Origin of the sequence: Nocardia seriolae NBRC 15557, from assembly GCF_007990715.1 — a bacterium.
Classification (GTDB): Bacteria; Actinomycetota; Actinomycetes; order Mycobacteriales; family Mycobacteriaceae; genus Nocardia; species Nocardia seriolae.
Genome location: NZ_BJWY01000017.1, coordinates 1 through 85,653 on the forward strand (window position 1 = coordinate 1; position 85,653 = coordinate 85,653).

The 85,653-nt window shown below is 70.3% G+C and carries 81 protein-coding genes, 3 pseudogenes and 1 riboswitch; of the genes and pseudogenes, 38 read left to right on the forward strand and 46 right to left on the reverse strand.

The features are described 5' to 3' along the window. Positions 1-3: 3 nt before the first annotated feature. The 7 genes from NS2_RS07975 to NS2_RS08005 all read right to left on the reverse strand — a co-directional run bounded on the left by NS2_RS07975 (position 4) and on the right by NS2_RS08005 (position 5,828). Positions 4-789: a hypothetical protein gene (locus tag NS2_RS07975; protein WP_033086748.1), complete on the reverse strand. Its 786-nt coding sequence runs from the start codon at positions 787-789 to the stop codon at positions 4-6. A gap of 185 nt (positions 790-974) precedes the next feature. Beyond that, on the reverse strand, positions 975-1,430 hold the full coding sequence (locus NS2_RS07980) for a MarR family winged helix-turn-helix transcriptional regulator (protein WP_200885910.1): 456 nt from the start codon (positions 1,428-1,430) through the stop codon (positions 975-977). 131 nt (positions 1,431-1,561) lie between these two features. Further along, positions 1,562-2,260: a S1 family peptidase gene (locus NS2_RS07985; RefSeq protein WP_033086714.1), complete on the reverse strand. Its 699-nt coding sequence runs from the start codon at positions 2,258-2,260 to the stop codon at positions 1,562-1,564. A 267-nt stretch (positions 2,261-2,527) separates the two neighbouring features. Continuing rightward, positions 2,528-3,073, reverse strand: coding sequence for a PadR family transcriptional regulator (locus NS2_RS07990; RefSeq protein ID WP_033086746.1), 546 nt, complete (start codon positions 3,071-3,073; stop codon positions 2,528-2,530). A 36-nt stretch (positions 3,074-3,109) separates the two neighbouring features. Continuing rightward, positions 3,110-4,654: a precorrin-3B C(17)-methyltransferase gene (gene cobJ / locus NS2_RS07995; RefSeq protein WP_033086713.1), complete on the reverse strand. Its 1,545-nt coding sequence runs from the start codon at positions 4,652-4,654 to the stop codon at positions 3,110-3,112. Continuing rightward, entirely contained in the window at positions 4,651-5,286 is a 636-nt protein-coding gene (locus tag NS2_RS08000; protein WP_033086745.1) for a precorrin-8X methylmutase, read from the reverse strand. Before NS2_RS08000 ends, cobJ begins: the two co-directional genes overlap by 4 nt. 104 nt (positions 5,287-5,390) lie before the next feature. Then, on the reverse strand, positions 5,391-5,828 hold the full coding sequence (locus NS2_RS08005; RefSeq protein WP_033086744.1) for an Lrp/AsnC family transcriptional regulator: 438 nt from the start codon (positions 5,826-5,828) through the stop codon (positions 5,391-5,393). A 154-nt stretch (positions 5,829-5,982) separates the two neighbouring features. Here NS2_RS08005 and ddaH point away from each other — a divergent pair, with 154 nt between their 5' ends. Continuing rightward, positions 5,983-6,855 carry a dimethylargininase gene (gene ddaH, locus NS2_RS08010; protein ID WP_338037862.1) on the forward strand — a complete coding sequence of 291 codons (873 nt, stop codon included), beginning with the start codon at positions 5,983-5,985 and terminating at the stop codon, positions 6,853-6,855. Here ddaH and NS2_RS35890 read toward each other — a convergent pair. The 3 genes from NS2_RS35890 to NS2_RS08025 all read right to left on the reverse strand — a co-directional run bounded on the left by NS2_RS35890 (position 6,824) and on the right by NS2_RS08025 (position 9,158). Then, entirely contained in the window at positions 6,824-7,375 is a 552-nt protein-coding gene (locus tag NS2_RS35890; RefSeq protein WP_033086711.1) for a hypothetical protein, read from the reverse strand. The two genes, ddaH and NS2_RS35890, sit on opposite strands and share 32 nt — an antisense overlap. A 100-nt stretch (positions 7,376-7,475) precedes the next feature. After that, positions 7,476-8,675: a precorrin-3B synthase gene (gene cobG, locus NS2_RS08020; protein WP_033086743.1), complete on the reverse strand. Its 1,200-nt coding sequence runs from the start codon at positions 8,673-8,675 to the stop codon at positions 7,476-7,478. 228 nt (positions 8,676-8,903) lie between these two features. After that, positions 8,904-9,158 carry a hypothetical protein gene (locus NS2_RS08025; RefSeq protein ID WP_143161336.1) on the reverse strand — a complete coding sequence of 85 codons (255 nt, stop codon included), beginning with the start codon at positions 9,156-9,158 and terminating at the stop codon, positions 8,904-8,906. 182 nt (positions 9,159-9,340) lie between these two features. Next, positions 9,341-9,410, forward strand: a riboswitch (adenosylcobalamin-variant (AdoCbl-variant) riboswitch). 43 nt (positions 9,411-9,453) lie between these two features. Between NS2_RS08025 and cobN the strand changes: the two genes are divergently transcribed. Together cobN and NS2_RS08035 are read left to right on the forward strand one after the other, a co-directional pair. Further along, on the forward strand, positions 9,454-13,089 hold the full coding sequence (cobN, locus tag NS2_RS08030; protein WP_033086710.1) for a cobaltochelatase subunit CobN: 3,636 nt from the start codon (positions 9,454-9,456) through the stop codon (positions 13,087-13,089). A 301-nt stretch (positions 13,090-13,390) separates the two neighbouring features. Continuing rightward, entirely contained in the window at positions 13,391-13,930 is a 540-nt protein-coding gene (locus tag NS2_RS08035; protein ID WP_033086709.1) for a DUF8020 domain-containing protein, read from the forward strand. Positions 13,931-14,002: 72 nt separating this feature from the next. Here NS2_RS08035 and NS2_RS08040 read toward each other — a convergent pair. From NS2_RS08040 to NS2_RS08050, 3 genes and pseudogenes are all read right to left on the reverse strand, one after another. Further along, positions 14,003-14,383, reverse strand: a pseudogene (locus NS2_RS08040) (PPOX class F420-dependent oxidoreductase). A gap of 140 nt (positions 14,384-14,523) precedes the next feature. Further along, the gene (locus NS2_RS08045) at positions 14,524-15,186 is read right to left on the reverse strand and encodes a TetR/AcrR family transcriptional regulator (protein ID WP_081985758.1); all 663 of its coding nucleotides are present in this window, start codon (positions 15,184-15,186) and stop codon (positions 14,524-14,526) included. 115 nt (positions 15,187-15,301) lie between these two features. After that, complete coding sequence (locus NS2_RS08050) at positions 15,302-15,763, reverse strand: MarR family winged helix-turn-helix transcriptional regulator (RefSeq protein ID WP_033086708.1); 462 nt, start codon at positions 15,761-15,763, stop codon at positions 15,302-15,304. A 122-nt stretch (positions 15,764-15,885) separates the two neighbouring features. On the opposite strand from NS2_RS08050, the gene NS2_RS08055 reads away from it, so the two are divergent. The 3 genes from NS2_RS08055 to NS2_RS08065 are packed head-to-tail and all read left to right on the forward strand — an operon-like array spanning position 15,886 to position 17,338. Next, positions 15,886-16,575 carry a hypothetical protein gene (locus NS2_RS08055; protein WP_033086707.1) on the forward strand — a complete coding sequence of 230 codons (690 nt, stop codon included), beginning with the start codon at positions 15,886-15,888 and terminating at the stop codon, positions 16,573-16,575. After that, complete coding sequence (locus NS2_RS08060; protein ID WP_143161335.1) at positions 16,572-16,943, forward strand: hypothetical protein; 372 nt, start codon at positions 16,572-16,574, stop codon at positions 16,941-16,943. The genes NS2_RS08055 and NS2_RS08060 overlap by 4 nt, the downstream gene beginning before the upstream one ends. Next, positions 16,940-17,338 carry an MFS transporter gene (locus NS2_RS08065; RefSeq protein WP_036551314.1) on the forward strand — a complete coding sequence of 133 codons (399 nt, stop codon included), beginning with the start codon at positions 16,940-16,942 and terminating at the stop codon, positions 17,336-17,338. The genes NS2_RS08060 and NS2_RS08065 overlap by 4 nt, the downstream gene beginning before the upstream one ends. Before the next feature lie 61 nt (positions 17,339-17,399). Here NS2_RS08065 and map read toward each other — a convergent pair whose 3' ends face one another. Beyond that, the gene (gene map, locus NS2_RS08070; RefSeq protein WP_033086740.1) at positions 17,400-18,167 is read right to left on the reverse strand and encodes a type I methionyl aminopeptidase; all 768 of its coding nucleotides are present in this window, start codon (positions 18,165-18,167) and stop codon (positions 17,400-17,402) included. Between the two features lie 79 nt (positions 18,168-18,246). Between map and NS2_RS08075 the strand changes: the two genes are divergently transcribed. Beyond that, positions 18,247-18,513 (forward strand): helix-turn-helix domain-containing protein, encoded by a 267-nt coding sequence (locus tag NS2_RS08075; RefSeq protein ID WP_033086739.1) that lies wholly within the window; start codon positions 18,247-18,249, stop codon positions 18,511-18,513. Here the strand turns inward: NS2_RS08075 and NS2_RS08080 are convergent, their stop codons facing one another. The 5 genes from NS2_RS08080 to NS2_RS08100 all read right to left on the reverse strand — a co-directional run bounded on the left by NS2_RS08080 (position 18,514) and on the right by NS2_RS08100 (position 23,745). Then, on the reverse strand, positions 18,514-19,434 hold the full coding sequence (locus NS2_RS08080; protein ID WP_033086738.1) for a S1C family serine protease: 921 nt from the start codon (positions 19,432-19,434) through the stop codon (positions 18,514-18,516). It abuts the gene before it with no gap. Positions 19,435-19,577: 143 nt separating this feature from the next. After that, the gene (locus NS2_RS08085) at positions 19,578-20,174 is read right to left on the reverse strand and encodes a dihydrofolate reductase family protein (protein ID WP_033086704.1); all 597 of its coding nucleotides are present in this window, start codon (positions 20,172-20,174) and stop codon (positions 19,578-19,580) included. Positions 20,175-20,319: 145 nt separating this feature from the next. Continuing rightward, positions 20,320-20,649 (reverse strand): MFS transporter, encoded by a 330-nt coding sequence (locus NS2_RS08090; protein ID WP_036551311.1) that lies wholly within the window; start codon positions 20,647-20,649, stop codon positions 20,320-20,322. Between the two features lie 149 nt (positions 20,650-20,798). After that, positions 20,799-22,196: a TldD/PmbA family protein gene (locus tag NS2_RS08095; RefSeq protein ID WP_033086702.1), complete on the reverse strand. Its 1,398-nt coding sequence runs from the start codon at positions 22,194-22,196 to the stop codon at positions 20,799-20,801. A 22-nt stretch (positions 22,197-22,218) separates the two neighbouring features. Further along, the gene (locus NS2_RS08100; protein ID WP_261772265.1) at positions 22,219-23,745 is read right to left on the reverse strand and encodes a TldD/PmbA family protein; all 1,527 of its coding nucleotides are present in this window, start codon (positions 23,743-23,745) and stop codon (positions 22,219-22,221) included. Positions 23,746-23,932: 187 nt separating this feature from the next. On the opposite strand from NS2_RS08100, the gene NS2_RS08105 reads away from it, so the two are divergent. Beyond that, positions 23,933-24,775: a TetR/AcrR family transcriptional regulator gene (locus tag NS2_RS08105; RefSeq protein WP_228102781.1), complete on the forward strand. Its 843-nt coding sequence runs from the start codon at positions 23,933-23,935 to the stop codon at positions 24,773-24,775. Positions 24,776-24,787: 12 nt separating this feature from the next. On the opposite strand, the gene NS2_RS08110 is transcribed toward NS2_RS08105, so the two are convergent. Then, entirely contained in the window at positions 24,788-25,555 is a 768-nt protein-coding gene (locus NS2_RS08110; RefSeq protein ID WP_033086736.1) for a TSUP family transporter, read from the reverse strand. Between the two features lie 115 nt (positions 25,556-25,670). On the opposite strand from NS2_RS08110, the gene NS2_RS08115 reads away from it, so the two are divergent. The 5 genes from NS2_RS08115 to NS2_RS08135 all read left to right on the forward strand — a co-directional run bounded on the left by NS2_RS08115 (position 25,671) and on the right by NS2_RS08135 (position 29,273). Next, a complete protein-coding gene (locus NS2_RS08115) occupies positions 25,671-26,927 on the forward strand; it encodes a sensor histidine kinase (RefSeq protein WP_036551309.1) in 1,257 nt (418 codons plus the stop codon). 74 nt (positions 26,928-27,001) lie between these two features. Then, positions 27,002-27,460, forward strand: coding sequence for a MarR family winged helix-turn-helix transcriptional regulator (locus NS2_RS08120; protein WP_033086699.1), 459 nt, complete (start codon positions 27,002-27,004; stop codon positions 27,458-27,460). A gap of 59 nt (positions 27,461-27,519) precedes the next feature. Then, positions 27,520-27,984 (forward strand): hypothetical protein, encoded by a 465-nt coding sequence (locus tag NS2_RS08125; RefSeq protein ID WP_033086698.1) that lies wholly within the window; start codon positions 27,520-27,522, stop codon positions 27,982-27,984. A 49-nt stretch (positions 27,985-28,033) separates the two neighbouring features. Then, the gene (locus tag NS2_RS08130; protein WP_033086697.1) at positions 28,034-28,696 is read left to right on the forward strand and encodes a response regulator; all 663 of its coding nucleotides are present in this window, start codon (positions 28,034-28,036) and stop codon (positions 28,694-28,696) included. Between the two features lie 82 nt (positions 28,697-28,778). Beyond that, entirely contained in the window at positions 28,779-29,273 is a 495-nt protein-coding gene (locus tag NS2_RS08135) for an FxsA family protein (RefSeq protein ID WP_033086696.1), read from the forward strand. Between the two features lie 19 nt (positions 29,274-29,292). Here NS2_RS08135 and NS2_RS08140 read toward each other — a convergent pair whose 3' ends face one another. The 3 genes from NS2_RS08140 to NS2_RS35895 are packed head-to-tail and all read right to left on the reverse strand — an operon-like array spanning position 29,293 to position 29,973. Next, the gene (locus NS2_RS08140) at positions 29,293-29,613 is read right to left on the reverse strand and encodes a hypothetical protein (RefSeq protein ID WP_033086695.1); all 321 of its coding nucleotides are present in this window, start codon (positions 29,611-29,613) and stop codon (positions 29,293-29,295) included. Further along, on the reverse strand, positions 29,606-29,809 hold the full coding sequence (locus tag NS2_RS08145; protein ID WP_033086694.1) for a hypothetical protein: 204 nt from the start codon (positions 29,807-29,809) through the stop codon (positions 29,606-29,608). The genes NS2_RS08140 and NS2_RS08145 overlap by 8 nt, the downstream gene beginning before the upstream one ends. A 23-nt stretch (positions 29,810-29,832) precedes the next feature. Beyond that, positions 29,833-29,973: a hypothetical protein gene (locus NS2_RS35895; protein WP_155239597.1), complete on the reverse strand. Its 141-nt coding sequence runs from the start codon at positions 29,971-29,973 to the stop codon at positions 29,833-29,835. A gap of 110 nt (positions 29,974-30,083) precedes the next feature. Here NS2_RS35895 and NS2_RS08150 point away from each other — a divergent pair, with 110 nt between their 5' ends. The 5 genes from NS2_RS08150 to NS2_RS08170 all read left to right on the forward strand — a co-directional run bounded on the left by NS2_RS08150 (position 30,084) and on the right by NS2_RS08170 (position 49,623). Further along, on the forward strand, positions 30,084-31,679 hold the full coding sequence (locus NS2_RS08150) for an amidohydrolase (RefSeq protein WP_033086693.1): 1,596 nt from the start codon (positions 30,084-30,086) through the stop codon (positions 31,677-31,679). Further along, the gene (gene lnt / locus NS2_RS08155) at positions 31,669-33,621 is read left to right on the forward strand and encodes an apolipoprotein N-acyltransferase (RefSeq protein ID WP_081985757.1); all 1,953 of its coding nucleotides are present in this window, start codon (positions 31,669-31,671) and stop codon (positions 33,619-33,621) included. Before NS2_RS08150 ends, lnt begins: the two co-directional genes overlap by 11 nt. Before the next feature lie 371 nt (positions 33,622-33,992). Continuing rightward, a complete protein-coding gene (locus tag NS2_RS08160) occupies positions 33,993-47,759 on the forward strand; it encodes a non-ribosomal peptide synthetase (RefSeq protein ID WP_147207120.1) in 13,767 nt (4,588 codons plus the stop codon). Beyond that, positions 47,756-48,748: a daunorubicin resistance protein DrrA family ABC transporter ATP-binding protein gene (locus tag NS2_RS08165; protein ID WP_033086692.1), complete on the forward strand. Its 993-nt coding sequence runs from the start codon at positions 47,756-47,758 to the stop codon at positions 48,746-48,748. Before NS2_RS08160 ends, NS2_RS08165 begins: the two co-directional genes overlap by 4 nt. Before the next feature lie 77 nt (positions 48,749-48,825). Further along, a complete protein-coding gene (locus NS2_RS08170; protein WP_370737285.1) occupies positions 48,826-49,623 on the forward strand; it encodes an ABC transporter permease in 798 nt (265 codons plus the stop codon). 9 nt (positions 49,624-49,632) lie between these two features. On the opposite strand, the gene NS2_RS35900 is transcribed toward NS2_RS08170, so the two are convergent. Next, entirely contained in the window at positions 49,633-50,019 is a 387-nt protein-coding gene (locus NS2_RS35900) for an ester cyclase (protein ID WP_158660817.1), read from the reverse strand. Here NS2_RS35900 and NS2_RS08180 point away from each other — a divergent pair. Continuing rightward, positions 50,018-50,743, forward strand: a complete 726-nt coding sequence (locus NS2_RS08180; RefSeq protein ID WP_052486584.1) for a response regulator transcription factor — start codon at positions 50,018-50,020, stop codon at positions 50,741-50,743. The genes NS2_RS35900 and NS2_RS08180 overlap by 2 nt on opposite strands. A gap of 120 nt (positions 50,744-50,863) precedes the next feature. On the opposite strand, the gene NS2_RS08185 is transcribed toward NS2_RS08180, so the two are convergent. After that, positions 50,864-51,199: an RNA polymerase-binding protein RbpA gene (locus NS2_RS08185; protein ID WP_033086691.1), complete on the reverse strand. Its 336-nt coding sequence runs from the start codon at positions 51,197-51,199 to the stop codon at positions 50,864-50,866. 280 nt (positions 51,200-51,479) lie between these two features. Between NS2_RS08185 and NS2_RS08190 the strand changes: the two genes are divergently transcribed. Both NS2_RS08190 and NS2_RS08195 read left to right on the forward strand, forming a co-directional pair. After that, positions 51,480-52,781 (forward strand): RNA-guided endonuclease InsQ/TnpB family protein, encoded by a 1,302-nt coding sequence (locus tag NS2_RS08190; RefSeq protein ID WP_158544056.1) that lies wholly within the window; start codon positions 51,480-51,482, stop codon positions 52,779-52,781. A 208-nt stretch (positions 52,782-52,989) separates the two neighbouring features. Continuing rightward, entirely contained in the window at positions 52,990-53,316 is a 327-nt protein-coding gene (locus NS2_RS08195) for a hypothetical protein (RefSeq protein ID WP_033086730.1), read from the forward strand. On the opposite strand, the gene NS2_RS08200 is transcribed toward NS2_RS08195, so the two are convergent. Beyond that, positions 53,267-54,319 carry a hypothetical protein gene (locus NS2_RS08200; RefSeq protein ID WP_045436783.1) on the reverse strand — a complete coding sequence of 351 codons (1,053 nt, stop codon included), beginning with the start codon at positions 54,317-54,319 and terminating at the stop codon, positions 53,267-53,269. The genes NS2_RS08195 and NS2_RS08200 overlap by 50 nt on opposite strands. 231 nt (positions 54,320-54,550) lie before the next feature. After that, positions 54,551-55,237: a M23 family metallopeptidase gene (locus NS2_RS08205; protein ID WP_052086170.1), complete on the reverse strand. Its 687-nt coding sequence runs from the start codon at positions 55,235-55,237 to the stop codon at positions 54,551-54,553. 183 nt (positions 55,238-55,420) lie between these two features. Here NS2_RS08205 and NS2_RS08210 point away from each other — a divergent pair, with 183 nt between their 5' ends. Both NS2_RS08210 and NS2_RS08215 read left to right on the forward strand, forming a co-directional pair. Continuing rightward, the gene (locus tag NS2_RS08210) at positions 55,421-55,747 is read left to right on the forward strand and encodes an ArsR/SmtB family transcription factor (RefSeq protein WP_033086690.1); all 327 of its coding nucleotides are present in this window, start codon (positions 55,421-55,423) and stop codon (positions 55,745-55,747) included. 55 nt (positions 55,748-55,802) lie between these two features. Then, positions 55,803-56,696 (forward strand): EamA family transporter, encoded by an 894-nt coding sequence (locus NS2_RS08215; protein ID WP_228102782.1) that lies wholly within the window; start codon positions 55,803-55,805, stop codon positions 56,694-56,696. A 54-nt stretch (positions 56,697-56,750) separates the two neighbouring features. Here NS2_RS08215 and NS2_RS08220 read toward each other — a convergent pair whose 3' ends face one another. Next, on the reverse strand, positions 56,751-57,110 hold the full coding sequence (locus NS2_RS08220) for an Rv2640c family ArsR-like transcriptional regulator (protein ID WP_033086689.1): 360 nt from the start codon (positions 57,108-57,110) through the stop codon (positions 56,751-56,753). 101 nt (positions 57,111-57,211) lie between these two features. Between NS2_RS08220 and NS2_RS08225 the strand changes: the two genes are divergently transcribed. Then, positions 57,212-57,742: an ArsI/CadI family heavy metal resistance metalloenzyme gene (locus tag NS2_RS08225; RefSeq protein ID WP_033086688.1), complete on the forward strand. Its 531-nt coding sequence runs from the start codon at positions 57,212-57,214 to the stop codon at positions 57,740-57,742. Positions 57,743-57,960: 218 nt separating this feature from the next. Here the strand turns inward: NS2_RS08225 and NS2_RS08230 are convergent, their stop codons facing one another. The 4 genes from NS2_RS08230 to NS2_RS08250 all read right to left on the reverse strand — a co-directional run bounded on the left by NS2_RS08230 (position 57,961) and on the right by NS2_RS08250 (position 62,306). Further along, positions 57,961-59,430: a serine hydrolase domain-containing protein gene (locus NS2_RS08230; RefSeq protein ID WP_063897699.1), complete on the reverse strand. Its 1,470-nt coding sequence runs from the start codon at positions 59,428-59,430 to the stop codon at positions 57,961-57,963. 882 nt (positions 59,431-60,312) lie between these two features. After that, positions 60,313-60,555 (reverse strand): hypothetical protein, encoded by a 243-nt coding sequence (locus NS2_RS08235; RefSeq protein WP_052086168.1) that lies wholly within the window; start codon positions 60,553-60,555, stop codon positions 60,313-60,315. 102 nt (positions 60,556-60,657) lie between these two features. Then, on the reverse strand, positions 60,658-61,491 hold the full coding sequence (locus tag NS2_RS08245; RefSeq protein ID WP_033086685.1) for a TIGR03619 family F420-dependent LLM class oxidoreductase: 834 nt from the start codon (positions 61,489-61,491) through the stop codon (positions 60,658-60,660). A gap of 2 nt (positions 61,492-61,493) precedes the next feature. Beyond that, positions 61,494-62,306, reverse strand: a complete 813-nt coding sequence (locus NS2_RS08250) for an SDR family NAD(P)-dependent oxidoreductase (protein ID WP_033086684.1) — start codon at positions 62,304-62,306, stop codon at positions 61,494-61,496. A 105-nt stretch (positions 62,307-62,411) separates the two neighbouring features. Here NS2_RS08250 and NS2_RS08255 point away from each other — a divergent pair, with 105 nt between their 5' ends. Continuing rightward, complete coding sequence (locus NS2_RS08255; protein ID WP_033086683.1) at positions 62,412-63,047, forward strand: TetR/AcrR family transcriptional regulator; 636 nt, start codon at positions 62,412-62,414, stop codon at positions 63,045-63,047. A gap of 25 nt (positions 63,048-63,072) precedes the next feature. On the opposite strand, the gene NS2_RS08260 is transcribed toward NS2_RS08255, so the two are convergent. After that, positions 63,073-64,062, reverse strand: coding sequence for a glycosyltransferase family 9 protein (locus NS2_RS08260; protein WP_033086682.1), 990 nt, complete (start codon positions 64,060-64,062; stop codon positions 63,073-63,075). 189 nt (positions 64,063-64,251) lie between these two features. Here NS2_RS08260 and NS2_RS08265 point away from each other — a divergent pair, with 189 nt between their 5' ends. Then, positions 64,252-64,602, forward strand: a complete 351-nt coding sequence (locus NS2_RS08265; RefSeq protein WP_033086681.1) for a hypothetical protein — start codon at positions 64,252-64,254, stop codon at positions 64,600-64,602. 94 nt (positions 64,603-64,696) lie between these two features. Here NS2_RS08265 and NS2_RS08270 read toward each other — a convergent pair whose 3' ends face one another. Both NS2_RS08270 and NS2_RS08275 read right to left on the reverse strand, forming a co-directional pair. Further along, positions 64,697-65,386 carry an SGNH/GDSL hydrolase family protein gene (locus NS2_RS08270; protein WP_045436777.1) on the reverse strand — a complete coding sequence of 230 codons (690 nt, stop codon included), beginning with the start codon at positions 65,384-65,386 and terminating at the stop codon, positions 64,697-64,699. Then, the gene (locus NS2_RS08275; protein WP_033086680.1) at positions 65,383-66,843 is read right to left on the reverse strand and encodes an MFS transporter; all 1,461 of its coding nucleotides are present in this window, start codon (positions 66,841-66,843) and stop codon (positions 65,383-65,385) included. The genes NS2_RS08270 and NS2_RS08275 overlap by 4 nt, the downstream gene beginning before the upstream one ends. A gap of 117 nt (positions 66,844-66,960) precedes the next feature. On the opposite strand from NS2_RS08275, the gene NS2_RS08280 reads away from it, so the two are divergent. Then, on the forward strand, positions 66,961-67,590 hold the full coding sequence (locus tag NS2_RS08280; RefSeq protein WP_033086679.1) for a TetR/AcrR family transcriptional regulator: 630 nt from the start codon (positions 66,961-66,963) through the stop codon (positions 67,588-67,590). A 104-nt stretch (positions 67,591-67,694) separates the two neighbouring features. Here the strand turns inward: NS2_RS08280 and NS2_RS08285 are convergent, their stop codons facing one another. The 4 genes from NS2_RS08285 to NS2_RS08300 all read right to left on the reverse strand — a co-directional run bounded on the left by NS2_RS08285 (position 67,695) and on the right by NS2_RS08300 (position 70,589). Further along, complete coding sequence (locus tag NS2_RS08285) at positions 67,695-68,030, reverse strand: YnfA family protein (protein ID WP_033086678.1); 336 nt, start codon at positions 68,028-68,030, stop codon at positions 67,695-67,697. 75 nt (positions 68,031-68,105) lie between these two features. Further along, positions 68,106-69,305: a Dyp-type peroxidase gene (locus NS2_RS08290; protein ID WP_033086677.1), complete on the reverse strand. Its 1,200-nt coding sequence runs from the start codon at positions 69,303-69,305 to the stop codon at positions 68,106-68,108. Positions 69,306-69,330: 25 nt separating this feature from the next. After that, complete coding sequence (locus NS2_RS08295; RefSeq protein WP_081985753.1) at positions 69,331-69,924, reverse strand: copper chaperone PCu(A)C; 594 nt, start codon at positions 69,922-69,924, stop codon at positions 69,331-69,333. A 113-nt stretch (positions 69,925-70,037) separates the two neighbouring features. After that, entirely contained in the window at positions 70,038-70,589 is a 552-nt protein-coding gene (locus NS2_RS08300) for a hypothetical protein (protein WP_052086167.1), read from the reverse strand. 119 nt (positions 70,590-70,708) lie between these two features. Here NS2_RS08300 and NS2_RS08305 point away from each other — a divergent pair, with 119 nt between their 5' ends. The 3 genes from NS2_RS08305 (at position 70,709) to NS2_RS08315 (ending at position 74,476) form a co-directional block, all read left to right on the forward strand. Beyond that, entirely contained in the window at positions 70,709-71,395 is a 687-nt protein-coding gene (locus NS2_RS08305) for a response regulator (protein WP_033086676.1), read from the forward strand. 89 nt (positions 71,396-71,484) lie between these two features. Beyond that, positions 71,485-72,492 (forward strand): HAMP domain-containing sensor histidine kinase, encoded by a 1,008-nt coding sequence (locus tag NS2_RS08310; protein ID WP_197707957.1) that lies wholly within the window; start codon positions 71,485-71,487, stop codon positions 72,490-72,492. A 73-nt stretch (positions 72,493-72,565) separates the two neighbouring features. Continuing rightward, positions 72,566-74,476 carry a DUF4153 domain-containing protein gene (locus NS2_RS08315; protein WP_261772266.1) on the forward strand — a complete coding sequence of 637 codons (1,911 nt, stop codon included), beginning with the start codon at positions 72,566-72,568 and terminating at the stop codon, positions 74,474-74,476. A gap of 16 nt (positions 74,477-74,492) precedes the next feature. Here the strand turns inward: NS2_RS08315 and NS2_RS08320 are convergent, their stop codons facing one another. Continuing rightward, positions 74,493-75,701: a WD40/YVTN/BNR-like repeat-containing protein gene (locus tag NS2_RS08320; protein WP_033086675.1), complete on the reverse strand. Its 1,209-nt coding sequence runs from the start codon at positions 75,699-75,701 to the stop codon at positions 74,493-74,495. Positions 75,702-75,818: 117 nt separating this feature from the next. Further along, positions 75,819-76,178 carry an iron chaperone gene (locus NS2_RS08325; RefSeq protein ID WP_033086674.1) on the reverse strand — a complete coding sequence of 120 codons (360 nt, stop codon included), beginning with the start codon at positions 76,176-76,178 and terminating at the stop codon, positions 75,819-75,821. 114 nt (positions 76,179-76,292) lie between these two features. Between NS2_RS08325 and NS2_RS08330 the strand changes: the two genes are divergently transcribed. After that, positions 76,293-76,850 (forward strand): sugar O-acetyltransferase, encoded by a 558-nt coding sequence (locus NS2_RS08330; protein WP_033086719.1) that lies wholly within the window; start codon positions 76,293-76,295, stop codon positions 76,848-76,850. 398 nt (positions 76,851-77,248) lie between these two features. On the opposite strand, the pseudogene NS2_RS37245 reads toward NS2_RS08330, so the two are convergent. Continuing rightward, a pseudogene (locus tag NS2_RS37245) lies at positions 77,249-77,800 on the reverse strand (SDR family NAD(P)-dependent oxidoreductase); the annotation flags it as partial. A 119-nt stretch (positions 77,801-77,919) separates the two neighbouring features. Between NS2_RS37245 and NS2_RS08340 the strand changes: the two are divergent. Further along, positions 77,920-78,786, forward strand: a complete 867-nt coding sequence (locus NS2_RS08340) for an NAD(P)H-binding protein (RefSeq protein WP_052086165.1) — start codon at positions 77,920-77,922, stop codon at positions 78,784-78,786. Here the strand turns inward: NS2_RS08340 and NS2_RS08345 are convergent. Both NS2_RS08345 and NS2_RS08350 read right to left on the reverse strand, forming a co-directional pair. Next, on the reverse strand, positions 78,764-79,147 hold the full coding sequence (locus NS2_RS08345) for a hypothetical protein (RefSeq protein ID WP_211724335.1): 384 nt from the start codon (positions 79,145-79,147) through the stop codon (positions 78,764-78,766). The genes NS2_RS08340 and NS2_RS08345 overlap by 23 nt on opposite strands. Positions 79,148-79,184: 37 nt before the next feature. Continuing rightward, a complete protein-coding gene (locus NS2_RS08350; protein WP_033086672.1) occupies positions 79,185-79,970 on the reverse strand; it encodes a DeoR/GlpR family DNA-binding transcription regulator in 786 nt (261 codons plus the stop codon). Positions 79,971-80,090: 120 nt separating this feature from the next. Here NS2_RS08350 and NS2_RS08355 point away from each other — a divergent pair, with 120 nt between their 5' ends. The 6 genes from NS2_RS08355 (at position 80,091) to NS2_RS08380 (ending at position 84,528) form a co-directional block, all read left to right on the forward strand. Then, on the forward strand, positions 80,091-80,882 hold the full coding sequence (locus NS2_RS08355) for a helix-turn-helix domain-containing protein (RefSeq protein WP_033086671.1): 792 nt from the start codon (positions 80,091-80,093) through the stop codon (positions 80,880-80,882). Positions 80,883-80,950: 68 nt separating this feature from the next. Then, positions 80,951-81,802: a fructosamine kinase family protein gene (locus NS2_RS08360; protein ID WP_033086670.1), complete on the forward strand. Its 852-nt coding sequence runs from the start codon at positions 80,951-80,953 to the stop codon at positions 81,800-81,802. 41 nt (positions 81,803-81,843) lie between these two features. Next, positions 81,844-82,584: an amidase family protein gene (locus tag NS2_RS08365; RefSeq protein ID WP_082062567.1), complete on the forward strand. Its 741-nt coding sequence runs from the start codon at positions 81,844-81,846 to the stop codon at positions 82,582-82,584. A 193-nt stretch (positions 82,585-82,777) separates the two neighbouring features. Continuing rightward, positions 82,778-83,365 carry a hypothetical protein gene (locus NS2_RS08370; RefSeq protein ID WP_033086669.1) on the forward strand — a complete coding sequence of 196 codons (588 nt, stop codon included), beginning with the start codon at positions 82,778-82,780 and terminating at the stop codon, positions 83,363-83,365. 71 nt (positions 83,366-83,436) lie between these two features. Further along, complete coding sequence (gene gloA2, locus NS2_RS08375; protein ID WP_033086668.1) at positions 83,437-83,823, forward strand: SMU1112c/YaeR family gloxylase I-like metalloprotein; 387 nt, start codon at positions 83,437-83,439, stop codon at positions 83,821-83,823. Positions 83,824-84,036: 213 nt separating this feature from the next. Continuing rightward, positions 84,037-84,528, forward strand: a complete 492-nt coding sequence (locus NS2_RS08380; protein ID WP_033086715.1) for a peptidylprolyl isomerase — start codon at positions 84,037-84,039, stop codon at positions 84,526-84,528. Positions 84,529-84,627: 99 nt separating this feature from the next. Here NS2_RS08380 and NS2_RS08385 read toward each other — a convergent pair. Next, positions 84,628-85,122, reverse strand: a pseudogene (locus NS2_RS08385) (phosphoribosyltransferase). A 97-nt stretch (positions 85,123-85,219) separates the two neighbouring features. Next, a partial coding sequence (locus NS2_RS08390) for a hypothetical protein (protein ID WP_036551942.1) occupies positions 85,220-85,653 on the reverse strand: 434 nt, incomplete at its 5' end.

The following is an 85,653-nucleotide window of genomic DNA, read 5'->3' on the forward strand; positions in this document are numbered from 1 at the left end:
GTATTAGCCGAGCCCGAGCGGATCGGGCAGGATCGCCGAGAGCGGCGGTAGCCCCGACAGCATCGACAGCGAGGTGGAAATGGCGGTGTCGAGCGCGAAATACCCCGAGCACTGCTGGTATCCGGGGTGGCCGTCGAAGTCGGAGTCGGCGAAGAACGCGGTCACCACCCCGCCCAGCGAATGGCCGCCGCACAATGTCTTCCGCTGTCGCACACCGGGATCGGGCAGCTCGTGCACCATGAGCCGGTACTGATCGGAGACGGTCTGCTCGATGCCGACCCCGGCCAGCCAGCTCAGCTGAGCGTTGTCGGCGAATCCCGCGAAGGTGTGTCCGTCGACGGGGCGGTGGCCGTAGTAGTAGTCGATCGCGACGTCGTAGTCGTGCGCGTCCGCCCCCGCGCGCACGCCGCTGTGATCGCTCAGGCAGTTCGAGCGGCGGGCCAGCGCCCAGAATTCGAGGTGGCGGCCGTCGCGTGCGGCCGCGGCCACGGTATTGCGCGCGACGCTGTCGAAAGCGCCCGCGCCCTCGAGTATTCCGGGCTGTGCGACGAGCACGCGGTCCGCGTCGGCGGAGTCGGCGGGCCCGGCGGCGTCGCGGTATCGCAGATACGACAACCAGTCGCACTCGGCGGGGTGTCGACCGACCGAGTCGGGAAGCGGGATATGCACGCGTACTACGGATTCGGTGACGGAGGTGATGGATGATCCGGTGTGGACCGCAGTTTCGGCCCGATCCGGTGCGCCGTTGTCCGCACCGGCCGCGGGTGATCCCGCGCTGAGCAGGCCCATCGTCAGTCCGAGGCAGATCGCCAAAGATCCTGTGCTGCTTCGCCGCATCGCGCGCCGTCTTCCGTTCGAGTGCCGGAGTCCGGCGAAAGTGATTTTGTAACAAAAGTACTTTCGCACAGGGTGCGGTCCCGTGCCGATGTTTCGGGATGATCCGTTCCGGCCGGGTTCGCACCGGGCGGGCGGCGCTACTCGCTCAGGACGTCCAGCAACCGCGACAGTGCGGGCAACGCGCGTTCGAGCGCGCGGCGATCCGCGGGAGCGAGTTGCGCCACAGCGTCACTCAGGACGATGGCGCTGGCCCGGTCGTAGCGATCCAGCCGCGCGCGAGCCTCGGCCGAAGCGGTGAGCAGCACCGCCCGTCCGTCGGTATCGGACGGGCGGCGTTCGACCAGATCCGCCTGCGTCAAGGCGCGCACGAGGTTGCTCACCGTCGAGGGCGCGACCCGCAGGAGTTCCGCGGCCTCGCGCGGTGCGATCCCGCCGGTGGCCACCAGTAACCGCAGCAATTCGATTTGCGCTTCGGGCAACTCGGGCAGATCCGCGGCCGCACGGGTCCGGCGCAACACCACCCGGCGCAACGGGCCGAGTAGAACGGCGAGCTGCGGGCCGACCGCCACGACCACCGCTCGACCCCTACTCACCACCGGGACAGTCTAAGCGGACCCGATATCAGGCTTGTCGGTCGCGACCACCGCCGTGCTCACCGCGAGGGCGAGGGTCCTTCCGCGCATGGTCGCTCCACTGGGTGTGATGGCGGGCACGGGGGCATCGGTCAGATGGGCTGGTATCCGCTGCCCGGGCCGCCGGACGCGTTCACCGCGGCGAGGATCTGGTCGATGGGCCGGTAGTAGGTCGGCGAATGGATCGGGAACGCGGCGGTGAGGCAGGGCAGATCGAAGCGCACGCCGTCGGCGCCGATCAGCATGCCCTGCAACATGCCGACCAGGCGGTCGCCCGCGGTGACGGGGCCGCCGGAATCGCCGTGATTGGAACAGGTCTGGTCGAGGCTGACGTCGGCGAAGGGGCCCCAGTTGAGGCTGCAATTGAATCCGGTGGTGCGGCCGTCGGTGCAGACCTGGGCGCCCGGGCCGGGGGCCGGGGCCAGTCCGGCGATGGTCGTCGCGCCGACGGTGCGGACGGGGGCGACCTTGTCCGCGTCGAATTCGATGACCGCGTAATCCAGGCCGCTGCCATCGGTGGAGAAGGCGACGGTCCCCAATGGGCCTGCGGCGGGAAACTTCTCGGCGGCGACCACGGTACCGGCCGGGGCGCAGTGCCCGGCGGTGAGCCCGACCAGCCGCCCCGCGCCGTCGTGCCCGATGGTGGTCAGCGAGCAGGCTGTATTGCTGCCGAGCACGATGCCCGAACCTCCGCCCAGCGGTACCGGCGCGGCGGCGTGCGCACCGGCGGCAGCGGTGACGGACGCGCCGAGTGTGACGGCGGCAACGGCCAGAATCGTGCGAATACCCATGGGTCTGCTCCTCGGCGAATTTCCCGCGAATGCGTGTTGGACGAGGATTGCCGGTGGCTCCGACCGAAGGGAAGGCGTTGTGAGTGCCGTCACCCTCGGGTCAAGATTCGGTCACGACCAGCGGTGATCCTCGGCCACGGGCATGAATGCCCGGGGTGCTGGGGAATTCGACGGAACGTCGAGGCGCGACCCGCAGTCGGCGGGCCGCGGCGTCGCGGAATCGTTACCGGCGCACCCGGTGCGAATCAGCGACCCCGCGGCATCCGGTCAGGACAGGCGGCTGGTGCGGTCCAGCAGCTCGGGCAGGCGGTCGAACCACTCCAGCACGGCGCGCTCGTAGCGGATGCCGAAGTCGAGGGTGGCGCGCTCGAACGGCGACATGCGCTGTTCGTCCTGCCCGGAGAGGTAGCCGGACAGCCGCTGCTCGTGGACGACGCGGTTGGTGGCGACAATGCGCTCGAGCCGCTTGGGGTCCACGAACTCGCCGAAGGACAGGGTCAGCAGCAGCGGCACCCGGATGGTCTCCGCGCCGGGATCGCGGGCGATCCACTCCGCGAACGCCTCCCGCCCGCCCTCGGTGATGCGGTAGGGGGTGCGGTCGCGGGCGCCGGACGCGCCCTTCTCGACGAGTCCGAGCTGGTGCATGGTGGCCAGTTCGCGATAGACCTGGCTCTGGGTGATGGTCCAGAAGTCGCCGATGCGCTCCTGGGCCGCGGCCACCAGATCCCACCCGGACATTTCGCCCCGGTGTAGGAATCCGAGTAGCGACGCGGCCGTCGAGTTGAGCGGGCGTCGAGCATTGTCTTCGGGCACCGGCACTCCTTTCAAGCCACGTTCTACAGTGGAATATTAGTCTCCGTAGCGGCGCGAGGTGAACACCCGGGGGCCACCGGCCGCGTCGAACACCGTGGTGGTGGAGGCGCCCACGATGAGCAGGGTGCGCATATCCACCTCGGCGGGATCCAGTTCGGCCAGGGTCACCACCCGCACCGACTCGGTCGGCCCGCCCACGTCGCGCCCGATCACCACCGGCGTCTCCGGCTTGCGATGCTCGAGCACCAGCTCCCGCATGGCCGCCACCTGCCAGCGCCGCTGCGACGACGCCGGGTTGTACACGGCGAACGCCATATCCGCCGACGCCACCGCCGAAATCCGTTGCGCCACCGTCTCCCACGGCTTGAGCCGATCCGAGAGCGAGATCATGGCGAAATCGTGCCCCAGCGGCGCACCCATCCGGCTGGCCACCGCACTGGCCGCGGTCACTCCCGGCAGCACCCGCACCGGCACCTCCCGCCACTGCGGATCCGCCGATTCCTCGATCACCGCCGCCGCCATGGCGAACACCCCGGGATCCCCCGACGACACCACGGCCACCTTCGCCCCGCCCTTGGCCATATCCAAAGCCATTCCGGCCCGCTCGGATTCGACCCGATTGTCACTGGCGTGCCGCCGCTGCCCCGCCCGCACCGGCACCCGATTCACATAGGTCGTATACCCGACGATATCGGTCGCCTCGGCCAGCGCCCGCGCCACCTCCGGCGTCGTCCACCCCTCGTCACCCGGACCCAAACCGACGACAACTAACTCTCCCACCGAGCGCGCCTGCGCCCGAACCGGATTCGACGCGGCCGGGGCGGAGTCCGCCGCGGCGTCCGGGGTCGTCAGCGGGATGCGGGTGGCCGGGGCGGGGCCGGGGACGAGGGTGATCGCGAAGTAGGGGACGTCGGCGTCGTCGACGTCGGCGGCGCGCAGGACGCGCTGGCGGGTGGAGCTGGCGCGTTCGACGTAGTAGGCGTCGGCGAGGCGGCCGGAGTCGGAAAGGGACTGGCGGACACCGGGGTAGGTGCGGCCGAGCTTCATGATCGCGGCGGCGTCGGTTTCGCGCAGGCGGCGGGTGAGTTCCTCGGCGGGCAGGGTGCCGGGCAGGACGGTCAGGACCTGGTCGCCCTCGACCAGGGGGGTGCCCAGGGCGGCGGAGGCGGCGCTGACCGAGGTGACGCCGGGGATGATCTCGGTGTCGAAGCGGTCGGCCAGGCGGCGGTGCATGTGCATGAAGGAGCTGTAGAACAGCGGGTCACCGGCCGCGAGCAGGGCCACGGTGCGGCCCGCGGCCAGGTGCTCGGCGAGCAGAGCCGCTGCGCGCTCGTAGAATTCGTCGATCGCGCCCTGGTAGCCGCCGGGATGGTCGGTGGTCTCGGTGGTCACCGGGTAGACCAGGTGCTCCTCGAGCTGGCCGGGCCGCATGTAGGGGGCGGCGATGGCGCGCGAGATGCTGCGGCCGTGGCGGGCGCTGTGGAAGGCGATGACGTCGGCCTCGCCGATGACGCGGGCGGCCTTGACCGTCACCAGTTCCGGATCGCCGGGCCCCAGCCCGACACCCCAGAGCTTGCTCATTCTTGTTCTCTCGCAATCGCATTGAGGGCGGCGGCGGTGATCGCGCTGCCGCCGCGCCGGCCCCGCACGGTCAGGAATGCGACGCCGCCGTATTCGGCCAGCGCCTGCTTGGATTCCGCGGCCCCGATGAAACCGACCGGAATGCCGAGCACCGCCGCCGGGCGGGGCGCGCCGGCGTCCAGCAGATCCAGCAGGTGGAACAGCGCGGTCGGCGCATTGCCGATGGCCACCACCGCGCCGTCGAGACGGTCGCTCCAGAGTTCGAGCGCCGCAGCCGATCTGGTGTTCCCGATCCGGGCCGCCAGCTCGGGCACCCGCGGATCCGCGAGCAGGCACAGCACCTCGTTGTCGGCGGGCAACCGCTTGCGCGTGACTCCCGAGGCAACCATGTTGGCGTCGCACAGAATCGGCGCGCCGGACTCGAGCGCCGCCCGCGCCTTGGCCACCACATCCGTGCTGAACTCCACGTCCCCGGCCAGATCCACCTGCCCGCAGGCGTGGATCATCCGCACCACCACCTGCGACACATCCGCCGGAAACCGGGCCAGATCGGCCTCGGCCCGAATGGTCGCGAACGAGCGCCGATAGATCTCGGCCCCGTCGGTGAGGTAGCTGGTACGCACGTCGGACATGGTGTCCACCCTAGATTTCGCCGTCGCAGCGGCACCGATCGGGTAGTGCGCCCGGCCACAGCGCCTCCCGTTCGGGCAGGCAATTCGGGGTTCGGGCAGGCCGCTCAGGTGCGCGGCCGCTCGAGCAGACGGGACATCACGATATTGCTCCGGGTGCGCCCGACCCGCGTGTTCTCGCGGATCCGCTCGACCGTGGCCTCGATCTCGGCCATATCGGTGGCCATGACGTGCACCAGGGCGTCGGCCTCGCCCGCGATCGTCCACACCCCGACCACCTGGGGGATCGGTTCCAGTCCGCGGCGCAGCTCGGCGGGGGAGATGTTGTCGCGGTAGAAGACTTCGACATACGCCTCGGTGCGCCAGCCGAGCGCCGCCGGATTCACCACCGCCGTGACCCCGGTGATCTGCCCGCCCGCCACCATCTTGTCCACCCGGCGTTTGACCGCGGGCGCGGACAGCCCGACGGCCGCCCCGATCTCCTGGAACGAGGCGCGCGCGTGCTCGAGCAGGTGGGCCAGGATCCGCCGATCGAGATCATCCACGGGTCGTTCCTTTCGCAATCGTGCGGTCATGGCGCCGTCACGCAACAAATCGCTGTTGAAAGCATGATCAACGCAACGAATCGCTATTTCCTGCGCAACGGTACGCCACATACCTTCAGCTCAGCCCCGTCCGCGCGCATCCGAGGGAGTCTCGTTGACGTCCGTAGCCACCTTGCCCGCCCGCGATCCCGCCGCTCGTCGGCCCGTACCCCGCCGCTACCTCATGTGCCGTCCGGAACACTTCGACGTCACCTACGCCATCAACCCGTGGATGGACACCTCCGACCCCGTCAACCGCGCCCTGGCGCTGGCCCAGTGGGACACGCTGCGCGCCGTCTACGAGGCGCACGGGCATCGGGTCGAGGTCATCGATCCCGTTGCGGGACTGCCGGATATGGTCTTCGCCGCCAATGGCGGGCTCGTCCTCGGTGACCGGGCGCTCTCGGCGCGCTTCGCCAATCCCGAACGCGCGCAGGAAGGTCCGGCCTATCACGACTGGATGGCCGCGCGGGGCTTCGCCGCCGTGACCGCCGCCCGCGAAACCAACGAGGGCGAAGGCGATTTCGCCATCGCCGGGGATCGCATCCTGGCCGGAACCGGCTTCCGCAGCGCCCGTGGCGCTCATGAGGAGGTCGCCGAGTTCTTCGGATTGCCGGTCGTCTCACTGGATCTGGTGGATCCGCGCTTCTACCACCTCGACACCGCGCTCATGGTGCTCGGCGACACCATCGCCTACTACCCGGCCGCGTTCAGCGGACCCAGCGCGCGGCTGCTCGCGAACCTCTACCCGGACGCCGTCATCGCCACCGACGAGGACGCGAACGTGCTGGGCCTCAACGGCGTCTGCGACGGCTACCACGTCTTCCTCACCGAGAAGGCCACCGCGCTCGCCGGGCAGCTGCGCGAGCGCGGCTACGAGCCGGTCGGCATCGATCTGTCGGAACTGCTCAAGGCGGGCGGCAGCGTGAAATGCTGCACGCTCGAACTGCACCGGGTCAGAACGGCAGCCGGGTCCGCAGCGGACTGACCGCCGGATCGTGCAGCGGGTGCGCCAGAATCAGGAAGCGCAACAGCATGATCGCGCCACTGATCTGGAGCACCGCCAGCGGAACCTCGCCGAGGATGGCGGTGCCGATCGACACCCACATGTCCCCGGCATCGGCGGTCACGATGTCGAACCAGGCGTCCACGAGCAGCAGCAACCCGGTGCCGAAGGCCGGAAGGATGAGCGCGACCCGCCGCCGCCAGCCCAGATAGGCGGTGGTCGCCATCATCAGCACCAGCAGAATGTCGAACCCGATCCACGCCATCGACCAGTGCCGGGCGTGATACTCGGCCGGCAACGAGAAACCCAGATACACGATCCACGGAATCAGGGCGATACAACCGCCGACCATGAGCGCCAGCCGAACCCGCCGATGCACCCGCACCACCTCCGGCCGCGGCAGCACCCGCTCCGGCGGCGGCTGCAACCGCCGGATCAGCGCCCGCCGCTCCTCATCCGACATCGCCGCGATCTGACCATCGCTGAGCCTCGCAAACGTCATGGCCGCCTCCCACCTCCGACTCGCCGCTGCTCTGGATAACCACTGTGCACCCCCGTGGGTAGCCAGCGCACGGCTCAGGCGGGTAACTGGGCGGTGCCGGTCAGTCGGCGGGGCGGATCCGGTAGCCGTCGACGGTGGCGATGATGTCGGTGACCTCACCCTTGGGGCGGCCGCAGCGGCGGTCGCAGCCGGACCAGTGTTGGCGGCCCGCGGCTACGATCTCGTCGGAGTCTAGGCCCGCGCGGGCGAATTGCGGTGCGCCGGTGGGGACCACGCGGCCGGAATCGACGGCCTCGGCGGCGTCGGCGCGGACATCGGTGAGCGATTTCGCGCAGCCGGGGCGGCCCGCGCAGGCGCTGACCAGCAGCCAGGGGGAGTTGGCGTCGAAGATCAGGTCCATGGGGGCGAGGACGCGGACCACCTGTTCGGCCGCCCACTCGTCGAGATCGGTGATGACAAGGCTGCGCCACGGGGTGACGAAGACCGGACGCTCGACGGCGGCGATGAATTCGGCGGTGCGGGCGGGCAGCGAGCCCAGGCGCACGCCCGCGCCGAGCGCCACCCGCTCGTCGTCCGGATTCAGCCAGCCGATCGGAATGTCCTGGCGCGCGGCCATTTCCAGAGTTTCGCCGGCGGCCTCGAGGCCGGGGCGGGTGGTCAGCAGGTGCTCGGTCAGCCGGGCGCCGCCGTCCGGGATCTCGTGCAGCCGCCACTGGCCGTCGCGCAACTCCAGGAAGCCGTGCGCGGCCGCGAGCATGAGATCGACCGCCTCGGCGGCGGGCACCCGCACCCCGGTGTCCTTGCCCGCCAACAGGAGTGCGTAGGTGTTCTCGTCGACGGCGTGCACCCCGATATCGCCGCCCAGGCCGCTGACATCGCCGCGCCCGTCATCGAGGGTGAACAACACGCGGCCCGGCAGCTGTGCCAGTTGCGGCCGTGCGCGCAAACCCTCGTCGAGCGCCGGAACCAGCGGATGCACATCGGTCCAACCGCCGACCCGCCCCGACAGCGGCGAGGCGATGATATTGCGAACTCGCTCGTGGGTGGCGCTGGGCAACAACCCCGCCGCGGTGAGCCGCTCGCTCAACGCCGCGGCATCGCGCACCCGCCGGAACTGCACATTGCCCCGCGAGGTGAGTTCGATATTGCCGTCGCCCAATTCGACGGCCGCCGCGGCCAGGGCCTGGAGTTGCTCGGGGGAGAGCCGCCCACCCGGCACCCGAATGCGGGCGAGGGGACCATCGGCTGCTTCGTGCAGGCGCAGCACGCCCGGGCAGGAATCGGGTTCGGTTCGCGTCATGACCACCCCAGCCTACGGAGCCCGCTGAGCCCCGGCATCCGAGGCCGGACGCCATCCATCATGAGTATCTTCATCTATAGATATTGCAATCTAAGCATGTTTCTCTCGCCAGCCTCTAACCTCCCATGCAAGGAGGGGGAGCGGCGACGAGCAGAGTCAGGCGGCGACATGAAGAGATTCCGGAGCCAGGCTCCGGAATCTCTTGGGGGAGGGGGTTTTCGGGTTGGGTCAGCGCATGCGGTGGGGTTCTATTGCCTTGGGGGCGCCGCGGCGGCGGGCGAAGGCGGGGGTGGTTTCCCAGGTGTCGTTGAGGAGGCTGGGGGCGTTGTGGTGTTCGACGTGGTCGCGGTGGACGGTGGTGGTCATGACCGTGATGCCGAAGAGGACCGTGGCGGCGCAGATGATGCCGGCGAGCATGGCCCACTGCGTGTGACCGGAGCCGGCGGCCGTGAGGGCCATGGCCAGCGTTGCGAAAGCAACCAATGCGCAAAAGTATCCCGACCAGGCAGCAAAGCGATTCCGCCTGACCCATCCTGGAGTGGTTGGCATACGGGCAGCATACGGGCAGATCGGACGGTCTCCCAGGCTCGTGGACGAGCCTTTGCCGCACTGTGATCCGGGCGCGTTGACGGCGGCGCCGACCGGGCGCGATAGCATCGGCGAGCTCGTCGAACGGAAGAAACCGGTGCAATTCCGGTGCGGTCGCGCCACTGTGACAGTCAGACCTTCCGGCGAGCGCCGAACCGTGCTGGGCGCGTCACCCTAGGAAGGCCGAACCTTGATTCTGCTGCTGTCCACCTCCGACACCGATCTGCTGAGCGCGCGCGCCAGCGGGGCCGACTACTGGCTCGCGAATCCGGCGCGCCTGCTGCCCGCGGACCTGCCGGGCCTGCTCGACGGCGTCGAGCTGGTGATCGTGCGCATCCTGGGCGGCAAGCGCGCCTGGGAGACGGGGCTGGAGACGGTGCGGGCCAGCGGAATTCCCGTGGTGGCCCTGGGCGGCGAGATCGCGCCCGACGCCGAGCTCATGGAGTGCTCGACGGTGCCGGGCGGCGTGGCCGCGGACGCCCACAACTACCTGGCGGCGGGCGGGCCGCGGAACCTGCTGCAGCTGCACCACTTCCTGTCCGACACGGTGCTGCTCACCGGGCACGGGTTCGAGCCGCCGGTGGAGATGCCGAGCTGGGGTGAGCTGGAACGGGACTCGCGCCCGGTCGCCGCGGACGCGCCGACGGTCGCGGTGGTGTACTACCGCGCCCAGCATCTGGCCGGGAACACCGGCTACATCGACGCGCTGTGCGCGGCCATCGAGGACAAGGGCGCGCGGGCGCTGCCGGTGTACTGCGCCTCGCTGCGCACCGCGGAACCGGAACTGCTGGCGCGGCTGCGCACCGTGGACGCGCTGGTGGTGACCGTGCTGGCGGCCGGTGGCACCAAGCCCGCGACCGCTTTGGCCGGTGGCGATGACGAGGCGTGGGATGTGGGCGCGCTCGCCGACCTGGATGTGCCTATCCTGCAGGGACTCTGCCTCACCAGCGGCCGGGAGCAGTGGGCGGCCAACGACGACGGCCTTTCGCCGCTGGACGTGGCCACCCAGGTGGCGGTGCCGGAGTTCGACGGGCGCATCATCACGGTCCCGTTCTCGTTCAAGGAGTTCGACGCCGACGGCCTGTCGACCTATGTGCCCGACCCGGAGCGGTCGGCGCGGGTGGCGGGCATCGCGGTGCGATACGCACGGCTGCGCCACATTCCGGCCGGGCGCAAGAAGATCGCGATCATGCTCTCGGCCTACCCGACCAAGCACGCGCGCATCGGCAATGCCGTCGGCCTCGACACCCCCGCCAGCGCCATTCGGCTGCTGACCGAGATGCGTTCGGCCGGTTACGATCTCGGTGCCGAAGGAGAGATCCCCGGGCTGGAGCAGGGTGACGGGGACGCGCTGATCCACGCGCTCATCGCCGCGGGCGGGCAGGATCCGGACTGGCTGAGCGCGGAACAGCTCGAGGGCAACCCGATTCGGATCGGCGCGGACCTCTACGGCCAGTGGTTCGAGACCCTGCCGGAGGATCTGCGCGAGGCTGTCGTCGAGGCGTGGGGGCCGCCGCCGGGCGAGCTCTACGTCGACCGTTCCGCCGACCCGAAGGGCGAGATCGTCATCGCCGCACTGCGTTTCGGCAATGTGGTGCTGATCGTGCAGCCGCCGCGCGGGTTCGGGGAGAACCCGGTGGCCATCTACCACGACCCGGATCTGCCGCCGAGCCACCACTATCTGGCCGCCTACCGCTGGCTGGCCGCCCCGGAGGGCTTCGCCGCCGACGCCGTCGTGCACCTGGGCAAGCACGGCAATCTGGAGTGGCTGCCGGGCAAGACCCTCGGCATGTCGGCCTCCTGCGGCACCGACGCCGCGCTCGGGGATCTGCCGCTGATCTACCCGTTCCTGGTCAATGATCCCGGCGAGGGCACCCAGGCCAAGCGCCGCGCCCACGCCACCCTCGTCGACCACCTGATTCCGCCCATGGCGCGCGCCGAGACCTACGGCGACATCTCGCGTCTCGAGCAGCTGCTCGACGAGCACGCCAATATCTCCGCCCTGGACCCGGCCAAGCTGCCCGCCATCCGCCAGCAGATCTGGACGCTCATGCGCGCGGCCAAGATGGACCACGATCTGGGCCTGACCGAGCGCCCGGACGAGGAGTCCTTCGACGACATGCTGCTGCACGTCGACGGCTGGCTGTGCGAGATCAAGGACGTGCAGATCCGCGATGGCCTGCACGTGCTGGGCCAGGCCCCGGCCGGGGAGGCCGAGGTCGATCTGGTGCTGGCCATGCTGCGCGCCCGGCAGCTGTGGGGCGGTGAGGTCAATGTGCCCGGCCTGCGAGAGGCGCTGGGGCTCAGTGAAGCCGGTGACGAGGCCCGCGAACAGGTGGATGCCGTCGAGCGGCTGGCGCGCGAGCTGGTGGCGACCATGGGGGAGGCCGACTGGGAGGTCGACTCCATCGATCCCGTCACCGAGACGGTGCTGGGCGGCCAGCTCGCCGCCAACGCCGGAATCACCGATGTCGCGGCCCGATTGGGCGAGGTGCGCAAGGTGCTGGGCTTCGCCGCGACCGAGGTGGTGCCGCGGCTGCGGCAGACCGGTGTGGAGATCGCGCGCATCCTGCACGCGCTCAACGGTGGCTTCATTCCGGCCGGGCCGAGCGGTTCACCGCTGCGCGGGCTGATCAATGTGCTGCCGACCGGGCGCAACTTCTACTCGGTCGATCCGAAGGCGGTGCCCTCGCGGCTGGCGTGGGAAACCGGTCAGGCCATGGCGGATTCGCTGCTGGAACGCTACCTGGCCGATCACGGCGAGTACCCGCGCTCGGTGGGCCTGTCGGTGTGGGGCACCTCGGCCATGCGGACCTCCGGCGACGATATCGCCGAGGTGTTCGCGCTGCTGGGCGTGCGGCCGGTGTGGGACGAGGCCAGCCGCCGCGTCACCCGCCTGGAGGCGATCTCCCTCGCGGAGCTGGGCCGTCCGCGCATCGATGTCACCGTGCGCATCAGCGGCTTCTTCCGCGACGCCTTCCCGCACGTGCTGGCGCTGCTCGACGATGCGGTGCGGCTGGCCGCCGGGCTCGACGAGCCGGCCGAATCCAACTACGTGCGCGCCCACGCCCAGGCCGACCTGGCCGAGCACGGCGACGAACGGCGTTCCACCACACGCATTTTCGGCTCCAAGCCGGGCACCTACGGCGCGGGCCTGCTGCAGCTGATCGACTCCAAGAGCTGGCGCACCGACGACGATCTGGCGCAGGTCTACACCGCGTGGGGCGGTTTCGCCTACGGCCGCGATCTCGACGGCGCGCCCGCCGCCGACGACATGCGCACCGCGTATCGGCGAATCGCGGTGGCGGCCAAGAACACCGACACCCGCGAGCACGATATCGCCGACTCCGACGACTACTTCCAGTACCACGGCGGCATGGTGGCCGCGGTGCGCGCGCTCACCGGCAAGAACCCCGAGGCCTACATCGGCGACAGCACCCGCCCGGACGCGGTGCGCACCCGCACCCTGTCCGAGGAGACCGCCCGGGTGTTCCGGGCGCGCGTGGTGAACCCGCGCTGGCTCGAGGCCATGCGCCGCCACGGTTACAAGGGCGCGTTCGAAATGGCCGCCACGGTGGACTACCTGTTCGGCTACGACGCCACCACGAATGTGGTCGCCGACTGGATGTACGAAAAGCTCGCGGAATCCTACGTATTCGACGAGACCAATCGGAAGTTCATGGAGCAGTCGAATCCCTGGGCGCTGCACGGTATTGCGGAGCGTTTGCTGGAGGCGGCGGAGCGGAAACTCTGGGAACAGCCCGAGGCCGACACGCTGGATCGGCTGCGGCAGATCTATCTGGAAACCGAAGGCGAACTGGAATAGGCGAATTCCGGCCGGTTGGGGCGTGTCGGGGTGACTCGCAGGACAAACGCGGACAACCCCGGCACCTGGGTCTTCCCCTGCGCCGGATCCTAAGAGGATCATGAGAATCGTCCCGGCGTCGTACTCGGGGAGACGTCGGGTCGCCCAATGTTGTTATTGGGATTCATAATTCGAATTGGGAATTCCCCGATTTGCCGCGTCATCGGGTACGCGCGATCGAATTGCGGGCTTTCGGCGGGTCTTCCGGGATTTGCCTGCTCGGCCATGCGGTGAATCGGCTCTTCGATTGCAGGGAACCATCATGAGAATTGCCAGAATTGCCGCTACCACTTTACTTTCCGTCGCCGCGCTGTGCATCGCCACCGTGAGTGCACACGGCGAACCCACGATCGCCGCTCCCGGGATCAGCGGCGCCGACCGGGGCGTGGACTACTCCATCGCGCTCGCGCCGGATCGTAGCGCCGTCACCACCACCCTCGCCGCCGGGCACTTCGAGCTCGCCGGTGGCGCGGTGAACGTGATCGCGCCCTCGGGTGAGCTCATCGGCGCGCTGCCACTGGTCTATCAGGCCGCCGACCGCGTGGTCACCGTCGTGCCCGAGGTGAACGCGGCCGGGACCGAACTGACGGTGCGGCCCGCGGATCGGGCCGAGATCGTGACGCCCACCGCGCAGGTCGTGGCCTTGCAGAGCGTGGCCAATGCCGGATCGATCGTGGCGGGCGCGCTGATCGGCTGCGTGGTCGGGGCGGTGATCGGATTCTTCTTCTTCATCGTCGGAGCCATCGTCGGCTGCGGTGTCGGCGGCCTGCTGGGGGCGATCATCGCCGGCGATCAGCCGTAACAAGGGAGGTGCGCACGCCCGCCGCCGGACCGGTCCCCGTCGGTTCGGCGGCGGGCGTGCGCCCGAATCCGGTTATGCCGGAACGATTTCCAGCCCGATGGTGCCGGTATCGCCGCGCCGCACCTTGCTGAGGGTGATGCTCACCCAGCCCATGATCCCGTAGCGGCGCTTGATCAGATCGCGAACCCGTTCGGAGCCCGCGGCATCGAGGACGGTCGCGCTGCCCTTCACGATGTCACCGTGCGTCTTGCCCCGGAAGTCGCACGGCTGCACCGTGCACTCCGGATTGCGCCGCACCCGCTTGACCTTCCAGCTGTCGCTCACCGTCCAGACATACAGGCGGCCGTTGTCGAGCACCGCTCACACCGGCGTCCCGACCGCCGTCCCGTCCTTCTTGAAGGTCGTCAGCTGCACATAGTTCGCCTTGCCCAACGGCTCGAACGTATTGTCCACGCCCGCAGCCTATCCGCTCCCCGCCCGCGGCGCGGCCCACGCGCCGCACCGCCGGGGATCGGGTCGAAGGTTTCGACGGGCGCGACCACCGCGCGGCTTTCGCTCTCGTCGAGGCGGACAGCGCGGCGGCGTGGTGGAGATCAGGCCGGGCGCGCGCCGACCATGCGCAGGGCCAGGGTGGCGTAGTCGGCGCCGATCTGGTCGGGGGTGCGGCGGTAGTCGGGGGAGTACCAGCGGGCGGTGTCCACGCACAGGGACATGAGGGCCAGGGTGGTGGCGTGGGTGTCGGTGACTTCGAAGTCGCCGTCGGCCACACCGTCCGCGACCAGGTCGCGGACCAGGCGGTGGATGGCGAGCTGGATGTCGGTGACCTCGGAGCGGTGTTCGGGGGTGAGGTCGGTGAGGTGGTGCAGGACCACCTTGACCGAGGCGGCGTGCTCGGCGTGCCACACCGTCAGGTCGCGGACGACCGCGGTCAGGTGGGTGGCGGCGGTGCCCGGATCGGCGGCCGCGGCCGTGGCGACCTGCAGGGTCAAGCGCATGGACGAGATCGAGATGCGATAGAGCACTTCCTCTTTCGACCCGAAGTGCACATACAGGCCCGCGGGGCTGAGCCCGGCGCGGGCCGCGATATCGCGGGTGGTGGTGGCGTGGAAACCGCGTTCGGAGAAGGCGTCGATGGCCGCCAGGAAGATCCGGCGCTGGCCCTCGGGAAAGCGTCGCTGGGACAGTTCGAGATGCGCCACCGCCGCGGTGTCGCGGCCGCCGCCCTCGGCATTCGGCGCTGCGTCGTCGTTACCCATCGAATGAGTATCTCCCAGTGAATGTTTCACCCGAGCACCGGCCGGACCCGAGACCGGCCCGGCCGGTACGGGCACCGGATCGGGATGGCGCACGGCGGATCCGGCGCGGGGCGGATCAGTCGGTCGGCGCCGTGAGCAGGGTCAGGAGGGTGACGAGTTCGCGCTGCTGTGCGGGGGTGAGCGGTGCGAGCAAGCGGTTCTGGGCCTGGTCGACGATCGAGTCGAGCGCGGCGACTTCGCGGATGCCGGCGGGGGTGATCGTGACGATCTTTCGTCGCTTGTTCTCGGGGTCGACGCGGCGCTCGACGAGGTCGCGGGTTTCGAGTTCGGTCAGCGCCGCCGTCACATCGCTGCGGTCGATCCCCGTGTTGCGCCCGAGGTCGGCTTGACTGGCCGGGCCCCACTGTTCGAGCGCGGCCAGCAGGCGGTCGTGGTAGCCGCGCAGTCCGTCGCCGTGCTCGTCGAAGCCCGCCGCGAGCAGCGCCGAAGACTGCGCGAACGCCCGGCTGACGAGCCACGTCGGGCGGTTCGTGATGCGGTCGGGGGTGCGGTCGGACTGACCGTGGCGGGTCGGCATGACCCGAGGTTAGCACTTGTTGGCCCAGCCAACATTTGATATGTTGGTCACACCAACATTGGTGCACCCGAAGATCGAGCGATCGTGGTTCGCCAGTTCTGCAATACGGGTAGGAGATCCCCATGAATGCCGCCCCCGCACACCGATCCGAGCGTGTGCTGATCGTCGGCCGGAGCCCGAGCGTGCTCCTCGAAGCGGCCGACATCCTGCGTGGCAGGGGCTACGAGGCCGACGCCACGAATCGGTTCGACCACGTCCTCGACGACTACGATGTGTCGGCCGTGAATGTCCTCGTCTTCGGCGGGATGGTTCCCGCGGACACGAAGCGCTTCCTTCGCGAGAAGGTGTCCGCACTGAATCCCACGGTGACCTTCGTTCAGGGACTCGCGGGCATGGCGGGGCTGATCGCGGCCCAGACCGAAGCCGCTACCGCCGCCGGCACGTCGCCGGGTGCGGAAGTCGGCTACGACAGCACCCGTCGATCGGTGCTGATCACCCTTGCCGCTGCCGCTCACGTCACTGTCGAGGCATGGTGGGGCACCTCGTTCGAGCCCCCGGAGCCCAAGAGCACGTCGGCGGTGCTGTTCGATGGGGAACTCCGGCCCGGCCACCACGCGATCGCGATCCCGGACGAGATTCCCTCCGAAGCCGCCTTCACGGCCGCGCGGATCGACGACTCGGTGCACGTGTTCACGGTCGGGGAAATGCCGACGGCCGTCGTGAGGATGGCTCCGGTCTCGGTCGCCGACCAGCGGCTTCCCGAAGTCCAGCAGGTGGCGACGCACACCGGCTCGTCCATCGAGCGTTCGTGACAAAGGGCCGATGGCAGTCTCGTGGCCGGGCGGGTGGGCGACGCGCGGGGCGCAAGAACGTCTTCCGCGTCGGGCTGGCGGTGTTCGGGGTCGCGTCACTGCTCGGCGGGATACTCACCACCTATGCCGACTGGCGGTGGGTGCTGTTGGTGAACATCCCCGTGGTGGTGGCGATCCTCGTCGGCGTCGGTGTGCTGGAAGAAGGCGAGCGGGAGCGGGTCGGCATCGATTTCCCCGGCGCGATCACCTTGACATTGGGTGTCGGTTCCCTGATCTTCGCGGTCAATCGCGTCGCCGAGCACGGCTGGACAGATCGCACGGTCATCGCGCTGCTGGTCGCCGGGGCGGTCTCGCTGGCAGTCTCATGATGTTCGTCTTCCTCTCCCCGGATACGAACATCTACGCCTTCGTCCTGCCCGCGAGCTTGGCCACGGGCATCGGATTGGGTGTCACCGCCGTCATCAGCACCACCATCGGTGTGCGTGGGATCGACGCCTCCGAAGCCGGAATCGGTTCCGCGCTGCTCACCGCGGGAAGCCAGGTCGGCAGCTCGCTGGGTCTGGCCGTGCTCGCCACGATCGCCACCTCGGCAACTCGTCACGCCATGCCCATGTCGCCGCTGAAAGACGCGCTCACCAAAGGGTATTCCGCCGGATTCCTCGCCGCCGCCGGAATCTACGCCGTATGCATCGTGATCGCATTGGCGATGATCAAGCCCGCGAAGCAGAAGATGATCGATGACGGGGCGGCGATCCCCGGATGAACCGAGCGAAGCGGGTCGCGGGTTCGGCGAGACCGGGGTTTCGATGCTGTGGCCCGGGGGTTCATGCGGTGCGGGTGAGGATCTGGGGGCCGGAGTCGGTGATGGCGAGGGTGTGTTCGGAGTGGGCGGTGCGGGAGCCGTCGGCGGAGCGCAGGGTCCAGCCGTCGGGGTCGGTGATGACGCGGTCGGTGGTGCGGGCGAACCAGGGTTCGATGGCGAGGGTGAGGCCGGGGCGCAGGCGGAAGCCGCGGCCGGGGCGGCCGCGGTTGGAGACGGGGGGGTCCTCGTGCATGGTGCGGCCCAGGCCGTGACCGCCGAATTCGGTGTTGATCGGGTAGCCGTTCGCGTCGGCCACCGCCGCGATGGCCGCCGACAAAGCGCCGATGGTGTTGCCCGGCAGGGCGACCGCGATGGCCGCGTCGAGGGCCTCGCGGGTGGCGTGGACCAGGCGCGTGTCCTCCGGGTCGGGGGTGCCGATGATGATCGTGACCGCGGAGTCGGCGACCCAGCCGTCGATGCTCACCGCCAGATCCATGGTCAGCACGTCGCCGTCGCGCAGCGTGTAGTCGAACGGGAGCCCGTGCAGCACGGCGTCATTGACCGAGAGGCAGACGGTGTTGCGGAAGGGACCGCGCCCGAAGGAGGGGGAGTAGTCCCAGTAGCAGGAGACCGCACCGCGCCGGCGGATGCGCTCGCGCACAATGGCTTCCAATTCGAGCAGGTTCACCCCGATCCGCGCACGCTGCTCCAGTTCACCGAGTACCTCGGCCACGAACTGCCCGGTGACCCGCATCTTCTCGATCTCGGCCGGGCTCTTGAGCTCCACCATGACAACCTCCATCCGTCGGTATTTTAATACCGACCATAGCGGGTTGCGGTATTTAAATACCAACCGTAGGGTGGCGGGCATGGTTCGACTGCCGCTCACCCCCGCTCAGCTCGAGGCCGGTCGCCGCCTGGGCGCCGCGCTGCGGGCCGCCCGCGCGAACCGCGATCTCCTGGAAGTGGCCGCGAGCGCGGGCATTTCGCCGGAGACCCTGCGCAAGATCGAGTCGGGCCGCCTGCCGACCCCGGCCTTCGGGACCGTGGTGGCGCTCAGCCGCACCCTCGGTATCCCCCTGGACGAGCTGGCCGATAGCTGGCAGCCGGGCGGCGAGCACCGCACCGCGTCCTGATCAGTCGACGGTCAGTTCGACCGGCACCGCGATCACATCCACCATCGCGCCATTGCGCAGCACCGTCACCGGCAGCGACGCGCCGATGGCGTCGGCGAACAACTGCCGCTGAATGCCCTGCGCGTCCCGGATCTCGGTGCGCGCGATGCTCAACACCAGGTCCCCGCGCTTGAGCCCGGCGCGCTCGGCCGGTCCGCCGCGCACCACCTCGACGATGCGCAGCCCGGCGTCCTGCCCGGTCCGCGCGGCCACCGCGCTGGGCAGCGGCGCGGGCACCCCGACCACCCCGAGGTAGGCGCGCCGCACCCGGCCCTCGGTGAGCAGGGTGCTGATGATGCGCCGGGTGGTGGTATTGATCGGAATGGCCAGGCCCAGGCCGATCCCGGCGACCGCGGTGTTCACCCCCACCACGCGCCCGGCCGAATCGGCCAGCGCCCCACCGGAATTGCCGGGGTTGAGGGCGGCGTCGGTCTGGATCACGTCCTCGATGACGCGGGCGGCGCGGCGATTGCCCACCGGCACCGAGCGGCCCAGGGCGCTGACCACCCCGGCCGTCACCGACCCGGCCAGCCCCAGCGGACTGCCCACCGCCACCACCAGCTGGCCGACGACCAGGCGGTCGGCGTCACCGAGCGTCACCGACGCCGGTGCCCCGGCGCGGGCCCGCAACACCGCGAGATCGGAGAGCGGATCCACGCCCACCACATCGAATTTCGATTCCTGCCCGTCGGCGAACACCACGGTCCCGCCGCTCGCCTCGCCGACCACGTGGGCATGGGTGAGCAGGAATCCGTCGTCGGTGAACGCCACCGCCGAGCCGCCGCCGCGGCGGGTCTGCACGCTGGCCACGTGCGGGGTGACCGATTTCGCGACGGCGATCACCGTGCGAGAGTAGGAGTCCAGCGCCGCCGCGTCGGGGATCCCGAAGCCGGGCTGCGGGAGGGACTCGATCGATTCGTCGTCCACGACGACCACCATCCCGATTACATGATTACATTCCCTGCCACCAGGATGCACGTGGTACGACCGCCGCGACAACCGGTTCGCCCAGGGCGCAACCCGGATCAGCGGATGCGGTACTTCAGGTGGGTGACGCGCGAGCCCGGCACGATCTGCGGAGCCTCCAGCAGCACCGGCGCATTGGCGAGCGCGCCCAGCAGCGGGACGCCGCCGCCCAGCAGTACCGGCACCAGATCGACCCAGACCTCGTCCAGCAGGCCCTGTTCCACGCATTGGCGCGCGACATCGCCGCCGCTGACCCCGACCAGCTTCTCGCCCGCGATCCCGCGCGCGACATCCACGGCCGCCTTCACCCCGCCGGTGACGAAGGTGAACGGTGCTTCCGGGTGATCGGCGATCCACTGCTCGGGCACGGTGTGGGTGACCACCACGATCGGCTTGTCGGCCGGGTGGATGCCGCCCCATCCGTCGGTCAGGGTGAACAGTCGCTTGCCGACGATGTAGACGCCGACGGTGTCGAGCCAGGCGCGCAGATAGTCGGCGTCGGATCGGGTGAGGTTGAACGGGATTTCGGGGTGGGTGCTGGGGATCGGGACGTCGCCGCTCTGGTACCAGGCGAACAGGTGCTCGAATCCGGTTTCCCCGGGACCGGCGATGAATCCGTCCAGGGACATGCTCGCGCCGGTGACCACTTTGCTCATTGCCGTACTCCTTGTCGGTGGGGAACGAAGCGGCCGAAGGGCTGCTTCTGCAATGAAGTCGGAGCCGATACCGGGAAATCATCGTTGATGCCGAGGCGAATTCGCCCGGAAAGCGAGGAGGCCCCGACGGGCCTCCCGCGGTCGTTCAGTCGTGACGGGTGGCGTGCCGGGGGAGCAGCACGCACAGACCCGCGCAGGCGAGCATGGCACCCACGATCCAGGGCGCGGCGGCGTGGACGCCGTCCGCCATTCCGGTCGAGGCGTGGTCGAAGAACACGGTGCCGATCACGGCCACCCCCAGAGCACCGCCGAATTGCTGTGCGGTGGACAGGATTCCGGATCCGGCCCCGGCGGTCTCGGCGGGCACCGCGGACAGCGCCACATTGGCCAACGGCACCACCAGGAACCCGAGCCCGGCGCCGGCCAGCAGCAGTCCCGGTACCAGCGGCCAGGCCCCTGTTCTAGGACTGGGCACGCGCAGTCCATTCGCACTACGAGGATTTCAGCACCGAGGAACTCGAGACCGTCATCCGCTTCCTGCGCGGTCCACCACCCGCCAGCGCGCCCTGGCCGCCCGGCTCACCGCGGAGTGAGCCCGGCGGCGCTGCAAGGTGTGCGGCTCGGCTAGGTGGCCTGGCTGACCGAGGACATGTGGAAGTCGGGGATGCGCAGGGCGGGCATGGCGGTTCGGGTGAACCAGTCCTTCCACTCGCGCGGCAGCGTGATCTCGGTGCGGCCCGCCTCGCTGACGCGGCGCAGCAGGTCCAGCGGGCGCTCGTTGAAGCGGAAGTTGTTGACCGCGGCGGTGACTTCGCCGTTCTCGACCAGGTAGACGCCGTCGCGGGTGAGACCGGTGAGCAGCAGCGTGGCCGGATCCACCTCGCGGATGTACCACAGGCAGGTCAGCAGCAGCCCGCGTTCGGTGCGGGCGATCATGTCCGCGAGACTCGCGTCGCTGCCGCCGGTCATCAGCAGGTTCTCGCCGGGAACGGTGACGGGGGCGTCGAATTCGGCGGCGGTGGCGCGCGGGTAGACCAGGGACTCGATGACGCCCTCGCCGATCCAGTCGGTGCGCTGGGCGGTGAGCCCGTTGTCGAACACCGACAGCGTTTCCGACGAGGACGAGGTCGCCACGAACGGCCGGTATTCCAGGCCCGCCGCGCTCGGGTCGGAGTAGAGGGTGAGCGGAAAATCGGTGAGTCGCTCACCGATTCGGGTGCCGCCCGCGCGGGAGAAGGCGGTGTGGCCCTCGTGGGCACCGCGGCCCTCCATCGTCCAGGCCATATAGATCATCAGGTCGGCGACCGCCGAGGGCGGGAGCAGGGTCTCGTAGCGGCCCGCGGGCAGCTCGACGCGGCGCTTGCTCCAGTCCAGCCGGCGCGACAGCTCGGCCAGCAGGCCCGGGGTGTCGATATCGGCGAAATCGGTGGTGCCGGCGCCGACCCAGGCGCTGGCCAGCTCCGCGCCGGTGCCGCGCTTGCCGTTGATCTCGACCGAGCCGGTGGGCTGCACCCAGCGCCGGCGCAGCCCGGTGGAGGTGCCCAGCCAGGTGGAGCGCACCTGGTGGTGGGCGAAACCGTAGAGGCGGTCCGCGCCGTCGAAGCCGGTGGCGAGATCGCCCGCGAGGGCGGTGAACACGCCGATATCGGTGGTGGCGGGCTCGCCGTCCCAGTCCAGCAGCTGGTCGAAGGTGTCGGCGTCGACCGCGTCCGGGGCCAGCAGCGGCATGGCGTCGCGCGCGGGTTCGGCGGCGCGGGCGGCCTGTTCGCTGGCCCGCACCACGTATTCGAGGTCGGCGGGGTCCACGCTGGTGGAACTCACGCTGCCGACGCGCGCGACATCGGGCCCGTCGCGGAACACCGAGACGACCGCCCACTCCCGCGACACCGCTGAACCGTTGGTGGTCATGGAGTTTCCGGCCCAGCGCAGCGACGCCTCGTGCGCGTCGGTGACGATCACGATGGCCTCGTCGGCGCGCGAGGACCGCAGCACGCGTTCGACGACCTCGGGGGCGGGGAGCACACTCACCGTTGTCGGTCCTTTCTTACTGTCCGGCCTCGGCGCGGGTATTGAGAATATTGATGCCGCGCACCAGCACCGAGGGGCAGCCGTGCGAGACCGCCGCCACCTGACCCGGTTGCGCCTTGCCGCAGTTGAACGCGCCGCCCAGCACCCAGGTCGAGGGCCCGCCGACGGCTTCCATCGACCCCCAGAAATCGGTGGTGGTGGCCTGGTAGGCGACATCGCGCAGCTGCCCGGCCAATTCGCCGTTGCGGATGCGGAAGAAGCGCTGGCCGGTGAACTGGAAGTTGTAGCGCTGCATATCGATCGACCACGACCGGTCGCCGACGATGTAGATGCCGTCCTGCACGCGCGAGATGAGTTCGGCGGTGGAGGTGTCGTGCTCGGGATCTGGTTGCAGCGACACATTGGCCATGCGCTGGATCGGCACGTGGTGCGCGGAGTCGGCGTAGGAACAGCCGTTGGAGCGTTCCAATCCCAGCCGCGGCGCGAAGGACCGGTCGAGCTGGTAGCCGACCAGGATGCCGTCGCGCACCAGATCCCAGCGCTGCCCGGCCACGCCCTCGTCGTCCCAGCCGACGCTGGCCAGGCCGTGCTCCTGGGTGCGGTCGCCGGTCACGTGCATGATCGGGGTGCCGTACTTCAAGGTGCCCAGCTTGTCCGGCGTGGCGAAAGAGGTGCCCGCGTAGGCGGATTCGTAGCCGATGGCGCGGTCGTATTCGGTGGCGTGGCCGATGGATTCGTGAATGGTCAGCCACAGGTTCGTCGGGTCGATGACCAGATCGGTCGGCCCGGCCGTCACGGTCGGGGCCTTCACCTTCTCGGCCAGCCACTGCGGGATGCGCGCGAGTTCGCCCGCCCAGTCCCAGGTCCCGTCCGCGCCGGTCACGTACTCCCAGCCGCGCCCGGCCGGGGCGGCCAGGGTGCGCATGGTCTCGAACGCCCCCGCCGCCGGGGCCACGGTGATGGCCTCGAGTTCGGGGTGCAGGCGCACGCGCTGCTGGGTGATGCGGGAGCCGAAGCTGTCGGCGTAGAAGGTCTGCTCCTTGACCTGCAGCACCGACGCCGTCACGTGATCGACGCCGTCGGCGGATTTCAGGCGCTCCGAATAGTCCAGCAGCAGCGCCACTTTCTCCGGTGTCGGCACCGAGAAGGGGTCGATCGCGTAGCTGGAGACGTACTCGACGCCGTCGTAGCGCGGCTCGGCGGCCAGTTCGACGCGTTCGCGGTTGAGTGCCCGCAGGGTGCGCGCCACGGTCACCGCGCGCCGGGCCACCTGCGCGGCGGTGTCGGCGGTGAGGTCGGCATGCGAGGCGAAACCCCAGGTGCCGTCGACGATCACGCGCACCGCGAACCCGAGATCGGTGCCGTCGGACACCGATTCGACGCGCCCGTCACGCAACCTGATGGACTGCTGCACAAGTCGGTGCACGCGCAGGTCGGCGTACTCGGCCCCGGCCGCCCGCGCCGCACTCAGCGCGGCGTCGGCGAGCGCGGCCAGCGGCAGCGCGCGGAACTGTTCGTCCACGACGGTGGTTGCGATGCTCACCCGATCCAACCTAGAGGCCGACACGCCGAGGGGCCAAGAAACCACGCGGTCGGATCGAAATTCACGCCACGCAAAACTGCATACGCTGCAACGATGCGCGAACTGCGATGTAGCACACCGTGAAACGGCGCGCACAACTGCCGGACATGCCACGTTTTGCTGACCGGATGCCGTACTGTCTGCCCGTGTGCCGCCATCCGCACTCCGCGATCGCAAACGGGAACGCACCCGCCGAGCCCTGCTCGAAGCCGCCGTCGAACAGTTCGAGAGCCGAGGTTACGAGGCGACCACCGTCGCCGACATCGCGGCCGCCGCCGAAGTCGGCACCAGAACGTTCTTCAACTACTTCGCCAGCAAAGAGGAACTGCTGTTCCCCGAGCCGGACGAACGCGTGCAGGCCGCCGTGCGCGCCATCGCCACCCGCCGCCCCGGCGAACGCCCGGTCGAGGTGCTGCTGCGCGCCCTGCGCGCGGCCGGTGACAACCCGGGCGACCACCTGGGCGACACCCTCGCCGCCCGCATCGCCGTGCTGCGCGCCCAGGTTTCGCGCACCGTCCCCGCCGTGTCCGGCCGCGCCGCCTACGCGCAGCTCGCCTCCCAGCAGGAGATCGCCCGCCAGTTGCGTGCCGCCTTCCCCGAGGAGCTCGACGACGTCGGCGCGGCCGCACTGGTCGGCGCGGTGGTCGGCGCGGTCTCGGGTGCGCTCACCGTGCTGTTCCAGCGTCCCGGTCTCGAGGACGGCGAAGCGCTGCAACGCAAGATCCAGGAGACCACCTCGAAGGTGCTGGCCCCCTGGCTGTCCCAGCCCGCCCCGGCCCCGCGCGAACTGCCGGGGGAGCAGGCCGCGCTGCTGTCCGACGTGGTCCCGCTACATCCCGGTTCCGACTCCTATCGCCAGGACCCGGAACCGTTTCGGCCGTTGACGATCCACCGCCCGGCCCCGGAGTCCCTGCAGCGCTCGGCCTCCGACGGCGGCAGTCCGCGCTCGCTGCCCATCGTCCACCGCCAATCCGAGGACTCGCGCGTCTGATCGGTATCGGGCTCAGGCGAACTGCTGCCAGCCGAGGCGGATGACCATGGCGACGACCACCACCAGCAGGACGGCGCGGACGAAGCCCGCGCCCTTCGCCAGCGCCATGCGTGAACCCACCACGGACCCGGCCACATTCGCCACCGCCATGGACAGTCCCAGCGCCCACAGCACGTGGCCGGTGCTCGCCAGGTAGATCAGCGACCCCAGGTTGGAGCCGCAGTTGATCACCTTCGCCATGGCCGCGGCACGGACGAATTCGGTGCCGAGCAGGGTGGCGAAGGTGATGATCAGGAAGGTGCCGGTGCCGGGGCCGAGCACGCCGTCGTAGAGGCCGATCAGTCCCGCGGCCAGGGCGACGACCAGGATGGTCTTGCGGCGGGTCGGGGGATGGGTGGCCATGGTGACCCCGATCGAGGGGCGCAGGGTCACGAAGATCGCCACGCCGACGAGCACGACCATCACGATCGGGACGAACAGCTTCTTGTCGATCAGGGCGACCGCGGCCGAACCGCAGGCGGCGGCGAGCGCGGCGATGACCGCGCCGGGGATCAGCACCTTCCAGCGCATCGGCACCTTGCGGGCGAAGGTCAGCACCGCGGCGCTGGTGCCGGAGAAGGCGGCGATCTTGTTGGTGCCCAGGGCGGTCTGCGGCGCGAGGCCGGGCAGCACCACGAACAGCGTCGGCAGCACGATCAGGCCGCCGCCGCCGACCACCGCATCGACCCATCCGGCCGCCGTCGCCGCGGTCAGCAGGACCGCCCAGTCCGCAAGGCTCACACCGCGACCCAACCAGAGCCCGCCGACGAAGATCAAACCGGAGAACGCGGGCGCGTCGCCGCGGCCGGGATCGTGCTCGGCCGGGCGGGGGCGGGCGGGACCGTAGGGTGGATGGGTGCGCCGGTTCAGTTTGTGGCTGCGTGGCAAGCCTCTCATCACCGATTCCGTCCTGGCCCTGGTATTGGCGTCCATCGACGTGCTGGCCGTGGGCAACAGCAGCTACCAGGCGACCTACCTGGTGTTCAGCGCGCTGCTGCCGCTGCCGATCGTGTTCCGCCGCACCCACACCCGCGCGGCCGCGCTGGCGATCGTGGCGCTCTCGATCAGCGCCTCGATGGTGCACGCGGGCGTGGGGGACACCGCGGTCCATCCGGCGCTACTGGGACGGGGCATCATGCTCTACACCCTGGTCGCCTATGTCGGGCGCCGCCAAGGGCTGATCTACCTGGGCATTCTGATACTCGACAGCCTCATCTCCGCGGCCGCGATCGGCAAACCCTCGGGCACCGACATCGCCTTCACCGCGCTCTACTACGCCCTGTGCTGGACCATGGCCGAATTCGTGGGCGCGCGCCACGCCTACGACGCCGAGGTCGCCGCCCGCCTGGCCGTGGCCGACTACGACCGCGAACGCCGCGCTCACGACGCGGTCGCCGCCGAACGCACCCGCATCGCGCGCGAGCTGCACGATGTGGTCGCGCACGCGGTGAGCGTCATCATCGTGCAGGCAGACGGCGCGCGCTACGCCCTGCGCCACGATCCCGGCGCCGCCGAACAGGCGCTGCCCACCATCGCCGGCACCGGCCGCGACGCCCTGCGCGAACTACGCCGCACCGTCGAGCTGCTGCGCACCGAGCATGCGCCCGAACAACTTCCGCAGCACGGCACCGCCGGCATCGCCAAGGTGGTCGACATGATGCGCAGCGCGGGCCTGGACGTGTCCCTGCAATTGAGCGGCGAACTCGACACCGTCACCCCCGAGATCAGCCTCGGCATCCACCGCATCGTGCAGGAATCGCTCACCAACACCTTGCGCCACGCCGGACCCGACCCGCATGCCGAGGTGGGCGTCACCCGCCGCGACACCGACGTGGTCGTGGAGATCATCGACTCCGGCGCACTCACCCCGGCCATCGTCCTCACCCCCGGCAGCGCCTGCGCGCACGGATCCGCCGGCAGCGCAACCAAACTCGGCCTCGCGAGCACCACCGACGCGCCCGCCCCCTCCCGCATCCCCGGCAGCGGCCTCGGCCTGGTCGGCATGCGTGAACGCATCGCGGTCCTGGGCGGCACCCTGTCCGCAGGCCGCAACCCGCACGGCGGCTGGACCGTGCGCGCCACCATTCCCCTGGATCGGACGGGCGGCGAGTGAGGCTGCCGCGGACCCGCCACCCGCTAATGTAGACAGGTAGCTGACAATATTCCTTGCAAGTTAGGTTCCTTCGCATGAGCGCGCCCCGCAAGCCGCGGATCACCCTGCTGTCCCGCATGCTGCACCGGCACTACGCGCAGGCCGTCGGCGCGGCCATGCGGGCGGCCGGTTTCGGTGACATCCGGCCCAGCGATGCGAAGGCCTTCCCGTTCGTGCCCGCCGACGGCATCACCGTCGGCGAGCTGGCCGTGCGGGCCGGGGTGCGCAAGCAGACCATGGCCGAGACCGTGACACGCCTGGTCCAGGCCGGTTACCTGGAGCGGAAACCGAATCCGCGCGACGCGCGCTCGCAGCTGGTGCTGCTCACCGAGCGCGGGCGGCGCGCCCGGCCGGTGGCTGCCGAGGCGGGAGACCGGGTCGAACGGCAGTGGGCGCAGCTGACCAGCCCGGAGGAGGTCGAGCTGCTCCGAGCGCTGTTGCAGCACTTGGTGACCGCGATCGACGCGGCGGAGCAGGCCGCCATCGAGGACTAGACAGCTGACCTGTCCAGTTCCATGCTGGACAGGTCAGCTGTCTATTTTTGGAGCCTGTCATGACGCTCGCCGAATCCATCTCTCCCACCCCGTCCACCAGCGGCCCGATCGCGCGCCCGCGCGGCTGGTGGCCGATCCTCGCCCTGACCGCCTTCACCGCGGTCGCGTCGGCCGCCTTCGCGCTGGCGTTCGCGCACAATCCGTCCCTGGCCTTCGGCTCCTCGACGCCGATCGACCCCGGCGATCAGCTCTACCTGAAGTTGTTCGTCGTGCGCTCGGTGGCGCTGTCGATCCTGACCCTGATCCTGGTCGTGCGCCGGGCCCGCATCGCGCTGATCCCGGTGATGGTGCTGCTCGCGGTGAACCAGATGGCCGACGGGTTCATCGGCATCGCCACCCACCGCGCGGAATCCGTGGTGGCCCCGATGATTCAGGGCGTACTGCTGCTGGCCTGCGCCGGCCACCTGATCGCCACCCTGGATCGACCGCTCCGGCGCGCGGCCATCGGCTCCTGGCGGTCGTGACCGGAGCGCGAATTCCGGGTTCACCGAGCCCACCGGATAGGTTGTGAGGGTGCCGATCACCGTTCTCGTAGTCGATGACCAGGAACTCATGCGCGCCGGATTGAAGATGGTGCTCGGTGCCCACCCCGATATCGACGTGGTGGGGGAGGCCGACAACGGCACCACCGCCGTCGCGCGGGCCCGCGAACTGCGCCCCGACGTGGTGCTCATGGATGTGCGGATGCCGATCACCGACGGGGTGACCGCGACCGCGCGGATCATCGAATCCGGTTGCGGGAGCCGGGTTCTGGTGATGACCACCTTCGACCTCGACGAACACGCCCTGGGCGCGCTGCGGGCCGGGGCCAGTGGGTTCCTGCTCAAGGACACCCCGCCCGAGGACCTCATCTCCGCCATTCGCAGCGTGGCCGCCGGGGACGCGGTGGTCTCGCCCAAGGTCACCAAGCGGCTACTGGACCGGCTCATCGCCGAGGATCCCGCCGCCGGGCGCGACCCGGGCGTACTGGAAGTGCTCACCGCCCGCGAACGCGAAGTGCTCGAACACATCGCCGCCGGGCGCTCCAACGCCGAGATCGCCGGGGTGCTGTTCCTGTCCGAGGCGACCGTCAAGACCCACGTCGGCCGCGTCCTCACCAAACTCGGCCTGCGCGACCGGGTGCAGGCCGTGGTCCTGGCCTACGAGACCGGACTGGTCCGCCCGGGCAGCGCCTAACCGATGTGACCGGCGAGACACCCGGGAGAAAATCCGGGTCGCCGTGCGTTGGCAGGAGTAGATCGATCGAAAGGATCGCCCGATGCCCGCCCTGCTGTTCCTCGCCTGGTTCGTCGCCGAGATCGCCACCCTTGTCGTGGTCGGTCACTTCATCGGTGTGTTCCCTACCATCCTGCTGCTGTTGGCGGGGTCGGCCGTGGGTCTGGTGCTGGTGCGCTCGCAGGGGCGGCGCGTCTTCCAGGGCTTCCGCCGGGCCGCGCGCGGTGAACTCGATCCCGGCACCGCCGTCGCCGACGGCGCGCTGGTCGGGGTCGGTGCGGTGCTGATGTTCGTGCCGGGCCTGCTCACCACCGCCCTGGGACTGCTGGCTCTGATTCCGGTGACGCGCTTCCTGTTCCGCCCGATCGTGGCCGCCTTCGCCGCGCGTCGGCTGAGCCGCGTCGCCACCGCGGTCGGGCCCTACGGTTACCGCAATGTGGTCATCGACCCCGACGGGGAGGTCATCGATGCCACGGTGGTCACCGAGTACTACGACGACGGCCAGGGACACGGCCACCGGGCCATCGACCCGCGCTGAGCCGCACCGCGATTCGCGCCTAGAGGTCGAATCGCGCCCGGAGCGCCATGCGCACGTTCTCGAGGGTGGGCTTGTCGAGCATGCCCAGCTTCTCCTCGAACAGCGACGCGCTGAAGGTGGCCAGCCGGAACACCGCGACCGCCTCGTCGGTGCCCGCGATCGGAATCGTGAGCAGCGCACGGGGATTGGGGGCCTCGCGCACCGGGATCACCATGGCCACCGCGATCAGCCCGCCGCGCACCACATGCGGCACCGAATCCAGCACCACCACGGTGTGCAGGGTCTCGCGCGCACCCCGCAGCGTCCAGATCTCCCCCTGAATGCGGGGAACCTCACGCACCGGCGGCCCAGGCGTCCGACGTCGACGCCTCGGCGGCCTCGGCGAAGGCCGCGGCCTCCGCGTCGGGGGTGAGCGCGGCCAGCTCCTCGGCCACCAGCATGCGCCGCGCGGCGCGGTACAGGAAGTCGGACACGTTCGGCTGCTGCTTGATCAACTCCGTCACGCGATCATCGGGTAGCGACACGGAGATCTTCATGCCACCACGGTCGTACCGGGGTGTCACCGCAGCTCGCGCACCGGCTCGATGATCTCGGTGACCAGCCGCTTCGCCACCGCGTTGGGATCGGGCGCGCTGACGGGCACGCGTGACTCGACGCGGCCGAGCGAGCCGGGGTGAAACCGCGGCCAGATTCCTTTCACCTCTCGGCGCGAGTGGTCCGAACCTGGTGGAGGCGCTGCGGACGCTGACACGCTGAACCCGGGCGATGCGGTGACGGGCGCGTCGTGCGGGTCGGGCAGACTGGGGACCCGTGAGTACCCAGTTGCTTGTCGGCGGCCGCATCTACAGTTCGAGCAATCCCGACGCGACGGCCATGGCCGTGAGCGACGGGACCGTGGTGTGGGTCGGGCTCGACAAGCCCGGGCGGGCACTGCATCCCGACGCGGAGATCATCGAACTCGACGGCGCGTTCGTCGCGCCCGGATTCGTGGACCCGCACGTGCACGTGACCGCACTGGGACTGAAGCTCACGGGACTCGATCTGGCGCAGGCGGGTTCGCTCGCCGAATGCCTGGACGCGGTGCGGGCGTATGCCGCCGCGCGGCCCGAAGGCATCATCCTCGGCGAAGGCTGGGACGAGACGCGCTGGGCCGGGGGGCGACCGCCGACGGTCGAGGACATCGACGCGGCCGCGCCCGGACGGCAGGTGTATCTGGCTCGGGTGGACGCACATTCGGCCGTCGCCTCCACCGCCCTGCTGGATACGGTGCCCGGAATCGGCGAGGCCACCGGGTTCACCCGGGGCGAGCCGCTGCGCGCGGACGCCCACCACCGGGTGCGCGGCGCGGCCCTGGGCGCGCTGAGCCGTGAACAGCGCGACGCCGCCCGGCGCGCGGCCCTGGATGCCGCCGCCGCCAATGGTGTTGTGGCCGTGCATGAATGCGCGGGACCCGAGATCTCCGGGGCCACCGATGTGCGGGAGCGGCTGGAGTTCGCCCACGGCGTCGAGGTGCGCGCCTACTGGGGACAGGCCGTGCGCACCGCCGACGAGGCGCGCACGCTGGTCAAGGAACTCGGGGTGCACGCCCTGGGCGGTGACCTGTTCGTGGACGGCGCGCTCGGCTCGCACACCGCCTGGCTGCGCGAACCCTACGCCGACCGCGACACCACCGGCACCTCCTACCTCGACGCCGACGCCATCGCCGCCCACGTGCTCGCCTGCACCGAAGCCGGGATCCAGACCGGCTTCCACGTCATCGGCGACGCCGCCATGGACGCCGTCGTCGCCGGATTCCAAAGGGCCGTCGCCGAACTGGGTGGCCCCGCCGTGGCGTCGCGCGGGCACCGCCTGGAACACGCCGAGATGATCACCGGCGATCAGATCGCCAAGCTGGCCGCCTGGGGCGTGATCGCCAGTGTCCAACCGGGATTCGACGCCGCCTGGGGCGGGCCCGACGGGATGTACGCGACCCGCCTGGGCGCCGACCGCGCCGCCACCCTGAATCCCTTCGCCGCCATGGCCTCCGCGGGCATCTCCCTGGCCATCGGCTCCGACGCCCCGGTGACCGCCCTGAGCCCGTGGGACGCCATCCGCGCCGCCGCCCACCACCGCACCCCCGGCCACCAGATCTCCCCCCGCGCCGCCTTCGCCGCCGCCACCCGCGGCGCCTGGCGCGCGGGCGGTGTCCGCGACGGCGTCGCGGGCACCCTGGTCCCGGGAGCCCCTGCCTCCTACGCCATCTGGGACGCCCGCGACCTCGTCGTCGCGGCCGCCTCCGACACCGTCCAGCGCTGGTCCACCGACCCCCGCTCCCGTGTCCCCGGCCTCCCGCCCCTCACCCCCGACGCCGCCCTCCCCACCTGCCTGCGCACCGTGCACCGCGGAGTCACCGTCCATGAAGCCTGACCCCGCCGCCGAAACCGATTCCGCCGCACCACCCTCCGCCACCACCGGTGTCCCAGCCGCCGACGACGGCTCGGTGACACGGAGTTCCCGCGCGCGGACGTCGCCCGCCGCCGATGCCGAAGTCGTCCCCGCCGCAGGCGCCGACGTCCCCGCCGACTCGGGACCGAATCCGGGGGGAGCGGCACCGCGACCCGGCAGTGCGGCGTCGGAACCTACTGCGGGCGTTGGCGGTTCATCCTCGGACCGCATCGCCTCGACGGTCTCGGGTGTACTTCCCGGTGCGGTGGCGTGGCTGGTCACTGCGGCCGCCGCCCGTCCCTGGCTGCCCAGGCTGCTGGCCGCGGTGATCGCCGGGCTGTTGTTGTTCGCGAGTTTCCCGCCGCGGACGCTGTGGTTCCTGGCGCCGGTGGGGATCGCGGTGCTGACCCTTGCGGTGCGTGGAACCGGCAGGGCGCGTGAGGGATTCGGGGTCGGGTTCGTGGCGGGGGCGGCGTTCTTTCTGCCGCTGCTGCCGTGGACGGGGATCTACGTGGGGCCGGTGCCGTGGATCGCGCTGTCGACGGTGTGCGCGGTGTACGTCGGGCTGTTCGGCACGCTGACGCGGTGGGTCGCGACGCTGCCGGGATGGCCGTTGTGGGTGGCGACGGTGTGGTCGCTCACGGAGTGGGCGCGGTCGAGTTTTCCGTTCGGTGGATTTCCCTGGGGGAGACTGGCTTTCGGGCAGGCCGACGGGTGGTATCTGCCCTACGCGATGGTGGGCGGGGCGCCGCTGGTGAGCTTCGCGGTGGCGCTGACGGGGACCGGTCTGGCCGCGCTGGTGCTGGGTCTTTTGCGAAGGTTGCGAGGCGAAACGGGCGGTAGCTCGAAAGTGGCTGCGGTCACAGTGAATTCTCCCAGATGGGGAGCCCTGCGTCTCACATCGTGGAACCGGATTGTTGCTGCGGCAATGCTTGTGGCTATAGTTCCAGTCACCGGAGTGATCCTCCGGACCGCGCTGCCCGGCCCGGAGGACGGCAACCGGCCGATCACGGTCGCCGCCATCCAGGGCAGCGTGCCGCGCCTGGGCCTGGACTTCAATGCCCAGCGCCGCGCGGTTCTCGACAATCACGTCAAGCGCACCGAGGAACTGGCCCGCGACATCGCCGCCGGCCGCGCCCCGCAGCCCGACGTGGTGATCTGGCCGGAGAACTCCTCCGATATCGATCCCCTGCGCAATGCCGATGCGGCCCAGGAGATCTCGCGGGCGTCCGAGGATGTGAAGGCGCCCATCCTGGTGGGCGCGGTGCTGGTCAACAGCGATCGCACCACCACCAACTCGGTCATCGTCTGGAACGGCGACGCCGGGCCGGGGGAGCGGCACGACAAGAAGATCATCCAGCCCTTCGGCGAATACCTGCCCTACCGCAACTTCTTCCGGCACTTCTCCGAATACGCGGACCGCGCAGGCTATTTCGTCCCCGGCACCGGGGACGGCGTGGTGCACGTGCAACCCGCGAGCGGCGGCGCGCCCGTCGCGATCGGCGTGGCCACCTGCTACGAGGTCGTCTTCGACCGGGCCTTCGAGCAGGCTGTGCAGGCCGGGGCGCAGATCCTCACGGTCCCGTCCAACAACGCCACCTTCGGCCGCTCCGAGATGACCTATCAGCAGCTGGCCATGTCGCGCGTGCGCGCGGTGGAGCACGGTCGCGCCGTGGTGGTTTCGGTGACCACCGGGGTCAGCGCCATGATCACCGCCGACGGCGCGATCCAGCAGCGCACGCCGCAGTTCGAGCCCGCGGCGCTGGTGGCGACGCTGCCGCTGCGCGACAACACGACACTCGCGACGCGGTTGGGGCCCGCGCCGGAGGTTTTCTTGTGTATCCTTGCCGCGGCTGCCGGTGTGGCGGCGGTCACTCGGCGGCGGAAGCAGCTCAGTAAACCGACCGCCCAGAATGCTGAATGACCTTTCGGCGCAGTAATCGCGGGTTCGTGTGTGAGGGCCGTCCCGCGTCGGCGACTCGATTCGCCAGTTCATTGCCAGGGCTTGTTGGAGCTTCCGATATGTCCGAGTTCGTGCGGTTCCCTTATGCGAGTTAAGCGAGTCTCGCGAGATTTGCTATGAGGTAACTGAACTGAATCCTCGCTCCGTCAACGCTGTCCGTTGCGGGCAACTCGAGATCACCACCGATCCGCTCGGCGGGATGCTCCGAATCATAGGGCGTGGGCCACGTCCTACGGCTCGCGCGTGCGCGCGAAAGCCGGATTGGCGGCCTGCCGTTTTCGATTTTTCGGGGCTCGGGGAGTTGCGTCTACAGCGTCAGAACGGAGTGTTTGATGAGTTCATTGGCCACCGACCGTGTCGACCAATGTTCTTCGGGTGAATTCTCGGCTCAACCTTTCGCGCTCTCTCCCGCGCAATCAGCCCTCTGGTACGCCCAGCGCATCCGGCCCGACATTCCGCTGACCATCGCGCAATTCGTGGAGATCCACGGCGATCTGGACGTGGGCCGGCTGCTCTACGCCATCGAACGCTTCGGCGCCGAAAGCGAAGTCGGCCACGTGCGCCTGCTCGAGATCGACGGCGTCCCGCACCAGGTCGTCGATCCCAGCTGGCGGCCCGGCTGGGCCCGCATCGACCTGCGCGAGGAGCCCGATCCGCGGGCCGCGGCCCGCGCCTGGATGAACGAGCACGCCAGCTCGCCCATCGATATCGAGCGCGACCCGCTCACCATGAATGTGGTGCTGCGCGTCGGGGATTCGGACTGGATCTGGTACACCCGCGGCCACCACATCGTCATCGACGGCTACGGCGCCATGAACGCCACCACCCGCGCCGCCGAGATCTACACCGCACTCGAGAACCAGACCGAGCCGGTGGTCTCCCGCGCGGCACCGCTGGCCGCCATCTACGGCGACGAGAACCGCTACCGTGACACCAGCCGTTTCGTCACTGACAGCGATTACTGGCGCGAACAGCTCACCGGCGTCGGCGAGCCGATCACGCTGTCGGGCAACGGATCGCTGCCGGTGGTGTCCGACGGCGGGCGCCGCACCGCCACCGCCGTCATCGGCCGCGACGTCGAAACCGCCATCGAAGCCGCCGCAACCGCGTTCGGCACCAACAGTTCCGCGCTGTTCGTGGCCGCCCTGGCCGGTTACGTGCGCGCGGTCACCGGCACCCAGGACGTGGTGCTGAGCCTGCCGGTCTCCGCGCGCACCACTGTCGCGCTGCGCCGTTCCGGCGGCGTGGTGTCCAACGTGGTCCCGATCCGGGTGCAGTTCAGCGCCACCGACACCGTCGCCGACACCGTGCGCGCCATCGAACTGCAGATCACCGGCGCGCTGCGGCACCAGCGCTACCGCAGCGACGACATCCGCCGCGACTGCGGCTATTCCCGCGACGCGCGCGGCTTCTTCGGCCCCATGGTCAACCTGATGCTCTTCCACAGCGAGCTGAAGTTCGGCAGCCTCATGGGCTCGATCAACGTGCTGTCCACCGGACCGGTCGAGGATCTGTCCATCAACCTCTACAACGGCCTGGGCAACCGCATCCACATCGACTTCGAGGCCAACCCGCGCCTGTACGGCGACGCCGAACTGTCCATGCACCACGGGCGCTTCCTGGACTACCTGTCCCGCTTCGTCGGCGCCGCACCCCAAACCGTGATCGCCGACATGCCGGTGCTCACCGACCTGGAACGCGAACGCGTCCTGCACGAATGGAATTCGACCCAGGTCGCCCGCCAGGAGGGCACCCTGGCCGGGCTCTTCGCCGACCGCGCCGCCATGTCCGCGGGCCGCATCGCCCTGGACTACGAGGGCGAGACCCTCACCTACGCCGCCTTCGACGAACGCGCCAACCGCCTGGCCCGCGAACTCGTCTCGCGCGGCGTGGGCCCCGACACCCTGATCGGCCTGGCCGTGCGCCGCAGCCTGGACCTGCTGATCGGCATGTACGCCATCGTCAAGGCGGGCGCGGCCTACCTGCCCATCGACCCGGACCACCCGGCCGACCGCATCGAGGCCATCCTCGAACAGGCGCGCCCGCTGTGCGTGCTCACCACCGTCCGCGACCGGCTCGAACTGCCCCGCACCGCACCGCGATTCGACATCGACACCGCCGACCTCTCCCGCCATTCCGGCCGCCCCGTCACCGACGCCGACCGGCGCGCGCCCCTGCGCGCCGACCATCTGGCCTACGTCATCTTCACCTCCGGCTCCACCGGCAAACCCAAGGGTGTCGGCGTCACCCACGCCGCCATCGTGAACCGGCTGCGCTGGATGCAGCACGCCTACCCGCTCGACGGCTCCGACGTGGTGCTGCAGAAGACCCCCGCCACCTTCGACGTGTCGGTGTGGGAGTTCTTCTGGCCCTTGCAGATCGGCGCACGGCTGGTCATCGCCGCCCCCGACGGCCACCGCGACCCCGGCTACCTGGCCCGCGTCATCGCCGAACAGGGCGTCACCACCGCGCATTTCGTGCCGTCCATGCTGTCGGTGTTCCTCACCGACACCGATGTGGCCGGGTGTACCGGACTGACCCGCGTGTTCTGCTCCGGTGAGGCGCTGCCCGCCGCCACCGTCGCCGAATTCCACGCCGCCCTGGGCGCCGGCCCGGAAGCCCCACAGCTGCACAACCTCTACGGGCCCACCGAGGCCGCCGTCGACGTCACCTCCTGGCACTGCGTCCCGGGCACCACCGAGGTGCCGATCGGCGCGCCCATCTGGAACACCCGGACCTACGTGCTCGACGCCCGCCTGCAACCGGTCGCCCCCGGCGTCGTGGGTGAGCTGTATCTGGCGGGCGTGCAGCTGGCCCGCGGCTACCTGGGCCGGGCCGCGCTCACCGCGGACCGGTTCGTGGCCAACCCGTTCACCCCCGGCACCCGCATGTACCGCACCGGCGACCTGGTGCGCTGGCGCGGCAGCGGCCGCTCGGGCGTGCTGGAATACCTGGGCCGCAGCGACTTCCAGGTCAAGGTGCGCGGCCTGCGCATCGAACTCGGCGAGATCGAGGCCGCCCTGCTGGCCGAGGAGCGGGTGGCGCGCGCGGTGTGCGTGGCGCGCCGCGGCCGCGGCGGCGACGAACTCATCGCCTACGTGGTGGGCGCGCCGGGGGCCGAGTCCTTCGGTCCCGCGCAGCCGCTCGACACCGCCGAGCTCACCGCGGCCCTGCGGCGCACCCTGCCGAGCTACATGGTGCCCTCGTTCCTCATGGTGCTCGACGAACTACCGCTCAGCGCCAACGGCAAGGTGGACCGCAAGGCACTGCCCGAGCCCGATGCGGGCGCGCGCCGCCCGGCCCGCCCCGCCGCCGCCCCGAGCAATGCCGTCGAGAGACAGCTGACCGGCATCTTCGCCGAAGTCCTCGGCACCGACGAATTCGATGTCGAGGACAGCTTCTTCGACCTGGGCGGCAACTCGCTGACCGCCGCCCGGGCGGTGGCGCGGGTCAATGCCGCGCTCGGCGCGGCGCTGACCATCCGCGACCTGTTCGAAACCTCCACGGTGACCGCCCTGGCCACCCGCCTGTCCGACAGCCGCCCCGAGCACGCCTCGCCGAAACTGGTCGCCGGGCCACGCCCGCAACATATTCCGCTGTCGCTGGCACAGCAGCGGCTGTGGATCCTCAACCGCTTCGCCGAGCACGCCGCCGCCTACAACATGCCCCTCGCGGTGAAACTCACCGGGCCCCTGGACATTCCCGCCCTGCGGGCCGGTCTCGTGGACGTGCTGGAACGGCACGAGAGCCTGCGCACCACCTTCCCCGACACCCCCGACGGGCCCTGCCAGCTGGTGCACCCGGCCGCGGAGATCCCGCTCACCCTCGACCCGATCGACGCCACCCACGCCGACGTCCACGCCCTGGCGAGCGAATTCGCCGGGTACAGCTTCGATCTGCGCAGCCAGGCCCCGGTGCGAGTGGCGCTCTACGCCACCGGACCCGACGCCTACGTCTTCCTCATGGTGCTGCACCACATCAGCGGCGACGGCTGGTCCATCGCCCCGCTCATCCGCGACATCATGACCGCCGTCGCCGCCCGCGCCGGCGGGCACGCCCCGGCGTGGACGCCGATGCCGGTGCAGTACGCCGATTTCGCGCTGTGGCAACGCGAACTGCTCGGCGACGAGGCCGACCCGGCCAGCGCCCTGGCCCGGCAACTGGCCTACTGGCGCGCGGCCCTGGCCGACCTGCCCGACCAGCTCGACCTGCCCCTGGACCGCCCGCGCCCGCGGCAGCGCTCCACCGACGGCGGCACCGTCGCCTTCACCATTCCCTCCGACACCCGCCGCGCCCTGGCCGCCGTCGCCGCCGAACGCGGGGTCAGCACCTTCATGGTGCTGCACGCCGCCCTCGCGACAGTGCTTGCGCGCCTGTGCAACACCACCGACATCGCCATCGGCACCCCGATCGCCGGGCGCAGCGATCCGGCCCTCGACGATCTGGTCGGCATGTTCGTCAACACCCTGGTGCTGCGTACCCGGGTCGATCCCGCCGCCGGATTCGACCGCATGCTCACCGAGGTCCGCGACACCGACCTGAACGCCTTCGCCAACGCCGACGTGCCCTTCGAGCGGCTGGTCGAGGTGGTCAATCCGGAGCGCTCCGCGGCCCGGCACCCGCTGTTCCAGGTCATGCTGTCCTACGACGGCAGCCCCGAACTGCGCGTCGATCTGCCCGGCGTGGACACCGAAGTCCTGCCCATGGCCGATGACGTCGCCAAGTTCGATCTGCAGCTGACCGTGCACGAACCGGCCGGCGGCCCCGCCGATGGCGCTCCGCTCACCGCCGAATTCGGTTACGCCGCCGACGTTTTCGACCGCGCCACGGTCGAGGCCATCGCCCGGCGCTTCGGCGTGGTGCTCGCCGCCGCCGTCGCCGACCCGAGCCTGCCGGTCGGCGACCTGCCGCTGCTGGACGCGCGGGAGACCGCGAAACTGGTGCCCATCATGGGCTCCCCGGCCGAGCCCGCCATCAGCCTGGCCCGGCTGCTCGCCGACACCGCCGAACGCGTGCCCGACGCGGTCGCCGTGCGCTACCTCGGCGCCGACACCACCTACCGCGAACTCGACGAACGCTCCAACCGCCTGGCGCGGGTGCTGATCGAGCACGGCGCGGGCCCGGAGGTGGTGGTGGCCATCGCGCTGCCGCGCGGCCACGACAGCATTCTCGCGGTCTGGTCGGTGGCGAAAACCGGTGCGGCGTATGTGCCCATCGATCCCGACTACCCGTCGGACCGCATCGCCCACATGCTCGCCGACTCCGGGGCCATGCTCGGCATCACCGACGCCGAACGCCGCGCCGAACTGCCGGACTGGCCCGGCAGCCGCGGCCGCCACCGCAAGAGCTACGTGGACTGGCTGCTGCTCGGCTCCGACCAGCTCGCCGAGGAATGCGCGCAGTTCCCCGACACCGCGGTCACCGACGCCGACCGCCACCACCCGCTGCGCACCGGCGGCCCGGCCTACCTCATCTACACCTCCGGCTCCACCGGCAGGCCCAAGGCCGTGGTGGTCACCAACGCCGGGCTGTCCTCGCTGGCGCACGAGCAGATGCACCTGTTCAAGGTCACCGATTCGGCTCGCACACTGCACTTCTCCTCGCCCAGCTTCGATGCCTCGGTGCTGGAGTTGCTGCTCGGGTTCGCGGCCGGGGCCACCATCGTGGTCGTGCCCGCGGGCATCTTCGGCGGCATCGAGCTGGCCCGCATCCTGCGCGAGGAGAAGGTGACCCACGCCTTCGTCACCCCCGCCGCGCTGGGCACCGTGCCCGCCGACGACCTGCCCGACCTCGAGGCCGTCATCGTCGGCGGCGAAGCCTGCCCGGAGGAACTCGTCACCGTCTGGACCGCACCGGAATCCCGGCCCGGCCTCCCGGCGCGGCGCATGCACAACATGTACGGCCCGTCGGAGGCGACCGTCGCCGCCACCGCCACCGGACCCATGGTCGCCGGGCAGCCGGTGCCCATCGGCGGGCCGGTGCGCGGCATGCGGCTGTTCGTCCTCGACGGCCGCCTGCACCCGGTGCCGCCGGGTGTGGCGGGCGAGCTGTACCTGTCGGGCCCCGGTCTGGCCCGCGGCTACCTCGGACGCCACGACCTCACCGCGCAACGCTTCCCGGCCAACCCGCACGGCCGCCGCGGCGAACGCATGTACCGCACCGGCGATCTCGTGGTCGCCGACGGCACCGGGCAGCTGCGGTTCCTGGGCCGCGCCGACGACCAGATCAAGATCCGCGGCTTCCGCATCGAACTGCGCGAGATCGACCACGTGCTGGCCGCGCACCCGGGAGTCACCTTCGCGCTCACCGTGGTCCACCACGACGAACGCGGAATCCCGCGCCTGGTGGCCTATCTCACCGCCGACACCGAACTCGAACCGGCGGCGGTCCTGGAGGCCGCGCGCGGGCGGCTGCCCGGCTACATGGTGCCTTCGGCGCTGAGCATCCTCGACGCCATGCCGGTCACCCCGTCCGGCAAGCTGGACCGCAAGGCGCTGCCCGCACCCGAGTTCGTCGCCGCCGCGCCCACCCGCGCCCCGGAAACCGAACTGGAACAACAGGTCGCGCTGGTGTTCGGCGCGGTGCTGGGCGCCACCGTGCCCGGCGCGGACGACAATTTCTTCGAGATCGGCGGCAACTCGCTGCTGGCCACCCGCCTGACCGCGTCCCTGCACACCGAATTCGGTGTCGAGCTGCCGGTGCGGGCCATCTTCGAGGCGCCAACCGTCGCGGGCCTGGCGGCCCGGCTCGCGGAAGCGCCCCGGACGCAGCGTATCGCGCTGGCTGTGCACTCGCCGCGCCCGGAGCGCGTGCCACTGTCGCTGCCGCAACAGCGACTGTGGTTCCTCAACAGATATTCCCCCGAATCCAGCGCCTACAACATCGCTTTCGTGCTGCGGATCGACGGCGATCCGGACATCGACGCGCTGCGGGCCGCCCTGGCCGACGTGGTGGAGCGCCACGAGGTGCTGCGCACCGTCTTCCCCGAGGACGAACACGGCGCCTACCAGGTGGTTCTCGACACCGCCCGGTGCCTGCCGGTGCTCGAGCCGGTGGAGACCGACGACGTGGGCGCGCGCACCGCACTGCGTTCCCTGGCCCGGCGCGGCTTCGACCTGACCCGCGAGATCCCGCTGCGAATGACCTTGCTGCGCACCGGGAATCGCCGTCACCTGCTCGGCATCGCGCTGCACCACATTGCCGCCGACGGCTGGTCGCTGGCCCCGCTCACCCGTGACCTGGCCATCGCCTACACCGCCCGCCACGGCGACGCCGCACCCACGTGGGCGCCGCTGCCGGTGCAGTACGCCGACTTCAGCCTGTGGCAGCGTGACCTGCTCGGCGCCGACACCGACGCCGACAGCGCCGCGGCCGCCCAGCTGGCGTACTGGCGGCACGCGCTCGCCGACCTGCCCGAGGAACTGCCGCTGCCCTACGACCGGACGCGCCCGGCCGAACCCACCGGGCGGGCCGGGACCGTGCGCTTCGAGGTGCCGGAGGCGTTGCAGCGCAAGCTCGCCGACGTCGCCCGCGCCCACGGCGTCAGCCTGTTCATGGTGCTGCGCTCCACCCTGGCCGTGCTGCTGCGCGCGGTCACCGGCGGCCGCGACGTGGTCATCGGCACCCCGGTGGCCGGGCGCACCGACACCCGCCTCGACGACCTGGTCGGCATGTTCGTCAACACCCTGATCCTGCGCTCGGACGTGGACCCCGACCGCAGCTTCGCCGAACTGCTGCAGGCCGACCGCGACACCGAACTGGCCGCCATGGCCCACGCCGAGGTGCCCTACGAGCGGGTCGTGGAGGAACTGCAGACCGCCGACGGCGAAGAGCGGCAACGCCGCTACGGGGCGCGCCCGCTGCTGCAGGTCGCGCTCACCGTGCAGGACACGCCGGTGCCCGCGCTGCGGTTGCCCGGCCTGTCCCTGCACGCCGAGGAACTCGATATCGCCCTGGCCAAGTTCGACCTGGAACTGCGGGTGCTGCCGGGGCCGGACAACGGTGACGACCGCGTCTTCGAATTCGTCTACGCCGCCGAGCTCTTCGACCAGACCACCGTCGACACCCTGGCCGAGCGGATGCTGCGGGTGTTCGCCGCGGTCGCCGCCGACCCGCGCGTGCGGGTCCGCGACATCGACGCGCGCACCGAACTCGAACGCGAGATGTTCACCCCCGCCTGGGGTCCCGCGCCCGAACCGCAGTGCAGCCTGGCCGCCTACTGCGCGGCCACCGCGCACCTCAACGCGGACCGCGTGTTCCTGCGCTTCGACGACACCGAACTCACCTATCTGGAATCGGACGTCTACTCGAACCGGCTGGCGCGCGCCCTGATCCACCGCGGCCTGGGCCCCGGTGATCGGGTGGCGCTCGGCCTGACCCGCTCGGTGGAATCGGTGCTGGCGGTGCTGGCCGTCGCCAAGTGCGGCGCCGCGTTCGTGCCGGTCGACCCCAACTATCCGGCGGATCGGGTGCGGCACATGCTCGTCGACTCCGGCTGCCGGGTCGGCATCAGCATGACCGAGCACTCCGCGGACCTCCACACCGCCGCCGGGGACCACCCGGTCGACTGGCTGCTGCTGGACAACGCCGAACTCCTCGACGAACTCGAGGTTCTCGACGACGGGACCCTCACCGACGCCGAACGCGCCACCACCCTGTGGACCGCGGACCTGGCCTACGTCATCTACACCTCCGGCTCCACCGGAAAACCCAAGGGTGTGGCCGTCACCCACGGCGGCCTGTCCAATTTCGCCGACGAGATCCGCGAGCGCATGCGGGTCGACCGGGACTCGCGGACCATGCACTTCTCGTCCCCGAGCTTCGACGCCGCCATCTTCGACCTGCTGCTCGCGGTCGGCGCGGGCGCGACCATGATCATCGTCCCGCCGGACGTGTACGGCGGGGACGAACTGGCGGCCCTGATGGACCGCGAGGAGGTGTCGCACACCTTCATGACCCCCGCCGCCCTGGCCACCATCGACCGGGAACGCTGGGCGCTGCCGCACCTGCGTTCGGTCATGGTCGGCGGAGAGGCGTGCGGGCCGGAACTGGTGGCGCGCTGGGCACCCGGGCGCATGATGTTCAACGGGTACGGGCCGACCGAGACCACCGTGGTGGTCACCATCGCCGGACCGCTGGCCGTCGGCGCGCCCATCACCATCGGCACCCTGGTGCGCGGGGCCCGCGCCCTGGTCCTCGACGAACGCCTGCGCCCGGTCCCGGTCGGCGTGCCCGGCGAGCTCTACATCGGTGGACAGGGCTGTGCGCGCGGCTATTTCGAGCGCCTGGACCTGACCGCGTCCCGCTTCGTGGCCGACCCCTACGGTCCCGAGGGGTCGCGGCTGTACCGGACCGGCGACGTGGTGCGCTGGACCACCGGCGGCGAGATCGCCTACCTGGGCCGCAGCGACCACCAGGTGAAGGTGCGCGGATTCCGCATCGAGCTCGGCGAGATCGACGGCGTGCTCACCGCGCACCGCGCGATCCGCTTCGCTCACACCGAGGTCCGCGAGATCGCGGGCGCGCGGCGCATCGTGTCCTATGTGCTGCCCCTGGACCCGGCCGCGGCACCCGACCTCGAGGAGCTGCGGGCCCACTGCGCCACCGAGCTGCCGGCGCACATGGTTCCGTCCGCCATCACCCTGCTCGACCGCATTCCGCTCACCCCGGTCGGCAAGCTCGACCGCGACGCGCTGCCGCAACCCCAGGCCGTCGTCGCCGTGGTCTCCCGCGATCCGGAGACCGACACCGAGCGCCTGGTCGCCGAGGTGATGGGGGAGCTGGTCGGGGCCGAGGCGCTCGGCGCGGACGACAGCTTCTTCGAGGTCGGCGGAAACTCGCTGCTGGCCACCCAATTGGTGGCGCGGCTGGCCACCGCCACCGGGGTCCGCCTCGAGGTGCGCACGGTCTTCGCCGCACCCACCGTGGCCGGGCTCGCGGCGGCCCTGGACGCCGGATCCGCCTCGGCGGACCTGCGCCCGGAACCGCGCAAACGGACCCGGCCCGCCCGGATTCCGCTGTCGGCCGCCCAGCGGCGGCTGTGGTTCCTGGAGCAGTTCAACGCCTCCGGCGACCACGGGGAAGCGCTGGGCGCGTACAACGTTCCCGTCGCACTGCGCCTGCACGGCGAGCTCGACATCCCGGCACTGCGCGCGGCCCTGCACGAGGTGCAGCGCCGCCACGAAACCCTGCGCACCGTGTTCCCCGAGATCGACGGCGAACCCTGCCAGCAGATCCTGGAACCGGGCGAGGCGGCGGTCACCCTGCCGCTGCGCACCGTGCCGGAAAGCGCGGTGCCCGAGGAGATCCGCCGCGTCACCGCGAGCGGGTTCGATCTGGCCACCTGCGTGCCGTTGCGGGCCGCGCTGCTGCGGATCACCGGCAGCAAGACCGAACATGTGCTCGTGCTGGTGGTGCACCACATCGCCATGGACGGCTGGTCGCTGCAACCCCTCGCCGCCGATGTGGCCGCCGCCTACCGGGCCCACAGCGGCAAGGCGGGTCGCGACGGCGGTGCGGCCGGTCGTGACGGCAAGGCGTCCGGTCGTGACGGCAAAGCGCCTGGTCGTGACGGCAAAGCGCAGAGCCCGGAATGGCCCGAATTGCCCATCCAGTACGCCGATTACACGCTGTGGCAGCAGGATGTGCTGGGCCGCGAGGACGATCCGGAGTCGGTGATCAGCCGCCAGCTCGACTACTGGCGGCGCGCCCTCGACGGCATCCCGGAACTGCTTGCAGTGCCTGCAGATCGGCCACGACCGCCGGTTCCGAGCTATCGCGGCGGCACCGTGGAATGCACGCTCGACCCCTTCACCCACCGTGAACTGCAAAATCTCGCGGCCGAACACGGCGTCACCATGTTCATGGTGCTGCACGCGGCACTGGTGGCACTGTTGCATCGACTGACCTCCGGCGACGACATCACCGTCGGCACACCCATTGCGGGACGCGGACATCCGGCGCTGGACCGCATGGTCGGCATGTTCGTCGGCACCCTGGTGCTGCGCACCCACCTCGACGGCGGGGCCGCCTTCGCGGACCTGCTGCGCGCGGTCCGCGACACCGACCTGGAGGCCTTCGCCCACGCCGACGTGCCGTTCGAACGGCTGGTCGAGGTGCTCAATCCGGTGCGCTCGCAGGCGCATCACCCGATGTTCCAGGTCATGCTGTCGGTGCAGAACCAGCCGGTGCGGGTCCTGGAATTGCCGGGCATGCGCATCGAGGCCGACGACGCCGACCCCGGCATCGCCAAATTCGACCTGCAGTTCACCCTCACCGAATCCTGGACCGGCAAGCGCGAACCCGACGGCATCACGGTCTCGGTCAACTACGCCGCCGACCTGTTCGACGAGGCCACCGCGGCGCGGCTGGCGCAACGGTTCGTGCGGCTGCTCGGCGCGGCCGCCGCGAATCCGGCCACCGCCGTGGGCGATCTGGAACTCCTGGACTCGGGCGAATGGTCGGCGCTCGCACCGGTGCGCGGCACCGAGCCCGGGCTGCCCATCACCTTCCCCGAGGTGTTCGAGGCCGCCGCCAACCTCAACCGCTCCGCCATCGCGGTCCGCTCCGCCGGCACCCAGATCTCCTACGACGCCCTCGACCGCTGGACCAACCGGCTCGCCCGGGTCCTCATCGGCTACGGCGTCGGCCCGGAAACCCTGGTCGCCATGGGCATTCCGCGCTCGGCCGAATCGGTGGCGGTCATGCTGGCCATCGCCAAGGCCGGGGCCGCGTTCGTGCCGGTGGACCCCAACTACCCGGAACAGCGCATCAGCCACATGCTGCTGGACTCCGGTGCGGCCGTGGGCATCACGCTGTCCTCCTACCGGGAGCGCATGCCCGACGGGGCCAACTGGACCGTGCTGGACGCGCCCTCGTTCCGGCGGCGCGTGCTGGCCACCTCCGACGCGCCGATCAGCGACACCGAACGCACCACGTCGCTGCGCATGGACAACCCGGCCTACGTCATCTACACCTCCGGCTCGACCGGCATCCCCAAGGGCGTGGTCGTCACCCACGGCGGCCTGTCCAACTTCGCCGCCGAGACCGCGCACCGCTTCGATGTCGGACCCGGCTGTCGCGTACTGCACTTCGCCACACCGAGTTTCGACGCCGCCATGCTCGACCTGCTGCTCGCCCTCGGCGGCGCGGCCACCCTGGTGATCACCCCGCCCGGCGTGGTCGGCGGGCAGGAACTGGGGCAGGTGTTCATCGAGGAGGGCATCACCCATGCCTTCATCACCACCTCGGCGCTGGGCACCGTCGACCCGACCGGCGTCACCGCGCTGCGGCACGTGCTGGTCGGCGGCGAGGCGCTGCCACCGGATCTGGTCACCCGGTGGGCCCCGGGCCGCAAGCTCTACAACGTGTACGGGCCGACGGAAACCACCATCGTCACGGTGATCTCGCAGCCCATGACACCGGGCGGGCAGATCACCATCGGCGGTCCCATCCGCGGGGTCGGCGCGACTGTGCTCGACGCGCGCCTGCAGCCGGCCCCGGGCGGGGTCACCGGCGAACTGCACCTGGCCGGGGCGGCGCTGGCGCGCGGCTACCTGCGCCGGCCGGGCATGACCGCGCAGCGGTTCGTGGCCAACCCGTTCGGCAAGCCCGGTGAGCGCATGTACCGCACCGGCTACCTGGTCCGCTGGCTCGAACGCGGCGGGCGCGCACGGGATCTGGAATACGTGGGCCGCACCGACCACCAGGTCAAGATCCGCGGGTTCCGCATCGAACTCGGCGAGATCGACGCGGCGCTGGCCAAGCACCCCGCCGTGGAGTTCGCCACCACCATCGGGCATCGCACCCCGGCCGGATCCACCGCGCTGGTGTCGTATGTGAAGCCGCGCAACGGTTCCGCGCCGACCACGGCCGAACTGACCGCGCACGTGGCCGATCTGGTGCCCAACTACATGGTCCCGCAGTCGATCATGCTGCTGGACCGGGTGCCGCTCTCACCGGTCGGCAAGCTGGATCGGAAAGCCTTGCCGGAACCGGTGTTCGCGGCCCGCGAGGGCTACCGGGCCCCGGAAACCCCGATCGAGGAGGCGCTGTGCGCCGCCTTCGCCGAGGTGCTGGGCATCGAACAGGTCGGCGCCGACGACGGGTTCTTCGAACTCGGCGGCAACTCGCTGCTGGCCACCAAGGTGGTGGCGCAGTTGCGGGCCGCGGGCGTCGATCTGCCGGTGCAGGCCATGTTCGGTGACTCCACCCCGGCCGCCATCGCCGCCCGGCTGGCCGCCGCCGACGGTGATGCCGGTGCCGCGCTGGCCGCGGCCCTGGGCGCGGTGCTGCCGCTGCGCCCCGTCACCGCGGATTCGTCGGTGCCGCCGCTGTTCTGCGTGCACCCGGCCATCGGGCTGTCCTGGTGCTTCGCCGGACTGCTCTCGCACCTGCCGCACGAGCGGCCGGTGTACGGGTTGCAGGCCCCGCACGTCGCGGGCGAGGAGAGCCACCGCACCATCGCCGAGGCCGCGAAATACTATGTGGCGCACATGAAGTCGGTACAGCCGCACGGGCCCTACCATGTGCTGGGCTGGTCGCTGGGCGGGCTGCTGGCCCACGAGGTGGCCGTGCAATTGCAGCAGGGCGGCGACGAGGTGGCGCTGCTGGCGCTGATGGACAGTTACCAGCTCTCGGACCGGTGGCTCGAGGCGGCCGTGCCGTCGGTGTCGGCCATCATCGCCGAATTCGGCTCCGACCTGCTGGGCGGGGACGCCGACATCGACCCGCGGATGACCCTGCACGAGGCGGCCGAACTGCTGCGCAGCCGCTCCGGGCCGTTCGCGGCGCTGACCGTGGAACACCTGGAACGGCTCTACACCGGCTACGAGAACGGCGCGCAGCAGGCGCACGGATTCCAGCCCCACGTCTTCGACGGCGACCTGCTGTTCTTCACCGCCGCCGACGACGAGATCAACCGGGCCGACCCGGACCGCTGCGCCGCGGCCTGGGAGCCCTACGTCACCGGTGTCGTGCACGACCAGCTGGTGCGCTGCACGCACGCCGGCATGACGACACCCGAATCCCTCGCCGTCATCGGGCCGGTGCTGCGGGATCGGCTGGCGGCCATCGATGCCCGGCGGGAGGGGACGGCATGAGTCTCGCGGTGGAAGTGCAAGCGCTGGTGAAGTATTACGGCAAGGTGCGGGTGCTCGACGGCATCGATCTCGCGATTCCGTCGGGCACGGTGATGGGACTGCTCGGACCCAACGGGGCGGGCAAGACCACCACGGTGCGCATCGTCACCACCCTGCTACGCCCGAGTTCGGGCACGGTACGCGTGGCGGGGGTGGACGTGCTGAAGAATCCTGCCCGCGCCCGCACCCGGCTGGGACTGTCGGGGCAGTACGCGGCCATCGACGCCAACCTGTCCGGGTTCGAGAACCTGCGCATGGTGGCCCGGCTGTACGGCATGAACCATCGCCGGGCCGCCGACCGCGCCGAGGAACTGCTCGCCGCGCTCGGTCTCGAGCACGCGGCCGGGCGGCGGGCGGGCACCTACTCCGGCGGCATGGCGCGGCGCCTGGACCTGGCGGGCGCGCTGGTGTGCAGACCCCCGGTGGTCGTGCTCGACGAGCCGACCACCGGCCTCGACCCGCGCGGGCGCCTCGATATGTGGCGCGTCATCGGCGAACTCGTCGACGACGGCACCACCGTGCTGCTCACCACCCAGTACCTCGACGAGGCCGACCTGCTCGCCGACCGCATCACCGTCATCGACCGCGGGCGCGTCATCGCCCGCGGGTCGGCCGACGAACTCAAGACCTCCATCGGCGGTGACAAGCTCACCGTCACCCTCGCCGCCGGACAGGATCCGCGGCCCGCCAAGCGGGTGCTCGCAGGCGTCGGCATCGGGGAGCCCGAAATCGGCGAGGGCAGTGACGAACTCACCGTGGTGGTCGGCGACGGCACCCGCACCATGGTGGAGGCGCTGCGCCGCCTCGACGACGCGGGCGTGTGCGTGGTGGACGCCACCGTGCACCGGCCCAGCCTCGACGACGTATTCCTTTCCCTCACCGGCAAATCCGCCGACCGCCACTTATCCGCCCGCAAGCCCGAGCCCGTCCAAGAGGAGATCCTGTCGTGACGACCCTCCCCGCCGAGCCCGTCGCGCCGCCGGCCGCCGACGAGGCGCACGGCCGCCACCGCGCCGAGGGGCCCGCCATCCTGCTACCCCGGGTGGTGCGCGACAGCGCGATCGTTGCCTACCGGAACCTGCTCACCATCCTGCGGGTGCCGACCCTGCTGGTGACGGCCACCATTCAGCCGCTGATGTTCGTGTTCCTGTTCGCCTACATCTTCGGGGCCTCGCTCGGCGGCAGCCAGTACCGGGAGTTCCTGCTCGCCGGAATCTTCACCCAGACAGTCGCTTTCAATGCGGCGTTCACCATCGTCGGGCTGGCCAACGACCTGCACAAGGGCATCATCGACCGGATGCGGACCCTGCCCATGTCGCGGCTGGCCGTGCTGATGGGGCGCACTCTGTCGGATCTGGTGGTCAATATCCTGGCGTTGACGGTCATGGTGGCGTGCGGCTACGTGGTCGGCTGGCGGATCAACGGCGCGATCATGGACGCGGTGCTGGCCTTCGGTGTGATCCTGCTGTTCGCGTTCGCCATGTCGTGGGTGGGTGCCATCACCGGGCTCATGTCGCCGAGTGTGGAAGTGGCCCAAAGTGCCGGTCTCATCTGGCTTTTCCCGCTGACCTTCATCTCCTCGGCGTTCATCTCCGGGGAGACGTTGCCCGGGCCGCTGCGCACCGTCGCCGAATGGAATCCGATCACCGCGGTGTCGGCGGCCGGGCGCAAGCTCTTCGCCAACGGCTCCCCGCCGATCTTCAAACCGGCGACCGGCTGGCCCGCCGACCACTGTGTCGAATACTCCATCTACTGCTCGCTGGCCATCCTCGCGTTCGCGGTGCCGATGGCGCTGTGGCAGTACCGGAAGGTGGCCAGCCACTGACCTCGCACGTCACTGCGCCGGCACCGGCAGCGCACCCAGCTGTCCCAGCAGGCTGAACACGTCGAAAGAGCCACGGAATTCGGTGATCCGGCCGTCGCGGACGCGGTAGAACACGACGCCGGGCACCGCCACCGCGCGGCCGGCCGCCGGGATGCCCTGGAACTCGCCGTGCTGGGTGCCGTGCCCGGTCCAGCGCTCGGCCACCCGGTCCGCCTCGGCCACCAGCTCTTCCAGCGTCGAATGCCAGTCGGGGAACGCGGTACGCAAGGCGGTGTTGAACCGTTTGAGGCCCTCGATGTCGCCGACCTCGGGGGAGTGGATGACCACGTCGACGCCACCCACGGCAGCCCGGCTGACAGCCCCCGCTACCGCGAGATCCTCGCGCCCCTGGGGCATGGGTGACGAACTGCGGGCGGCGCTGCGTGTCGGCGAGAGCTGCTGGGGTGTGCTGTGCCTGCACCGGGAGCCGTCGCCGCTGGGCTTCCGTGCCGAGGAGATCGGCCTGCTGCATGCCATGGCCGCCCCGCATCTGGCCGAAGGATTGCGCGCGGCGGTGCTGCTGTCGGATCTCGATGCCGCCGACGGGCATCCGGCTCCCGGGCTGCTGCTGTTCGACGATGCCGCCGCGGTGCTCGCCATGACCCCACCGGTCCGCGCCCTGCTGGCCGAGGTCGCCGACCAACCCGCGCGCGCCGAGCTGCCGCAGGCGATCGTCGTGGTGGCCATGCGCCTGCGCAGCGTCGAACGCGACCCGAATTCGCCCGTGGTGCCACGCATTCGGTTGCGCACCCGCTCCGGGCGCTGGCTGATCGCCCACGCCTCCCGGCTGCACACTATCGCCGGTGCGGACCCGGCCGGGCCGATCGCGGTGATTCTCGAGCCCGCCCGCGCCCCGGAGATCGCGCCGCTGAAACTGGCCGCCTACCCGTTGACCCCGCGCGAGCAGCAGATCGCGGCACTGGTGCTGGCGGGCCACTCCACCCGCCGCATCGCCGACACCCTGGTGGTGTCGCCGTTCACGGTGCAGCGGCACCTGAAATCGATCTTCGAGAAGACCGGGGTGCGCAGCCGCCGCGATCTGGTCGCCAATCTGCTTGCCGCCCACTACGGCTCGCCGTGACCGGTGCCCGTACAGCCCGCAACAGGCCTCGATCAGGCCACCCGGGACAGCGGGCCCGGGCACGAAAAACGGGTCCCGGCACCGATGTGGTGCGGGGACCCGTTTCGTCGTGTGCTGTGATCAGCCGCGGCGGCGGCTCTTGATCAGCTCCATGCGCTCCTGGAGCAGCTCCTCGAGCTCTTCCTTGCTGCGGCGCTCGAGCAGCATGTCCCAGTGGGTGCGCGGCGGCTTGACCTTCTTGGGCTCCTGGGTGGTGCCCTCCATCAAGGTGCCTTCCTGGCCGTTGCGGCACAGCCAGGTGGGCGGGATTTCGGCGTCGTCGGCGAAGGGAACGTCGAATTCCTCGCCATTGTCGGTGCGGTACCGCGCCATCCGACGCGGAGCGAGGTCGTGGTCGCGGTCGGTCTCGTAGCTCACCGCTCCGAGCCGAGAGCCCCGGAGTACGCGATCTGCCATGAGTGCGGTCCCTTCTCGCCTGTCGGCAATGTTCTACATCCGTGTTTCTGCCTCTGCGCTACATCTGTCCAACGAAGAGGCGCGCGCTGTGGTTCCCGCAATCGGAGAACCCTGCCATCCTACTCGTCCGGCCCGGCCGGTTTGCGGCGGCGTGCCCTTCCGCCCGGTCGCGGCCTCGAACCGCTCGGGACGTATCTGGAAACTCTGGTGTTCTTGGGCGGCTGCGGCCGAGTTCCGGATCGATCGTTGTTGTCGGTGGCGTGTGCCACACTCCTCGGTGATGAGCCGCCACACCACCTTCCAGTTCTGCCTCGACCCCACGGTCGAGCAGCGGCGGGTGCTCGATCGCTATGCCGGTGCAGCGCGGTTCGCGTTCAACAAGTCCCTGGATTTTGTGAAAGCCGCGCTTACTCAGCGTGAGAACGATCCTGACCAGCAGGTGCCATGGACCGGTTTCAGTCTGATCAACGCCTTCAATGCGTGGAAGAAGACCGAAGCCGCTGGCCGAGTTATCCGCGTCGACCTCCTCGGGGTGGCCGAAGTAGAGGTGACCGGGCTGGCATGGCGCAGCGAGGTGTGCCAACAGGTGTTCGAGGAAGCGGCCGTCGACTGTGGGCGCGCCCTGACCGCCTTTTCCGACTCCCGCAGCGGCAAACGCAAAGGCCGGAGGGTCGGATTTCCTCGATTCAAGAAGAAGAATTCAACTACTCCGTCGTTTCGGCTGCGCAACAAGATCTCCAAGTCGGGTTGTGCGGGGATCCGATTCGGTGACAACGAAATTCCGCGATCGGTGACGCTGCCCTGCATCGGAACCGTCCGGGTACGCGAGGACACTCGTCGTCTACGGAGGCTGCTTGGGAACGGACGCGCCAAAGTCCTTTACATCACGGTGTCGTTTCGGGCAGGTCGCTGGCAGCTCAGTGTGACCACCGAGGCCGCCGATCTCCACCCGGCGTTCCATCACCGGCCTCGTGCGGCCGACGATGACAGCGGCTGGGTGGGGGTCGACCGCGGGTTGTCGAGTTTCCTCGTCGCCGCCGCCGCCGACGGTACCGATGTCGCCCACGTCGACAACCCACCGAAACCTCTGGCGTCAGGTCTGCGCCAGCAGCGGCGGTTGGCGAAATCGTTGTCCCGCAAACGGAAAGGATCCCGTAACCGCAAAGGCGCCGCAGCCCGCCTGGCACGGCATCATCGTCGCGTCGCCAACATCCGCCGCCACTTCCAACATCAGGTCGCGAACAGGCTGGTCAAAACCCACGATCGGCTCGTTGTCGAGGACTTGAATGTTGCGGGCATGCTTGGCAATCGCTGTCTGGCGGGTGCAATCAGCGATGCTGGTTGGGGAGATTTCGGCCGAATTGTGCGCTATAAACAGCGATGGCGCGGTGGCACCGTCGTCACTGCCGACCGCTGGTACGCGTCGAGCAAACGCTGCTCGGCCTGCACGAGGGTAAACACAGAGCTGACCTTGTCGGATCGGGTGTTCGTCTGCAGGTGCGGTTTTCGTGCCGACCGTGATCATAACGCGGCGGTCAACCTTGCCGTATGGCCGATGCTCCAGCGTGAAGCCTCTCCATGATCCCCGGACCCCCAATCAGGAGGCCGGGTTACCAATGCCCGCTGACGGGAAGGCGCTGGCCGGCACCCTGCGGGTGCCGGCGAAACCGGTCCGGATGACGCGGGAACCGATGTTCGCACCACACCGGTGGCGTGAACTGACGACGCCCGAGAAGGGCGGTGCCTGTCTACCGATGGAAGTATTCAGACACGATGTAATGTTTGCGACCATGTCTCGACGCGTGCTGTCCTGCTGCCAGTGGTGCGGGCGGGAGATCGCCGAATCGGAGATCGGACGCCGCCGGCGGTATTGCCGACAGTCCTGTCGCCAGCGGGCCTACGAGCATCGGAACAGCGTGAAGGGCACCGGTATTCCCGAGGATTCGGTGGTACTCAGTGCCCAGGAGGTGTCCGATCTGTCGGACCGCTGGTTCGCGGCCCGCTGCGCGGCCGAGGACGTGGCCACGGCCGTCTCCGAAGGGGCGGAGATGATCGAACTCGCCGATCTCACCGCGACATTGGTGGCACTGACCCGTGAGGCCGAACGGTTGCGGTGAGCGCGGCGTGGCGGTCGGGGCCCTGCCCGCGGGCGGCCAGGGCATACACCAGTCCGATGCCGAGAGCGGTGACGGCGGCGACAAGGCCGAGGGCGGTGAGGGTTTCACCGTCGGGCCGGGTCACCGCCTGCCCGCGCAGCGCCTGCCACAGCAGCAGCGCCACCAGTCCGGTGTAGCCCAGTGCCAGCACCCCGATGACACGGGTGCGGGTGGCTTCGGCGCGCAGCCAGCTCACCTGCGGGGCCAGGCGGGCCAGTACGACGGCGGCCACGATGAGCAGCTGAATGCCGTGCAGGCCCGCGAAATGCGCGATCCGCATGTCGCCGCCCGCGGTGGACCAGTGCGTCACCGGCATGCCCGCGACACCGTCGCGCACCGGCGGCTGCCCGTCGACGAAGGTGTGCCCGGCGCCGAGGGTGACCGGGTGCCCGTAGGCGTCGGTGGTCTGCTGCTGGCCGCTGAAGCCCATGGTGTAACCCAGCGCCATGCCGAGCACCGCGATGCCCAGGCCCGCGCGGATCGCCATCGAGGTGGGACGGTCGGTGACGCGCTGCCACGAAAGCGTCACGGCGATCACCAGATTCGCGAGGAACAAACCCGGCACACCGGTCATGAACACCCATTGGCCGATGGTGTTGACCGCGTCGTGCTGAGTGTTGAAGTGACTGAACGTGCCGCGCGCCGCCTGCACCACGACGAAGCCGACATCCACGACGGCGGTGGCGGCGAAGACGGAGCCCATCCACCAGGTCAGCCGCTGCCCGCGATGCGGGAACCCCACCAGCCAGGCCAGGGTGCCGCAGTAGAGGACCATGGCGATGGCGAACTTGAGCGGTTTGAGCCACACGGATTCACCGAGCAGCATCCGGTCGTCGAAGGCCATGGCGCACAGGGAGAACACGGCCAGCGCTGCCATGGCGGCGGTGGTGGTGAGCAGAGGGCGATGGAGTCGGCGGGCGGGCACGGTGCGCGTCGCGGGCGAGGGGCGATCGAGCGTGGTCATGACGCCGACGCTAGATTCGCGACCCCGCATGCCACGTCCCCCGGCGGTGGGGTGCGCACGTAGTACCCGGGTATGAGAACAGCCCCGGCGGTATGAGCCGGGGCTGTGTCGCATCAGCCGCGAATACGATTGTCCCGCAACCCGATCCGTGCACCCCTCATCGGTGCCCGGAGCGGTCGCCAGGCTGCCCGGCGTCGATTCATCGGTGCCCGGGGCGGTTGCCGCTGGTCGCTAGTCGGAGGGGATGCCGACGTTCATTCCGCGCCCGGTGAACCAGGGCAGCGGGTCGATGGCCGCACCCTCCCCGGCGTGCACCTCGTAGTGCAGGTGGGGCCCGGTGGAGTAGCCGCGGTTGCCGACGGTGGCGAGCACGTCGCCGGCCTTGAGCTGCTGGCCCACCTGGACCAGGATGTCCTGCATGTGGCCGTAGACGCCGATGGTGCCGTCGTCCTGCTGCACGCGCACCCACAGGCCGAAGCCCGAGGCCGGGCCCGCCTCGATGACGGTGCCGTCGGTGACCGCGCGGATCGGGGTGCCGAAGGTGTCGGCGAAATCGATGCCCGCGTGCATGGCGCCCCAGCGCACCCCGAAGCCGGAGCTGAGCGCGCCCGCGACCGGGCGCACGGTCTTGGGGCGGTTCTGCTCGGCGTGCAGGCCGTTGAGGAAGTCCAGCACCGGCTGCGGCACCACCTGCGGCATCTGCGCCTCGGGCGGTGTGAAGGCCGTGAAGGGCGCGTCGCTCGGGGCGGCGGCGTTCGCGATGGGATTGCCCGGCAGTGCACCGGCCTCGTGCGGATCGGCGGCGGCGAGCGCGGTCAGGGAGGCACCGACAACGGCGGTGACGGCCAGAGCGCGCGATGCGGCGGTTCGATACCGGCCGGCCCCGCGCAGTCGAGATAACGGAACGGTTACGGGCATGACTCGAACGTACGAGGTCTCAGCTGCTGTTCAGAAATCAAGTTGTGACCGTCGCATTGGTACAAAACCCCAGTTCGTGTGTCACGGTGCGATAACGACACGCGGGTAATTCTCGGATGACGTTGGTCGACCGGGGTTGCCCGTGTATTGACCCTGTTTCGGTCATGTGGGCAAACTATTTAAGTGGTCGCTAATGGAGTTCGGGTGCTGAGCGCCCTCGCCGACGACACCCGCCGCGCCGTCTTCGAGGCACTCCCGCAAGGGCCGAGGTCGGTCGGCGAACTCGCCGCCGCACTGGGCGTCACCAGTTCGGCTATCTCTCAGCATCTGAAGGTATTGCGCGAGGCTCGCCTGGTGATGATGCGTCCGGCCGGAAACCGCCGCCTGTATTCCCTGGACCCGCGCGGTCTGGCCGACGCCCGCGACTATCTCGAACAGTTCTGGCCCAGCGCCCTGGCCGCCTATTCGGCCGCACTGTCCGAGGCCCGTGAGCAGACCCCGCCGACCTAGGCGCGGATCCGTGGTGTCGATTTCGGTGTCGGTCGATGGCGATACGGTGTCGGGCGTGGGAACGTCGGTCGCAGTCGAGAGTCAGCGCCGGGCGGTCCTGCCCGGCTGGTCGGTGCCGTTGATCTTCATCGCGGGCGGTGTCTCGCAATATCTCGGTGCGGCGATCGGCGTCCACCTGTTCGATACGGTCGAACCCGCCACCGTCGCGTGGCTGCGCGCCGCGGCCGCGGGGCTCGCCCTGCTGGCCTGGCGTCGCCCGTGGCGCACCGTTTGGACCCGGCGAACGATCCTGGTGGCCACCGGTTTCGGCATCGTCACCCTGGGCATGAACATCGCCTTCTACGAGGCCATCGCCCGCATCCCCCTGGGCACCGCCGTGGCCATCGAATTCCTCGGCCCGGTGGCGGTGGCCACCCTCGGCTCCCGACGTCTCCGCGATTTCCTCGCCATCGCCCTGGTGATCGCCGGTGTCTTCCTGCTCGCCGGTGTCTCCACCGGCGCCCGGCCCCTCGGCATCGCCTTCGCGGTCCTGGCCGCCGCGTTGTGGGCCGGCTACATCCTCGTGGGGAAGCGTGTCGCCGACGCGGGTTCGGGCCTGGACGCCCTCGCCGTCGGCATGGCCGCGGCCGCCGCTCTGCTGGCCCCCATCCTGATCACCAGCCAATTGATGCTGGGCGCAACGGCTTTCACCGCCCCGAGCACCTGGCTGCTGGGCGTGGGCGTCGGCGTCCTGTCCAGTGCGGTCCCGTATGCCCTGGACCAGTTGGTACTGCGCACGGTCGGGCGCGCCCGCTTCGCCTTGCTGCTCGCCCTGCTCCCCGCGACCGCCGCCATCATCGGCGCGATCACCCTGTCCCAGCTCCCGTCCGGACCCGAAGCGGGCGGTATCGCGCTGGTGATGACGGCTCTGGTCCTGACCGCGACGCAACCGCGGTCCGAGTCACGCTGACGCATCCCGTTCGAATTGCGCGCCGACGCGCGACCATTGCACGGTCGGCGCGGTTCAGCGGCAGCAGTTCGGGTCGAGTACCAGGCACAGTGCCGACAGCGCCTCGCGGTGAGCGTGGTGGTAGGTGTTCATGCCGCGCCGTTCGGATTCGATCAGGCCCGCCTTCTTGAGCTGTCCGAGGTGGTGGCTGACCGTCGATTCGGCCAGGCCGACCGCCCCGGCGAGATCGCCGGTGTTCTCCGCCCCGGCGGGGCTGGTGAGCAGCAGTGACAGCAGCTTCACCCGAACCGGGTCGGCAATGGCCTTGAGCCGCAAGGCGATTTCGAGTGCGGCCGCGTCGTCGACCGGGGCGGCGGCGACCGGGGCGCAGCAGACCGGGGCGGACATGTCGATCACGGGCAGTGCCTTGGGCATGTCATCCACCCTACCCACCTTATTGACATATGTCGAAAAGGTGGGCAGACTCGGTCACGTCAGTTCTTCGACATATGTCTCACAAGTGGAGGTATGGTCCCGTGTCCCGCATCCAGCTCGCTCTCAACGTCGACGATCTCGATCAGGCGATCACGTTCTACTCGACGCTGTTCAAGACCGAACCGGCCAAGCGCAAGCCCGGTTACGCCAATTTCGCCATCGCCGAACCGCCGTTGAAGCTGGTGCTCATCGAGAACCCCGGCAGCGGCGGCAGTCTCAACCACCTCGGCGTCGAGGTCGAATCCTCCGAGCGGGTACACGCCGAGATCGCCCGCCTGTCGGGCGCGGGGATGTTCACCGAGGAGCAGATCGCGACGACGTGTTGTTTCGCCACCCAGGACAAGGTGTGGGTCACCGCCCCCGACGCCGAGCGCTGGGAGGTCTACACGGTGCTTGCCGACAGCGAAACCTTCGGCGCCGCACCCGTGCCGGCTTCGGGTGAGACGGCGGCCGGCGAGCAGGCCGCGGCCGTGTGCAGCGGCACCGCCGAGGAGGCCGCCGCCGAGGGGGCGTGCTGCGGCAGCGCCGCCAAGGTCGAGGCGGTGGCGGCGGGTAAATCCTGCTGCGCCTGAGGCCACCGGAAGGCGCGTCGACCGGTTGTTGGCTCGCCCTCGGATCCGGTGCGGTTGCGGCCGTTCCGGGCGATTCCAGCAACCCCGCGGACTGCGCCCACCGCCGTCTGCTGCGTCCGTCGCTGACCGCCCAGGACTTCGCCGCGGTCGAATCCCTGCTCCGCGATGGCATACCCCAACGCCGGACCTGATCGTCGCGAACCTGGGTGGTCGGCGGGTCAGTGGTCGGCGGGGTGAGGGGTCGCCCGGTTCGCCGCGGCAGCCCGGGGACGCGGGACGCGCCGGTGAAAGCTCAGGGGTACAGCGTCGAGATGCAGCGCTGTTGCCGCGGCATCCGGGTCGCGGGTGAAAACGACGCGGGTGACGCCCATTCCGAGCGCGGTCAGGTCGGCGCGGAAGACATCCGGGTCCTTCTCGTCCTCGGGCCACAGTGGAATGTGGCGTGACAGTGCGGGAATCGGGCTGATCACGCGCAGCGTGAGCCCGCCGCGGTGCACCGCGACCCGGGCTCCGGTGATGAACCATTTCTGGATGTCGCGCAGCGCGCCCGGGAATTCGTACCACCCGCAGAGCGCGCCCCAGGTGTGCGGTCGGTGCGCCAGATCGCCGCGGATCGTCTCCGGCGCGAGGCCGAGCAGTGAACGAAGCAGCTCGGACACCTCGGTGCCCAGCCACTGTTTGCCGCCGCGCACACCATTGGTGAACGCCAGGATCCCCACCCCATCGTCGGGCGCCAGCATCAGCTGGGAGCTGAATCCGGGCATCAACCCGTCGTGATCGACCGTGGGATGGCCGGCGAGGGTGTGGCGGAAGAACGCCAGTCCCATGCCCGGAATCCGCGGATCGGGCTGATACTGCGGTGCGAACATGGACGCGACCGTCTGCGGGCGCAGCACCGAGCCGTGCTCGTTGGCGCCGCCGGCGAGCAGCGCCGCGGCATAGCGCCCCATGTCGCGACTGCTCGAATAGATCGCGCCCGCGCCCGCCGTCACCAGGTCACGGTCGGCGACCGGACGAGGACCGTTGGCGCGCAACGTGTATCCGATGGCCAGGCGCTCACGCACGTGATCCGAACGCACCAGATCGGTAGCGTCCATCCCGAGCGGATCGAAGACGCGTTCGCGCAGCACCCGCGCGAGCGGCTGGTTCGACACATCCGACACGATCTGTCCCAGGGTCGCGAACCCATGGTTGCTGTAGGTGTGACAGGTGCCGGGTTCGGTGACCAGTCGCAGTGCGCCACCGTAGAACTCGGCCAGTGTCGGTATCGCCCGACCGTGCGCGACCGTCTCCCCGAGCACCGGCGCCAGCACCCGCGTCGGCGTCAGCAACTCCGGCAGCCCGGCGGTATGGGTCAGCAGCTGCCGAACCGTGGGCGCGCGATGCGCGGGCCGGGCGCCCACGAGCCGATAGGCCCGCAGATAATCCCGAGCCGGCCCATCGAGATCCACCTCCCCCTGCTCGACCAGCTGCAGCACGGCGATCGCGGTGAACGTCTTCGTCAGCGAACCGATCCGGAACACGGTGTCCTCGGTAATCGCAACCCCCGCCCCGATATCGGCCACCCCGTGCCCACGAAACCAGACCGTCTCGCCCCCACGCACCACCGCCACCGCGAAACCCACGGCAGCATGCCGATGCAGCAACTCCCGCACCCGCCGATCCAACTCGTCGCTCTCGGCCACCATGACTCCTCCACCCGACTCACCACCGTCCGACCCAGACCCCGTCCGGCTCCCCCCCGAACCCTGCCCGCCCCCCGCCCCCCGCACCAGAGTCCGTCGACACCCCCGCCGGGACCAACGTCACCGCCCGACTCCGCGACACCGATTGCGTTGTCTCCCCGCCGACGCGGTCACCCTCACTCTCAACAAGATGAACCACGCGGACCAGGTGCCATGTCAGCATCATGGTCTGGACAACCCTCGTAACGAGGTCAGGATCCATCAGCCACCGAACTGGAATGCGGTCACCAACGTTCCGCCGGAATCCCGACGCCATGAAGCCTTCCGCCCGCCCTCAGCCACTACAACCCATATCCCGAACGTCGAGTGGCACAAAATACGTGACGAATCGGACGAAATCTCTGGAAACTGTGCCACTCGGTGACCGGATCGGGCAGTGGGGCAGGGGGATTCGCTGCTGGTGGATGTGATGCGATGGGGTCGGGTCTGTGGATGCTCGGTGGACCGAGGCAACTCGGGCCGTTCCGGGTGTCCGCTTGTCGCCGATGAGAGCGAGGTCAGTGCTCGGCATTCGCGGTCATCCGTGGCGTGACCACCAGCGCCGCTTCGGCTTGTCCGGACCGCGCCTGGGACTGTGCGACACCGTCCAAGAACAGCCGTACACCGCCCGCTTTGTAGGTATCGGGTGCCTCGCTGGCCGAAGATCGCGGTGGATGAAGCGTGGAGTCCGAGTTTTCCGAAGTCTCGCAACAACTCTCGAACGCGTTCGTATTCATCGTCGCGCTCGTCCAGGTCGCCCGGAGCTCGGATGACCGGACGCACCGAGCCTGGGCAAACAGACTGGCATGCCGATACACGATGTCGGTGACGCCGAGCGTGAGACAGCTATGGCTGGTCGCCGCGTAGACGGCGCTTCAGGTCGCGCAGCCGTACCTCCTCGATCGGCTCGGGAGGCGTTGCGCGATAGGCGGGATCGAGCGGGCGGAGTCGGACCTGATGGCCTTGATGAGTGTGGTGGACGACCTCGAACTCGGTGACGGTGCCGACCACCGGCCAGTGGTCGGCCGAGTCAAGAAGGTTCAGCACGTCGACGAATCCGGTTGGCGGCTGCCCCAAGTCGACGAACAACCCTATGGTGCCCGGTCGCGCGTGACGGCCAGCTCGTCCTCGAGCAGCGACAGGCGATTTTCGAGGGCGGCGAGACGTTCTTCGATCATGAGAGTCCTTCTGCTACCGGAGGTGACGGTCGGCGAGTGCGCGCAATGCGGCGAGTTGCTCGCAGTAGTGCGCGGCGTCGGTCGCTCGCACCGTGCAGGTCAGGTGGGTGGCCCCGGCCTCGCGCAGCGCTGTGAGCCGGCGCAGCGAATCCGCTTCGTCGCCTTGCGGATCCAGTGCGACGCCGGGTGTGAGCACGATGTCGAAGCCCGCGGGCACGGTGACCGTGGCCAGCAGATCCGCGATCTGGTCGGCCTTCAGCCCGAACGGCACCCATCCGGTGCCCAGTGTCAGCGCCCGGCGCAGGGACCGGCGCGTGCGCCCGCCGACCCAGATCGGCACCGTGGTGCGCACGGCGTGCGGTTCGAGCACGAAGTCCTCGACCTCATGCCGTCCCCACGCCCGCCGCAGCCGTGTCAGCGCCGCGTCGCCCAGCGCGCCGCGGTCCTCCCAGGCCGCGCCGAGCAGCGCGAATTCCTCGGTGAGAGAACCGACTCCGACGCCGAGCACCACCCGCCCGCCGCTGAGCCGGTCGAGCGTCCCGTAGCTCTTGGCCAGCGCCAGCGGATGGTGGTACCCGAGCACCAGCACCGATGTGGCCAGCCGGATCCGGCTGGTGTGCGCCGCCAGATAGGACAGTGTGGCGAGCGGATCCCAATAGGTCGCGCCCCGCGTCTGGGCCGCCGCCGCGGGCACCCCGACGTGGTCGGAGCAGGTGAGATGGTCGAACCCGAGTTCGTCCGCGGCCCTGGCGATCCGGGTCAGTTCCTCGGGCCCGGCCGTGGCCTCCCACGCCGACGCGATCCCGGGCACCTGCACGACAATGGGCGTCGACAGCCCGAGTCGCACTGTCATCGTGTCACCCGCTCCGGTAGTCCCATGAGCCGCCGCATGCCGCGGTCGGCGCGGAGCACCGCCGCCGCCCGATCCGGGTCGTTACCGCGCGCGGCCCCCGCCTCGTTGCCGGACGCGATGTGGACGGGACCGCACCCGAGCCGCGAAAGTCCTTCGCGTGCCACGTCATCGGGTTCCGACACGGTCATCCCGGGCGCGTCGAAATCGAGTCCGGCCCGCTCCATGGCGGGCGTGCGGGTCACGCCGAGTACCAGTTCCAGTACGTCCACCCCGGACTCGCGAAGCTCGCGCCACAGGCTTTCGGCGAAGATCCGCCCGAACGCCTTCACACCGCCGTACACGCTGTGATGCTGCGATCCCAGGTACCCGGCCAGTGATCCGACCAGCAGAATCCCGCCCCGGCCACGCGCTTTCATGGCTCGCCCGAAGTGGTGGATCAGCCCGAGCGGCGTGGTGATGTTCAAATCGATGAACTGCCCGAACGCGCCCAGATCCCCGTCCACGAAGGGCGCGCTGTGGGTGTTGGCCCCGGCATTGAGCACCAGCAGCCCGACTTCCACGTCGGCGAGGGCGGCGACGATCTCGCCCACCGCGTCGGCGGCCGTCAGATCGAGTGCGAGCGTGCGCACCTCGACCCCCAGCGCCCGGCATTCCGCGGCGGTCGCGGCGAGCGGTTCGGCCCGGCGCGCCACCAGCAGCAGCGCGATTCCGGCCGCGGCGAGCTCCACCGCGAACGACCGCCCCACCCCTTCCGATCCTCCGGTGACAACCGCCCACGGCCCATAGCGCCGTGAATCCACATGGTTCATCGTGACTTCCTCACCGGTGAGTTCGAACTCGGCCGCCTTCAGTTCTACAAACTTCCGCCCGGAAAAACTAGAGTCAATTCTAGTTATCGAACAGAAGGTGGACCGATGCCCCGCATCCAGGACTCCCGCGCTCCCGGCCGCGTCTCGACGGTCCGGCAGCTGGAACGCCAGCGCGCGATCCTGGGTTCGGCCGCCCGCCTCGGCGCGGAGCACGGCCTCGAGCGGGTGCAGATGAGCGAGGTCGCCCAGTCCGCGGGCGTCGCCCTGGGCACCCTGTACCGCTACTATCCGTCGAAGAATCACCTGTTCGCGGCGGTGCTGGATGGTGCGATCCGCGATTTGCCGCCCCCGTCGGCCGTTCCCGGTGATCCCGTCACCGGCGCCGGCGAGTTCCTCGGCCACGCCATCGGCGAACTACTCCACCGCCCGCGGCTGGCCCGCGCGATGCTGGTGTCGATGAACGCGGTCCGCGCGGAAGATCATGCCCCGCAACCGGATCCCGCGGGTGCGGGCTGCACCGCGGCGCTCGACACCGACCGCACCATGCCCGAACGCATCCTCGCCGCCGCGGGCATCACCGATCCCACCGACGAGGACCACCGTCTGGCCCGCCTCCTCGAACAATGCGTCTACGGCATCCTCACCTGGACCATCGCCGGTCGCCTGACCGCCGATCAGGCTCGCTCCGACACCCTTCGCGCGTGCGAGTTGCTCCTCGCGCCCTGGCGGCAATCCCGCTGACCACCGGATTGCCCTTGCGGGTGGGTCAGCCGACTCGGCGGTAGGGCTGTTGATTGCGGCGGTCGAGGTTGGTGCCGGGCCAGGGGGGTTTGCGGAGTTGTTTGTCCACGGCGTTGATCACTTCGGGGACACCGATTCTGAGGAGTCCGGGGTCGGGGGAGTCGGCGTCGGGGTTGCCGGTCTGACCGGCCCAGAGGACGGCGTGGCGGCCGAGGAGGTGCGGGGGTGGGCCGGAGCGGCTGGGTGGGGTGGGACCGAACAGGAGGACGGTGCGGGTGCCGAAAGCCGTTGCCAGGTGGGCTACTCCGGTGTCGCCGCAGATGACCAGGTCGGCTTCGGCGACGGTGGCGGCCAGTTCGATGAGGTTCTGCTGGCCCGCGAGGACTCGCGCCGGTGCGAGTCCCGCGCGGGCGGCGACGCCGAGCACGGTCTCGCGGTCGGGTTCGTCGCCGGTCAGCACGACTTCGCGGCCCTGGACCAGCAGGTGGCGCACGACCGCGGCGAAGCGGTCGGGGGGCCAGCGGCGGGCGGGGGCGCCCGCGCCGATGTGCACGACCACGGCTTCGCGGTGGCTGGTGGTGGCGACCGGGGGGACCAGGCCCAGGTTGCGGCGGTCGGCGGTGATGCCGTCGAATTCGAGCAGGTGGCACCAGCGGTCGACGTCGTGCATGTCGGGCTGCCAGTCGGGGCCGGCCAGGTCCGGGAACGCCGGATTACGGTAGCTGAGAATGCGTTCGGGCCGGGTGCGGGCCAGCTCGACGATGCCCTCGGTGCCCGCGCCGTGCAGGTTGACCGCGAGCGCGGGGTGCTCACCGTCCCAGCGCAGCCCGAGGGGGTCGGTGACGGGGACCATCTCGTCGACGGAGGCGATGAGATCGACGATCGGTTTGAGGCGGTGGGGTGCGGCGAGGGCGATGTGGTCTGCGGGCCGGGCCCGGCGCAACGCGCGCAACGCGGGTACCGCGGTGAGCAGGTCACCGAGTCCGCGTGCTCGCAGCACGAGTACAACCGCCACCTTGATCTCCTAGCCAGGCCACGCTGCCCACGACGCCAGACCCTCCACCGGACACTGCGGAGAGTCATTGGGTGAGGACTACCCGGCCGGTAACGGAGTGAAACCCTGGGGACCGGCGGGCGCGACCCGAAATCCGTTTTGTACTACCGGCTGTCGTTGTCGTGGCGGTATCGGTTACCGTGTGCGTTCATGACCTTCGTCTACAACCTCGTGGTGACGGCTCATCTGCTCGGTATGGCGGCGGTGGTCGGCGGGTATGTCGCCTCCCGGCCGCGGGTGTCGGAATTGATGGTGTGGGGCGCGCGCCTGCAGATCGTGACCGGCGTCGTGCTGCTCGGCATGGCCGAGTCGATCCATTCGCTGGGCAAGGACCCGAACATGGCGAAGATGATCGTGAAACTGGTGGTGGCGGTGCTGGTCGCGGCCTTCGCGGAGATGGGCCGCGCGGATGCCAAGCGCGGCAAGGAGGTGGCGTGGATGTGTCACGCGGCCGGCGGGCTGGCGATCCTGAACGTGTGCATCGCGGCGCTGTGGAAGTGAGTGTCGCGAGAAGGTAAGCGCGGCAGCAGTATCGGCGAACTCCGGGGCCGCACGGGAAGTACTTCCCTTGCGGCCCCGGCGATTTCGGGCCGGGTCACAGGCTCCGCATCAGGTCGGGCGTCTGCGTGCCGGTGGTGTGGTCGCGGGCCAGGTTCCGGGCGATCTCGGCGGCGACCACCGCGTGCCCGGCCATGGTGAGGTGGATGCGGTCGGCCGAGAGCCAGTCGGGGCAGGTGCGGGCGGGGTGGTCCCAGAATGCGGTGAGGATGGCGTCGTGGCGGTGCGCGACCCGGCGCACGGCGGCGGCGAATCCGGCGAAGCGCGGGCGCAGCGGGGCCATGCGGCCGGTGAAGGAGTCGGCGAGGGTGAACAGCGACAGTCGCGCTCCGGTCGCGGCGACGCGGGCGCACAGATCGTCGAGGTCGGCTTCGACCTGTTCGAGGCGGGCATCGCGCAGGAACAGGTCGTTGCCGCCGCAGGTGAGGTGGACCAGATCGGGGCCGAAGGCTTCCAGGGCCGGTAGCTGCCGGGTGCGCACCTCGGCCAGGACCGCGCCCATGACACCGGTGTTGAGGTAATCGGAGCCGGGATGGGCGGCCAGCAGCCAGCGCGCCAATCGGTCTGCCCACGGGAGGGTTTCGTACCCGGGCCGGGGGTCGCCGGTGCCCGCGGCGGTGGAGTCGCCGATGACGGCGAAGCGCCGCCAGGGCACCTCGCGCAGCAGGGCGGTGGCCGCGGTGTCGGAGAGGGTGAACGGGTCGGTGGCTTCGATGCGGTCGGTCACGGTGTGGGCTCCTGATTCTGGGCGAGCGGCTTCCCCGCGGGCAGCGGGTTCGGAAGCGGCGGTGGGTTCTTGACCGGCAGGGCGGCGAGCACGGCCGCGATGAGCGCGATCGCGGCGCACACCGCGAACAGGGTGTGGAAGGCGGTCAGCGGCCGTGCCCGCTCGGCGGCGAACACCGCGGCCAGCACGGCGACCCCGAGCGCGCCGCCGGATTGGCGGGCGGTGAGGTTCATCCCGACCCCGGCCGCGAAGCGTTGCGGCGGAAGCGATCTGGCGGCGGTGGTGCCCAGCACGGTGATGAGCAGCCCGATGCCGCCGCCCCCGAGGATCCCGGCCGGGATCCACGCCTGCCACAGGGCGGGGGTGGCGTTCCAGACGCCGCTGCTCATATAGAGCGCGGAGGCGGCGAACAGGAGCGCGCCCGCCACGCCCAGCCAACGCTGCGCGGAAACCGGTGCGCGCCCGGCGAGTACGGCGGTCACCATGGAGGCGATGGCTCCGACGGTCATGGCCCCGGCCGACCGCAGCACCGAGTAGTGCCACATGGTGTCCAGCCACAGCGGTCCGGCCAGCAACCAGGCGAACATGGTCGCGCCGAAGACGAAGGCGACCGCGTTGACCAGCGCGTAGGAGTGGCTGCGCCACAACCCGACCGCGATGGCCGGGCGCGGATGCCGCCCCGAGCGCCACAGTGCCAGCCCGAGCAGCGCGACCCCGCCCAGTCCGCACCCGAGGGTGCGCCAGTCCGCCCAGCCCCACTGCTGGCCCTGGGTGACCGCGGCGACGACGGTGCCGATGCCGAGTCCGGTGGCGAGGGTGCCGACCGGGTCGGGCAGCCCGTGCGGCTGCCGCCGATCCCCGCGCACCAGCCCGATCCCGGCGGCGATGAGCAGTGCGGCGATGGGGACATTGATGAGGAAGACCGACCGCCAGCCGAACCAGTCGACCAGTGCCCCGCCCACGGCCGGGCCGACGGTGGCGGCGAATCCGCCCGCCGCGGTCCAGGCGGCCATGGCCACCCCGAGGCGTTGCGGCGCGGTGACGCTCAGGACCAGTGCGAGTCCGGCGGGGATGAGGAAGGCGGCGGTGCCGCCTTGCAGGAACCGGCCCGCGATGAGCCAGTCCGCGCCGGGTGCGAGCGCGCACAGCAGTGAGGTGAGCGCGAATCCGGCCAGGGCGGTGAGGAATACGCGCCCGCGGCCCAGCGCGTCGGCCAGTTGCCCGGCCGGGGTGAGCAGGGCGGCGACGGCGACGGCGTAGCCGCTGACGATCCAGGTGAGGGTGGTCGGCGCGGTGCCCGGGTAGTCGCGGGTGATGGCGGGGAAGGCGATATTGACCACGGACAGGTCGAGGAAGGACATGAACGCCGCGCCCGAGGCGACCATCAGGGCGCGGCGCGCCGCGGGGGGCGTGACGGATGTGGTTGGGGCCGAGGGGGATTCGGTGGTGTCGGTCATGACGGCTCTCTGGGACGTGAGTCGGAGCGAAATCGAAACTGTACGCACGATCGTTCGTATTTCTGAAAAGTACGACCGATCGTGCGTAAAAGCAACCGGTGGTGCCAAGATGGAGGAGTGGAACAACCGGTGCAGGGCCCCGAGCAGGAAATTTCCGATCAGCGCCTCCTCAAGGGCGCACGCGCGCGGGCGGCCATCGCCCGCCACGCCGCCGAGGTGGCCTCGGTCGAGGGACTGACCGGGCTGAGCCTGGGCCGGCTCGCCGGGGATCTGGGGGTCAGCAAGTCCGGGGTGGCGACCCTGTTCGGCACCAAGGAGAAACTGCAACTCGCGGCGGTGGCCTCGGCGCGAGAGATGTTCGTCGACACAGTGATTCGCCCCGCCTACGGCGAGGAGCGCGGCATCGCGCGGCTACGGTCGATCATCGAGCACTGGTTCGCCTACATCGGCGAGCCGATGCTGCCCGGCGGCTGCTTCCGCGGCGCGAGCGTCCCGGAGTTCGACAGCCGCCCCGGCCCGGTGCGCGACGCGCTCGCGGCCGACCGCGCCGACTGGTTCGTGGTGCTGGAGAAGGAGATCGGGCGCGCCCAGGAACAGGGCTACATGCCCGGCCTCGACGCGCACGCGGTGGCCTTCCAGCTCGACGCGATCGTCGGGGCCGCCAATACCGCGGCCCGCATGGGCGACGAGACCGCGCTACCGCTGGCCCGCACCCTGGTCGAGGCCCTGCTCGGTGCCCCGCGCTGACCGGCCGCATACCGGAATCGGCTCCCGCGCTGCAATTCTGCATCGACTGCGTGAATGCAGTTCGGTCACAGCCGGTTTCACGTGAAGCCGGATACCGGCGTGTCCTAGGCCGAGCGTGGCGCGTACATGATGAGCGCGACCCCGGCCAGGCACACCAGCGCACCGCTCACATCCCAGCGGTCGGGCCGGAAACCGTCGAAAACCACGGCCCACAGCAGTGATCCGGCCACGAACACACCACCGTAGGCGGCCAGGATCCGCCCGAAGTGCGCGTCGGGTTGCAAGGTGGCCACGAACCCGTACAGCCCCAGGGCGACCACGCCCGCGCCCATCCACGCCCAGCCGCGGTGCTCGCGCACCCCTTGCCAGATGAGCCAGGCCCCGCCGATCTCGGCGACGGCGGCCAGCCCGAACAGCACGATCGAACGCAGCACGGTCATGCCGACACCCTAACGGGGCCCATGGTCTGTTTCCGGTCGGATCGCCGCGCGGGCGATCCGACCGGAAACCGGCTCTCAGCGCCGGGTCTCGGCGCCCTCGAACAGTTGCTGACCGAGGTAGCCGCCCGGGCCGGGGACACCGGGCGGGATGGCGAAGACCGCCGACCCGACCGGGGTCGTCCACTGGTTGAGAGCGTCGAACTCGGCCAGGCGCTGCTGCACCGGCAGGTATTGGGCGTCGATGTCGCGCTGGAAGGTCGCGAACAGCAGGCCCGAGTTGGAGACCTGCCCGGGGGCGGGGGCGTCGTCGTAGTTGAAGCCGCGGCGCAGGAACAGCTCCCGGTCGTTGGTGCGATGGGCGCGGGCGATGTGCGCCGACGGCGGGATCTTCGGGATTCCGTACTGGTCCACGGCGGTGAAGTCGGGTTCGTCGAATTCCCGGGTGCCCGACAGGGGCGCGCCGGTGTCGACGGTGCGGCCCACGGTGATGGCCCGGCCGTCGGCGTCGAGTTCGTCCCAGGTCTCGAGGTTCATGGCGATGCGCCGCAACACCATCGAGGTGCCCCCGGCCAGCCATCGCCACGTCGACCCGTCGTCCCACACCAGCCGATCGAAATCGGGTGTGTCCGGAGCGATGTTGACGGTGCCGTCGACCGAACCCATGAGATTGCGCATGGTCTGCCCGCGGGCGGCATTGCGGAATCCGCGCTGCACCCACTTCACGGTGACCAGCGATTTCACATGTTTGGACAGCACCCGCACCGCGTGCGAGACCGTGGTGGGCTCCTCGGCGCAGATCTGCAACAGCAGGTCCCCGCCGCTCCATGCCGTGTCGAGCCGGTCGATGGTGAACGGCGGCAACGGTTTGAGCCAGTGCGGGCGCTGCTGCTCGAGCCCGGCGGCGGTGAACAGCGCGGGCCCGAATCCGGCGGTGACGGTGAGCCGGGCGGGCCGGGCGGCCAGTTCCGGCTCGGTGTCGGCGAGGGCGGGCTTGCCCTGGGTCAGGCGCGCGGCGTCATCGGTCCAGATCTTGAGCAGGCCGATGATGTCGTCGCGGCCCGCGCCGGGCGCCAGGTCGAAACCCACGAACGCCGCGTACCCGGGCGCTTCGGTGGCGATGCCCGCCTGGTGGCGGCCGTGGAAGGCGACGGTGTCGAGCCCGCCGTCCCGGTCGTGTTCGCGGTGGGTGGCAGTGGCCGCGCCCCAGCCGATTCCGGCCGCGCCAGCGGCGCCCGCCACGACGGCCGAGCCGCCGAGCAGTCGACGCCGCGACATCCGGGCCGGGCGCGGTGCGCTCGGCTCAGCCACCGTGCGCGGGGTTGTCGCCGGGAGCCGCGGCGGGCTTGTCGCCGGAGGGCTGGTAGTTCTCCTTGCCGCCGGCGAAGTCACGCACCTGCGCGGTGACGGTGGTGGTCGAGCCGTCGGAGAAGGTCAGCGTGATCGGGGTTTCCGCGCCGGTGCGCAGCGGTGCTTTCAAACCCATGAACATCAGGTGCTCACCACCGGGGGCCAGGGTGGCGCGGCCGTGGGCGGGGATGACGATGCCACCGGCCTTGGGGCGCATGGTCTTCTCGCCCGCGCCGTCGGGGGCGACCTCGTGGATCTCGACGCTCGCCGAGGCCGGGCTGGCGGCCGCGACCAGGTTGACCGGCTTGTCGGAATTGTTGGCCAGCACGCCGAACGCGGCGGACATGCCGGAGTCGGCGGCCTTGATCCACTGGTCGGACATGGTGACCGAGTCGGCGGCCTTGGCCGTGGAATCGGAGGCGGTCTGGGAGCTCGAGCAGGCGACGGGCAGCAGCGCCAGCGTCGTGATGGCGGCGGCCGCGCCGAGGCGGCGGGCGAAGCCACCGGTGCGCAGGCGGAAACTGTGGCAGCGGGTCAGCTGGGACATGGGAAGACTCCGTGTGTCAGGGGGATTGGAGCATCCGTGCCGGGTGCCGTGCGAAACCCGTTGTGCGCAGCGCAGGCTCGATCACGAGGGGATCGGCGCGGGGTGTCGCGGTACTAGGCCGGAGCCGGAGGTGAGAACAGGGCGCGGGCCGCGGGCGGGCCGCGGCGCCCGATCCCCGGGCTCACCAGCAGGCGACCGGCTTCGGCGCGATCATCGGCCGGGCGGGCCCGGCGCGGCCCGGCGGGCGGGCACGGCGCGGAGGCCAGCGCCAGGATGAACCGGCGCACGCTGGTGACGGCCCGGCGCATGCCCGCCTCGGCGGCGCGAATCACCAGCGCGCCCACCGGAATCGCGATCAGGTGCGCGAGCAGCATCGACGGCGAGGAGCCGGGATGGTGGTGGCCCGGCGACATCGACAGTGCCGCATGCCCGATGGACTGCCCGGCGGCCAGCATGGCCATGGTTCCGGCGAGCCCGTAGCGCGGGCGGATGGTCGCCACCACGATCCCGATCAGCGTGCACGCCGCGAACAGCAGGGCCAGCGCCGTGCCGTCGGGAACGGTCGCGCCGCCGCCGAGTCCGTGCGCGAGCATCGCCACCGCACCGGAGGACGCGCCGACGGCAGCGCCGCGCAGGCGCGCGGTGTGATCCGTCGGTGAGCGCACCCGGATATGCTACGACGCCGTGTCGGAGTCGATGTTTCCAGGTGGCACGACCGGGGTCTGCACAGGATCTTCACATTCGGTGCGAACCATCTCCACGGTGGTTGCATAAGGTCGGCTGCATGGAAACCAGTCCGAGGGGGCCGCGCCGGATTCTGGTGGTGGAGGACGAACCGACCATCGCCGAATCGATCGCGGCCCGGTTGCGCGCCGAGGGATACACCGTCGACCTCGCCCACGACGGCCCGGCCGCGGTCGAATCCGAGGCGGCCGGTGACCCGGACCGGGTGGTGCTCGACGTGATGCTGCCCGGCTTCGACGGGCTGGAGGTGTGCCGTCGCATCCAGGCGCGGCGGCCGGTGCCGGTGCTCATGCTCACCGCCCGCACCGACGAGACCGACATGCTCGTCGGGCTCGGCGTCGGCGCGGACGACTATCTGACCAAGCCGTTCTCCATGCGGGTGCTCACCGCCCGCGTGCACGCCCTGCTGCGGCGGGTGGAACGCACCGCGGCGCCGGCGGCCACCATCGTGGTCGGTGATCTGCGCATCGACACCGATCAGCGGCGGGTGTGGCGGGCCGAGGCCGAAACCCAGCTCACCCCGCTGGAATTCGAGCTGCTGGTGCACCTGGCGCGGCGCCCGCGCACGGTGCTGGCCCGCGAGCGACTACTGAGCGAGGTGTGGGGCTGGGCCGACGCCTCGGGCACCCGGGCGGTCGACAGCCACATCAAGGCGCTGCGCCGCAAGCTCGGCGCGGACCTGATCCGCACCGTGCACGGCGTGGGCTACGCGCTGGAGACCCGATGAGCGGGCCCGCCGGGGACCGGCAGCGCACCGATCCGGCGGGGGCGGATCCGCAGGCGGCGGTGAGCGCGGCGGAATCGTTGCGTGCGAGGGTGAACCGGGTGGCCGCCTCGATGCCGCGGCCGCTGGACCGGATGCGTTCGATCAAGCTGAAGCTGGCGATCCTGATGGTCGGCTCGGGTGCGGTGGCGTTCGGGTTCTTCGCCTACCAGATCGGCTGGCTGCCGCCCAAGACCACCATTGCGGCCACACTGCTCGCCCTGATCCTGTCGCAGGTGCTGGCGCACGGGATGACACTGCCGTTGCGGGAGATGACCGCGGCGGCCAAACGCATGGCCCAGGGCGATTATTCACGGCGGGTGCGGGCCACCTCCCGCGACGAGGTGGGGCAGCTGGCCGAGGCGTTCAATCAGATGGCCGCCGATCTGGCCGCCGCCGATCAGCAGCGGCGCGAGTTCATCGCCAATGTGTCGCACGAATTGCGCACGCCCATCACGGCATTGGGCGCGGTGCTGGAGAACCTGGTCGACGGGGTCGCCCAGCCCGATCCGGCGACCCTGCGCACCGCGCTGGCGCAGACCGAGCGGCTGTCGCTGCTGGTGTCGGAGCTGCTGGCGCTGTCGAGCGTCGAGGCCGGTGCGGTGCCGCTGGATCGCGAAGCCCTCGCGGTCGAGCCGCTGCTGAAAGAGGTTGTCGCCGAGGCCGAGGTGATGGCCGCCGCCATCGACCGTCCCGTCCGGTTCACCATCGCCGTGGCCGCTCCCGGCCTGACCGTGCACGCCGACCGCGCCCGCCTGCATCAGGTGCTGCTCAATCTCCTCGACAACGCCACCCGCCACGGCCCCGCTCGCGGCGAGGTCCGCATCCACGCCCACGCCGAGCGCGCCGGCACCGTCATCGATGTCGCCGACGACGGCCCCGGTATCCCGGTCGCCGAACGCGCCCGCGTCTTCGAGCGCTTCACCCGCGGCGGGCGCGCCACCGGCGGCGGCACCGGCCTGGGCCTGGCCATCGCCCGCTGGATCGTGGACCTGCACGGTGGCACCATCGCCGTGGCCGACCCGGGCTCCCGCATCCGCGTCACCCTGCCCACTTCCTGACCCACCATCTCCCCGCCACCCGGCGCGCCCCGCGCTCCCGGGCCGGTCCCGCACACCCATCGGAGGCTCCGCCATGCCCGAAAACCCTTCCACCACACCGAAATCCGATCCAGGCGCCGCGATTTCCGATGTCGGCGCGCCGGAAGTGCCCGGCGATCCCGGGGGCGACCGGCTCGGTGGGGATCACCCGGCCGTCCCGCCGACCCTGCTCGAGTCCGCGGTATTCGCGCCGGGTGTCCGGACCGCCCTGCCCGCGCCCGGCGGATCGGATTCGCCGTGGCCGATCGGGTCGCCTGCCCGCTCGGCCGCCGAACAGGCTCGGCCGCAGCGGATTCCGCCGCGCTCGGCACTGGTGGCGGTGCCCGGCGGCCTGCTGCCCGCGATCGGTGTGGCCGGTCTGGCGGCGGCGGTGTTCGTGCCGCTGGATCGCCCGGGACTGGGCTGGCTGCTGGCCGGTCTGAGCATGGCGGGCGCGGCGTACGCGGTCGATCGCAGCGCCCGGCGCGCAGTCGCGACGGGCGAGGATGCCGACACCGCGGCTGACGCGGGCGAGACGTCGGCGAATTCGGCTGCCGCCGCACCGATTCGACGGGGTGACCTCGGGACGGCCGCGGACGCCGCACGGAAACCGGTTACGGACGCTTCCGACACGGTCGGCGGACTCGATGCCGCGAGCGTGCCCGATGAGGACGAAGCGGCAGAGTCCGGCGAGCGACCGTCGAAATATGGGGCCCGCCGACGGGTTTGGTGGGGTGGACTGGCGTTGGCGCTGCTCGCGGTGGGGGCGGTGCGGGATGCGCCGTGGCTGTTCGCGCTGTGTGTGGTGGCGGCCGTGGTGGTCGGGTCGCTGGCGGTGGTGCGGCCCTCGGCGTACGGGTTGTGGTTCGACGGGCTGGCGGTGCCGTTCGCGGCGTTGACATCGGTGCCGTGGGTGTATCGGGCGGCGGTGGCGCTGCGGGGACGGGGGAGAGCCGGGTCGGCGCGAGTGTGGTGGTCGGTCGCGGTGGCCGCGGCGCTGCTGGTGGCCGTGGTGCCGTTGCTGGCGGGCGCGGATGCGGTGTTCGCGGGACTGGTGGACGGGCTGCTGCCGCGGGTGGATGTACCGGCGGTCGTGCGGTGGGCATCGGTGTTCGTGGTCGCCGCGATGGGAACCGCCGGGGCGTTGTATCTGCTGGCGGGTCCGCCGCCCGCGGCCGGGGATTCGGATGCCGAGCCGGGTTCGGTGGCCGGTGACGGGGTGGATCCGCTGGGGTGGATGGGGATTCGCCGGTTCGCTCCGGTGGCGTGGGGGATTCCGGTGGGTGCGCTGACGGTCGTGTTCGCGGCGTTCGTGGGAACACAGGTGGCGGTGCTGTTCGGCGGGGACGGGTATGTGCAGCGCACAGCGGGCCTGACCTATGCCGAGTACGCGCGCGGCGGGTTCTGGCAGCTGTCGATCGTGAGCATGCTGACCCTGGCGGTGATCGGCGCCGTGCTGCGCTACGCGCGCCGGGAGTCCGGGCGCGAGCGGCGCTGGCTGCGCGGCGCGGTCGCGCTGGTGTGCGTGCTGACGCTGCTGATCGTGGCCTCGGCGCTGCACCGCATGTGGACCTATCAGCAGGCCTACGGGTTCACGGTGCTGCGGCTGCTGGTGGAGGTGTTCGAGGGCTGGATCGCGCTGGTGTATCTGCTGGTGATGGCGAGCCTGGTGCGATTGCGGCGCGGCTGGGTGCCGCGCGCGGCGGTCGGGGCGGCGGCGGTGACGCTGCTCGGTCTGGCGGTGCTGAACCCGGAAGGGTTGGTGGCCGACCGCAATATCGACCGCTGGCAGGCGGGCAAGCGCTTGGACACCGGCTATCTGAGCGGGCTGTCGGCCGACGTGCTGCCCGCCACCGACCGGCTGCCCGACCCCGAACGCGCCGCCATCGCCGACGCCGTCCGCGCCCGGCTCTCGGGTGACTCGTGGCGCAGCTGGAACTACGCCCGCGCCACCGCATCCCGCTGATCGGGCGTCGAACCGGTCAGGCATCGAAGGCGACCGCGGTCCAGGTGCGGCCGGTGTCGCGGGTGATGAGCATGGTGGCGGCGTTGCGCGCCGGACCGGTGTCGTCGAGGATCACGAAACCGGTTGTCGCGGAGATGAACTCACCGGCGCGCGCCCGGCCGTGGTGGTTGGGCTCGGTGTAGGTGGGCGTCCAGGTCTCCCCGCCGTCGGCGGAGGTGAACACCTTGTCGTCGACGGCGGCGACCAGATGGGTGGGATCGGCGGGGGCCAGGACGGAGAAGGCCAGACCGCTGGTGAGCGTTCCGGTCTCGGTGAAGGTGACACCGCCGTCGATGGCGGTCATCAGGTGGGTGCCGTCGCTGTCGTTGGTGCCCGGGCCGGGCCGCCCGCACAACGCCAGCACCCGCTTCTCGCTCAGCGCATGCCAATCGGCGGGTCCGTTGCCGCCGCAGGGCAGACGCCACGGTGTCCAGGCGCCGCCGACGAGGCGGGCACCGGACCGGGTGCGGTTGGTCACGACCAGCCAGGCCCGGCCGCCGACGACCGACACCTCGGCCGACGGATCGGGCCCGCCGCCCACCCCGACGGGAATGTCGGTGGTCTCGCTCCACGAGTCGCTGTCGACCGGGCTGGTGAACAGCACGGTCTGCTCGCCGGGCTGGGTGGCGGCGATGAACACACTGTCCTCGGCCACCGACAGCGTCCAGTGGTCCATGACCGCGTTGATCTCGAGGTCGACCCGACGCCAGCTGCTGCCACCGTCGTGGGTGGAAAACAGCTTGCCGTCGGCCCGGATCCAGCCGTTGCGGGAATCGGCGAAGGTCAAGGCAGCGCCGGTGGTGGCGGTGCGCAGCGGTGCCGGCACCGGGGCCTGCTGCCAGCTCTCACCGCCGTCGACGGTGTGGCGCAACGACAGGCACGGCTTGGCCGCGCACGGGTAGCTGCGTCCCAGCACCCAGCCCTCGGTGGCGGAGACGAAGGAGATCGAATCGGGTTGGAACCCCACCTGATCCGGGGTGCCGACGATCTTGGCCGGGGGCGCCGGGGCGGGCGTCGCGCTCGGCGCGGGAGCCGCCGACGCGGCAGGACTCGCCGCGGTGGCCGCGCCCGAGTCCAGGCTATTGCCTCCCGGGTCGATGGTGAGTGCCGCGACCACCCCCGCCGCCAGGACCGGTGTTCCGACTCCGACGACTCCGGCCAGCACGACCGGATTCCGCAACCGCACCGGCCCGGACTCCCTTCGAAACGCTCCCGCGGCCGGTACCCCGGGCACTCACCCGGGCGGCCCTGCGGCACAACGGGATCGAGTATGCCCGCTGGACCCGGGAATCGCCCACCCGGCTCAGTGACCGCCGCGCTGCGCGGCCAGACGCGCCGCGATATCGCCGATCAGGTCGTAGGGGATGGGGTCGCGCAGCGGGAAGTTCAACGACCCCTTGCCCACCCGGTAGGGCGCTATGGCCGCCTCGAAGGCGGCATCGCCGGAGGGGACGGGATACACCGACAGGTGTTTCTTCCAGCCCGCGAAGTACACCACCGCCTTGCCGTTGATCTCGATGGTCGGCATCTTGTAGGCGAGCGTTTCGGTGGCCTCGGGCAGGACGGTGCGGATTGCGGCGCGGGTCTTTTCGAGGGCCTCGCGCATGGGCCCGGGCTGGCCCGCGAGGTACTCCTCGACGGTGGTGGGTTCCGGCTTCGCCATCGCGGTGCACCTTTCCACGGGAGATGTCCGATTCGACGGTACCGGTGGCCGGGCGCCGGTGATGCCGGACACGCGATTCCCACGACCGGTCCCAGCCCGGACAGGATGGGCGGGGTGGGAGAACACAAGCAACGCATGCTGACCGGACGGCTCTACCGCGACAACGATCCCGAACTCGTCGCCGAACGCCTGCACTGCCAGGGCCTGCTCGACCGATTCAACGCCACCCGCGCCGGCGAGGACGACTTGCGCCGCGGCATCCTCGAAGACCTGCTCGGCGAGATCGGCGAGGGCTCCTGGATCATGCCGCGATTCCAATGCGACTACGGTCATCTGATCCGTTTGGGCCGCAACAGTTTCCTCAACTACGACGCCATCGTCATGGATTGCGCGCCGGTCACCATCGGCGACGACGTCTCCATCGGCCCCCGCGCCCAACTGCTCACCGCCCTGCACCCGATTGACGATCACGAGCTGCGCCGCCAACGCTGGGAGACCGCCGCCCCCATCGTCATCGGCGACAACGCCTGGCTCGGCGGCGGCGTGATCGTGTGCCCTGGGGTGACGATCGGCGCGAACACGGTGGTCGGCGCGGGCAGCGTCGTCACCCGCGACCTACCCGAGAAGGTCTTCGCCGCAGGCAATCCCGCCCGCGTACTACGCACCCTGTGACCGGGCCGCATCCGCAGTACCCGGTGCGCCGCGTCGGCAGGTGATGGTCGTGCCGTGCAAGCACGTTGTGAGCGTGGCGCCGGTGCCCGGTGGCCGTGGCGGGTCAGTGCGGCAGTCCGGTGAGTTCGGCGCACAGGCGGTGCAGGCGGTGCAGGCGGGTGGCGGCGGCATCGTCCTGGGCGGCGGGGGCGGGGGCCTTGACGCGGTTGCGCTGGAAGTAGCAGCCCGAGACGGCGGCGACGTCGGGGTCGGCGGCCAGGTAGGCGAGGGTGCGGCCGCCCTCCTCGGGGGGAGATCATGAACAGGCGTTTGGCGATCGTGAGGGCGGGGCGGGCGAACCAGGGGGCCGAATCCCAGATGCCGGTGGCGACCACGCCGGGGTGGAAGGCGTTGGCGGTCACGCGGGTTCCCGCCAGCCGCTGCGAGAGTTCGCGCACGTAGAGGACATTGGCGAGCTTGGCGCGGCCGTAGGCCGTCGGTCCGGAGTAGCCGTGGCGCAGCTGCGGGTCGTCGAAGTCGATCGCGTTGCCGTAGTGCATGGCCGAGGAGGTGAGCACGATGCGGGCGGGGGCGCTGGCGCGCAGCAGATCCAGCAGCAGTTCGGTGAGCAGGAAACCGGCGAGATGGTCGATCGCGAAGGTGGCCTCGATCCCGTCGGCGGTCTCGGTGCGATGGTCGAAGAACCCGCCCGCATTGTTGGCCAGCACATCGAGGCGGTCGTAGCGGGCGGACACCGTGCCCGCGAGCTGGCGGACCGCGTCCAGCGAGGACAGGTCGCAGACCAGTTCGTCGACCTCGGCCGCGGCGGCCGAACGCACGGATTCGGCGGCGGCGGACAGCTTTTCGGGATTGCGGCCGACCAGGATCAGGCGGTGCCCCGCGGCGGCGAGCTGTCGCGCGGCGGCCAGCCCGATCCCCGACGTGGCCCCCGTGATCAGCATGGTCTTCATGCCCGGCCAGCCTGCCACAGCCACGGCCCGCTGTCGCGGCGCACCGCAGCAGCCCGGGAGCAGGGGGTGGCCTGGCCGAACCGCCTGTGCCACAAGGTCACAACCCGTACCGTTGAGGCATGGAGCCGGTACTGGTCACCGGTGCCGCCGGGGGGCGTGACGGATCCACCGGACGGCATCTCACCGCGCAACTGCTCGGCCGCGGCATCCCCGTGCGCGCCGTGGTGCATCGCGACGATGTCCGCGCCACCGTGCTGCGGGCCCTGGGCGCGCAGGTCCTCGTCGGCGACCTGCGCGACCTCGCCTTCACCCGCACCGCCATGACCGGGGTGCGGGGCGCCTACTTCACCTACCCGGTCATCGACGGACTCCTCGACGCCGCAGGCGCGTTCGCGGTCGCCGCCCGCGAGGCCGAGGTCGAACGGGTGGTGGCGGTCTCCCAGCTGGCCGCCGGACCCCAGGCGCCGACCCCGCGCATGCGCCAGCACTGGGTCGCCGAACAGATCCTCGACTGGGCCGAGATCGGCGCTGTTCACCTGCGCGCCGCCGTCTTCCACGAGAACCTCGCCCGCATCGCCGACACCGGCGACGGCGCGGCGCTGACCCTCCCGATGGGCGCACCCACCACCGAACTACCGCTGGTGGCCGCCTCCGACGTGGCCCGGGTCGCCGCCGGACTGCTCGCCGACCCCGACCTCGAAGCCGACCCGGTGCTACTGCTCACCGGGGATGTGGTGAGCATCGGCGGCGCGGCCCGCACCCTCGGGCGCACCTACCACGACGCCGACCCGGCGGCCTGGCACCGGTGGGCGCTGGACTTCTACGGCAGCGCGCACGCCGCCGAGCACCTCACCAGACTGTGGGAGATCTTCCGGGTGCTCGGCGAGGGCACCGGCCTCTACCGGGTCACCCCGGCCATCGAGCAGATCGGCGGGCATCCGCCGATCACGCTGTCGGAGTTCGTCATCCATCGGCCCGGCCATTGACGGCCGGAATCTCGGCGGGACTCAGATAGACCCGCTTACCCTCCGCGCGCGCCTGCGCCACCATGCGATCCGCGCCCTCGGAGGGACCGCCGATCCGCAGCACCGCGTCACACCGTGACAACAGCTGCTCGGCGATCGGGTGAAAGATCTCCTCGTAGAGCCGATCCCCGATACGGATGCTGCCCGCCGTCTCGAGCAGCGGCAACGCCAGCGCCTCCCCGGTGACCGGCAGGTGCCCGGCGCGGAAGAGCGCCAGCGCGGTCTCGTTCATCGCGGCCACGTTCGCGGCCAGCTTCACCGGATCATCACCGGTGCCCGACCGATACGGGCCCGCCACCAGGATCATCTGCGCATTCGACACGGCAACTCCTTCGATAATCGGTTCACATGCAACAGGTTCAGCTCGCATGGACCCGCACGCCCGCCTCGTACAGCGCCTCGAGGGTCCGGGGCCCGGCCGGATGGATCGCCGGATCGGCGGCCGAGGGATCGGTCACGAACTCGTGCGCGGCCGCCAGGGGAGCGACCCGGCTGAAGGCCCGCACCCCCAGCTTGGTCGCGTCCGCCACCGCCAGCACCCGCGCCGACTGCGCGATCCCGGCCTGCTTGACCGCCGCGTCGTCGAGACAGAACTCCGACCAGCCGTGCTCGGCGTGCACCCCGCCGATCGACATCACGAACACGTCGAAGGCCAGCGACTCGAGCGCGCGCAAAGCCAGGGGACCGACCAGGGACTGCTCACCGGGCCGGGAACGCCCACCGGCGACCAGCAATTCGATGTCCGGGGCATCGGCCAGGCACACCGCGGTCTGCACGCTCAAGGCCGTCACGCTCAACGGCCCGCGCGCGGCCAGGTGCCGGGCCACGTGAACGGTCGTCGTGCCCGCGTCCAGCAGCACCCGCGACCCGGGCGCGATGAGCCCGGCGACCGTCGCGCCGAGCCGATCCTTGATCGCCGCCGACCAGCCCGCCCGATCGGCGAACCCGCCCGCCTCGGTCCGCGCGTGCGTGGCGACCGCGCCGCCGTGCACCCGCCGCACCAGGCCGCGCTGTTCGAGGGTGTCCAGATCGCGGCGCACCGTCATCTCCGAAACACCCAGCCGCTGCGCCACTTCCGACACCGAGACCCGCCCGCCGCCCTGCACCAGCCGCAGCGTCACATCCAACCGTTCGGCAGCATCCACCCGTTCTTTCTAACAGAGAAATGTTCGAATGAACATGGGTTAGTTCGAATCGCTCGGGGTGTCCACCGATTATCTCGCAGGTAATGGCCTGGCGGCGTTCATCATTCGTACGATCGGGCCATGGCGACACCGACCGCGGGCGATCTACTCTGGCACTGGCGCACCACCCGGCGGCTGAGCCAACTCGAACTCGCCGGACGCGCCGACACCTCCACCCGCCACCTCAGCTTCATCGAAACCGGACGCGCCACCCCCAGCCGCCAGATGCTGCTGCACCTGTCCGGCGAACTCGACATCCCACTGCGCGAACGCAACCGCATGCTGCTCGCCGCCGGATACGCCCCCGTCTACACCGAACCCGAACTCGACAACCCCGTCATGCGCCCCATCCGCGACGCCCTGCGCCAAATCCTCACCGGCCTCGAACCACACCCCGCCCTGGCCATCGACGCCAACTGGAACATGGTCGACAGCAACGCCGCCGTCGCCCTGTTCCTCGACGGCATCGACCCCGCCCTGCTGCGACCACCCGTCAACGCCCAGCGCCTCACCCTCCACCCCGACGGCCTCGCCCCCCGCATCGTCAACCTCGCCGAATGGCGCGGCCACCTCTTCGAACGCCTGCAACGCCAGATCGAGGTCACCGGCGCCCCCGAACTCGTCGCGCTGCTCCGCGAACTACGCGCCTACCCCGGCGGCGAACAACCCCCCGGTCTGCCCGAACCCGACCAGGCCATCGTCCCCCTCCGGCTGCGCCACCACGGCCACGAACTCGCCTTCCTCAGCGTCACCACCGTTTTCGGCACCCCCATGAACCTCACCGTCGCCGAACTCGCCATCGAAGCCTTCTTCCCCGCCGACGCCACCACCGCCACCCTGCTGCACGACCGCATCGCCATCCCCGCCGACTGACCCCCCACCTCTCGGACTCCCGACCAGTCGGTCCGCGCGGTCGGCTCCATACCGCACAATGGGAACCCATGGACGTGCCCGCGCACCTCGCCCACCTCCTCGGCGAACCCGCCGCACGCATCGACCCCCTCGGCCCCAGCCACGCCTGGACCCTGTACCGCGCCCGAACCACCGACGGCCGCACACTTTTCATCAAGGCCCGCAACGACGGCGACCCCACCGCCGCCCTCACCGCCGAAGCCGCCGGACTGCGCTGGCTCGCCCAAGCCCACCCCGACCTCGTCCCACCCGTCCTCGCCGCCGACCCCCACATGCTCGTCCTGCCCTGGCACCCACCCGAACCCGCCACCCCCACCGCCGCCGAACACCTCGGCCACGCCCTCGCCACCCTGCACACCGCCACCCCCGACACCTACGGCGCCCCCTGGCCCGGCTACATCGGCACCCTGCCCCTCGACAACACCCCCACCACCAGCCCATGGAGCCACTGGTACGCCCGACACCGGCTCACCCCCTACCTCCCCGCCGCCGCACCCGAACTCGGCCGCGACGGCCTGCGCCTGCTCGAACGCGTCATCGACCGCATCGACGACCTCGCCGGACCCCCCGAACCACCCGCCCGCATCCACGGCGACCTCTGGTCCGGAAACATCCTGTGGACCCACGACCACGCCCTGCTCATCGAGCCCGCCGCCCACGGCGGACACCGCGAAACCGACCTCGCCATGCTCGCCCTCTTCGGCACACCCCACCTCGACCGCATCCTCGCCGCCTACCGGGAAACCACACCCCTGAGTCCCGGCTGGCGCCAACGCATCCCACTGCACCAACTCCACCCGCTACTGGTCCACGTCGTCCTCTTCGGCGGCTCCTACCGCGGCATGCTGCTCGCCGCCGCATCCGCCGCCCTCGCGAACTGACCCACCCCGGTCACCTCCCGCACCCGAGTAGGGCCGAAACCATGGAGTGGGGATATCTTGCGGCCGAGGAACTTTCGACCGCCATGCGCGCCGGCGACATCACCTCCGTGGAACTCACCCAAGACGCCATCGCACGCATCGAACGCGACGACAAAACCATCAACGCCATCTGCGTACCGGACTTCGACCGCGCCCGAACCGCCACCCGCACCACCGCCGGCGCCCACCTCCGACGCCACAGCCCACTGCTGCCCGACCTCGCCGAAGCCGCCGACCTCTACGCCCGCCTCCTGGTCGGCAACCTCATCGCCCGCATGCCCGCCGACCGCTACGAACAACTGCGCACCGCCGCCCGAAACATCGAAGGCGCAACCGGATTCCAAGCCGCCTGGCTGCGCGGCGCCATCCAGACCCAGCGCCAATGGTCCGAGGCCACCACCGCCCGCGAACTCCACCGCCACGCCTGGCGGCAACTGTTCACCGAATTCGACGCCGTCATCTGCCCCATCACCCCCACCCCCGCCTTCCCACACGACCACCGCGACCTCACCCAACGCCACATCGACATCGACGGCGTCGCCCACCCCTTCGGCGACCAACTGGCCTGGGCCGGGGTAGCCACCATGCCCGGCCTGCCCGCCACCGCCATCCCCGCCGGACGCTCACCCGAAGGACTCCCCGTCGGCGTCCAGATCATCGGCCCCATGCTCGAAGACCGCACCCCCCTGCGACTGGCCGAACTCCTCGAAGCGACACTCGGCGGCTTCCAGGTGCCGGAATAGTCACAGCCGCCGGTTATCGTTGACTCGTCACGTCGGTGACAGTGGGGGACCCGGCTTCACCCGGTCGACGCGACACGGTGTGAAACAAGGGTGGCGAAGATGAGGGAGAATACGGGCGTGCACGACGCAATCCACAACACGAACAGAAACCGGCGCGGAGCACCCGCCGCCACACCTGTCGGCGGCTAGCTCCATGTCCGACAACGAAGTACCCGGGCACGGATCCCTCCCGGGCCCCGGCGACCACCGATCCGACGCCGTCGAAGCGCTGCGCAGGAAACTCGAAGACCTGCGCGTCGGCACCGCGACCCCCGCCGACACCCCCGAATCCGGCGACAGCCCAGCCAACCTCACCCGGCTGCCCCGCCGCCCGCGCCGCATGACCGAACAACCCGCACAGCCACCCCGCAAGACCCCGCCGCCCCGCAGAACCTGGCACCCCGACAACGCCTCGGTCTACGACCCGGCACCGACCAGACCCGTCCTGCGTTCGGAACTCCAACGCGAAACCGGCTGGTGGCCCGTCGACCCCGGCGCCACCCGCCACCCCTCCGCACCGCAGCCCACCGACGCCGAACAGGACGCCAGCGTCATCGACCTGGATGCCCTGCGGCGCAAACGAACCGGCGCCGACACCCCCGCGAGCCCACCGCGACGCATCGCCAAACCCCGCCGCATCGGACCGAACACCGCCGCCGATCCCAGCACCGCGGAACAATCCCGGACCGATGACGACGCGCCCGGCTCGCCCCGGCCGGACGAACCCCCGCGCAGGTCCTGACCCACTACCCGGGACCCAGCAGATCCCAGCGGTTGCCCGAGATGTCCCAGGCGTGCGCTAGCGTCGGGGGAGTGCGGTTGCAGCGGATTCACCACGTCGCGATCATCGCCTCGGACTACGAGAAGTCGAAGGTCTTCTACACCGACATCCTCGGCCTGCGGGTGATCGACGAGCACTATCGGGCCGAAAGACGTTCGTACAAGCTGGATCTGGCGCTTCCCGACGGTGGTCAGCTGGAGCTGTTCTCGTTTCCCGAACCCCCGCCGCGGCCCTCCCGGCCCGAGGCGGCCGGGCTGCGCCACCTCGCGTTCGTCGTCGAGGATGTCGAGGCGACCCTCGCCGAGCTGCGGGGTAGGGGAGTGGCGACGGAAGAGGTGCGGGTCGACGAGTACACGGGGAAGCGGTTCGCGTTCTTCGCCGATCCCGACGGTTTGCCGTTGGAGCTGTACGAAGCCTGAGAGCGACGCATTGAGGTGGGAGGTAGCCAATTCCGAACATTAAGAAATGGAACTATGCGCATCTACACATGTTTCTCTCTTTCGAGCACACTCCGGCCACCACCTCCACACTCACCCGCCTGACCACACCCATCACCCACCAACCTCGAAGAGGGGAGCGGCTATTCGATACCGCTCGGTCGCTGGGTTGGGCGCTCCCATACGATGGGTCGCATGACCAAAGTGCTCCTGAAGACCTCCGCCGGGGACATCACCCTGGAACTGGACGAGGCCGCGGCACCCAAGACCGTCGCCAACTTCGTCGACTACGTGAAGGCGGGCCACTACGCGGACACCGTGTTCCACCGGGTGATCCCGAACTTCATGATCCAGGGCGGCGGCCTGACCGCGAACATGCAGCAGAAGCCGGCCCCGAACCAGGTCGAGAACGAGGCCAACAACGGCCTCAAGAACGACAAGTACACCGTCGCCATGGCGCGCACCTCGGCCCCGCATTCGGCCAGCGCGCAGTTCTTCATCAACACCAGCAACAACGGCTTCCTGAACTACCCGGGCCAGGACGGCTGGGGTTACGCGGTGTTCGGCAAGGTCACCGATGGCGCGGCCGTTGTCGACGCGATCGAGGGCGTTGCCACCGGCAACAAGGGCGGGCACCAGGACGTGCCGGTCGAGCCGATCACCATCATCTCCGCCGAGCTGGTCTGATACTCCGCACAGCGATAGCAGACGAACGGCCCGCAGCCAGGTGGTTGCGGGCCGTTGTCGTTCGTACCGGCGATTGTCGTTGGTACCGAAGGTATTCGCTCAGGCGTCGAGGACGCGGACCTCTCGTTTGACGACGGGCGGCAGCACCGACCACGGGAAGTTGATCCACTTGTCGGTGCGCTTCCACACGTATTCGCAGTCCACTTCGGAGTGCGGTTTCTGGTAGATGACCGCGCAGCGGACCTCGGCCACGTGATCGGAGCAGAAGTCGCGAACCAGCTTGAGGGTCTTGCCGGTATCGGCGACATCGTCGGCGACGAGCACGGTGGCACCGGTGAGGTCGACGGCGCTGGGCACCGGCGGCAGCATGACCGGCAGGTCCAGGCGCTAGTTCACGCCGGTGTAGAACTCGACGTTCATGACGTGGAGGTGCTTGACGTCGAGGGCGTAGCCCAATGAGCCTGCTACAAACAGGCCGCCGCGGGCAATGCTCAGGATCAGGTCAGGCTCAAACCCATCATCTGAAATCGCTTGCACTAGCTCACGACTCGCGTTTCCGAACAGATCCCAGGTGAGTTCTTCCCGATCCGCCATTGTGCCGTTTCCCTCTCCGTAGCTTGGTACAAATCCAGGTAGTCAGCTTGCTAGCTGGGTGACCGGAGCACGTTTACGGCACGAATTCGGGGCTTCCTCAGTCGGCTGGCTTCCAGTCGCATTGCCCAATGTTTGTAACACGGTCACCCAACCTGAGCGTCAGCGTGAGGGATTCTCCGCCGCTGGCCAGGCCGTTGTGATTGGACCTTGAGCCGTCCTGGTGGGTGATGCTCAGAGGGCAGGAGCGGTCCCAAGTGACATCCCTATGAAGGAGAGGCTTGCTGGCGCGGAAGGTACCGGGGTGCAGGTCTTTGCCAACGATGTACTCATTGCCGTGGTCGGGGGCACTGATGACAAGCGGAATGGCGCTGCCGTCACTCCGGTAGAAGTCGTGTGTCTCGTCGGTGGTGATGACCGGGAGGGGCATCTTGTATTGCGTGCCCTTGTCATCAGCGCACGCGGTGAGGGCTGCGGCAGTGCCAGCGAACACGGTCTCTGCGGCCTGGTGAATCGTCATCGGTCTGGTGTCAA

Bases quoted from the DNA above. Each gene is read 5' to 3' on its own strand.
- NS2_RS07975 (WP_033086748.1), bottom strand. From the start codon at position 789: ATGGGCCTGCTCAGCGCGGGATCACCCGCGGCCGGTGCGGACAACGGC.
- NS2_RS07985 (WP_033086714.1), bottom strand. From the start codon at position 2,260: ATGGGTATTCGCACGATTCTGGCCGTTGCCGCCGTCACACTCGGCGCG.
- cobJ (WP_033086713.1), bottom strand. From the start codon at position 4,654: ATGAGCAAGCTCTGGGGTGTCGGGCTGGGGCCCGGCGATCCGGAACTG.
- NS2_RS08000 (WP_033086745.1), bottom strand. From the start codon at position 5,286: ATGTCCGACGTGCGTACCAGCTACCTCACCGACGGGGCCGAGATCTAT.
- NS2_RS35890 (WP_033086711.1), bottom strand. From the start codon at position 7,375: ATGACGTTTGCGAGGCTCAGCGATGGTCAGATCGCGGCGATGTCGGAT.
- cobG (WP_033086743.1), bottom strand. From the start codon at position 8,675: ATGACGCGAACCGAACCCGATTCCTGCCCGGGCGTGCTGCGCCTGCAC.
- NS2_RS08035 (WP_033086709.1), top strand. From the start codon at position 13,391: ATGAGAATTGCCAGAATTGCCGCTACCACTTTACTTTCCGTCGCCGCG.
- NS2_RS08045 (WP_081985758.1), bottom strand. From the start codon at position 15,186: ATGGGTAACGACGACGCAGCGCCGAATGCCGAGGGCGGCGGCCGCGAC.
- NS2_RS08050 (WP_033086708.1), bottom strand. From the start codon at position 15,763: ATGCCGACCCGCCACGGTCAGTCCGACCGCACCCCCGACCGCATCACG.
- NS2_RS08055 (WP_033086707.1), top strand. From the start codon at position 15,886: ATGAATGCCGCCCCCGCACACCGATCCGAGCGTGTGCTGATCGTCGGC.
- NS2_RS08065 (WP_036551314.1), top strand. From the start codon at position 16,940: ATGATGTTCGTCTTCCTCTCCCCGGATACGAACATCTACGCCTTCGTC.
- map (WP_033086740.1), bottom strand. From the start codon at position 18,167: ATGGTGGAGCTCAAGAGCCCGGCCGAGATCGAGAAGATGCGGGTCACC.
- NS2_RS08075 (WP_033086739.1), top strand. From the start codon at position 18,247: ATGGTTCGACTGCCGCTCACCCCCGCTCAGCTCGAGGCCGGTCGCCGC.
- NS2_RS08085 (WP_033086704.1), bottom strand. From the start codon at position 20,174: ATGAGCAAAGTGGTCACCGGCGCGAGCATGTCCCTGGACGGATTCATC.
- NS2_RS08120 (WP_033086699.1), top strand. From the start codon at position 27,002: ATGAGCGCGCCCCGCAAGCCGCGGATCACCCTGCTGTCCCGCATGCTG.
- NS2_RS08125 (WP_033086698.1), top strand. From the start codon at position 27,520: ATGACGCTCGCCGAATCCATCTCTCCCACCCCGTCCACCAGCGGCCCG.
- NS2_RS08135 (WP_033086696.1), top strand. From the start codon at position 28,779: ATGCCCGCCCTGCTGTTCCTCGCCTGGTTCGTCGCCGAGATCGCCACC.
- NS2_RS08145 (WP_033086694.1), bottom strand. From the start codon at position 29,809: ATGAAGATCTCCGTGTCGCTACCCGATGATCGCGTGACGGAGTTGATC.
- lnt (WP_081985757.1), top strand. From the start codon at position 31,669: ATGAAGCCTGACCCCGCCGCCGAAACCGATTCCGCCGCACCACCCTCC.
- NS2_RS08160 (WP_147207120.1), top strand. From the start codon at position 33,993: ATGAGTTCATTGGCCACCGACCGTGTCGACCAATGTTCTTCGGGTGAA.
- NS2_RS08165 (WP_033086692.1), top strand. From the start codon at position 47,756: ATGAGTCTCGCGGTGGAAGTGCAAGCGCTGGTGAAGTATTACGGCAAG.
- NS2_RS08180 (WP_052486584.1), top strand. From the start codon at position 50,018: ATGGGTGACGAACTGCGGGCGGCGCTGCGTGTCGGCGAGAGCTGCTGG.
- NS2_RS35900 (WP_158660817.1), bottom strand. From the start codon at position 50,019: ATGCCCCAGGGGCGCGAGGATCTCGCGGTAGCGGGGGCTGTCAGCCGG.
- NS2_RS08185 (WP_033086691.1), bottom strand. From the start codon at position 51,199: ATGGCAGATCGCGTACTCCGGGGCTCTCGGCTCGGAGCGGTGAGCTAC.
- NS2_RS08190 (WP_158544056.1), top strand. From the start codon at position 51,480: ATGAGCCGCCACACCACCTTCCAGTTCTGCCTCGACCCCACGGTCGAG.
- NS2_RS08195 (WP_033086730.1), top strand. From the start codon at position 52,990: ATGTCTCGACGCGTGCTGTCCTGCTGCCAGTGGTGCGGGCGGGAGATC.
- NS2_RS08200 (WP_045436783.1), bottom strand. From the start codon at position 54,319: ATGACCACGCTCGATCGCCCCTCGCCCGCGACGCGCACCGTGCCCGCC.
- NS2_RS08205 (WP_052086170.1), bottom strand. From the start codon at position 55,237: ATGCCCGTAACCGTTCCGTTATCTCGACTGCGCGGGGCCGGCCGGTAT.
- NS2_RS08220 (WP_033086689.1), bottom strand. From the start codon at position 57,110: ATGCCCAAGGCACTGCCCGTGATCGACATGTCCGCCCCGGTCTGCTGC.
- NS2_RS08230 (WP_063897699.1), bottom strand. From the start codon at position 59,430: ATGGTGGCCGAGAGCGACGAGTTGGATCGGCGGGTGCGGGAGTTGCTG.
- NS2_RS08250 (WP_033086684.1), bottom strand. From the start codon at position 62,306: ATGAACCATGTGGATTCACGGCGCTATGGGCCGTGGGCGGTTGTCACC.
- NS2_RS08255 (WP_033086683.1), top strand. From the start codon at position 62,412: ATGCCCCGCATCCAGGACTCCCGCGCTCCCGGCCGCGTCTCGACGGTC.
- NS2_RS08265 (WP_033086681.1), top strand. From the start codon at position 64,252: ATGACCTTCGTCTACAACCTCGTGGTGACGGCTCATCTGCTCGGTATG.
- NS2_RS08275 (WP_033086680.1), bottom strand. From the start codon at position 66,843: ATGACCGACACCACCGAATCCCCCTCGGCCCCAACCACATCCGTCACG.
- NS2_RS08285 (WP_033086678.1), bottom strand. From the start codon at position 68,030: ATGACCGTGCTGCGTTCGATCGTGCTGTTCGGGCTGGCCGCCGTCGCC.
- NS2_RS08290 (WP_033086677.1), bottom strand. From the start codon at position 69,305: ATGTCGCGGCGTCGACTGCTCGGCGGCTCGGCCGTCGTGGCGGGCGCC.
- NS2_RS08295 (WP_081985753.1), bottom strand. From the start codon at position 69,924: ATGTCCCAGCTGACCCGCTGCCACAGTTTCCGCCTGCGCACCGGTGGC.
- NS2_RS08305 (WP_033086676.1), top strand. From the start codon at position 70,709: ATGGAAACCAGTCCGAGGGGGCCGCGCCGGATTCTGGTGGTGGAGGAC.
- NS2_RS08315 (WP_261772266.1), top strand. From the start codon at position 72,566: ATGCCCGAAAACCCTTCCACCACACCGAAATCCGATCCAGGCGCCGCG.
- NS2_RS08325 (WP_033086674.1), bottom strand. From the start codon at position 76,178: ATGGCGAAGCCGGAACCCACCACCGTCGAGGAGTACCTCGCGGGCCAG.
- NS2_RS08340 (WP_052086165.1), top strand. From the start codon at position 77,920: ATGGAGCCGGTACTGGTCACCGGTGCCGCCGGGGGGCGTGACGGATCC.
- NS2_RS08355 (WP_033086671.1), top strand. From the start codon at position 80,091: ATGGCGACACCGACCGCGGGCGATCTACTCTGGCACTGGCGCACCACC.
- NS2_RS08360 (WP_033086670.1), top strand. From the start codon at position 80,951: ATGGACGTGCCCGCGCACCTCGCCCACCTCCTCGGCGAACCCGCCGCA.
- NS2_RS08365 (WP_082062567.1), top strand. From the start codon at position 81,844: ATGGAGTGGGGATATCTTGCGGCCGAGGAACTTTCGACCGCCATGCGC.
- NS2_RS08370 (WP_033086669.1), top strand. From the start codon at position 82,778: ATGTCCGACAACGAAGTACCCGGGCACGGATCCCTCCCGGGCCCCGGC.
- NS2_RS08380 (WP_033086715.1), top strand. From the start codon at position 84,037: ATGACCAAAGTGCTCCTGAAGACCTCCGCCGGGGACATCACCCTGGAA.